The sequence below is a fragment of the Arenimonas sp. MALMAid1274 genome, assembly GCF_049195245.1.
Lineage (GTDB): Bacteria > Pseudomonadota > Gammaproteobacteria > Xanthomonadales > Xanthomonadaceae > Arenimonas.
In genome coordinates, this window is sequence record NZ_JBMIRR010000023.1 from 56,878 (window position 1) to 165,083 (window position 108,206).

Annotated in this window: 110 protein-coding genes and 2 tRNA genes (2 of these 112 only partly in view); 58 read left to right on the top strand and 54 right to left on the bottom strand. The window is 68.8% G+C overall.

Translation table 11 applies throughout. From position 1 onward, the window contains the following. From ACOQFR_RS03605 to ACOQFR_RS03615, 3 genes are all read left to right on the top strand, one after another. Positions 1-109, top strand: the final stretch of a protein-coding gene (locus ACOQFR_RS03605) for an NADP-dependent malic enzyme (protein ID WP_421378649.1). It extends 2,186 nt beyond the left edge of the window; only the last 109 of its 2,295 coding nucleotides appear in the window; the start codon falls outside the window, past its left edge; it ends in the stop codon at positions 107-109. A 116-nt stretch (positions 110-225) separates the two neighbouring features. Next, entirely contained in the window at positions 226-732 is a 507-nt protein-coding gene (locus tag ACOQFR_RS03610) for a hypothetical protein (RefSeq protein ID WP_421378651.1), read from the top strand. A 13-nt stretch (positions 733-745) separates the two neighbouring features. Beyond that, a complete protein-coding gene (locus ACOQFR_RS03615; RefSeq protein ID WP_421378653.1) occupies positions 746-1,264 on the top strand; it encodes a hypothetical protein in 519 nt (172 codons plus the stop codon). A gap of 134 nt (positions 1,265-1,398) precedes the next feature. Here the strand turns inward: ACOQFR_RS03615 and ACOQFR_RS03620 are convergent, their stop codons facing one another. Next, entirely contained in the window at positions 1,399-1,782 is a 384-nt protein-coding gene (locus ACOQFR_RS03620) for an STAS domain-containing protein (protein WP_421378655.1), read from the bottom strand. Then, positions 1,779-4,172, bottom strand: coding sequence for a SpoIIE family protein phosphatase (locus ACOQFR_RS03625; protein WP_421378657.1), 2,394 nt, complete (start codon positions 4,170-4,172; stop codon positions 1,779-1,781). The genes ACOQFR_RS03620 and ACOQFR_RS03625 overlap by 4 nt, the downstream gene beginning before the upstream one ends. A 236-nt stretch (positions 4,173-4,408) precedes the next feature. Here ACOQFR_RS03625 and aceE point away from each other — a divergent pair, with 236 nt between their 5' ends. The 3 genes from aceE to ACOQFR_RS03640 are packed head-to-tail and all read left to right on the top strand — an operon-like array spanning position 4,409 to position 8,153. Further along, positions 4,409-7,090, top strand: coding sequence for a pyruvate dehydrogenase (acetyl-transferring), homodimeric type (gene aceE / locus ACOQFR_RS03630; protein WP_421378659.1), 2,682 nt, complete (start codon positions 4,409-4,411; stop codon positions 7,088-7,090). 17 nt (positions 7,091-7,107) lie between these two features. After that, positions 7,108-7,896 carry a hypothetical protein gene (locus ACOQFR_RS03635; protein WP_421378661.1) on the top strand — a complete coding sequence of 263 codons (789 nt, stop codon included), beginning with the start codon at positions 7,108-7,110 and terminating at the stop codon, positions 7,894-7,896. Continuing rightward, on the top strand, positions 7,893-8,153 hold the full coding sequence (locus ACOQFR_RS03640) for a hypothetical protein (protein ID WP_421378663.1): 261 nt from the start codon (positions 7,893-7,895) through the stop codon (positions 8,151-8,153). The genes ACOQFR_RS03635 and ACOQFR_RS03640 overlap by 4 nt, the downstream gene beginning before the upstream one ends. Before the next feature lie 49 nt (positions 8,154-8,202). Here the strand turns inward: ACOQFR_RS03640 and ACOQFR_RS03645 are convergent, their stop codons facing one another. The 4 genes from ACOQFR_RS03645 to ACOQFR_RS03660 form a co-directional block, all read right to left on the bottom strand. Beyond that, complete coding sequence (locus tag ACOQFR_RS03645; RefSeq protein WP_421378665.1) at positions 8,203-9,906, bottom strand: GmrSD restriction endonuclease domain-containing protein; 1,704 nt, start codon at positions 9,904-9,906, stop codon at positions 8,203-8,205. Then, positions 9,897-10,871 (bottom strand): hypothetical protein, encoded by a 975-nt coding sequence (locus tag ACOQFR_RS03650; RefSeq protein WP_421378667.1) that lies wholly within the window; start codon positions 10,869-10,871, stop codon positions 9,897-9,899. Before ACOQFR_RS03650 ends, ACOQFR_RS03645 begins: the two co-directional genes overlap by 10 nt. Positions 10,872-10,927: 56 nt before the next feature. Further along, positions 10,928-12,208, bottom strand: coding sequence for an AAA family ATPase (locus tag ACOQFR_RS03655; RefSeq protein WP_421378669.1), 1,281 nt, complete (start codon positions 12,206-12,208; stop codon positions 10,928-10,930). 180 nt (positions 12,209-12,388) lie between these two features. Beyond that, entirely contained in the window at positions 12,389-14,284 is a 1,896-nt protein-coding gene (locus ACOQFR_RS03660) for a prolyl oligopeptidase family serine peptidase (RefSeq protein WP_421378671.1), read from the bottom strand. Between the two features lie 115 nt (positions 14,285-14,399). On the opposite strand from ACOQFR_RS03660, the gene ACOQFR_RS03665 reads away from it, so the two are divergent. The 5 genes from ACOQFR_RS03665 to ACOQFR_RS03685 all read left to right on the top strand — a co-directional run bounded on the left by ACOQFR_RS03665 (position 14,400) and on the right by ACOQFR_RS03685 (position 17,634). After that, the gene (locus ACOQFR_RS03665) at positions 14,400-14,714 is read left to right on the top strand and encodes a type II toxin-antitoxin system RelE/ParE family toxin (RefSeq protein ID WP_421378673.1); all 315 of its coding nucleotides are present in this window, start codon (positions 14,400-14,402) and stop codon (positions 14,712-14,714) included. A 13-nt stretch (positions 14,715-14,727) separates the two neighbouring features. Further along, positions 14,728-15,027, top strand: a complete 300-nt coding sequence (locus ACOQFR_RS03670; RefSeq protein ID WP_421378675.1) for a helix-turn-helix domain-containing protein — start codon at positions 14,728-14,730, stop codon at positions 15,025-15,027. A gap of 53 nt (positions 15,028-15,080) precedes the next feature. Beyond that, complete coding sequence (locus tag ACOQFR_RS03675; protein WP_421378677.1) at positions 15,081-16,058, top strand: HNH endonuclease; 978 nt, start codon at positions 15,081-15,083, stop codon at positions 16,056-16,058. Positions 16,059-16,189: 131 nt separating this feature from the next. Next, entirely contained in the window at positions 16,190-16,372 is a 183-nt protein-coding gene (locus ACOQFR_RS03680) for a hypothetical protein (RefSeq protein WP_421378679.1), read from the top strand. Continuing rightward, positions 16,369-17,634: a hypothetical protein gene (locus tag ACOQFR_RS03685; RefSeq protein ID WP_421378681.1), complete on the top strand. Its 1,266-nt coding sequence runs from the start codon at positions 16,369-16,371 to the stop codon at positions 17,632-17,634. The genes ACOQFR_RS03680 and ACOQFR_RS03685 overlap by 4 nt, the downstream gene beginning before the upstream one ends. Before the next feature lie 5 nt (positions 17,635-17,639). Here ACOQFR_RS03685 and ACOQFR_RS03690 read toward each other — a convergent pair whose 3' ends face one another. From ACOQFR_RS03690 to ACOQFR_RS03700, 3 genes are read right to left on the bottom strand one after another with little or no spacing between them, the layout of a single operon-like run. Continuing rightward, entirely contained in the window at positions 17,640-18,254 is a 615-nt protein-coding gene (locus ACOQFR_RS03690) for a hypothetical protein (protein WP_421378683.1), read from the bottom strand. Next, a complete protein-coding gene (locus ACOQFR_RS03695; RefSeq protein ID WP_421378685.1) occupies positions 18,251-18,871 on the bottom strand; it encodes a hypothetical protein in 621 nt (206 codons plus the stop codon). Before ACOQFR_RS03695 ends, ACOQFR_RS03690 begins: the two co-directional genes overlap by 4 nt. After that, a complete protein-coding gene (locus ACOQFR_RS03700; protein WP_421378687.1) occupies positions 18,868-19,464 on the bottom strand; it encodes a hypothetical protein in 597 nt (198 codons plus the stop codon). Before ACOQFR_RS03700 ends, ACOQFR_RS03695 begins: the two co-directional genes overlap by 4 nt. A gap of 175 nt (positions 19,465-19,639) precedes the next feature. Here ACOQFR_RS03700 and ACOQFR_RS03705 point away from each other — a divergent pair, with 175 nt between their 5' ends. The 4 genes from ACOQFR_RS03705 to ACOQFR_RS03720 all read left to right on the top strand — a co-directional run bounded on the left by ACOQFR_RS03705 (position 19,640) and on the right by ACOQFR_RS03720 (position 22,731). Continuing rightward, the gene (locus tag ACOQFR_RS03705; protein ID WP_421378690.1) at positions 19,640-20,314 is read left to right on the top strand and encodes a DsbA family oxidoreductase; all 675 of its coding nucleotides are present in this window, start codon (positions 19,640-19,642) and stop codon (positions 20,312-20,314) included. An 18-nt stretch (positions 20,315-20,332) separates the two neighbouring features. Continuing rightward, positions 20,333-20,980, top strand: a complete 648-nt coding sequence (locus ACOQFR_RS03710) for a hypothetical protein (RefSeq protein ID WP_421378691.1) — start codon at positions 20,333-20,335, stop codon at positions 20,978-20,980. 64 nt (positions 20,981-21,044) lie between these two features. Then, on the top strand, positions 21,045-22,109 hold the full coding sequence (locus ACOQFR_RS03715) for an RNA polymerase sigma factor (RefSeq protein ID WP_421378693.1): 1,065 nt from the start codon (positions 21,045-21,047) through the stop codon (positions 22,107-22,109). An 82-nt stretch (positions 22,110-22,191) separates the two neighbouring features. Continuing rightward, positions 22,192-22,731 (top strand): DUF3011 domain-containing protein, encoded by a 540-nt coding sequence (locus tag ACOQFR_RS03720; protein ID WP_421378695.1) that lies wholly within the window; start codon positions 22,192-22,194, stop codon positions 22,729-22,731. A gap of 32 nt (positions 22,732-22,763) precedes the next feature. Here ACOQFR_RS03720 and ACOQFR_RS03725 read toward each other — a convergent pair whose 3' ends face one another. Next, positions 22,764-23,576, bottom strand: a complete 813-nt coding sequence (locus ACOQFR_RS03725; protein ID WP_421378697.1) for an alpha/beta hydrolase family esterase — start codon at positions 23,574-23,576, stop codon at positions 22,764-22,766. 20 nt (positions 23,577-23,596) lie between these two features. Then, positions 23,597-24,223 carry a hypothetical protein gene (locus tag ACOQFR_RS03730; protein WP_421378699.1) on the bottom strand — a complete coding sequence of 209 codons (627 nt, stop codon included), beginning with the start codon at positions 24,221-24,223 and terminating at the stop codon, positions 23,597-23,599. Between the two features lie 115 nt (positions 24,224-24,338). Here ACOQFR_RS03730 and ACOQFR_RS03735 point away from each other — a divergent pair, with 115 nt between their 5' ends. The 10 genes from ACOQFR_RS03735 to ACOQFR_RS03780 all read left to right on the top strand — a co-directional run bounded on the left by ACOQFR_RS03735 (position 24,339) and on the right by ACOQFR_RS03780 (position 33,483). Next, positions 24,339-25,241 (top strand): UDP-2,3-diacylglucosamine diphosphatase, encoded by a 903-nt coding sequence (locus ACOQFR_RS03735; protein ID WP_421378701.1) that lies wholly within the window; start codon positions 24,339-24,341, stop codon positions 25,239-25,241. Next, complete coding sequence (locus tag ACOQFR_RS03740; RefSeq protein WP_421378703.1) at positions 25,238-26,311, top strand: glycosyltransferase family 4 protein; 1,074 nt, start codon at positions 25,238-25,240, stop codon at positions 26,309-26,311. The genes ACOQFR_RS03735 and ACOQFR_RS03740 overlap by 4 nt, the downstream gene beginning before the upstream one ends. Beyond that, positions 26,308-26,730 (top strand): diacylglycerol kinase, encoded by a 423-nt coding sequence (locus tag ACOQFR_RS03745; protein ID WP_421378705.1) that lies wholly within the window; start codon positions 26,308-26,310, stop codon positions 26,728-26,730. Before ACOQFR_RS03740 ends, ACOQFR_RS03745 begins: the two co-directional genes overlap by 4 nt. A gap of 195 nt (positions 26,731-26,925) precedes the next feature. Further along, complete coding sequence (locus tag ACOQFR_RS03750) at positions 26,926-28,929, top strand: ATP-binding protein (protein ID WP_421378707.1); 2,004 nt, start codon at positions 26,926-26,928, stop codon at positions 28,927-28,929. 120 nt (positions 28,930-29,049) lie between these two features. Beyond that, positions 29,050-30,486 (top strand): alpha/beta fold hydrolase, encoded by a 1,437-nt coding sequence (locus ACOQFR_RS03755; protein ID WP_421378709.1) that lies wholly within the window; start codon positions 29,050-29,052, stop codon positions 30,484-30,486. A 44-nt stretch (positions 30,487-30,530) separates the two neighbouring features. Further along, the gene (locus tag ACOQFR_RS03760) at positions 30,531-31,100 is read left to right on the top strand and encodes an RNA polymerase sigma factor (RefSeq protein ID WP_421378711.1); all 570 of its coding nucleotides are present in this window, start codon (positions 30,531-30,533) and stop codon (positions 31,098-31,100) included. Further along, positions 31,097-31,588, top strand: coding sequence for a hypothetical protein (locus ACOQFR_RS03765; protein ID WP_421378713.1), 492 nt, complete (start codon positions 31,097-31,099; stop codon positions 31,586-31,588). The genes ACOQFR_RS03760 and ACOQFR_RS03765 overlap by 4 nt, the downstream gene beginning before the upstream one ends. Positions 31,589-31,659: 71 nt before the next feature. Continuing rightward, complete coding sequence (locus tag ACOQFR_RS03770) at positions 31,660-32,031, top strand: VOC family protein (protein ID WP_421378716.1); 372 nt, start codon at positions 31,660-31,662, stop codon at positions 32,029-32,031. Positions 32,032-32,165: 134 nt separating this feature from the next. Continuing rightward, positions 32,166-32,438: a hypothetical protein gene (locus ACOQFR_RS03775; protein WP_421378718.1), complete on the top strand. Its 273-nt coding sequence runs from the start codon at positions 32,166-32,168 to the stop codon at positions 32,436-32,438. 82 nt (positions 32,439-32,520) lie between these two features. Further along, positions 32,521-33,483 carry a glutathione S-transferase family protein gene (locus ACOQFR_RS03780; RefSeq protein WP_421379152.1) on the top strand — a complete coding sequence of 321 codons (963 nt, stop codon included), beginning with the start codon at positions 32,521-32,523 and terminating at the stop codon, positions 33,481-33,483. Here the strand turns inward: ACOQFR_RS03780 and ACOQFR_RS03785 are convergent. Next, entirely contained in the window at positions 33,480-34,484 is a 1,005-nt protein-coding gene (locus tag ACOQFR_RS03785; protein ID WP_421378721.1) for a helix-turn-helix transcriptional regulator, read from the bottom strand. The two genes, ACOQFR_RS03780 and ACOQFR_RS03785, sit on opposite strands and share 4 nt — an antisense overlap. A 77-nt stretch (positions 34,485-34,561) precedes the next feature. Here ACOQFR_RS03785 and ACOQFR_RS03790 point away from each other — a divergent pair, with 77 nt between their 5' ends. Beyond that, positions 34,562-35,173 carry a glutathione S-transferase family protein gene (locus ACOQFR_RS03790; protein WP_421378723.1) on the top strand — a complete coding sequence of 204 codons (612 nt, stop codon included), beginning with the start codon at positions 34,562-34,564 and terminating at the stop codon, positions 35,171-35,173. A gap of 1 nt (position 35,174) precedes the next feature. Here the strand turns inward: ACOQFR_RS03790 and ACOQFR_RS03795 are convergent, their stop codons facing one another. Continuing rightward, positions 35,175-35,783 (bottom strand): ACP phosphodiesterase, encoded by a 609-nt coding sequence (locus ACOQFR_RS03795; protein ID WP_421378725.1) that lies wholly within the window; start codon positions 35,781-35,783, stop codon positions 35,175-35,177. Between the two features lie 128 nt (positions 35,784-35,911). Here ACOQFR_RS03795 and ACOQFR_RS03800 point away from each other — a divergent pair, with 128 nt between their 5' ends. The 7 genes from ACOQFR_RS03800 (at position 35,912) to ACOQFR_RS03830 (ending at position 45,256) form a co-directional block, all read left to right on the top strand. Then, positions 35,912-37,282 (top strand): tetratricopeptide repeat protein, encoded by a 1,371-nt coding sequence (locus ACOQFR_RS03800; protein ID WP_421378727.1) that lies wholly within the window; start codon positions 35,912-35,914, stop codon positions 37,280-37,282. An 855-nt stretch (positions 37,283-38,137) separates the two neighbouring features. After that, entirely contained in the window at positions 38,138-38,989 is an 852-nt protein-coding gene (locus ACOQFR_RS03805; RefSeq protein ID WP_421378729.1) for a DUF2306 domain-containing protein, read from the top strand. Between the two features lie 50 nt (positions 38,990-39,039). Continuing rightward, positions 39,040-40,125, top strand: coding sequence for a sensor histidine kinase (locus tag ACOQFR_RS03810; RefSeq protein ID WP_421378732.1), 1,086 nt, complete (start codon positions 39,040-39,042; stop codon positions 40,123-40,125). Beyond that, positions 40,122-40,907 carry a LytR/AlgR family response regulator transcription factor gene (locus ACOQFR_RS03815; protein WP_421378734.1) on the top strand — a complete coding sequence of 262 codons (786 nt, stop codon included), beginning with the start codon at positions 40,122-40,124 and terminating at the stop codon, positions 40,905-40,907. Before ACOQFR_RS03810 ends, ACOQFR_RS03815 begins: the two co-directional genes overlap by 4 nt. 70 nt (positions 40,908-40,977) lie before the next feature. Continuing rightward, positions 40,978-43,017 (top strand): amidohydrolase family protein, encoded by a 2,040-nt coding sequence (locus ACOQFR_RS03820; protein WP_421378736.1) that lies wholly within the window; start codon positions 40,978-40,980, stop codon positions 43,015-43,017. Next, positions 43,007-43,531, top strand: a complete 525-nt coding sequence (locus tag ACOQFR_RS03825; RefSeq protein WP_421378738.1) for a GNAT family N-acetyltransferase — start codon at positions 43,007-43,009, stop codon at positions 43,529-43,531. The genes ACOQFR_RS03820 and ACOQFR_RS03825 overlap by 11 nt, the downstream gene beginning before the upstream one ends. Before the next feature lie 102 nt (positions 43,532-43,633). Next, entirely contained in the window at positions 43,634-45,256 is a 1,623-nt protein-coding gene (locus ACOQFR_RS03830; protein ID WP_421378740.1) for a long-chain-fatty-acid--CoA ligase, read from the top strand. Here the strand turns inward: ACOQFR_RS03830 and ACOQFR_RS03835 are convergent. After that, entirely contained in the window at positions 45,249-46,040 is a 792-nt protein-coding gene (locus tag ACOQFR_RS03835) for a hypothetical protein (protein WP_421378742.1), read from the bottom strand. The two genes, ACOQFR_RS03830 and ACOQFR_RS03835, sit on opposite strands and share 8 nt — an antisense overlap. Then, entirely contained in the window at positions 46,037-46,555 is a 519-nt protein-coding gene (locus ACOQFR_RS03840) for an RNA polymerase sigma factor (RefSeq protein ID WP_421378744.1), read from the bottom strand. Before ACOQFR_RS03840 ends, ACOQFR_RS03835 begins: the two co-directional genes overlap by 4 nt. 161 nt (positions 46,556-46,716) lie before the next feature. Between ACOQFR_RS03840 and ACOQFR_RS03845 the strand changes: the two genes are divergently transcribed. Next, positions 46,717-47,958, top strand: a complete 1,242-nt coding sequence (locus tag ACOQFR_RS03845) for a serine hydrolase domain-containing protein (protein ID WP_421378746.1) — start codon at positions 46,717-46,719, stop codon at positions 47,956-47,958. 2 nt (positions 47,959-47,960) lie between these two features. Here the strand turns inward: ACOQFR_RS03845 and ACOQFR_RS03850 are convergent, their stop codons facing one another. Together ACOQFR_RS03850 and ACOQFR_RS03855 are read right to left on the bottom strand one after the other, a co-directional pair. After that, the gene (locus ACOQFR_RS03850) at positions 47,961-48,149 is read right to left on the bottom strand and encodes a CsbD family protein (RefSeq protein WP_421378748.1); all 189 of its coding nucleotides are present in this window, start codon (positions 48,147-48,149) and stop codon (positions 47,961-47,963) included. A gap of 81 nt (positions 48,150-48,230) precedes the next feature. After that, the gene (locus ACOQFR_RS03855) at positions 48,231-49,337 is read right to left on the bottom strand and encodes a c-type cytochrome (protein ID WP_421378750.1); all 1,107 of its coding nucleotides are present in this window, start codon (positions 49,335-49,337) and stop codon (positions 48,231-48,233) included. A gap of 139 nt (positions 49,338-49,476) precedes the next feature. Here ACOQFR_RS03855 and ACOQFR_RS03860 point away from each other — a divergent pair, with 139 nt between their 5' ends. Further along, positions 49,477-50,958 (top strand): protein adenylyltransferase SelO, encoded by a 1,482-nt coding sequence (locus ACOQFR_RS03860; protein WP_421378752.1) that lies wholly within the window; start codon positions 49,477-49,479, stop codon positions 50,956-50,958. Between the two features lie 4 nt (positions 50,959-50,962). Here the strand turns inward: ACOQFR_RS03860 and ACOQFR_RS03865 are convergent, their stop codons facing one another. Both ACOQFR_RS03865 and ACOQFR_RS03870 read right to left on the bottom strand, forming a co-directional pair. Continuing rightward, positions 50,963-51,724: an ABC transporter permease gene (locus ACOQFR_RS03865; protein WP_421378755.1), complete on the bottom strand. Its 762-nt coding sequence runs from the start codon at positions 51,722-51,724 to the stop codon at positions 50,963-50,965. After that, the gene (locus tag ACOQFR_RS03870) at positions 51,721-52,659 is read right to left on the bottom strand and encodes an ABC transporter ATP-binding protein (RefSeq protein WP_421378757.1); all 939 of its coding nucleotides are present in this window, start codon (positions 52,657-52,659) and stop codon (positions 51,721-51,723) included. Before ACOQFR_RS03870 ends, ACOQFR_RS03865 begins: the two co-directional genes overlap by 4 nt. Before the next feature lie 210 nt (positions 52,660-52,869). Here ACOQFR_RS03870 and ACOQFR_RS03875 point away from each other — a divergent pair, with 210 nt between their 5' ends. Further along, entirely contained in the window at positions 52,870-53,361 is a 492-nt protein-coding gene (locus ACOQFR_RS03875; RefSeq protein WP_421378759.1) for a hypothetical protein, read from the top strand. 13 nt (positions 53,362-53,374) lie between these two features. On the opposite strand, the gene ACOQFR_RS03880 is transcribed toward ACOQFR_RS03875, so the two are convergent. Further along, a complete protein-coding gene (locus ACOQFR_RS03880) occupies positions 53,375-55,420 on the bottom strand; it encodes a phytase (RefSeq protein WP_421378761.1) in 2,046 nt (681 codons plus the stop codon). 319 nt (positions 55,421-55,739) lie between these two features. Here ACOQFR_RS03880 and ACOQFR_RS03885 point away from each other — a divergent pair, with 319 nt between their 5' ends. From ACOQFR_RS03885 to ACOQFR_RS03895, 3 genes are all read left to right on the top strand, one after another. Continuing rightward, positions 55,740-56,081, top strand: a complete 342-nt coding sequence (locus ACOQFR_RS03885) for a hypothetical protein (protein WP_421378763.1) — start codon at positions 55,740-55,742, stop codon at positions 56,079-56,081. 58 nt (positions 56,082-56,139) lie between these two features. Next, complete coding sequence (locus ACOQFR_RS03890) at positions 56,140-56,652, top strand: hypothetical protein (RefSeq protein WP_421378765.1); 513 nt, start codon at positions 56,140-56,142, stop codon at positions 56,650-56,652. 216 nt (positions 56,653-56,868) lie between these two features. Continuing rightward, positions 56,869-57,027: a DUF3309 family protein gene (locus ACOQFR_RS03895; protein WP_421378767.1), complete on the top strand. Its 159-nt coding sequence runs from the start codon at positions 56,869-56,871 to the stop codon at positions 57,025-57,027. A 106-nt stretch (positions 57,028-57,133) separates the two neighbouring features. On the opposite strand, the gene ACOQFR_RS03900 is transcribed toward ACOQFR_RS03895, so the two are convergent. From ACOQFR_RS03900 to ACOQFR_RS03940, 9 genes are all read right to left on the bottom strand, one after another. Continuing rightward, complete coding sequence (locus ACOQFR_RS03900) at positions 57,134-57,526, bottom strand: DoxX family protein (protein WP_421378769.1); 393 nt, start codon at positions 57,524-57,526, stop codon at positions 57,134-57,136. Continuing rightward, a complete protein-coding gene (locus ACOQFR_RS03905; protein ID WP_421378771.1) occupies positions 57,523-57,774 on the bottom strand; it encodes a DUF3297 family protein in 252 nt (83 codons plus the stop codon). Before ACOQFR_RS03905 ends, ACOQFR_RS03900 begins: the two co-directional genes overlap by 4 nt. Before the next feature lie 39 nt (positions 57,775-57,813). Beyond that, on the bottom strand, positions 57,814-59,373 hold the full coding sequence (locus ACOQFR_RS03910; RefSeq protein ID WP_421378773.1) for a hypothetical protein: 1,560 nt from the start codon (positions 59,371-59,373) through the stop codon (positions 57,814-57,816). A 98-nt stretch (positions 59,374-59,471) separates the two neighbouring features. After that, a complete protein-coding gene (locus tag ACOQFR_RS03915) occupies positions 59,472-60,692 on the bottom strand; it encodes an RtcB family protein (protein WP_421378775.1) in 1,221 nt (406 codons plus the stop codon). Between the two features lie 57 nt (positions 60,693-60,749). Next, complete coding sequence (locus ACOQFR_RS03920) at positions 60,750-61,868, bottom strand: slipin family protein (RefSeq protein WP_421378777.1); 1,119 nt, start codon at positions 61,866-61,868, stop codon at positions 60,750-60,752. A gap of 369 nt (positions 61,869-62,237) precedes the next feature. Continuing rightward, a tRNA-OTHER gene (locus tag ACOQFR_RS03925) sits at positions 62,238-62,309 on the bottom strand. Further along, positions 62,305-62,378, bottom strand: a tRNA-OTHER gene (locus tag ACOQFR_RS03930). Before ACOQFR_RS03930 ends, ACOQFR_RS03925 begins: the two co-directional genes overlap by 5 nt. 453 nt (positions 62,379-62,831) lie before the next feature. Further along, positions 62,832-64,583, bottom strand: coding sequence for a M56 family metallopeptidase (locus ACOQFR_RS03935; protein WP_421378779.1), 1,752 nt, complete (start codon positions 64,581-64,583; stop codon positions 62,832-62,834). Beyond that, positions 64,580-64,963, bottom strand: coding sequence for a BlaI/MecI/CopY family transcriptional regulator (locus ACOQFR_RS03940; RefSeq protein ID WP_421378781.1), 384 nt, complete (start codon positions 64,961-64,963; stop codon positions 64,580-64,582). The genes ACOQFR_RS03935 and ACOQFR_RS03940 overlap by 4 nt, the downstream gene beginning before the upstream one ends. A 254-nt stretch (positions 64,964-65,217) precedes the next feature. Here ACOQFR_RS03940 and ACOQFR_RS03945 point away from each other — a divergent pair, with 254 nt between their 5' ends. Genes ACOQFR_RS03945 through ACOQFR_RS03960 form a run of 4 tightly spaced genes read left to right on the top strand, consistent with a single transcriptional unit; the run spans position 65,218 to position 70,483 of the window. Next, positions 65,218-66,600: a sigma-54-dependent transcriptional regulator gene (locus ACOQFR_RS03945; RefSeq protein ID WP_421378783.1), complete on the top strand. Its 1,383-nt coding sequence runs from the start codon at positions 65,218-65,220 to the stop codon at positions 66,598-66,600. 35 nt (positions 66,601-66,635) lie between these two features. Then, positions 66,636-67,193, top strand: a complete 558-nt coding sequence (locus tag ACOQFR_RS03950) for a TspO/MBR family protein (protein WP_421378785.1) — start codon at positions 66,636-66,638, stop codon at positions 67,191-67,193. Positions 67,194-67,238: 45 nt separating this feature from the next. Beyond that, a complete protein-coding gene (locus tag ACOQFR_RS03955; RefSeq protein ID WP_421378787.1) occupies positions 67,239-69,392 on the top strand; it encodes an ATP-binding protein in 2,154 nt (717 codons plus the stop codon). Beyond that, entirely contained in the window at positions 69,389-70,483 is a 1,095-nt protein-coding gene (locus ACOQFR_RS03960; RefSeq protein ID WP_421378789.1) for a hybrid sensor histidine kinase/response regulator, read from the top strand. The genes ACOQFR_RS03955 and ACOQFR_RS03960 overlap by 4 nt, the downstream gene beginning before the upstream one ends. Positions 70,484-70,561: 78 nt before the next feature. On the opposite strand, the gene ACOQFR_RS03965 is transcribed toward ACOQFR_RS03960, so the two are convergent. Next, positions 70,562-70,714, bottom strand: coding sequence for an entericidin A/B family lipoprotein (locus ACOQFR_RS03965; RefSeq protein WP_421378791.1), 153 nt, complete (start codon positions 70,712-70,714; stop codon positions 70,562-70,564). A gap of 71 nt (positions 70,715-70,785) precedes the next feature. Then, positions 70,786-70,947: a DUF1328 family protein gene (locus ACOQFR_RS03970; protein ID WP_421378793.1), complete on the bottom strand. Its 162-nt coding sequence runs from the start codon at positions 70,945-70,947 to the stop codon at positions 70,786-70,788. A 336-nt stretch (positions 70,948-71,283) separates the two neighbouring features. Here ACOQFR_RS03970 and ACOQFR_RS03975 point away from each other — a divergent pair, with 336 nt between their 5' ends. From ACOQFR_RS03975 to ACOQFR_RS03985, 3 genes are all read left to right on the top strand, one after another. Then, positions 71,284-71,733, top strand: a complete 450-nt coding sequence (locus tag ACOQFR_RS03975) for a hypothetical protein (protein ID WP_421378795.1) — start codon at positions 71,284-71,286, stop codon at positions 71,731-71,733. An 81-nt stretch (positions 71,734-71,814) separates the two neighbouring features. Continuing rightward, positions 71,815-72,258: a ferritin-like domain-containing protein gene (locus tag ACOQFR_RS03980; protein WP_421378796.1), complete on the top strand. Its 444-nt coding sequence runs from the start codon at positions 71,815-71,817 to the stop codon at positions 72,256-72,258. Between the two features lie 247 nt (positions 72,259-72,505). Then, a complete protein-coding gene (locus ACOQFR_RS03985) occupies positions 72,506-72,886 on the top strand; it encodes an HU family DNA-binding protein (RefSeq protein ID WP_421378798.1) in 381 nt (126 codons plus the stop codon). 84 nt (positions 72,887-72,970) lie between these two features. On the opposite strand, the gene ACOQFR_RS03990 is transcribed toward ACOQFR_RS03985, so the two are convergent. From ACOQFR_RS03990 to ACOQFR_RS04020, 7 genes are all read right to left on the bottom strand, one after another. Beyond that, positions 72,971-74,167, bottom strand: coding sequence for a hypothetical protein (locus tag ACOQFR_RS03990; protein WP_421378800.1), 1,197 nt, complete (start codon positions 74,165-74,167; stop codon positions 72,971-72,973). 118 nt (positions 74,168-74,285) lie between these two features. Next, on the bottom strand, positions 74,286-74,798 hold the full coding sequence (locus tag ACOQFR_RS03995) for a GNAT family N-acetyltransferase (protein ID WP_421378802.1): 513 nt from the start codon (positions 74,796-74,798) through the stop codon (positions 74,286-74,288). A 12-nt stretch (positions 74,799-74,810) separates the two neighbouring features. Next, positions 74,811-76,586 carry a diguanylate cyclase gene (locus tag ACOQFR_RS04000; protein WP_421378804.1) on the bottom strand — a complete coding sequence of 592 codons (1,776 nt, stop codon included), beginning with the start codon at positions 76,584-76,586 and terminating at the stop codon, positions 74,811-74,813. 22 nt (positions 76,587-76,608) lie between these two features. Beyond that, positions 76,609-76,908 (bottom strand): hypothetical protein, encoded by a 300-nt coding sequence (locus ACOQFR_RS04005; protein WP_421378806.1) that lies wholly within the window; start codon positions 76,906-76,908, stop codon positions 76,609-76,611. A gap of 35 nt (positions 76,909-76,943) precedes the next feature. Then, positions 76,944-77,741, bottom strand: a complete 798-nt coding sequence (locus ACOQFR_RS04010) for an SAM-dependent methyltransferase (RefSeq protein ID WP_421378808.1) — start codon at positions 77,739-77,741, stop codon at positions 76,944-76,946. 60 nt (positions 77,742-77,801) lie between these two features. Further along, positions 77,802-78,335, bottom strand: a complete 534-nt coding sequence (locus ACOQFR_RS04015) for a GNAT family N-acetyltransferase (RefSeq protein WP_421378810.1) — start codon at positions 78,333-78,335, stop codon at positions 77,802-77,804. Further along, positions 78,332-79,582: a pepsin-like aspartic protease gene (locus ACOQFR_RS04020; protein WP_421378812.1), complete on the bottom strand. Its 1,251-nt coding sequence runs from the start codon at positions 79,580-79,582 to the stop codon at positions 78,332-78,334. Before ACOQFR_RS04020 ends, ACOQFR_RS04015 begins: the two co-directional genes overlap by 4 nt. 123 nt (positions 79,583-79,705) lie before the next feature. Between ACOQFR_RS04020 and ACOQFR_RS04025 the strand changes: the two genes are divergently transcribed. Further along, positions 79,706-81,331 carry a GAF and HD-GYP domain-containing protein gene (locus ACOQFR_RS04025; RefSeq protein ID WP_421378814.1) on the top strand — a complete coding sequence of 542 codons (1,626 nt, stop codon included), beginning with the start codon at positions 79,706-79,708 and terminating at the stop codon, positions 81,329-81,331. Between the two features lie 12 nt (positions 81,332-81,343). Here ACOQFR_RS04025 and ACOQFR_RS04030 read toward each other — a convergent pair whose 3' ends face one another. From ACOQFR_RS04030 to ACOQFR_RS04070, 9 genes are all read right to left on the bottom strand, one after another. Continuing rightward, a complete protein-coding gene (locus ACOQFR_RS04030) occupies positions 81,344-83,101 on the bottom strand; it encodes a carboxypeptidase regulatory-like domain-containing protein (RefSeq protein WP_421378816.1) in 1,758 nt (585 codons plus the stop codon). Beyond that, entirely contained in the window at positions 83,098-85,245 is a 2,148-nt protein-coding gene (locus tag ACOQFR_RS04035; RefSeq protein ID WP_421378818.1) for a hypothetical protein, read from the bottom strand. Before ACOQFR_RS04035 ends, ACOQFR_RS04030 begins: the two co-directional genes overlap by 4 nt. Next, on the bottom strand, positions 85,242-86,378 hold the full coding sequence (locus ACOQFR_RS04040) for a BatA domain-containing protein (protein ID WP_421378820.1): 1,137 nt from the start codon (positions 86,376-86,378) through the stop codon (positions 85,242-85,244). Before ACOQFR_RS04040 ends, ACOQFR_RS04035 begins: the two co-directional genes overlap by 4 nt. After that, positions 86,375-87,271, bottom strand: a complete 897-nt coding sequence (locus ACOQFR_RS04045; protein ID WP_421378822.1) for a DUF58 domain-containing protein — start codon at positions 87,269-87,271, stop codon at positions 86,375-86,377. The genes ACOQFR_RS04040 and ACOQFR_RS04045 overlap by 4 nt, the downstream gene beginning before the upstream one ends. A 6-nt stretch (positions 87,272-87,277) precedes the next feature. Beyond that, entirely contained in the window at positions 87,278-88,273 is a 996-nt protein-coding gene (locus ACOQFR_RS04050) for an AAA family ATPase (protein ID WP_421378824.1), read from the bottom strand. A 16-nt stretch (positions 88,274-88,289) separates the two neighbouring features. Further along, positions 88,290-88,985, bottom strand: coding sequence for a DUF4159 domain-containing protein (locus ACOQFR_RS04055; RefSeq protein ID WP_421378827.1), 696 nt, complete (start codon positions 88,983-88,985; stop codon positions 88,290-88,292). Positions 88,986-89,067: 82 nt separating this feature from the next. Then, positions 89,068-90,402: a TldD/PmbA family protein gene (locus tag ACOQFR_RS04060; protein ID WP_421378829.1), complete on the bottom strand. Its 1,335-nt coding sequence runs from the start codon at positions 90,400-90,402 to the stop codon at positions 89,068-89,070. Between the two features lie 19 nt (positions 90,403-90,421). Continuing rightward, a complete protein-coding gene (locus ACOQFR_RS04065; protein WP_421378831.1) occupies positions 90,422-92,047 on the bottom strand; it encodes a TldD/PmbA family protein in 1,626 nt (541 codons plus the stop codon). A gap of 151 nt (positions 92,048-92,198) precedes the next feature. Next, complete coding sequence (locus ACOQFR_RS04070; protein ID WP_421378833.1) at positions 92,199-93,578, bottom strand: hypothetical protein; 1,380 nt, start codon at positions 93,576-93,578, stop codon at positions 92,199-92,201. Between the two features lie 141 nt (positions 93,579-93,719). Here ACOQFR_RS04070 and ACOQFR_RS04075 point away from each other — a divergent pair, with 141 nt between their 5' ends. Further along, positions 93,720-94,547, top strand: coding sequence for a DUF3014 domain-containing protein (locus ACOQFR_RS04075; RefSeq protein WP_421378835.1), 828 nt, complete (start codon positions 93,720-93,722; stop codon positions 94,545-94,547). Between the two features lie 55 nt (positions 94,548-94,602). Continuing rightward, positions 94,603-95,388, top strand: coding sequence for a YiiX/YebB-like N1pC/P60 family cysteine hydrolase (locus tag ACOQFR_RS04080; RefSeq protein WP_421378837.1), 786 nt, complete (start codon positions 94,603-94,605; stop codon positions 95,386-95,388). A gap of 54 nt (positions 95,389-95,442) precedes the next feature. Here the strand turns inward: ACOQFR_RS04080 and bla are convergent, their stop codons facing one another. Then, entirely contained in the window at positions 95,443-96,327 is an 885-nt protein-coding gene (bla, locus tag ACOQFR_RS04085; RefSeq protein ID WP_421378839.1) for a subclass B3 metallo-beta-lactamase, read from the bottom strand. 131 nt (positions 96,328-96,458) lie between these two features. Between bla and ACOQFR_RS04090 the strand changes: the two genes are divergently transcribed. From ACOQFR_RS04090 to ACOQFR_RS04100, 3 genes are read left to right on the top strand one after another with little or no spacing between them, the layout of a single operon-like run. Then, the gene (locus ACOQFR_RS04090) at positions 96,459-97,613 is read left to right on the top strand and encodes a GGDEF domain-containing protein (protein WP_421378841.1); all 1,155 of its coding nucleotides are present in this window, start codon (positions 96,459-96,461) and stop codon (positions 97,611-97,613) included. 50 nt (positions 97,614-97,663) lie between these two features. Further along, positions 97,664-98,695 carry a class I SAM-dependent methyltransferase gene (locus ACOQFR_RS04095; RefSeq protein ID WP_421378843.1) on the top strand — a complete coding sequence of 344 codons (1,032 nt, stop codon included), beginning with the start codon at positions 97,664-97,666 and terminating at the stop codon, positions 98,693-98,695. Next, on the top strand, positions 98,692-99,402 hold the full coding sequence (locus tag ACOQFR_RS04100) for a pseudouridine synthase (RefSeq protein ID WP_421378845.1): 711 nt from the start codon (positions 98,692-98,694) through the stop codon (positions 99,400-99,402). Before ACOQFR_RS04095 ends, ACOQFR_RS04100 begins: the two co-directional genes overlap by 4 nt. 6 nt (positions 99,403-99,408) lie before the next feature. On the opposite strand, the gene ACOQFR_RS04105 is transcribed toward ACOQFR_RS04100, so the two are convergent. Beyond that, positions 99,409-99,891 carry a YajQ family cyclic di-GMP-binding protein gene (locus tag ACOQFR_RS04105; protein ID WP_421378847.1) on the bottom strand — a complete coding sequence of 161 codons (483 nt, stop codon included), beginning with the start codon at positions 99,889-99,891 and terminating at the stop codon, positions 99,409-99,411. A gap of 196 nt (positions 99,892-100,087) precedes the next feature. Between ACOQFR_RS04105 and ACOQFR_RS04110 the strand changes: the two genes are divergently transcribed. Both ACOQFR_RS04110 and ACOQFR_RS04115 read left to right on the top strand, forming a co-directional pair. Then, positions 100,088-100,840 (top strand): RcnB family protein, encoded by a 753-nt coding sequence (locus ACOQFR_RS04110; protein ID WP_421378849.1) that lies wholly within the window; start codon positions 100,088-100,090, stop codon positions 100,838-100,840. Positions 100,841-101,067: 227 nt separating this feature from the next. Next, positions 101,068-101,379 carry a hypothetical protein gene (locus ACOQFR_RS04115; protein ID WP_421378850.1) on the top strand — a complete coding sequence of 104 codons (312 nt, stop codon included), beginning with the start codon at positions 101,068-101,070 and terminating at the stop codon, positions 101,377-101,379. Between the two features lie 69 nt (positions 101,380-101,448). On the opposite strand, the gene dinB is transcribed toward ACOQFR_RS04115, so the two are convergent. Further along, a complete protein-coding gene (gene dinB / locus ACOQFR_RS04120) occupies positions 101,449-102,531 on the bottom strand; it encodes a DNA polymerase IV (RefSeq protein WP_421378852.1) in 1,083 nt (360 codons plus the stop codon). A gap of 45 nt (positions 102,532-102,576) precedes the next feature. Further along, the gene (locus ACOQFR_RS04125; RefSeq protein WP_421378853.1) at positions 102,577-103,461 is read right to left on the bottom strand and encodes a LytTR family DNA-binding domain-containing protein; all 885 of its coding nucleotides are present in this window, start codon (positions 103,459-103,461) and stop codon (positions 102,577-102,579) included. A 150-nt stretch (positions 103,462-103,611) separates the two neighbouring features. Here ACOQFR_RS04125 and ACOQFR_RS04130 point away from each other — a divergent pair, with 150 nt between their 5' ends. After that, positions 103,612-104,835, top strand: a complete 1,224-nt coding sequence (locus ACOQFR_RS04130) for an acyltransferase family protein (RefSeq protein WP_421378854.1) — start codon at positions 103,612-103,614, stop codon at positions 104,833-104,835. On the opposite strand, the gene ACOQFR_RS04135 is transcribed toward ACOQFR_RS04130, so the two are convergent. From ACOQFR_RS04135 to ACOQFR_RS04145, 3 genes are all read right to left on the bottom strand, one after another. Then, complete coding sequence (locus ACOQFR_RS04135) at positions 104,802-105,809, bottom strand: GlxA family transcriptional regulator (protein ID WP_421378855.1); 1,008 nt, start codon at positions 105,807-105,809, stop codon at positions 104,802-104,804. The two genes, ACOQFR_RS04130 and ACOQFR_RS04135, sit on opposite strands and share 34 nt — an antisense overlap. After that, entirely contained in the window at positions 105,796-106,212 is a 417-nt protein-coding gene (locus tag ACOQFR_RS04140) for a hypothetical protein (protein ID WP_421378856.1), read from the bottom strand. The genes ACOQFR_RS04135 and ACOQFR_RS04140 overlap by 14 nt, the downstream gene beginning before the upstream one ends. A gap of 244 nt (positions 106,213-106,456) precedes the next feature. After that, on the bottom strand, positions 106,457-106,888 hold the full coding sequence (locus ACOQFR_RS04145; protein ID WP_421378858.1) for a PepSY domain-containing protein: 432 nt from the start codon (positions 106,886-106,888) through the stop codon (positions 106,457-106,459). A 127-nt stretch (positions 106,889-107,015) separates the two neighbouring features. Here ACOQFR_RS04145 and ACOQFR_RS04150 point away from each other — a divergent pair, with 127 nt between their 5' ends. The 3 genes in view from ACOQFR_RS04150 to ACOQFR_RS04160 are tightly spaced (each overlapping or abutting the next) and all read left to right on the top strand, a layout consistent with a single transcriptional unit that may run on beyond the window. After that, positions 107,016-107,336, top strand: a complete 321-nt coding sequence (locus ACOQFR_RS04150; RefSeq protein ID WP_421378860.1) for a PepSY domain-containing protein — start codon at positions 107,016-107,018, stop codon at positions 107,334-107,336. Then, positions 107,336-108,001, top strand: coding sequence for a response regulator transcription factor (locus tag ACOQFR_RS04155; RefSeq protein ID WP_421378862.1), 666 nt, complete (start codon positions 107,336-107,338; stop codon positions 107,999-108,001). Before ACOQFR_RS04150 ends, ACOQFR_RS04155 begins: the two co-directional genes overlap by 1 nt. Further along, positions 107,998-108,206, top strand: partial view of a sensor histidine kinase gene (locus ACOQFR_RS04160; protein ID WP_421378865.1) — the 5' portion only. It continues 1,108 nt past the right edge of the window; 209 of the gene's 1,317 nt are visible here — the first part of the coding sequence; its start codon is at positions 107,998-108,000; its stop codon lies beyond the right edge, outside the window. Before ACOQFR_RS04155 ends, ACOQFR_RS04160 begins: the two co-directional genes overlap by 4 nt.

Here is a 108,206-nt window from a genome sequence, read left to right on the forward strand (position 1 = left end):
CCTGGCCAGCGCGGCCCACGTGCTGACCCCCTCGGCCACCGTCCGCCGCGTCGTCAACATGACCGCCATCGCCGCCGTAGACGCCCAAATCCGCGCCGCCCGCACCTGACCCATGAAAACATACCAGGCATGAAAACATACCAGGTATGTTTTCTTTCTCCCTGAGACAGTCTCAGCGACGAAGAAAACATACCAGGTATGTTTTCCGTGGGGGGGGGGGCGGAGATGAAGCTCAAGTCTGGGGTGACGATCAACGGGAAGGCGTTCAAGCCCGGCGACCGGGCGCCGATGGTCTTCATCTATCCGTTTTTCCTGGTGCACATGGCCATGTTCGGGCTGTCGGGCTTCCTGATGGCCTACAGCGGCGAGGTGCCGCTGCTCTTCCTTTACCTGCATGGCGGGATCGCGATCTTCGTTTACCTGATCTTCTACCTGGCCATCTTCGGCCGGGACGAGGTGAAGTGGATGCTGATCAATGCAGGCCTGGGCTTGCTCGGCATCTGGATGGAGATCGACACCATCCTGGGCTGGTTCGGCAAGTCGCTGGACGAGTTCTCGCCGTGGGTGAATGTCACCCCGTTCCTGTACTACATCCTCTACACCTTCCTGCTGCGCCAGCTGCTGCTGGACCTGACCGGCTCACGTGACAAGCCGGCCCGCAAGCGCATGGTCGAGGCCATCTATGTAGTCGGCTCGCTGGTGGTGTACGGCGGACTCTACCTGCTTCGCTAACCGGCAGAAACTCGTGGCGCTTCGTCTCAGATACGACATCCGGTACGGAAAAGACTTTTATCGCGCTGGCACCGAGTTGTCGCCGCTGATTGTCTACCCGACGATTTTCCTGCAGATATGCCTGTTCGGCGCCTTCAGCTTCGGGTTCGCCTACGCGGGGAAGTGGCCGAACATGGGTGGGCTGGTGATCATAGGCGGCTTCGGGATCATCTTCTTCGCCCTGTTTTACGCCGCTCTGTTCAGCCTGGCCGAAATCGGCTGGATGTTCTTGAACGGCGCTATTGGCGTACTGGGCATCCTCTCGCAGATCGACGTGCTCCTGTCGTGGTTCGGGAAATCTGCGAGTGACTACGGTTTCGACGCACATCTATTCCCGGTGATCTACTGGATCATGGCCTCGTTCATGCTGTGGCAGCTGGTGCTGGACATCACCCGTTCCCGCGAGGATCCCGTGCGCCGGTGGTGGGAAAATCTCGCCTTCAGCCTGTCATCGCTCGCCACGTACGGCGCCCTCTGGCTGGCAAAACCATGACGATCTGACTGCGTGGTCGTCTCTCTGGTGGTCTACGCCACCCTCCACCTGCTCAGATGACGAAAACATACCAGGTATGTTTTCATCCTGGCTGAGACAGTCTCAGAGACAAAGAAAACATACCTGGTATGTTTTCAGTCGTCGTCGTCGCCGCGGAGGACTTTTTTCTGCATGGCGTCGAGGTAGGCGTCGGCTTCGGCTACCGACGAGAAGATCTCGTCCAGCGGGACGGCCTTCACCACGTCGAACACCTTCTGGATCTGCGGCTGCGGGTTCACCACCACCACCTTGCCGCCGCGCGCGTGCAGCGCCTTGCGCGCCTTGAAGATCGAGCGCACGCCCGCCGAGCTGATGTATTCCAGCCCCGCCAGGTCCAGCACCAGCGACCGGATCGGCGACTCCAGCACCGGCCCCAGCCGCGCATCCAGGTCGCCGTAGGTGTGCGTGTCCAGCCGCCCCGCCAGCGACACCCGCTGGTTGTCGTTGGCGACCGGGAATATCTCGATGCTCAGGCTCATGCAGTGGGCTCCGGATAGGGGATGTGCAGCACGACGCGCAGCACGTTGTAATCCTTGTCGCGACTGTACGCCACCTGCTCGGCCAGTTCCCGCACCAGGTGCACGCCCAGCCCGCCGATCGGCCGGTCCACGATGTCCGCGTCCAGATCGGGCGAGGGCTGGCTCAGCGGATCGAACGGCATGCCGGTATCGCGGAATTCCATCGCCAGCTCGCTGCCCTGCACCGTGGCCACGAACTCCAGCGCCGGCCCCGGCCCGTCCAGCGCACTGCCGTGGCTGAGGATGTTGCAGGCCACTTCCTCGATCACCAGGTGCATGTCGTGCATCACCGTGGCCGGCAGCCCGTGCCCCGCCAGCCCCGCGTCCACTTCGGCCAGCAGGGCGCGCACCGGGTCCGCCGGCAGCGGCTGGTCCAGCCGCGCCTTCACCGTATAGCTCCGGTCGGCGACCGAATCGCGCTTGTAGCGCAGCGCGAACACCGTGATGTCGTCCGACTGCGGCGCATCGCCGGCAAAGCTGTTCGTCGCATCCACCACCCGCTGGCACTGCGCCCGCGCGTCGAGCGAAGGATCCAGTGCATCGAGCAGCCGCTGCGTACCGAACGCCTCGTTGCCACGATCAAATGCCTCGGTAATGCCATCGGTATAGGTGAACAACGTGTCCCCCGGCAGCAGCCGGCCACGCCACACCGGATAGGTGTCGGCCACCGACACGCCCAGCGGCGCCTCCGACGGCACCGGCAGGAATTCGCGCGCGCCATTGGCCCGCAGCAGCACCGGCGGCTCGTGCCCCGCGCTGGCCAGCGACAGCGCCCCCGTGCGCAGCTCGATCACCCCGCACAGCACCGTGGCGAACATGCAGGTCTCGTTGTTCTCCACCAGGTGCTTGGCCGCCTCGTGCAGCGCCCGCCCCGGCGAACCGCCCAGCTGCGCCGCCACCTCCAGCACCGTCATCGTGCGCGTCATGAACAGCGCCGCCGGCACGCCCTTGTCCGACACATCGCCGATCACGAACCACACCGAATCCCCGTCCCGCTCGAACAGGTTGTAGAAGTCGCCGCCCACCGCCTTCGCCGCCACCAGCATGCCGTGGAATTCCACATGCACATCGCCCGCATCGAACTCGTGCGGCTGCGGCAGCATCGCCAGCTGGATTTCGCGGGCGATGTTGAGCTCGCTCTCCAGCCGCTGCCGCGCCGCGCCCATGTCGGCGATCTCGTCCATCTGCTGGCGGATGGACGAGCGCGCGCCGTCGAAGGCGCGCGCCATGACGCCCACCTCGTCCTCGCGCTGCTGGTGCCCGAAGGCCTGGTCGAACTCGCCCAGCCCGAACTGCCGCGCCGATTCGGTCAGGTCCTCGATCGGCTTGGCGATCAGCCCCGACGTGCGCCGCACCAGCGCCATGCTCAGCAGCACGCCGCACAGCCCTACCAGCACCACCCACAGCGTGATCCGGTTCAGCTCGGCCAGCACGTAGTCGTTCGACGCCGACAGCGCGAAGGCCCAGCCGGTATTGCCGATCGGAAAGCCCAGGCTGTAGCGGTCCTGTCCCTCGCGCACGCCGTCGCTGCCGGCCATGGCCACGTGCTCGATCGCGATCGGCTGGCCCTCGCGCAGCGCCTGCAGCATCGGCGCCAGGTCGGTGCGGCCGCCGGCCACCACCTGGTCCAGGGTCATCGAACGCATCGCCGGATCCGGGTGCAGCACCAGCCGCCGCTCGGGCGATATCAGCGTGGGCCGCAGCTCGCGGTGGTCCGGCACCTCGCCCAGCAGCGCATTCAGGCGCGCCAGCGGCACGTCCACGCTGACCATGCCGATGGCCGCGCCCGGCAGCCCGCCTTCGCCCGGCCGCCGCAGGGGCAGGTTGTAGGTGATGTAGGTGGTGCCGCCGGTCGCGGCGCTGGCGTAGGGCTCGGACCACCAGGGCCCGGCCGCGGTGGTGGTGCGGATGTACCAGTCCATCACCCGGTAGTCGTAGCCCAGGTCGGGCACTGTGGACTCGGTGTAGCCGCTGACCGAACGCCGCACGTACCAGCTGAAGCCGGGATCGTCCGGCGACAGCCGGCCCGGCTCGATGATCAGCATGGCGCCAAAGATGTCGGGGTCGGAGCCTACCGTGGCCATCAGCAGCGTGCGCAGGTCCAGCGGGTCGCGGCCGATGCCGGCGGCGCTGGCGGCCAGGTTCTGGCCGCTCACCTGTACCGAGCCCAGGGTGGCGGCCAGGCCGCGGGTGGTCTGCTCGGCCAGGCTGCGCACTTCGCCGCGGGCGTTGTCCACCAGCAGGCTGCGCATGGCGGCGTAGAAGATCACCGCCACCACCACCATCAGCAGCGCGCTGCTGATGGACGACAGCAGCACCAGCCGCGTGCGCAGGCTGCGCCGCCACCCCACGCGTCGGCGCGCCGTACCGCCAGAACCCGTACTGGTGCGAATTGAACCCATCTGTCCTCGGGACATCCTCGCCGTAAATCCGGGGTCAGAGTGCATTTATCTTCTGGTGGCCGCAGGCCTCTGCCCCGGTCCCGGAAGATAAATGCACTCTGACCCCGGATTAGCCACCCTGCGCTAAACTCGGGGTTCAAACAATACGCACAGGCCGTGCCAGGCGCCGGCCACAGGGAAGGGACATGAACTGGCTGACCGACGTACTGGAAAACGACCTCGACCCCACCGAAACCCGCGAGTGGATGGAATCGCTCAAGGCGGTGCTGGACACCGACGGCCCCGAGCGCGCCCATCACCTGCTCGAGCGCATGGTCGAACTCACGCGCCGCGCCGGTGGCCAGCTGCCGTTCAATCCCACCACCCAGTACATCAACACCATCCCCGCGCACCTGGAAGCCAAGAGCGACGGCGACGCCACCCTGGAATGGCGCATCCGCAGCATCATCCGCTGGAACGCGATGGCGATGGTGGTGAAGGCCAACCGCAAGCCCGGCGACCTCGGCGGCCACATCGCCTCCTTCGCCTCCAGCGCCACCCTGTACGACGTCGGCTTCAACCACTTCTGGCGCGCGCCCAGCGAAAACCACCCCGGCGACATCCTCTACATCCAGGGCCACAGCAGCCCCGGCATCTACGCCCGCAGCTTCCTGGAAGGCCGCATCAGCGAAGACCAGCTCAACCACTTCCGCATGGAAGTGGACGGCAAGGGCATCAGCAGCTACCCGCACCCCTGGCTGATGCCCGACTACTGGCAGACCCCCACGGTCAGCATGGGCCTGGGCCCGATCAGCGCCATCTACCAGGCGCGCTTCCTGAAGTATTTGGAACACCGCGGCCTGGTCGAACCCAGCGACCGCAAGGTCTGGTGCTTCCTGGGCGACGGCGAAACCGACGAGCCCGAGAGCCTGGGCGCGATCGGCGTGGCCGGCCGCGAAGGCCTGGACAACCTGGTCTTCGTCATCAACTGCAACCTGCAGCGCCTGGACGGCCCGGTGCGCGGCAACGGCAAGATCATCCAGGAGCTGGAAGGCAGCTTCCGCGGCGCCGGCTGGAACGTGCTGAAGCTGGTGTGGGGCAGCTACTGGGACCCGCTGCTGGCGCGCGATACCGACGGCAGCCTGAAGAAGCTGATGATGGAAACCGTGGACGGCGAGTACCAGAACTGCAAGGCCTTCGGCGGCGCCTACACGCGCGAGAACTTCTTCGGCAAGTACGCCCAGACCAAGCAGATGGTCAGCAACCTCAGCGACCAGGACATCAGCCGCCTCAACCGCGGCGGCCACGACCCGCACAAGGTGTACGCGGCCTACCACAGCGCCAGCAACCACACCGGCCAGCCCACCGTCATCCTGGCCAAGACCGTCAAGGGCTACGGCATGGGCAGCTGGGGCGAAAGCCTCAACCCCACCCACCAGACCAAGAAGCTGGACGACAGCGCGGTGAAGGCCTTCCGCGACCGCTTCCAGATTCCGCTCACCGACGACAAGCTGGCCGACGTGCCCTTCTTCCACCCCGGCGAGAAGAGCCCCGAAGTGGAATACCTCAAGTCGCGCCGCGAGAAGCTGGGCGGCTACCTGCCCCAGCGCCGCCGCAAGACCAGCAAGCAGCTCACCGCGCCCAAGCTGGAAGTGTTCGACCGGTTGCTGAAGAGCACCGGCGAACGCGAGAACAGCACCACCATGAGCTTCGTTCAGGCCCTGAACATCGTGCTGCGCGACAAGCAGGTGGGCCCGCTGTGCGTGCCCATCGTGGCCGACGAAGCGCGCACCTTCGGCATGGAAGGCCTGTTCCGCCAGATCGGCATCTACGCCCGCGACGGCCAGAAGTACAAGCCGGTGGACGCCGACCAGCTGATGTACTACCGCGAAGACAAGACCGGCCAGGTGCTGGAAGAGGGCATCACCGAAGCCGGCGCCTTCAGCAGCTGGATGGCCGCGGCCACCAGCTACTCGTCGTCCGACCAGCCGATGCTGCCGTTCTACATCTACTACAGCATGTTCGGATTCCAGCGCATCGGCGACAGCGCCTGGCAGGCGGCCGACATGCGCGCGCGGGGCTTCCTGCTGGGCGCCACCGCCGGCCGCACGACCTTGAACGGCGAAGGCCTGCAGCACGAGGACGGCCACAGCCACCTGCTGGCGGGCGCGATCCCGAACTGCAAGGCGTATGACCCGACCTTCGGCTTCGAAGTGGCGGTGATCCTGCAGCACGGCATGCAGCGGATGCTGGAGGACCAGGTGGATGAGTACTACTACCTGACGCTGATGAACGAGAACTACCCGCACCCGGATATGCCGGAAGGGGCGGCCGAGGGCATTCTCAAGGGCATGTATCTGCTGAAGGATGCCGGGAAGCCAAAGAAGGGCGAGCTGCGGGTGCAGCTGTTGGGCAGCGGCACGATCCTGCGCGAGGCGATTGCCGCGGCGGAGTTGCTGGACAAGGACTTCGGAGTTTCAGCGGATATCTGGAGCTGCCCGAGCTTTACCGAGCTGCGGCGCGACGGGTTCGAGGTGGAACGCTACAACCGATTCCATCCGGAGGGTGAGCAGAAGAAGGCCTACGTCACTTCCTGCCTGGAGGGCCGCCAAGGCCCTGCGATCGCCGCGACGGACTATGTGCGGGCGTTCGCGGATCAGATTCGGGCGTTTGTGCCGATGAAGTACACGGTGTTGGGTACGGATGGATTCGGGCGTTCAGACACACGCGCCAACCTGCGTCGTTTCTTCGAGGTCGACCGGTACTACATCGCGCATGCCGCGATTGCGGCGCTGGCAGCAGACGGCAAGATGAATGCCAAGGATGTGGCGAGGGCGATAAAGAGCTACAAGATTGACACGGATAAACTGAATCCCGTTGCGTTCTAGTGACTGTACCTTACGTAATGCTTTCGAGGGCCAGTACAGACAGGCTTGGCATAAGACTCCTTCGCGAAGTTGTGGAGGAGCAGGACATTATTGACCTAAACGAATACCGTCATACCTTCTTCTGTTCGTATGAAAAAATTGTATCGTCGCTCCGCCTTGCTGGATTTCAAGTAGCCGGCAGGCCTGCCAAGTCAACCAAATCAATCGTCGCAAAATTGAAGCGGGAAAGCATCCGGCTTTCACAAATGCAAGATATGGCGGGCTGTAGAATTGTGGTTGATGATGAGGTTTCTCAAGAATCAGCAATTAATTTCATTATCAGCTCGTTTGGCGAAGCCCGCGTTGTAGATCGAAGAGAGCGCGCAAGCAACGGATATAGAGCTGTCCATGCGGTTGTACAACTTGCCTCCAGGCACGTGGAAATCCAGGTGCGTACGGAGCTTCAGCATCTTTGGGCGGAATACTCCGAGAAGCTTGCGGACATGTTGGGCCCCGAGATCAAGTATGGACACGGAAATCCTGAAGCAATCGAGCTTCTCAGCCAGCTGTCACAGTTTGTTCGGAACTACGATCACATGCAGTCGCGCCTTTCCAAACTCGAGAATGACGCTAGGGAAAATACTTGTACTCGCATGAAGCTCGAGCCGTTCTTGACGAAGAAGCAGCGCCGAGAGCTGAATTTCGTTGACAAGAAAGCGCTTGCCGCAAACAAGATGGCAAAATCATCACTGGCAGATCTCCGGCATAAGATTGTTTCTTTCTTTCAGGGCGACCAGAACGCTAATCTTGCAGAGAAGAAGAAATGATTTTTCTTCTGGAATACAATCAGGCTCTAGGCAAGCTAGAGAAGATCGAAACGTTCGATGATGCCAATCGGGAGCAAGCGAATTGCCGGCGCACACTCCTAGAGCTGGAGTTGCTAAGGGCCGGTATTAACAACGAGATCGTTATCCTGGACGCGCAAGTCCTCGCGGATTTGCAACGATCCCACGGCCGCTACTTCAGGGCAATTGAGAATCTTCCTGACGGGTGGCTCGAATCAATTGGTTTCGCGAAAGCGTAGCGACCATCAATCCCCATGCAAGCTCGCCCATCCAAGTGATCAGTGTCACTCAATCTGTTGAATCTATCTCTTCAGCACTTCGCTCGCCAAGTACATTAAATGCCAACCCCAGCCGATGCAAGAATCTAGCTTCGGCATTCAGAAGTGAACGCTCTCTTTCGTCTATAAAATCGTCAACTTCATCATTTCTTAAATGCTGAATTGCCTTCTCAGAAATAAAGTGCGACCTGAGTATGCTCTGGCTTAGATTGGAGTCGTCGAGCTGAGTGAAGAAAGCACGACTGTTTCTCGGATACCCAGTAGGAAGAATCACTCTGTTTGCCGGGTTAGACACTCTTGGCTTTCTCTCGTTCGGGAAGAAGTAAGGTATGTCGCCCAACGACCCGTCCGAGTTGATTGCTTCGGGTGAGATTTCGGTGCCAGTCCGAGGATCCTTCGGCGACCCTTCGGTAAGTTGGACAAGAAGAGATGCGCGAATACGGGCTGACCTGCGATCGAAAGACTCCGGGAACGGGCGAATGTCTCTGCCGAAGAAGAAGTTGTCGAACGTGTCGGGTGAGTGTGCGTTGTCGGCGAAACTGCGCATAACCTTCCCTGCCTGTCGCAGGTCAGTAGTGTTGGCGCCAGCAAACCAACCGTTGAAAGATGTTGCCCAAAACCATTTGATCAGCAAAAGGCGCTGTGACGCGCTAAATTCACCACTAGAGCGAGAAATTTGGCCGAAGAAGATTGACAGCAATACTGCAATGGATGAATAAGGCAAAAGCCTACTGGACGGGAGCCCAATGTCGTCCCTTAGAAATTTTGCGGTGCAAAGAAGAGCTGCTTTGGAGTCAATGACTGACTGCCGCATTTTCTCGTAGGAGTTGCGGTTAACAATGCGTTCGTAACTTGGTCGAGTGAAATCAAGATCAGCCAAGGCAAGTATGCTCTGAAGAATTACGCGGCGATGCAGGTCGCCCAATCCAAATACCCTAAGCTCACCCAAAATCTCGTCAATAGACGCTGCAAGATCAAAATTGCCATCCTGCTCATCGCGGAAAGTCAACGCAGAGATCATCTGGTCCGGGGTCATGTCGCGCCCCCGTTGGTTGACGCGCGCAAAAATGGTCACTGCGTCATCTAGCGAGCCAGACTTCAAGACAGTCATTGGAACACGGTAGTCGCGAATGGCTCTTTGCAGCGTATCTGCGCGATCAAGATAAGTATTGGCCTCGTCAGGAGTGAACTCTTGAGAGTTGAGAATCTCCCGGGTACGTCGCGCAAAATCAACCGTCCGAAGTACGCTTCTCAACGGTAGATGAAGAAGGGATATTTTGTCTTTGGGCTCGCGAAGGTGTACGAACTGCTCGTTCCTGAGGTCATACGCAACCCACCACCGCCAGTCCTCAAGTTTTGACCTAGGGTGGCTTTCCGGCAGGCGCAGGACCCCAAGTAGCGTTGCGAGTCGTTGGTGTCCGTCGACGACATAAGACTTGACGATCGGTCCGCTTGACTCAATTTGAATTGGGCCGACATTGTCTAGGCTGGAAATGTCTCGACGTTCTGTCTGCCACACAAGAAGTGACCCAATCGGATAGCCCTTAAGAACACTGTCGAACAATTGCAGCATGTCATCTGGCGACCATACATACGGGCGCTGAAAACGAGGAATTCGATACTCGCCTGTCAGGACGCCGTCCATGAGATCGGTGACAACTACAATCTCCGGTTTCGCTGTCGCGGAAGGAAGGATTGACACGATCAAAAGCACCCGTAAATGTGATTCAGCAAGGTCCGAATTTCGGCCGCGTGTTCTGGGTTCGATACAACCTTTTTGGAAGGATCTGGCCTGCGCGCTTCATCAGTATAGACCGAGCTTAGTCCTTTTCCGAAACCATTAGCCAACTTGGTCCAGTCGGCATCTGGCAGGCTTGAGTACAGCGCGCGCTGTTGGGCTGGATGATGGGGGGATGCAAGGAAGTTAGCTTTACTTGCGGGTGACTCACTGCCGATCTTGAATCCGCTCTTCATATGGTAGTGACGCTTCTGTACTTCAGTAAGACGATCAAGCGCTTTCACCCGATCCAAGTCAGCTGCCGAACTGAGCGAGCTTCTAATTACATCAATCGGTATGTAGCTTTCTATTGATCGACTCCTTAACTGATGAACGGAGAGGCAGTATTCGGCCGCCTCTAGGACCAAGCTCGCATTGGGATTGTCTCCGGGGTAGCTTGAGTCGCTGTCCAGGACCGCCAATGTCCAACACTTGAGCGCGCGGGAGTACTTCTCATCTCGGCGCGCCCAAACTCCGTGAGACATTATTCTTGCGGCAGATGGTATTAATCCCTTTCCGCCAGCATGTCTGAAGGAAATCCAGCCAGCGCGATAAGCATCAATGAAACTGGCTAATCCCAATGCTCTTGCCATCCAGAGTAAAAAGGCGCCGTCATTGGCTTCATTTTCGACCACAATGTTCAGCGGCATTGACAGAAACGCGATCGCATCGCGTGGATGCAATCTAGTTGTGCGGGAAGTTGTTACGACGGTGCCGCCGCGTCGAGACTCAGCGTCCAGAATCACCGTCGACTTATCTATATGTGCATCGAACGATCGATTTTTTGACGAAAGGCGGACTAGCTCCGCGGTATTTGTTGGCCTGGAGCTAATCCAAGGGCTTGTCAAAAGGCCATCTGGCTCAAAGCAGTGTCTCTTCTCCTCAACAAATAGGGTGATCACGTCGAGCACCGGATACCATAGTGGATCGGAATGTACTGTTTGCTCGACTTGAATTCTCATGAGTTCTTATCGCGCGTTGCTTTCCGAAGTTCCGTTAAGTCGGAGAAAGCCTCCTCGAAGACACCCGTTGGCCAACTTGATGGGTTTCCCGAGGTGTCAAATGTGATGACCCGGATCGGGTCGATAACAGTCTCCCCATCAAGCACCTCGACATGACCAACCGATAAGACAATTACTTTGTCCGCAGGAATTACCCCCTCCGCGATTCGACGTCTGACCCGCATCACTAGTTGTTCAGAGTGGGTTTCAATGATGCAGATGGCGGGCGAGGGATTGGTCGATGTCGCCGATGCAACCGCAAGGTCAGCGAGTGCGCCATGAGCGGCTGGGTGAAGATGTAGCTCTGGCTGCTCTACGATCAGTACAGGAGCGGAAAGCCGGCCGTGCTGGAAGCCAATGTGTTGCACCACTATCGGAAGGCTTTGTGAGAAGCCCGCCCCCGTGTCGGAAAGTGCGACCGGCGTTCGCATGGATATATCCGAGATGCTTATGCGAGGTTGCTCTCCGGAAACATCGACATCGATAGCGTGGCCCATCGCCGTGGTGAACCATTCACTCACACTTGCGGAAAGTTTGCCCCCTCGGCGTAGCCGATCGTCGGCCAAGAACTCCAGAGTTTTCTCACCGCGAGCACCAAGTTCTCTCATGTTTTGGTTTGGCACGCGCATTGCCCTGGTACCTTCTGATCGGAATGGCCCCAGGTAGGATGGTGAGGAAAGTGCGTCCCGGAACTGCATAAATAGGCGTTCGAGTCGATGGCCAAGTTCCGCACCCACAGTGGTCGGTTCAGGGAGGAGTCCGCTGAATCGAACTGCTGATACGGTCGTGGTGCCATCGGAAGTCACGCGGTACATCGGTCTTTGGGATGTGAGCTGGGATGGGTCCTCAAGCTCAATCTGCAGTACCGTCTCGCCCTGCTCCTTAAGTTCGAATTTCTCAATTACTAGAATTTTCAGCTCGCTTATGTGCACAAGTGTTGTTTCGAACTCACTTCTTGTATGCCCATCATAAAACTCTGCACCTAGTGCAAATGGCAATGCGCTCCTGGCGTGTATTAGGTCCTCGAAGGTAACCGCGTGTTCGACGCCGCCCGCAAAAAGATCCAGCGGATTATCGGGGTCCGAAGCCAATGCGCGCGAAAGCAATAGGGGTAGTCGCGCCAGCACACTTTTCCCGCTACCGTTTTTTCCAATAATTATCGTGATTGGCGCTATCGGTGTTTTGTATCTCTCTTTGAACGCTCTGTAGCGATGACACGTCATAGACACCAACTTCATACCGATTTCCTTTATTTTTTACACTGGGAGCTCAGGTCTGGCTTTCTGATTGGATGACAAACACCTGTTCTAGATCAAACTCCAGCATCGAAAGTGCGTTTTTCTGCGGGGCGCCTCGGCCGCGGTAAGCGCCGACACCCGTTCGTTTCGACGATGGTCGCATTTCCCCACACCCAAGAGCTATTGCGAACCTTTGGTTTCGGAAAGTCTGAGGACGAAGAATCGCGTCACTGTCAATGTGGATCTAACGCGATTCGACTGCTTTCTCCAGCCGTGTCCTTCGTCGGGGAACAATATGTACTCAATGGGCAGACCGCGTTTATTCAAATCCCGCACCACCTGCTCCGCCTCCACCACCGGCACATTCGTATCATTAGCCCCATGCATCACCAGCAGCGGCGTCTTCACTCGGTCCAGCTTGTGGATCGGCGACAGATCCCGCAGCAGCTGCCGCTGCGTCTTCGGATCCCCGTACTCGCCCGTGCTGATCGCCCCCATCCACGGCGTGCTCTGCGCGAAAAAGGTCTCGAAGTTCACCATGCCGAACAGGTTGGCGCCGGCCGCGAACAGATCGGGGTGCTCGGTCACGGCCACCATCACCACGTAGCCGCCGTAGCTTCCGCCCATGATGCCCAGGCGGCCCTTGGCGCCGATGCCTGCTTCCAGCAGGAAATCCGCCGCTGCCTTGATGTCCTTGTTGGCGTCGAAGCGGCCGGCGTGGTTGTCCAGGCTCATGAACTTCTTGCCGAAGCCCGAGCTGCCGCGGATGTTGGGCGCGAACACGGCGATGCCGCTGGCCAGCAGGGCCTGGTAGTCGGCGCGGAACGCGGGGCGCTCCTGGCCTTCGGGGCCGCCGTGGAAGCTCAGCACCACGGGGCCGGGCTGCTTGAAGCCGGGCGGCAGGTACAGCCAGCCCGACAGTTCCAGGCCGTCGTGCGCCTTGAACGTACGCAGCTCCGGCTTCACCAGCTGGCTCAGGTCCACGCCGGCGGCGGGGCTGAAGGTGAGGCGCGTGTACTCCTGCGTGGCCAGGTCCAGCTGCCAGAGTTCGGCGGGGGCGGTGGAGCCGCTGATGGTCATCAGCACCGTGCGGCCGTTGGGCGCGAAGTCGGGGCTGGACACCAGTTCGGCCGGGGGCGCGGGCAGTTCCTGCTTGTCGCCGTGGGCCAGGTCCACCAGCTCCAGTTCGCTGCGGCCACCCACGTTCCACAGCAGCAGGGCCTGCTGCTTGTCGCGGCTCAGCACGAAGTCTTCCAGCTCGGCGTCGTCGCGTTCGGACAGGGTCTGCAGGGGCGAGGCGCCGGCTTCCGCATCCACCGTCACCTTGGCGAACACCATGCGGTCGCGCTGCACGTTGTGGGCCAGGTACACCGTGCTGGTGTCGGCGCCGAACTTGCCGAAGCTGCGGGCCGTGCCTTCGTGCGGGGTGAGCAGGGTTTTCCTGCCGGTGGGGTCGGCCAGTTCGTCCACCCACAGGTTGTTGTCGCCGCGGGTCACCAGGCGGTTCACCAAGCCGCGGTTCAACACCAGGTCGTCCAGGCTGCCCAGGCCCTGCATCGGGATCATCACCATCGCTTCGGCGTTGCCGATGTTGTAGACCCAGATATCCGTGGCGGCGGGGTCGCGGGCATTGCTGCGGAAGTGGTAGCGCAGGCCGTCGCCGAAGTCGCCCGGGAAGGTGTTGGCCTTGCCGTCGTTCATCGGCACCACGTCCTTGCCATCCGCGCTGCTGAGGAACAGCTGCGCGTTGTAACCGCCGCCCGGCGATACCGCATAGGCCAGCTTGCCCTCCGGCGACCAGCGCAGGCCCGAGACCGGGTCGCTGCCTTTCGTCAGCTGCGTGGGCGTGCCGCCAGCCGCGGGCATCAGCCAGGCCTGGGGCGAGCCGCTGACGTTGCTGATGTAGGCAATCTGCGTGCCGTCGGGCGAGTACTGCCCCGGGCCCGCGCTGCTCACCTGGCCCATGGCGGTGATGCGGGCTTCCAGCGTGGGGTCGGTGGGGGTGTCGGCCGCAAGTGCGGGCGCGGCGGCGAGCAGCAGGGCGAGGGGAAGGCTGACGCGCAGGCGGGTCTTCATCGGGCGGTTTCCTCGGGGTTCCTCCGGCCAACGTATCAGGTGCATGGTTCCGGCCCGAAGCGGCCATCCAGGTATTCAACTGCTTGCATAATATCTACGTAATCATATAATCCGAATGAAGGCTCTCCACTGGGTTGGCACTTCCAAATCCGATCTCCTCGGGCTTCCGGCCACAGTGCGATCGGAGGCGGGCATGGATCTTCGACTGGTCCAATCGGGACTTGAACCCCGGAGCTGGAAGCCGATGCCAGGCATTGGCGCAGGTGTGAGGGAAATCAGGAACCGCACGGCGGATGGAGCTTTCCGGACCTTCTATGTGGTCGCGAGTGCCGGCCACATCTACGTCCTGCACGTGTTCCAGAAAAAGTCCCAGCGCACATCGCCGAAGGACATCGAAATGGGCCGAGCCCGCTACCGCTTGATTCCCTGACCAGAGGACGCCCATGCCGCGCAGCAAGCAGGAAAACGCCGTTACTCCGTCCAGCGGGAATGTGTTTGTCGACCTTGGCTTCAGCCACGCCGAGGCGCTGGTTCTCACGCTCCGCGCCGACGTGATGATCCAGCTTCAACTCAGGATCAAGTCCCGGCAGATGACCCAGTGCGAAGCGGCTGGCTTGCTCGGCGTCAGCCAAAGCCGCGTTTCCGACCTGATGCGGGGCAAGAGCGACAAGTTCAGCCTGGACATGCTGATGCTTTTTGCAGCGAAGCTGGGCGTTCCGGTGAGGATCGAGCTGGCGGCTTGATCCAGGGTTTGCCCGGCCCTGGACAGGCACCTGCGCGCAGGTAAACTCCGGGGATGCGGCATTGGTGGGTAAACCAGAACCAGACCTACCGGCACGAGATCGCTGGCGGTTACCTTTGGTCCCCCAAGCGCAATGCCAACAATGCCCGAAACCAGTTCTACGATTTCATGCGGGACGTCGCGCCCGGCGATGTCGTTTTTTCTTTTGCGGGCACCTACCTCCGCGGCATTGGCATCGTGGCATCGAATGCCTACGAGGCCCCCAAACCGCTCGAGTTTGGCCAAGCCGGCGCCTACTGGAACCAGATTGGTTGGCGCGTTGACGTCAGCTTCTTCGAACTCAAGGGTCCGATTCGTCCGGCTGAGCACATGGGGCGACTTGCCCCCTTGCTGCCCAAGCGATATTCGCCGCTCCAGGCTAATGGCGGAGGCCTCCAAGGTGTGTACCTGACATACCTGCCTGACCCGCTAGCCGCCGCCCTGGTCGACCTGATCGGCCGCGAGGCGAGGAATATCATCGAGAGCTCCCGGGTTGCCGACCACGCGTCGGCGCAGGTGGCCATTGGCCTGCTGCAGTGGGAGGAACACGAGCTGGACAAGGTCGCAGCAGACCGGACGCTGGTCGAGACGGACCGGAAAGCCGTGGTCATGGCCCGGCGCGGGCAGGGGATTTTCAAGGACAACGTGCTGAAGCGCGAATCCAGCTGTCGCCTGACGAAGGTGGACAGGGTGGAGCACTTGCGGGCAAGCCACTGCAAGCCATGGCGCGACGCGAACAACAGCGAACGCCTGGATGGCGACAACGGCCTACTGCTCACGCCGGATGCAGATCACCTGTTCGACCGCGGCTTCGTCAGCTTTGAGGACCATGGCGGAGTGTTGTGGTCCCCGGTCGCCCACATCCCGTCACTGCTAATGATGGGATTGGATCCCAGCGCATTGAAAAACGTCGGCGGGTTCAGTGAGGGGCAGAAGTCCTACCTGGCTTTCCATCGGGAAAGCGTCTTCCTGCAAAGCCGCTACAGATACTAGAGCGTGCCGGCAGGGCCGCTGCCAAACGACAGGGCGGTCAAGGCTTTGCTGCACGTTATCAGGAAGGATCCGGCGCACGCGCTGGCCTGACCAGCTAAAGTTGAGGCCTCGCCCCGCCTGCCCACGCTTACATGCCCGACATCCCCACCCAGCCCTCGCCCAGCGCGATGGCTTTCCTCAACGAGCTGCTGGGTCGTCCGCGCCACGAAGTGCCCTACCTGCTGCTGGTGGTCGGCCACCCCGCGCCCGGCTGCCGCGTGCGGGCGATTACGCGCAAGCCGCTGTCCGGCGTCACCACGTTCATCACTTCGTGACTACGACTGCGGCCAACCCGGCCTTCCCGCCCCACGCGACCGAACGCGCCTGGCTCGAAATCCCCGCCCTCGCGGCCCGGCTGCTCCTGCGCCACTGGCCCGCCTTGCTCGCGTGTTTCTTCGCGCAGTGGGTGGCGTACGACGCGCTGATGCTGGTGGCCATCGTCGCCGGCGAGCAGGGCGTGCTGCTGTCCTACGCGGCCATCGCGGTGCTGATCGTGTCCCAGCTGGTGGGCATGATCGCGATGTTCCTGGTGCTGCGGCCGTCGCTGCCGACGATGCAGCCGGTGGCGGGCTTGCCGTCGGTGCCGGCGGGCCGCAGGTGGCTGCAGGTGCTGGCGGTGGCGCTGCTGCCGTTCTTTGCCTACTACGCGGCGTGGGGGCTGCTGGACGGCACCAAGCGCGACTTCCTGCTGACCTACCAGAGCTGGATCTCGTTCGAGCGGCGCGAACCGCTGCAGGACATCCTGGGGCTGCGCGGCTTGTGGGTGGCGCTGGCGGTGTCGTGGGCGCTGCGGGCGCTGGCCAAGCGCCGCTTCGCCGCCGCGCAGCACGGCGGCTGGTCGATCCTGGTCGCGGCCTGCGAGGCGTACTGGCTGTTCGTCGGTGCGGCCGTCATCGCGCGCGGCTACGCGGCGGCCAGCGACTGGTGGCAATCGCGCGTCGTCTACCAGGCGGTCGTGCAATGGTGGGAAAACCCGTTCATCGGCCTGGTCTCGCTGGCGCCGCTCAAACGCCTGCTCGAGCCGGCCTGGGACGTGCTGACCACGGCCGGCGGCGCCGTCGCGATGCCGCTGGTGTGGCTGGCGATCGCCGCCATCGTCTACGGCATGGACCTGCGCCGGCGCGGCCGCCTGGACCGCTACGACGCGCGCGCCCGCCTGATCGGCCGCCGCTACCGCCGGCTCAATCCGATCTGGCAGGCGGTGGTCGACAGGATCAGTGCCGGCTGGAATGCCAAGGCCATTCCGCTGGTCAACGCGGTCCGCCTGGTGCTGCGCGCCGGGCTGCCAGCCCTGCTGGTGCTGTGCGTGGGCTGGGCGCTGCTCGACTACGTGGATGCGCAGGCCTGGGGCTGGGCCACGGCCGCCATCGGCCCGCGCGACTGGGACGAGTGGCGCTTGCTGGGCCAGCCGCTGTCCATGCTGTTCAACGGGCCGCTATCGCTGCGGCCGGCGTTGTTCACGCAGCTGCTGCGGATCGTGCTGCTGGCGGCGGTGTTCGATCGCGCGGTGGCGGGGCTGCGCGCGGCACGTCGCTGAGTCGCTCAGCTCGCGGGGTTGGGCAGGGCGAAGCGCAGGTAGGTGCCGCGCTTGGGCGTCGTGGTGAAGGGCGGGAACACGATGTCGGCGTGCAGGTCGGCGGGGCGCACGTCGGCCGGCACCAGGTAGACGTGGGTGAAGGCGAAGGGCTGGCCGGCCACCGCCTGGGCCTCGCCGCCGACCACGCGTGAGCCGCAGGTGCTGCCCAGTCCGCGCTCGGCCATCCAGCCGGAGACGCGGGCCGGGGCGTTCGCTTCCCACGCGCGGTTGTCTCCGTCCACCAGCCGCCCTTTGCACAAGTCCAGTCGCGCGACATCAATGGCGGCACCGGGAATCACTTCGTAATCAACCAGGATCAGCGCTGCCTCGGGGTGCGCGTAGTCGGCGGCGGTGCCGGCCGCGGCGGTTTCGCGACGTACGCCGACCAGGCGCCAGCGCGCGCCCTCGTAGTCATTCCACTTCGCGGTCGCGGTGATCTGGGTGCGCGGGTACTTGGTGTCGAGGTCGCGCTGCACGACCACCCAGGACAGCAGGAAGGCCAACGGGCAAAGCACGGCGGCGGCCGCCAGCCAGCCGCGGTTGTGGCGCCACCAGGTGATGGTGTCCGGGCGCGGGCTCATTCGGTGGGCTCCGGCGTGCGCAGGTCCAGCAGCGGCGTCGCTTCGGCCCGCAGGGCCTTCACCTTCGCCGCATCCAGGCCCAGCGTGATGTCCACCAGGTGGTCCAACTGGGCCGGTGCCGAATTGCCCGCGTAGAGCTGCAGAGACGCGCCTTCCAGCGCGTTCGCGGGCACGTCGAAGAAATACGCGCCGTTCGCGGGCAGGCCGGCGACCAGGTAGGTGTCGGTGAGGTTGAAGCCCTTCAGGTCGGGGCGCTCGTTCGGGGCCGCGCGATAGGTTCGCCCGTCGCGGGTGCGCAGCTGCGCGGCCACGTAGCCGTTCGTGTGCGAGCGCTCCACTTCAACCAGCGCTGACAGCCAGACACCGTCCGCGCGGACCTCGCGTCCGGGATCGCCGCGCTGCTGTCCGTCGATCAGGTAGGCGTGCGCCAGCTTGACCTTGCCGACCCGCACCGAAAAACCGCGCGCCGCAACCCGTTCGCCGGCAGACGCGTGCAGCAGCATCGGCGCGGTCTTCTCGTCGAACGACGGCTGCTCGCGGCGCAGCGTCACGATCAGCGCCAGGGCCAGCACGGTCGCCAGCACCAGGCCCCAGCGCACCGCAAGGCGCCGGCTCATGGCAAGGCTCCATCGCAGGCCGTGCCCACGGGCAGCACGAACTTGCCGCCCGGTCCGTCCTGCACCCACATTTCCTCGCCGCTGGCGTAACTGCGCGCCACGTGCCGGCGTGCGAACAGGCCCCAGGTCGCCTGCGTCGGCGGCACCATGCCGGCAGGCAACTCCCAGATGAAATCCACGCGCACCGGCAGGCCCGGCCCCAGCGTGAGCCTTACGGTCGCGTCGTCGGCGCGCTGCGTGCGTTCGGAATTCACGGGCTCGCCCGACCCGGTCGGCAGCCAGATCACGTCGCGGTCCAGGTAGGCCTGCATGGCCAGCCAATCGGATGCTTTGTTGACCACGGTCGCGCGAAGGATCAGATAGCGCTGCGGACCCGAGGCCGCCTGGCCAGGCCGCACCTCACTCGTCCAGGCACAGGTCGGCGTGATCGAAAACGCATCGGACGCAATGGCCTGGTTCGCGCCGGAAACCGCCAGCGTTGCGCGGGCCACGTCGGCACGCCCGAACCCGCCAAGCACCGCGATCACCGCCGCCGCCACGGCCACCCCCAGCAGCGCAATCCGCCCACGCCGCTGCCGCCACAGGAATTTCAATACCTTCGACAGAGCGATCGTTCCCGCAAGAAGAAGCCGGAGGATAACCCACCGAACCTCCGGGGTCAGAGTACGTTTATCTCCGGACACGCCCTTGCAGCCTGCCCGGCACAGGTCGCACCCGGACACAAAAAGCGCCGATAATCCCAGCCAGCCAACGGACCAGGATGCCGCGATGACCGACCCGACCCCGCTGCGTATCGATTTCGTCTCGGACGTCGTCTGCCCCTGGTGCGCCATCGGCCTGGCGTCGCTCGAACAGGCCCTGCATCGCCTCCAGCGCGAAGTGGACGTCGAGCTGCACGTGCAGCCCTTCGAGCTGAACCCGAAGATGGCTCCGGAGGGCGAAGACATTGCCGCGCACCTCCAGGCCAAGTACGGCCTGGACGAAGCGCAGCTGGCCGCGAACCAGGAACGCATCCGCGCGCGCGGCGCCGAACTCGGCGTGGTCTTCGACACGTCGCGGCGCCGGCGCATCCACAACACCTTCGATGCGCACCGCCTGCTGCACTGGGCCGGCGAGGAAGGCCGCCAGCTGGAGCTGAAGCGCGCGCTGCTGCAGGCCTACTTCACCGAGGGCCGCGACGTGTCCGACCACGCCACGCTGGTGCAGATCGCGACCGGCGCCGGCCTGCCGGCGGAACGCGCCCGCGCCATCCTCGCCAGCGACGAATTCGCCGCCGAAGTGCGCACCGTCGAACAGTTCTTCCAGCAGGCCGGCATCACCGGCGTGCCGGCCATCATCATCGAGCGCAAGCACCTGATTTCCGGCGGGCAGCCGCCGGAGGTGTTCGAGCAGGCGCTGCGGCAGATCGCGGCCGAAAAATCGGCGCAGTCCGGAACCGGCTGATCGCTGGGGAGGTTCGGTATGGCCCGCAAACGATCCCGCAGTGCCGGCGTGCGTCATCCCGCCCGCAACGCGCTGCTGTTCGCCGCCGCGTCGCTGATCGCGTGGGGCCTGGTGGCGTTTGGCATCGCCGACGCGCGCGAGGCAGGCGGCTCGGGATCGCCGTGGCTGATGATCGGCGGCTTGCCGGCGCTGTTTTGCCCGATGCTGGCCGTGTACTACGCCAGCCGCATCCGCGTGTTCCGCGACTTGCGCAGCGGCCGCACCGCCATCGCCCGCTGGACCGTGCCGCCTGACGAGTTCGCCGACTTCCGCGCGCACGAAGCGGGCATCGGCAAAGGCAGCGTCGACGTCAACTTCTACCGCCTGCCGGCGAAGATTCCGGACCCGGGCCTCGAGGTCATCTTCTCCGACCGCGGCGTGCTGATCGACGGCGGCTGGTTCCCGCTGTCGTTCACCGGCGGCCGCCGCGTGCTGGCGATTGACTACCAGGCCGACCCGCCGGCCATCGCCTTCACCACGCGCCTGACGACCGCGGTGCAGACCTCGAGCACGACCTACGCCACCCGCCACCACGTCTCGATGCTGCGGGTGCCGGTGGCCCGCGCCGCGCGCGGCCAGGTCGACGCGCTGCTTGAGCGTTTCCGGGCCCAGTTGGCCGCCGGCTGAGCCCTGCGATGTCACATCCCTGGCCGCCACTCGTTCTATCGGTAGCTTCCCACCGAGAACGGCCATGACCCCCGACCTCCTGAACACCCTGATCGCCCGCGACCTGCCCGCCGCCCAGCGCGGCGACACGGTGGCCTACGGCCGCCTGGTCTCGGCCACGCAGCGCATGGTCGCCAGCGTGGCCCTGGCCGTCACCCGCGACGTGCAGACCAGCGAGGACATCGCCCAGGAAACCTACCTCACCGCCTGGCAGCGGCTGTCCCAGCTGGGCAACCCGGGCGGCTTCCTGCCGTGGCTGCGGCAGGTGGCGCGCAACCGGGCCATCGACCACGTGCGGGCGCAGCGCTACCGCGAGACGCCGGTGGACCCGCTGGATCCGCTGGCCACCGTTGCCGCGGACACGGGCGCCGGACCGGCCGAGACCTTCGAGCGCAACGACCAGGCGCGGCTGCTGGCCGAGGCGCTGGACGAGATCCCGGAAACCAGCCGCGACGTGCTGTTGCTCTTCTACCGCGAAGGCGAACGCACGCAGGTGGTGGCGGCGCTGCTGGGCATCAGCGACGCGGCGGTGCGCAAGCGCCTGCAGCGCGGGCGCGAGAGCCTGCGCGAGGAGCTGCTGAAACGCGTGGCCGATGCCGCGCGTGCCAGTGCGCCCGCGCTGGCGTTCACGGTGTCGGTGGGCACGGCGGTGGCGCTGTCCGCGCCGGCCACGGCCGCCGCGACGGGCGCGGGCATGGCCAAGACCGGAGCCCTGGGCGCGATGGCCAAGCTGTCCACCGGCGCGGTGGCCGCCATGCTCGCCTCGGTCGGCATCGTGGTCGCCGCCGTCGTGTTCGAAACCCGCATCCACCTGGCCAAGGCCCGCAGCCCGGGCGAGCACCGTTCGCTGCTGCACAACGGCATCGTCTACGGGGCGCTGATGGGCAGCTACATGGTGGTGCTGAGCTGGTCGGTATATGCCGGCTGGCCCACCTGGCAAATCATGGGCACGGCGGTGGGGTTCAGCGCGGCGCTGATGCTGCTGACCTACGAGCGGCGGCGCATGCAGCGCAGGCATCGGCGCGACGCGCCCGATGGAAGTCCTGGCGCGATCTCCGCCGCTTGCCAGCCCCCTCCGGGGCGGGAGTAGAGTGGGCACGCAGCCCCCCCCCCTGCGGGCCGTGCACGTGTCAGGCGCGGCTCCCCTGTCCCGTTTTTTTCGGAGAATCATCATGCGTGCACCCCTCATGCTGTTGATGCTGTCGTTGGCGATGTGTTCCAGCAGTGCGTTGGCATCGGAAGAAGTGGTCTGTGAGTCCAAGGGCAAGGAACGCAGCGAGTGCGACATGGATACCCGCGGCACCGTCGTGGTGGTGCGGCAGCTCAGCCACGCGGCCTGCGTGGAGGGCAGCACCTGGGGCCTGAACAAGCACTCGATCTGGGTCGAGGGCGGTTGCCGTGCGGTGTTCTCCAACACCAGCCACGATGCGGCCGATTCGGCGCACCATTCCTCCGCCGGCCGCGCCGCGGCGGCACCCTCCGGCAAGCTGCCCAGCTTCAACGCGGTCTGTGCCGGCATGGAAGTGCATGCCGACGAAGGCGGGCCGGTTTATTTCGACGGCGAGGAAGTCAAGCTCAAGAAGGTCAACGACAACTACTACGAGGCCAGCGCCGGGGCGTCCACGGTCAGCATCAGCCGCAACCCCGATGGGTCGGTGGACGCGTCGTTCACCATCCGCGGCGGCGCCAACGGCATGTGCCAGATGAACTGATCGCACGAACCCGTGCGGCACGGAAAGCGGCGCTACGGCGCCGCTTTCTGCTGGTGGCGATCGGCTGACGATCCGGCAAAGGCCTTCAGCCATTCATTGCCCTGCGACGGCCAGATGTGGCCAGCCCCGTACAGCCCGAACACGAAGGGCGCGCCGCCCGGCGCCGGCGACTGCCGATGGCAGCAGCCCATCACCTTCGTCAGCGGACCCTGCGTGAGGTTGTGGCGGGCAAGGGCCTCGACGGTGGACGCCCAGTCTTCCTTGTGCCGCCGGTCCTCGCCGCGGCCAAACAGGTAGAGCACGGGCCTTGGCGGTGAATCACTTCGGAACCCCGGCATCACCGAGCCGATGACGGTAAACGTCGCAAACGCCTCGGATCGTTCGGCCAGCAGCAGCAGCGTGAAGTGGCCCCCGTTAGAGAAACCGGCCACATGCGTTGACTCCGGGCGCGTGCCGTAGCGGCGGGCCATTTCCTCCAGCAGCCGGTCGGTCAGCGCCAGGTCGCGATCGCCCTGGTCGCCGACGCGGTACTGCCAGCCGCGCTGGGAGGAGCCCTCGCGCAGCTCGCCGCGCGGATAGGCCACGATGGCCTCGGGCCAATCCTTGTGCAGGCGCACGGCGTTGGCAAAGGCGCGGTCGTCATCGCCGCGCCCGTGGAAGACCACGACCAGCGTGCGCGGTCCGGCGCTGGGGCCATCCGGCACGAAAACAAGCACGCGGCGCGGCTGGCCCGCGATGTCGAACTCGAGCATCTGCTCGGCGGCATGTACGACCGACCACGGGCACAGCAACAGGACCGCCAGCATCGCCCGGATCATCGGTATCCACGCCGCGTTCGCTGCCATGGCCCGTCCTTGAATCCCGCTCAGTCCCGCACGCCCCACAGCACCGCCGGCGCCGTCGGACAGCGATCCATGGGCTCCGGCTCGTCGGTGTCGCTGTCGAGCAGCCAGCAGTCGTCCAGCACCGAGCAGTAGCACGCCCGGAAACGAATCTTCGACAGGCTGGCCTCGAGTTCGCGCCAGAGCGGTTCAGGCACGCCCTCGCGCGTCACGCGCACCAGCTGGATCCACTCATCGGCGCCGAGCACGCGGCGCTGGACGCCGCTGGAATAACTCTCGATCGACACGGGATCGGTGCAGCAGCGCGCCCGAAGATCGTCGAGATTGCGCAAGGGCGCGCCGTCGTACGCCACCTCGGCCCAGCGGGTCCGCGCCGGCCCGACGCCACGGTTGAGCAGGTCCAGCGCGATCTGGGGCTTGCCATCGTCCGAAACATTGCTGGTGCCGAACATCAACGAAGGCCAGACGCTGGCCGCGAGCATGCGGTCCTGCGTGCGGTTGGCATTCACCGCGATCACCAGCGAGGCCACCGAGATCAGCAGCACGCCCAGGCCCATCAGCAGGTCGAAGGCGCGGCTGCCCAGGAATCCAGGCTCGCGGGGTGGCGAGGCCGGGTTCGTTTCGATGGGGCGGGGCGGGGCAGGGTCCATGGCGAAAGCCTAACCCGGGGCGGGCGACCCGTCATCTGCGGAGCCGGGACGGGCAACGGAGATCCTGCCAACTTCATCGTGCTGTCATGTCCCGCACCAATGCTGTCTTCCCAGCATGAACGCCCCGCTGCTGCCGCCGCGTACTTCGCTGGTCGTTCCCCTGCCTGACGGCGAGGGCGCCGACGAACCTTCGTCGCATCGCCACCGCACCATCTGGATTTCCGACGTGCACCTGGGCACGCCGGGCTGCAAGGCGGCCTTCCTGCTCGATTTCCTGAAGTGGAACGACGCCGACACCCTCTACCTGGTCGGCGACATCGTGGATGGCTGGCGCCTGCGCAAGGGCTGGCACTGGCCGCAGGCGCACAACGACGTGGTGCAGAAGCTGCTGCGCAAGGCGCGCAAGGGCACGCGGGTGGTGTACGTGCCCGGCAACCACGACGAGTTCGCGCGCGACTTCTTCGGGCACGCCTTCGGCGGCATCGAGCTGGTGTCCGAGGCCGTGCACCGCACGGCGGACGGCCGCCGCCTGCTGGTGACGCACGGCGACCTGTACGACGCGGTGGTGCAGCGCGCGCGCTGGCTGGCCGTGCTGGGCGACACCATGTACACGCTGATCCTGGCGCTGAACCACAGCTTCAACCGCGTGCGGGCGCGCCTGGGCTTCGGCTATTGGTCTTTGTCGCAGTACCTCAAGCACCGCGCCAAGGCCGCGGTGTCCTTCATCACCGACTTCGAAGTGGCGCTGGCGCGCGCCGCGCGCGAGCGTGGCCTCGACGGGGTCGTCTGCGGGCACATCCACAAGGCGGAGATACGCATGATCGACGGCATCCTGTACTGCAACGACGGCGACTGGGTGGAAAGCCTGACCGCCCTGGTGGAAGACGAGCACGGCCAGCTGCGGCTGATGCAATGGAGCCAGATCCGCGCCGACGAAACGCCGCTGATCGCGCTGCCGGCCTCGCCCGGCAAGCCGGCCGCGCCGGCCCTGGCCGCGCCCGTCGAGGTCGCGCGATGAAGATCCTGATCGTCACCGACGCCTGGGAGCCGCAGGTCAACGGCGTCGTCCGCACGCTCAAGTCCACGCGCCGAGAACTCGAGCGCCTGGGCCACACGGTCGAGTTCCTGACGCCGCTCGAGTTCCGCACCGTGCCGTGCCCGACCTATCCCGACATCCGGCTGTCGCTGCTGCCCGGCCGCAAGGTGCGCGCACGCATTGATGCCTTCGCGCCGCAGGCCATCCACATCGCCACCGAGGGCCCGCTGGGCCTGGCTGCGCGTTCGTACGCGCTGCGCCACAAGCTGCCTTACACCACCGCCTACCACACGCGTTTCCCGGAATACGTGCGCGCCCGCACTGCGCTGCCGCTGTCGGTGACCTACCGCTTCCTGCGCTGGTTCCATGGCCGCGCCGAGGCGGTGATGGTGCCCACCGAAGTGGTGCGCCGCGACCTGGTGGACGCCGGCTTCGCGCCTGACAAGGTGGTGCTGTGGTCGCGCGGCGTGGACCTGGACGTGTTCAAGCCGGGCCCGCCGATGCCGCATGACCTGAGCAAGCCCATCTTCCTGTGCGTGGGCCGGGTGGCGGTGGAGAAGAACATCGAAGCTTTCCTGCGACTGGACCTGCCCGGCACCAAATGGGTGGCCGGCGACGGGCCGGCGCTGCCGAGGCTGAAGGCGCAGTTCCCCGAAGTGCATTTCACCGGCGTGCTGGGCCAGGCCGAGCTGGCCACGCTGTACAACGCCGCCGATGTCTTCGTGTTCCCCAGCCGCACCGACACCTTCGGCCTGGTGCTGCTGGAGGCCATGGCCTGCGGCTGCCCGGTGGCGGCCTATCCTGTCACCGGACCCGTGGACGTGATCGGTGATTCGCCCGCGGGGGCACTGGATGAAGACCTGCGCGCGGCTGCGCTGCGAGCGCTGACCATCCCGCGCGAGTTGGCCCGTGCCCACGCCGAGCGCTATTCCTGGGAAGCCTGCACGCGCCAGTTCCTGTCCTACCTGCACCCGATCGGCGTGGGCAGTGCCGACGACGACGTGGCCCTGCGTTCGGCCAACCCGATGGCGCCGCGCCGGGGCACGCCGTGACCGAAGGCGCGTCGCGGCCCTCGCCGCCGGCGGAAAGCCCGTACAAGAGCGTCGGTGGCCTGGGCCGCATCGCCAACGCACTGCGCTATTCGCTGCGCGGGCTGGTGCAGGCCGTGCGGGTGGAAAGCGCGTTCCGCCAGGAACTGATCCTGGCCGCGGTGCTGGTGCCGGCCGCGGTGCTGTTGCCGCTGCCCGCGCTGGAAACCGTCGCGCTGATCGCGGCCGTGATGCTGGTGCTGATCGTCGAGCTCATCAACTCCAGCATCGAGGCCGCCATTGACCGCATCTCCTTCGACCACCACCGGCTCTCGGGCCGCGCCAAGGACCTGGGCAGCGCCGCGGTATTCCTGGCGCTGGTGCTGTGCGCCGTGACCTGGGTGCTGGTGGCCGGGCCGGCGCTGCAGGCGCTGTTGGCCTGAGTTCGCGACGGTGTAGCCGGCGGCCTTTGCCAGCGATTCCCGTCGTGCCCGGGCTGTGCGACCCTTGGCAGCCAGATCGCGGTCCGCGGCCTGGGACCTTTCCAGAGCCGGGGATCACATGGCGCTTTTCCTCTTGCGGTCCGCGAGCACATGACCCAGCCCGGTTCCGCCGGCTGGCCGCGCGGCACCGGCCCCATGGCCGCCCACATCCGCGCCTTCGACTGGTCGACCACCTCGCTGGGCCCGATCGCGCAGTGGTCGCCCGCGCTGCGCAACACCGTCGAGATCCTGCTGGCCTCGGGTTTCCCGATGGCCCTGCGGCACGGTCCCGACCACGCCCTGGTCTGCAACGATGCGTACGCGCGCCTGGTCGGCGTCGGCCCGGGCACGTCGCTGGCGCTCAGCGCCGAGGCAGGCTTCGGGCAGGTGGGCGGCGGCTGCGGCAGTGCCTACCAGCGCGCGCTGGCCGGCGAGACCGTGGCGCTGCAGGCCGTGCAGTTCCGGCTGGTCCGCGATGGCGAGCCGCGGGATGCGTGGTTCGACGCCAGCGTGATGCCCTGGCGCGACGAGCACGGCCGCGTGGCCGGCTGCCTCACCCTGGCCCACGAAAGCACCGACCGCGTGCTGGCCCAGCAGGGCGCCGACCGCTCGGCGCTGCAGCTGCGCGAAGGCGAATCGCGCTTCCGCATGCTGTTCGACGCGATCGACGAAGGCTTCTGCCTGATCGACATGATTTATGACGAGGAGGGCCGGCACTGCGACTACCGCTTCGCGCTGACCAACGTGGCCTTCGAACGCCAGACCGGATTTTCTGATCCGGTGGGCCGCACCGTTCGCGAGTTCCTGCCCGACCACGAACCCGTCTGGTATGAACGCTACGGCCAGATCGCCGAGGACGGCGTGCCGCAGCGCTTCGAGCTGCGCGCCGAATCCCTGGGTCGCTGGTACGACGTGTATGCCTTCCGCATCGGCGATCCCGCCGACCGCCAGCTGGGTGTGTTGTTCAACGACGTCAGCGAGCGCCGCGCCGCCGATGCCGCGCTGCGCGCCAGCGAGGCCCAGCTTTCGTCGCTGGTGGCGCAGCTGGCCGAGGGCGACCGCCGCAAGAACGAATTCATCGCCACGCTGGCGCACGAGCTGCGTAATCCACTCGCCCCGCTCACCACCGCCACCTACCTGCTGGGCATGGAGGGCGGCGACCCCGACGGCTCGGTGCGCGCGATGATCACGCGACAGGTGCAGCAGATGGCGCGCCTGGTGGACGACCTGCTGGACGTGAGCCGCATCACCCGCGGCCAGGTGAACCTGCAGCGCGCGCGCCTTGACTTGGTCGGCGTGGTGCGCAGCGCCGTGGAAACCAGCGCGCCCACGGTGAAGGCGCACTCGCACCAGCTTGAGCTGCAGCTCCCGGCCACCCCGGTCTACGTGGACGGCGACGAGACCCGCCTGGCCCAGGTGGTGCAGAACCTGATCAACAACGCCGCCAAGTACACGCCGCGCGGCGGCCGCATCGACCTGTCGCTGGACCTCGACGCCGGTGGCGTGCGCGTGATCGTGCAGGACAATGGCGCGGGCCTGCCCGCCGATGCGCTGGAATCGATCTTCGGCATGTTCACCCAGCTGCCCGATGCGCGCGGGCGCGCGCAGGGCGGCCTGGGCATCGGCCTGGCGCTGGCCCGGCGCATGGCCGAGCTGCATGGCGGCACGCTGCACGCGGAGAGCGAGGGGCCGGGGCAGGGCAGCCGCTTCGTACTGCGGCTGCCGCTGATGTCGAATCCCGACGCCAGCCCAATCGCCGAGGACGGTTCCGCGGCGGTGCCCGCAGCGCGGCGACACCGCGTGCTGGTGGTGGACGACAACCGCGACGCCGCCAACAGCCTGGCGCGCCTGCTGCAGGTGCTGGGGCACGAGGTGCGCGTGGGCTACGACGGGCCCACCGGCCTGGCGCTGGCCGAGGAATTCCATCCGCAGCTGGGCCTGTTCGACATCGGCATGCCCGACATGGACGGCCACGCCCTGGCCCGTGCAGTGCGCGCACAGCCTTGGGGCCGGACGATCCGTCTGGCCGCGGTGAGCGGCTGGGGCCAGGCTGCCGACCGCGAGCTGTCGCAGGCCGCGGGCTTCTACGCGCACCTGGCCAAGCCGGTGACGCTGGCGGCGCTGCAGCGCCTGCTCGACGACCTGCCCGACGGGGCCTGAGCAAACGCCCGCAGGAGATTTGCGGGGGACGTGAACCTCGCTGCCCCCTGGCCCGACTACCTCGATAACGGACCCCGCCTGCCCGGCGGCCGGTCCGGTCTTCCCATCGAGGAGTCGCCCATGAATCCGCTTCGCCTGCGCCTGATCGCGCCGCTGTTCGTCCTTGCCCTCACGCTGGCATCGCCCACCCGCGCGTCGTCGCCCGCGCTGGCAGCCACCGACACCGAACTGACCGCGCAGGATGGCTCGGCGCTGATCATCACCCGCGGCACCCTGGACGTGCCCGCGCGCCGGGGCGTGGCCGGTGGCCCGACGCTGCGCATCGCCTTCGTTCGCGTGCGCTCCGGCGACGCGCGCGGCGACACCGCCCACCTCGTGCTGGCCGGTGGCCCCGGCGCATCCGGCATCGACGGCGTGATGTCGCTGGCGCGCCACGGCCGCGCCGCGCTCGCCCTGTTCGGTGGCGACGTGATCGGCATGGACCAGCGCGGCACCGGCCAGTCCCTGCCCAAGCTCGACCTGCCCGACACCGTTGCGCTGCCCCTGGACGCGCCAGGTTCGGCGGAAAGCTGGCTGCCGCTGATCCGCGCCGGCAGCGCCCGGGCGGCCGCCAGGCTGCGCGCAGGCGGCGTCGATCCGCTGGCGTTCAATACGGTGGAAAGCGCCGAAGATGCGGATGCCCTGCGCGAGGCGCTCGGTTACCGGTCGCTGGTGCTGTGGGGCCGCAGCTACGGCAGCCATCTGGCGATCGCCATCGCGCGGCGACATGGCGCCCACGTGCAGCGGCTGGTGCTGGTGTCACCCGAAGGTCCGGACCACACCTGGAAACTGCCGGCGCAGGTGGATGCGGTGATCGCACGCGTGGCCGAGCGCGCGCAGCGCCCCGGCCTGCCGGGCGACATCGCCAGCGTGATGCAGCGTCTGCGCGGCAACCCCGTGACGGTGCGGCTGCGCGATGGCAGCGGGCACCTGCGCCGCATTCCGATCGGCGTGCTCGACCTGCAGCTGCTGACGCTGCGCGCGCTGGGCGATCCGCGCACGCTGGCCACGCTGCCGGCGGCCTATGCGCGCATGGCCCGCGGCGATTTCGACGCGGTCGCGCCGCTGGTGCTGGAGCAGCGCCGCCACTGGCGACTGGGCTCGGCGATGAAGCACTTCACCGACCTCAGCGCGGCGCCAGGCGCGGCGCGGGCGGCCCGGATCGCGCGCGAAGAGGGCGATTCGCTGCTCGGCGCCGCGGTGAATTTCCCGGGCCCGGCGATGTCGGACGCCTGGGGGGTGCAGGACCTGGGCGATGCGTTCCGCGCGCCCTGGGCCAGCGACCTGCCCACGCTGATCCTGGTCGGTGACCTGGACCCGCGCACGCCGCTGGAAAATGCGCACGAGATCGCACAATGCCTGCCGAACGCGAAGGTGGTGGTGCTGCGCAACGGCACGCACCAGTTCGACCTGTTCGGCTCGGCGCCGCTGCGGGCGGTGATTTCGGCCTTCCTCGCCGACGCGCCGGTGCCGGACACGGTGGCCCTGCCGCCGATCCGGTTCCAGCCCGTGCGCTGACCGCGATGGACCTGACATCCTTGGCCCAGCCCCGCGGACCCGCCATGCGCCCCGATCCCGCCACCGCCACTGCCACTGCCCGTGCCGACGAACTGCTGGTGCTGCGCTGCCAGCTTGGCGAACGCGCGGCGTTCGAGCCGCTGGTGATGCGCTGGGCCGGCCCGCTGCGCCGGCACGTGCTGCGCGTCACCGGCGATCCGGAGGCGGCCGATGAGCTCACGCAGGACATCTGGCTGCGCGTGGTACAGGGCATCGGCCGGCTGCGGCAGCCGGAGCAGTTCCGTTCGTGGCTGTTCGGCATCGCGCACCGCGTGCTGATGGACCGCTTCCGCCAGCACTACGCCTCGCGCCACGACGCGGCCGACGTGTTCGACCAGATGGCCGAGCCCGGCGATGGCGCCGGGCGGCTCGAGGCCACGCTGGACGTCGAGCGGCACCTGCACCGGCTGCCCATGGTCGAGCGCGAAGTGATCACCCTGTTCCACCTCGATGAACTGCCGCTGGCCGACGTGGCGCAGGCGCTGGGCGTGCCGGTGGGCACGGTCAAGTCGCGGCTGTTCCGTGCCCGCCAGCTGCTGAGGCAATCCCTTACCCAGGAGGAAACCCTGCCATGACCCCGCACGACCCGCTTACCCAGGCCCTGGCCCGGATCACCGACCAACACCTTTCCACCCCGGCCCGCGTGGCCCATGTGGCCCTGCTGCTGGTATCGCTGGGCATGGCCATCGTGCTCGGCTCGCTGCTGGCCACCGAACCGGGCTTGCCCCTGCGCACGCAGGGTGCCTTCGGCGTGATGCTGTGCATGGCCCTGGCCTGGGCCGGCTACGCCACCTGGACGCTGCGTCATCGCCAGGGGCTGCTCGCCAACCATCGCGTGATGGCGGGCACGATGGCGGTGGCGTTTTCGCTGGCATTCACCGCGGGTGCCGCCGGGCTGGGCTTTGCCGGGGGCCAGCCGGCGCTTCGCTGGGCGGCGCTGCTGGGGGCGGCGATGAGCCTCGTGTCCGTCGTCGTGCTGGTGCGCGCGCGTCGCCACCGGATGCAGCTGCGCGATCGTCGCGACCAGCTCGAGCGCGAGCTTCGGGCGGCGTCCGGCACCTAGCCGCGCGGCCACTGGCGCCGTGCCCCCGCTGCGCTAGCATGGTCGGCGCCCGCCACAGCCCGGAGCCCGCCATGAACCTCGGTGCGTTTTCCATCAGCCTCGCCGTCAAGGACATCCACGCGTCGCGCGCCTTCTACGAAGCCCTCGGCTTCACTCCGCTGGGCGGCGACATCGACCAGCACTGGCTGATCCTGAAGAACGGCGAGCACGTGATCGGCCTGTTCCAGGGCATGTTCGACCGCAACCTGCTGACCTTCAATCCCGGCTGGGACAGCAACGCGCAGAACGTGGATCCGTTCACCGACGTGCGCGAGCTGCAGCGGCAGCTGAGGGCCCGGGGCATCACGCCGACCACCCCGGCCGACGAGAGCGGAAGCGGCCCGGCGCACTTCGTGCTCACCGATCCGGATGGCAATCCGGTGCTGGTGGACCAGCACCGCTAGCGGTCCGGCGCCCGCATGCTGCCAAGGATCGGCCGCAATCCCGGACGCTGATCGGCGTTATATTCAAAGCGGTCCCGGGCCCCCGACCGGGGCCGCACCCTGTACCCCAGAGACGTGGCACCGGAAACACGATCATGAAATGTGTCTTCATTCTTTCGAAGCACAGTTTCACCATCCAGTACCTGTCGCCGGCCGTGGTGGCCCTGGGCCGCGATGGCATGGCCATCGCCGGCGCCGACTCGCGCGAACTCTATTCGGTCTGCAAACAGCATCCTGTCGAATTCAAGGCGGGACAGACGGCGGTGCTGCTGCCCAAGGCCATGAGTCCGGCGGAGCGCGCCGAGCTCTACCAGGAATTCTGCGCCGCCAATCCGCGGATTTGTGGTCCCTCCCGTAACGAGGCCTGACTCAAGCGTCGTGCGCTCACGCTGGCTTTCGGTGCCAGGCGTTAGCGTGGTCTCCAACAAAAACGACGACGTGGAGCATGCCATGGGCCTTCTGGTGGACGGACGCTGGACCGACAAGGGTTACGACACGGAGAGCACGGGCGGTCGGTTCAAGCGCTCCGAATCGCAGTTCCGCCACTGGGTGACGCGCGATGGTGCCCCCGGTCCCACCGGCGAAGGCGGCTTCAAGGCCGAATCCGGCCGCTACCACCTGTACGTGGCGCTGGCCTGTCCCTGGGCGCACCGCACGCTGATCTTCCGCAAGCTCAAGGGACTCGAGCCGCACATCGGCCTGTCGGTGGTGCACTGGTACATGGGCGAGGAAGGCTGGACCTTCGCGCCGGGTCCCGGCGTGGTGCCGGATCCGATCCATGGCGCCGAGCGCTTCTACGAGATTTACCTGGCGGCGGATCCGCAGTACAGCGGCCGCGTGACCGTGCCGGTGCTGTGGGACCGGCAGCGCGCCACCATCGTCAGCAACGAGTCGGCCGACATCATCCGCATGTTCAACAGCGCCTTCGATGAGGTCGGCGTCACGGCGGGCGACTACTACCCCGAAGCACCGCGCGCCACCATCGACGAGGTGAACAAGCGCGTCTACCGAGACGTCAACAACGGCGTGTACAAGGCCGGCTTCGCCACCACCCAGGACGCCTACGAAGAGGCCGTGGTGCCGCTGTTCGACACCCTGGACTGGCTGGAACAGCGCCTCGGCGCGCAGCGCTACCTCTGCGGTGACCAGGTGACCGAAGCCGACTGGCGCCTGTTCACCACCCTGCTGCGCTTCGACCCGGTGTACGTGGGCCACTTCAAGTGCAATCTTCGCCGCATCGCCGACTACCCCAATCTATCGCGCCTGCTCCATGAGCTTTATCGCGTGCCGGGCGTGTCCGATACCGTGGACCTGCACCACATCAAGCACCACTATTTCGAAAGCCACGCCCAGCTCAACCCCGCCGGCGTGGTGCCGCTGGGTCCGGTGCAGGACTGGCTGCGGAAGTCCTAACCGGCAGGCCGGCGTTTCCGGCCTCCGGCAAGGGCGCTGCCGGCGGGATCGGCCGCGCCGAACATCGCCTGCATCCGTGAAAGCGCGGCCTGGATGGGTGCGCCGAACTCGCCGCCGTCCACCAGCGTCACCGGTTCGCCGATCATCAGCACCTGCGCCAACAGGTTTTCGACGCTGTCGGCGCCGACACGCAGCAGGCAGTGTGTGTCGGTTTCGGCTTCCAGGATGCCGCACCACAGCGGGATCTTGGTTGACAGCGATTCGAGGCTGCCTTCCACGCGCAGCGTGACGCGGCAGGCGAACGGCGTGTACGCGATGCCGCGCTCCAGGCGCTGCGCCACGTCGTGCGGCACCTCGCGCGGCGCGCAGGCCTCGCCGGGCACGGGCCGGCCTTCGATGCGGTCCACGCGGAAGCTGCGCCAGTCGGCGCGGTCGCTGTCCCAAGCCACCAGGTACCAGCGGCGCCCGTAATTGGCCAGGCGCAGCGGTTCGACCTGGCGTGTGCCCGTGTCGCCGGCATGCTTGCGGTAGCGGAAGCGCAGGTGGCGGCCATCGCGGCAGGCGGTGGCCAGCGCGTTGAGCAGGTCTGCATGCACCAGCGGCGGGCCCGTGCGCAGCGACAGCGTAACCGCGTGCAGCGCGCTGGCGCGCCGGCGCAGGCGCGTGGGCAGCAGCTGGTCCAGCTTGGCCAGCAGGTGCAGGGTGGTGGCCTCGATGCCGCCGACGTGGTCGCCGGCGGTGCGCAGCGCGATCGCCAGCGCCACCGCTTCCTCGTCGTCCAGCACCAGCGGCGGCAGCGCGGCGCCGCGGCCCAGGGCATAGCCACCGCCCAGGCCCGACGAGGCTTCGACCGGATAGCCCAGTTCGCGCAGCCGGTCCACGTCGCGGCGCACCGTGCGCGCATCCACGCCCAGCGCTTCGGCCAGGGCGCCGCCGGGCCAGTGCCGCCGCGATTGCAGCAGGCTGGCCAGGCGTAGCAGGCGGGCCGACGTGGACAACATGGCCGCAGCCTGTCGAGGACAGTAATTGTCCGCAATGCGCGCTAGCCTGTCTGCACGTCCTGCCACCGAGGCCTGCCATGACCGCATCCACCCTGACCCTGTACCACAACCCCAAGTCGCGCTCCGCCGGCACCCGCGTGCTGCTCGAAGCCCTCGGCGCGCCCTACCAAGTGCAACTGCGCGACTTCAGTGCGGGCGAGACCCGCCGACCCGACTTCCTGGCCATCAACCCGCTGGGCAAGCTGCCGACCGTGGTGCACGACGGCGCCGTTATCACCGAACAGGTGGCCATCACGATCTACCTTGCCGACCGCTTTCCCGAGGCCGGGCTGGCGCCGGCCTTCGACGATCCGCAGCGCGGCCCCTACCTGCGCTGGCTGGCCTTCTACGGCTCGAGCTTCGAGCCGGCCGTCGTGGACCATGCGTTCAAGCGCGCACCGCTGGACCCGTCCACCTCGCCCTACGGCGACTACGACACGGTCATCGCCACGCTGGTCGCGCAGCTCGAACGTGGCCCCTACCTGCTGGGCGACCGCCTGAGCGCTGCGGATTTCCTCTGGGCCACAGCGCTGCGCTGGACGACGACGTTCGGCATCGTGCCCAAGCTGCCGGTGATCCAGGCGTACATCGACCGGATGGCGGCGCATCCGGCCATGCAGCGCGCCGGGGAGCTCGACGCGGCGATGTAGCTCACGCCGGCGCCGCGTTGGCCTCGAGAACGGTCCGGGCCTGCGCGCTGTAGGCCACGAGGTCGCGGAAGAACGGCTGGAAGCCCGAGGCCACTTCCGCTTCGTGCGCGCGCAGGATCGGCAGGCAGGCCACCAGCTTGTCGCCGTTGCGCGACAGCCGCGTGGCGATCCGGGTCACCGCGGCGTCCACGTTTTCGCGCCGACGGTACATGCCAAACCAGTCGTGCTCGACGATGCGCGGCGCGATCGCCTGCAGCCGCGCCGGCAGCACCGGCAGGTGCGCCATCAGCACGTCGTAGAAATGGCGGCTGAAGACGTCCAGCGGCACGTCGCTGTACTGCGCCCAGTCGCGCGCCAGCAGGTGGTCGAAATACACGTCCAGCAGGATGCCGGCGTAGCGCCGGCGGCCGTCGGGAAACAGCGCGCGCATTGCCTGCACGGCCGGATGCTGGTCGGTGTAGCTGTCGATCTTCCGGTGCAGCAGGATTTCGCGCTGAACCTCGGGCTTGAAGAGGTCGATGCCGGCCGTGCCCACGAAGTCGCCCAGCAACGCGCCCAGCATGGCGTCGTCGCTGTGCCGGGCCAGGTAGACGTGGGCGAGGAAGTTCATCGGGCGCGCCAGGCGGGGTGGGCACAGCATACCTTCGGCGATCCCGGCGTCGGCCTGCTGCAAATTGCACGGACCTGCGGCAGCATGGTCGAAGGTCCGGCCCTCCCGGCCGGCACGCCGGGACCCGCATGAAGTACGACGACGCCGAGTTCGCCTTCCTCAACTTCGAGACCGATCTGGACAACGAGGCCGCGGGCACGCACGCCGGCATGTACCTGGCCTGGGCGGCGTCGCGCGGCCTGCTCGGGCACGACGCGGCGACGCTGGCGCCGCTGCTGGCGCGCCAGGTCACCGGCAGCCAGTTCTACTTCGACCAGTGCGACGGCAAGCTGATGGACGAGGACTTCAACGACGAGGGCAACGCCTTCACCGCGTCCTACTACGAACGCCAGTTCATCGCCGACTACGAGCAGGTCTTCGGCGCCGACCTGCCCGACACCGGTCATCCCAACGACGACCTGTGCAGCCTTCCCGACACCTGGGAAAACTTCGACCGGCTGGCGCCCTTGCTGGACCAGCGCCTGGCCGAGTGGAAGCAGGGCGGCGCCAGGCCGGGCTCGTCACCAACGGCTACCGCGACGCCGGCCGTCGCGCCGGTGGCGCTGGCGCTGGAACCCACGCCCGGCGAAACCCTGGACGCCCTGCGCAAGCGTGCGCAGGACGGCGACCACGAGGCCTGGTTCGACCTGGGTGTGGAATACATCACCGGCCAGAAGGTGCCGCAGGACATGGCCGAGGCCGCGCGCTGCTTCGAGCGCGGCGCCGAGCGCGGATCGCAGGGCTGCCAGTTCAATCTCGGCGTCTGCTACCAGCACGGCGACGGCCGGCCCAAGGACCTGGCGCAGGCCGCGCGCTGGTTCGCGCAGGCGGCGGATGCCGGACATGCCGAGGCCACCTTCCATCTCGGGCTGGCCGTACGCCATGGTCATGGCGTTCCGCAGGACACCACGCTGTCCAATGCGCTGATGCTGGTGGCGCGCGCACGCGGCTCGGCCAACGCCGCGCGCGAAGGCGTCATGGCGGGCACGATGCTCGAGTCCGGCCTGATGGCCGAACGGATACAGAAACGCGGCCAGCTGCTGGAGGCGATGGCGATGAGCCGGGCCGCCGCTGCACGCCGGCCCGCTGCGCCCGCGGCGCCGCGGACGGGCACTCCGTCGCGGGCGCCCGTTCCCGCCACGCGCGCGCCGACCGTGGCGGCGGGCACGCCTGCCGGTGCGCCCTCGGGCTGGCACGCGGGCCGTTACGCGCTGGGCCTCGGCGCGGGGGCCTTCATCCTGCTGCTGTTGCTGGCCCCGGTGATGCCCGGCCGGCCGTTGCAGGTTGCCGCCCTTGTCCTCGCCGTGGTCGGCGCCTGGGGCGTTCACCGCTGCTGCGCGGAGCTCGGCGCGTCGCCGCTGCGCACCTGGGTGTTCACGCTGCTGGCGCTGGTACCGGTGGCCGGTTCGTTCGCCTGCATCGCGGTGCTGCTCAACCTGGTGCGCCGCGCGCGCGAGTGAGCCTGCCACACGGTGCGCACCAGCCCGTAGGCCACCAGCAGCACCACCGCCAGCACCGGCAGCGCCAGCAGCCAGGGCTTGCGGATCGGGTCGGGAAAAACCTGCGCCTGCCCCAGGAACAACGAGGCCGTCGCCAGGAACATCGCCGTCCCCATGCGCCACAGGTGCCGCACCAGGCGCGAGGTTCCGGCAAGGGACCCCTTGCATAGCAGCCGCAGATCCAGCGCCGCGGCACCCAGGCCCAGCAGGGCGAACACCAGCAGCGGCGCCGCGGGCAGGCCCTCCACGCGGCCATCTGCGCTGCGCAGGCCTTCGATGCCCAGCTGCAGCGCGCGCAGCCCGGTACCCAGGGCCAGCATCAGCAGGGCCACCAGCCAGCCGCGTTGGCAGGCGACCGTCCCTTTCAGTGCCAGCCAGCCGGTGGCCACCAGGTAGAAGGTGAGCAGCGCCGCCATCAGGTTCACGCGGTCGGGGCGCACCAGTCCGGCGAGCAGTGCCGCGCTGCCGCACAACAGCGTCATCGCGGCCACGAAGGCCAGGCCGGCGCGACGGTGCAGCGGCGAGCCCTTGCGTGCCAGCAGCGCGGCCGCGCCCGCGACCAGGGCGACCAGGCCGGCGAGGATGTGGATCCCTGTCATGGCGCACTCCGTACGTGGCTCGCCTGCACCGTGGCCACCGGCGCTGTTGCCGGCAACGGGGATGCGACGAACGACCGGCACCGCAGGACGAATGACGGCGCACCGGCAGCGCCGCGCTGACGTGGCTGGAGCCCGGGAATCCGTCGTCCGTCGCATGCCGGATGTTTCCCGGCCGGGACCCGCCCACAGTGCGGCCCAGACGACGGGAGGCCGCACGATGAAAGCAAGCTTCGAGGAGGAGGTGATCGCACTGCGGGACGCGGGCGCCGGCAGGCCTGCCGCGACGGACACGGGCTCGCGTCCGCTCGCGGCCGCCGCGGCACTGTGGTTCGGCGTGGCGGCGCTGGGGCAGTGGCTGTTCGTGGCCTACATCGTCGGCTTCTACGGCCGCGCCACCTGGGCAGGACGGCTGCAGGACTTCAACCAGGTGCTGCCCGAGGGCCACGTGCCGGGCGATACCGTAGGCAATGCCGCGGTGCTGGTGCACGTGCTGCTGGCGGCGGTGGTGATGGGTGGCGGCGCGCTGCAGCTGGTGGCCGCGATCCGGCGCCGCTGGCCCGCCTTCCATCGCTGGAATGGTCGGATCTATCTGCCGGTGGTGGTGCTGGTGGCGCTGGCGGGCGCCTACATGATCCTGGTGCGGGGCGAGGGTCCCGACCTGCGCGATGCCGGCATCCTGCTCAACGCCGCCTGGGTGCTGGCCTGCGCGGCAATGACCTTGCGGCAGGCGCTGGCGCGGCGGCTCGACGCGCACCGGCGCTGGGCGCTGCGGCTGTTCCTGGCGGCCTCGGCGGTGTGGTTCTTCCGGGTCGGCCTGATGTTCTGGATCCTGGTCAACCAGGGGCCGGTGGGTTTCGACCCGGAAACCTTCACCGGACCCTTCCTGGTGTTCCTGAGTTTCGCGCAGACGCTGCTGCCGCTGGCGGTGCTCGAGCTGTACCTGCGTGCCCGCGACCGCGGCAGCCGCGCGGCGCGGATCACGATGGCCGGCGTGCTGGGGCTGTGCGCCCTCGCCACCGCCACCGGCATCTTCGCGGCGACGATGATGCTGTGGTTGCCGCACCTCTGACGCCGGTCGCGGGCGCTTGCCGCGGCCCGCATCGCTGCTATCTTCCCGGCATGGCCACCGACCTCCCGCCCGCCGAACCGCAGGGCCTCCGGCGCATCTTCGCCTGGCGCCGCATGCGCATCGTGCTGGCGATCGGGTTCGGGCTGAGCCTGCTGCTGGTGCTGGGCTGGCGCGCCTCGTACGCGGTGCTGCTGGCACGGCTGCTGCTGACGGGCTTCGGCCTGCTGCTGGTGTTTGGCCTGTTCGAACGCTGGCCGCGCCGGCTGCCGCGCTGGCTGGCGCGCTGGACGCTGCAGGTGGTCGCGGTGGCGGTGTTCTCGCCGCCCCTGGTGATGGGGGTGTACACGCTGACCACGCTGGACTACCCCGAACCCTGGTACCTGGATACCGAAGGCCGCGTGCAGGGCTTCATCATGATCACGTTCCTGTCGCTGCTGATCGCGCCCTGGGTGGCAATCACCGCGCTGATGGGGCAGATCCGCGGCCAGGCCGAACGCCAGGCCCTGGCCTTCGAACTCGAACGCAGCCAGTTCGCGCGGCGCGAGGCCGATGCGCGGCTGCAGCGGCTGCAGGCGCAGGTCGAGCCGCACTTCCTGTTCAACACGCTGGCCAACGTGCGCGAACTGGTGGATTCGGGCTCGCCACAGGCCTCGCAGGTGCTGGGCAGCCTGATCGCCTACCTGCGCGCCGCGGTGCCGCGCCTGCACCAGCACACCTCCACCCTGGGCCAGGAGCTGGACCTGGTGCGCGCGTACCTGGAGGTGATGCACATGCGCATGCCCGATCGCCTGCAGTACGCGCTGCACGTGGACGCGGCGCTGCTGGCGCGGCCCTGCCCGCCGATGGCGCTGCTGACCCTGGTGGAAAATGCGGTGCGGCACGGCATCGACCCGGGCGAGGAGGGCGGCCGCATCGATGTACATGTGCGCGAGCGCGCCGGTGTCGTGCAGGTCCAGGTCAGCGACACCGGCGTGGGGCTGCAGGCCTCGCACGGCGGTCTCGGCACCGGCCTGGCCAATCTTCGCGAACGCCTGCAGCTGGCCTACGGCGACCGGGCCCGGCTGGCCGTGTCGCCGGCACGCCCGCGCGGCGTCGATGCCACGCTGGAATACCCCGTCGAGGACCCGCCGGCATGAGCCACACGCACCCCACCGCCCTGGTCGCCGACGACGAACCGCTGCTGCGCAAGGCCCTGCTGCGCCAGCTGGCCGAGGCCTGGCCGCAGCTGCAGGTGGTGGCGCAGGCCCGCAACGGCCGCGAGGCACTGGCGATGTTCGAAGCCCACCGCCCCGACGTCTGCTTCCTGGACGTGCAGATGCCCGGCATCAGCGGCGTGGATGCCGCGCGCGTGATCGGCGCGCGCGCGCAGCTGGTGTTCGTCACGGCCTTCGACCAGTACGCGCTGCAGGCCTTCGAACACGGCGCCCTGGATTATCTGGTCAAGCCGGTGGAGCCCGCACGCCTGGCCGCCACCGTGGCGCGCCTGCAGGCGCGACTGCGCGAGGCCACGCCGCGGCCCGATACCGAGGCCCTGCTGGACCAGCTCGAGGCCCGGCTGCGTGGCGATGCCGCGCCCGCCCCGCTGCGCTGGATCCGTGCCTCGGTCGGCAGCACGCTGCACCTGGTGCCGGTCGAGGACATCGACTACCTGCGCTCGGACGAGAAGTACACGCGCATTGCCTGGCGCGGCGACGAAGGCCGTGCCAGCGAAACCCTGGTGCGAACGCCGCTGCGCGAGCTGGCCGCCCAGCTCGATCCGACGCAGTTCGTGCAGGTGCACCGCTCGGTGGTGGTGAACCTGCGCTCGATCAGCCGCGTGCAGCGGGGCGACAACGAGACCGCCAGCATCCACCTCAAGGGCCGGCCGGAAGTGCTGCCGGTCAGCCGCAGCTACCTGCATCATTTCCGGCAGATGTAGGCCGAAGGCAACTTGTCAGGCCCGGCCCCATCGCGCACAGTGCCGCTTGGTCCGGACCAGGGGTGGGAAGATGCACAAGACGGCATTCCTCGCGGTACTGATGCTGGCGGCGGCACCCGCGCTGGCCCAGACCGAAAGCTATTCGGTAGTCACCGGCGGCAACACCGTCGGCCGCGTGATCGCCGACAACCAGGGCGGCCAGGTCACGCTCGAGTACGACGTCAAGAACAATGGCCGCGGCCCGACCATGGCCGAGCGCCTCACGCTCGATGCCCAGGGCCTGCCCAGCGCCTGGACGCTGACCGGCACCACCACCTTCGGCAGCAAGGTGGACGAGAGCTTCGCGCTTGCCGGGGGCCAGGCGCGCTGGAAGGATTCGGCGGGCGAAGGCCAGGCGGCCGCGCCGCAGCCGGTGCTGTACGTGGGCCAGAACGCCAGCCCCTGGGCGCTGGGCATCTATGCCCGCGCCCTGCTGGCCGACAGCGACCAGCGCGTGCCGGTGCTGCCGGCCGGAGAGCTGACGCTCGACACCGGCGACACGATCGACGTCGGCGAGGGCGCGAAGAAGCTGACGGTGCGCCAGTACGCCATCAACGGCCTGGACATCGACCCGGCCTACGTGCTGATGGATGCGCAGCAGCGCTTGTTCGCGGTCATCTCGCCCAGTGCCGTGACGGTGCGCCAGGGTTACGAGTCCGAGGAAGTGCGCCTGCGCGGCATCGCCGCCGACCTGGGCAAGCAGCGCCTGAAGGACATCCAGGCCCGCACCGCGCACCGCTACGACGCGCCGGTGCGCATCCGCAACGTGCGCGTGTTCGATCCGCGCACGCTGGCCCTGGGCGAGCCCGCCAGCGTGCTGGTGCACGGCCGCCACATCGCCAGCGTGCAGCCGCTGGACGCGCCGGCCTCGCCCGGCGAGGTGCTGATCGACGGCGAAGGCGGCACCCTGGTCGCCGGCCTGCACGAGATGCACGCCCACACCGGCGACGACGATGCGCTGTTGAACCTGGCCGCCGGCGTCACCTCGATGCGCGACATGGGCAATGACAACGCGGTGCTGGCCGAAGTGATCGCCTCCATCGACAACGGCACCCTGGCTGGTCCGCGCATCACCCGCAGCGGCTTCATCGAAGGCAAGAGCCCCTACAACTCCAACAACGGCATCCTGGTGGACAGCGAGGCCGAGGCCCTGGCCGCCGTGCGCTGGTACGCGGCGCGCGGCTACGAGCAGGTGAAGCTGTACAACAGCATGAACCCGGCCTGGTCGGCGGCCGCGGCGAAAGAGGCGCACCGGCTGGGCCTGCGGGTAGCCGGCCACGTGCCCGCGTTTTCCAACGCCGATGCGATGATCGACGCCGGCTACGACGAGCTGACCCACATCAACCAGATCATGCTGGGCTGGGTGCTGACGCCGGAGGAAGACACGCGCACCCTGCTGCGGCTCACCGCGCTCAAGCGGCTGGCCACGCTGGACCTGGCCTCGCCGAGGGTGCAGCGCACCCTGGACCACATCGTCGCGCGCAAGGTGGCGGTCGAGCCCACCATCGCCATCCACGAATCGCTGCTGCTGACCCGCAACGGCGAAACCCCGCGTGGCCAGGTGGACTACCTCGACCACCTGCCGGTGGGCGCGCAGCGCGACGCCAAGCAGGCCTGGGCCGACATGTCCGCGCCCGGCGATGCCGAAGCCTATGCCGGCGCCTACGCGAAGATCCTGGAAGCGCTGCGCGAGCTGCGTCGTCGCGGCGTGCTGCTCATCCCGGGCACCGACCTGGGCGGCTCCTTCACCTTCCATCGCGAGCTGCAGCTGTTCGAGCAGATCGGCTACACGCCGGCGCAGGTACTGAAGCTGGCCACGCTGGACATGGCGGCCTACCTGCGCCAGGACCAGCAGTTGGGCTCGATCGAGCGCGGCAAGCTGGCCGACTTCTTCCTGGTGGCCGGCGATCCCACCGCCGACCTGCGTGCGATCAAGGCCATCCGCATGGTGGTCAAGGACGGCGTGGTGTATTTCCCCGCGGAAATCTACCCGCACTTCGGCATCCGTCCCTTCGCCGACGCACCGACGGTGCGCCTGCCGGCGGCCGACGCGGCTTCCGATGGCCGGTGAACGCGGCACGCAGCTGAGGGATGCCGCGCCTGCGGATTTTCCGGCCATCCTTGCATTGAACGACGCCGAGGTGGCCCACACCAGCGCCATGGACATGGCGCGATTGCGGCAGCTGCACGGCTACGCGGGGTGGCACCGGGTAGCGGTGGTGGACGGTGCGGTCGCCGCGTTCCTGCTGGCGATGCGCGACGGCTGCGGCTACGTCAATCCCAACTTCGACTGGTTCGCGGCGCGGTATCCGCGTTTCCTGTACGTGGACCGCGTGGTGGTTGGCGCCGGCTTCCAGGGCCTGGGCCTGGGCTCGCAGCTCTACCGTGAGCTGTTCGAACAGGCCCGCAGGCAGCAGGTGCCGGTGATCGCGTGCGAGTACAACCTGCAGCCGCCCAATGCGGCCTCGCAGGCCTTCCATGACCGGTTCGGCTTTCGCGAAGTCGGCAGCCAGTGGCTCGACGGCGGCGCCAAGCGCGTGTCGCTGCAGGTGGCCGAACTCACCTCGTCCGCGCCGGACGCGTGAAGCCCGCGTGCAGGACGAAGCCGCGCGCTGGCGGCGCGGGACGGCCGGTGTAGGATTGAAGCCATCGGGGTCCGCGCACCCCGTCCCCAGGAGATGCCCACGATGCTGCAGCCCGGCCTGATGATGGACCGCCCGCTCCTGATCTCCGCGATCATCGAACATGCCGCCGCGCAGTACGCGCACGTGGACGTGGTCTCGCGCGAAACCCACGGCCCGCTGTTCCGCTACACCTGGTCCGAATGTGCGGTGCGCTCGCGCCGCTTCGCCAACGCGCTGGCCGGCCTGGGCCTGGGCCCGGGCAGCGCCGTCGGTTCGATCGCCTGGAACAACCACCGCCACCTGGAAGCCTACTTCGCCGTGTCCGGCAGCGGCATGGTGATGCACACCTGCAACCCGCGCCTGCAGCCGCAGCAGCTGATCTACATCATCAACCACGCCGAGGACCAGGTGGTGCTGTTCGACGCCACCTTCGCGCCGCTGGTGAAGGGCATCGCCGCACACTGCCCGCAGGTGAAGCACTGGGTTTGCCTGGCGGATGCGGAGAACACGCCCGCGATTGAAGGCGTGGCCAACGTGGTGGCCTACGAGGACCTGATCGCGCCGCACGGCGACGCGTTCGAATGGCCGGAGTTCGACGAGCGCACCGGCGCCGCGCTGTGCTACACGTCCGGCACCACGGGCAATCCCAAGGGCGTGCTGTATTCGCACCGATCGATGGTGCTCAACGCGCTCTCGGGCGCGGTGCCCGGCGTGATGGGCCTGTCGCCGTCGGAGACCGTGCTGCCGGTGGTGCCGATGTTCCATATCAACGCCTGGTGCATTCCCTACGGCGCGCCGATGGTGGGCGCGCGGCTGGTCCTGCCCGGGCCGAAGCTGGACGGCGCCAGCCTGCATGCCCTGTTCGAGTCCGAGAAGGTGACGGTGGGTGCCGGCGTGCCGACGATCTGGCTGGGCCTGGCCCAGTACGTCGAGCAGAACGGCCTGCGCTTCTCCACCCTCAAGCGCCTGCTCACCGGCGGCACCGCGATGCCGCTGGCGCTGATCGCCAAGTTCGCCGACGACTTCGGCGTCGAGGTCGGGCACGGCTGGGGCATGACCGAGACCACGGCGGTGGCCACCTTCGGCGCCCTTACCCCCGCCGACCGCGAAAAGCCCGCAGCGGAGCAGCACGCGGTGATCGCGCGCCAGGGCAAGTCGCTGCACGGCGTGGACATCAAGATCGTGGACGAGGCCGGCGCCACCCTGCCGCGCGACGGCGTCGCGCAGGGCGAGCTGATGGTGCGCGGCCACTGGATCGTGGACCGCTACTACAAGGCCACCGAATCGGCGCTGCGCGACGGCTGGTTCCCCACCGGCGACATCGCCACCATCGACCCCGACGGCCGCATGCAGATCCGCGACCGCACCAAGGACGTGATCAAGTCCGGCGGCGAGTGGATCAGCTCCATCGACCTGGAGAACACCGCGATTGCGCACCCGGCCGTGGCGATGGCCGCGGTGATCGGCGTGCGCCACCCCAAGTGGGACGAGCGCCCGCTGCTGTTCATCGTGCGCAAGCCCGGCCAGGCGCTGGAGAAGGACGAGATCCTGGCCTACCTGCGCGAACGCGTGGCCAGCTGGTGGGTGCCCGACGACGTCGTGTTCCTCGAGTCCCTGCCGGTGGGCGGCACCGGCAAGGTGCAGAAGACGCACCTGCGCGAGACCTACGGCGGCCTGTTCACCTGAGGCCGGCACCGCCTGCGCTTGAGTCGTCGTCTCCTTCAACCAGGGCGTAGCCCGGCGGCACTTCGCTGTCGAGCACGCCGGGCGCGATCGGGTCGTCGAACGTCAGCCGGTAATCGATCCGGATGCCACCGGGCGCGCCCAGCTGCATCTGCAGTGGCCAGCCATCCGCGTCGGCCCAGATTTCCATGCGCTGGCCCTTGATCTCCAGGGCCCAGCCGCGCGCGGGCCGGCCGTCGATCATGCGCGAGCCGGGCAGGGGCGTGGCCTGGCCCTGGAACTCGCGCAGTTCCTGCAGCCAGTCCGTGGACTCGCGCGCCGAGCCAGAGGCTTGCACCGGCGACACGATCGCCTGGCGGCTGTCGTGCAGCAGGGTCAGCACGCGACCGCGTACCGGGTCCACCACCACGCTCAGCTGCGCACCCACGTCGGTACGCAGGCGGCCGCGCGCGTCCATGCGGGTACGCGAGGTCGAGATCAGGTCGTCCTGATGCCACTGGCGGATGTCCAGGCTCAGCGTCTGGAAGTTGCGCAGACGCGCCTGCACGGCCGCGAACGCGTCACTTCCGCCCGACATCAGCGGCAGGCCCAGCACCAGCACCAGGGCCACGGCGGCGCTGGCCGTGGCGGCCCACCAGCCGCGTGCGCGCGCCGGCCGCCGCACGGGTTGCCGCAGCGCCTGCTGCAGCCGCAGCTGCGCGCGGTCGGTGGCGTCCTGGGGCACGTCGGCGGCGGCCTGCACGTGGCGGGCGAGGGCAGGCGAGAGTTCGGCGTCGTGGCGGCTCATGGCGTGGTCTCCGTGGTTTCGCCCAGCTGCGCTTCCATCCGGCGACGGGCGCGGTGCAGGCTGACGTTGACGTTGTTGGTGCTCAGGCCCAGGGCGAGGGCGATCTCGCCGATCTCCTGGTCCTGCAGGTAGCGCAGGGTGAAGCACTGCGCCTCGCGGGCCGACAGCGTGGCCAGGGCCGCGCGCAGCCGCCGGGCGCGCTGGTGTTCGATGCCGGCCTGTTCGGCCGAGGGCGCCGCGGACGGGGCCTGCGCGCGCCATTGCGGCAGCAGCTGCCACCAGCGGCGCACCTGCCGCAGCTGGTCGATGGCGCGACGGTTGGCGGCCGCGGTGAGGTAGGCGGGCCAGGACTGCACGTCCTGCGGCGGCGCTTCGATCAGGCGCAGGAAGACGTCCTGCTGCACGTCCTCGGCCTGGGCGCGGTCGCCCAGCACGCGATAGGCCACGCGGAAAACCAGTGCGCCGTGCAGGCGCACCAGGGCGTCGGGCGAATCGTCCGGGAAGGCGTCGGTCACGGAGTTGCTCCTTACGGGCCAGGACAAGGATGACATCGCGGGTCCCTGGGTGGGTGTCTGTCCGGATGACGCGCGGGAGCGCCGGAACTTACATCCCGTTTTCCGGCTGTAAGTTGCCGCCCTTCCGTGCGTCATCCGGGCAGACATCCGAGGAGACCGCCATGCAACGTACGACCGAACGTTTTTGCCGCGTGCTGATCGCGTCCACCGTCACCCTGGTCCTGGCGATGCAGGCGGGGGCCGCGACCGGGCTTCCCGTGCCGGCGGCGGCCCGCATCGAGCCCGCGCCACTGCCTGCGCCCGCGGACGTGGACGCCGCGATGCTCCGGGCGATGTCGGCCACCGGCGCCCGCGGCCTGGCCCTGGCCGTGGTGGACGGTGGCCGCGTGGTGAGCGTGCACGCGCACGGCGAACGCAATGCCGCCGGCGAGCCGCTGCAGGCAAGTACCGTGATGTACGGCGCGTCGCTCACCAAGACCGTGTTCGCCTACACCGTGATGCAGCTGGTGGACGAGGGCAGGCTGGACCTGGACCGGCCCATCGCCGAGTACCTGGACCGGCCGCTGCCCGACTATCCGGCCGAAGACCGCTACGGGCCGTGGCCCGACCTGGCGTCGGATCCGCGCTGGCGCCGGCTGACGGCGCGCATGCTGCTGACGCACTCGGCGGGCTTCGCCAACTTCGCCTTCGTCGAGCCCGACGGCAAGCTGCGTTTCCACTTCGAGCCAGGTCAGCGCTACGCCTACTCGGGCGAAGGCCTGATCCTGCTGCAGTTCGTGCTCGAGCGGGGACTGGGCCTGGACCTGGGCGAAGAAATGCAGCGCCGCGTCTTCGCGCCGCTGGGCATGAAGGACACCGGCATGATGTGGCGGCCGGCCTTCGCCGCCAACCTGGCGGACGGGTGGCGCGCCGATGGCAGCGTCGAGCCGCATGACGAGCGCAGCGTGCCGCGGGCGGCGGGCTCGATGGACACCAGCATCGCCGACATCGCTCGGTTCGCGGCGGCCCTGGTTCGCGGCGACTCACTGTCGCAGGAAGCGCACACCGAGCTTTGGCGCGCGCAGCGGCCCATCACCACGGCCACCCAGTTCCCCTCGCTGCAGCCCGAGCTGCCGCAGGATCAGCGCATCCAGGACCTGCACGCCAGCCTTGGGGCCATCCGTTTCACCGGGCCGCAGGGGCCGGGCCTGTACAAGGGCGGGCACAACGATTCCACCGGCAACACCATGGTGTGCCTGCAGCGCGGCCAGCGCTGTGTGGTGATCCTGTCCAACGATGTGCGCGCCGAGCCCGCGTTTCCCTGCCTGGTGCGCGCCATCCTTGGCGACACCGCTGTGCCGTGGCGCTGGGAGTACGGCGCGATGGTGTTCACGCCGGCCCCGCAGACCTGCGGCCGGCCCTGAACTCAGTCGTCCTTGCGCACCGCGTTGCGGACGGCGTCGCTGGCCTTGCCGATATTGTTCTGCACCTTGCCGACGTTCTTCTCGACCTTGCCTTCGAGCTCGGTGGACTTGTCGCCGGTGATCTTGCCGACCACTTCCTTGACGGTGCCCTTGACCTGGTGCGCGGTACCTTCCTTGCGGTTCTTGTCCATGACGGGTCTCCTCGCTGCGGAATGCAGCAAGGCCAGTATCGATGCGGACGATGTACCGGCCCGAAACGCCCCGCGCGGCCTTTACGGCACCTTCACCACCTGGGTCGTGCCGGCCACCACCGGATAGCCCAGGCTGATCCAGCCCTGGATGCCTTCGTACAGCACGGCGGTGTTGGCATAGCCGATCTCGCGCAGCTGCTTCACCACGCTGTCGGCGGCGGCGCGCGGGCACTCGCAGTAGGCCACGATCCAGGTGCCGTCGGTAGGCAGGTTGGCGATCACCTCGTCCGGGCCGCTGTAGTAGGGCAGCGGCACCGCACCGGCGATATGCGCGCGCTGCCACATCGAGGTCACGCGGGTGTCGAGCAGCACCATGCGCTTGCCGGCCTTGAGCTCGCGGTCGAGCACCTTGGCGCTGACGTAGCGGCCGTCGCTGAGCTCCAGCTCGGGCGCCGCGCCGTCGGGATGGAGCACGTACTCGCTGCCCTGCGGCGGCGCGCGCAGCACCGGCGTCTCCACCGTCCAGCCGCCGCTGCGGCTGCGCAGGAAGGCGGTCAGCGCGTCGATCTCGGTGTCCGACAGCGTGTCCTTGAAACCGACCATGGCCGTCCCCTCGCGGCCGTTGACGATGGCGTGGCGCAGGAAGCCGTCGGGTGTGAGCGCCAGCATGGTGGCATTGCCCAGCGCGGTGCCGGTGACGCCTTCGCCCTTGGCCCCGTGGCAGCTGGCGCAGTTCTCGGCATAGAGCTTGCCGCCCAGCGCGGCGTCGCCGGTGATCGCCGTTTCATGCACGTGCAGCGGCGCCACGTTCTCGACCACCGACAGCCAGGTGGTGAGCTGCCGGATGTCGTCGCGGCTCAGCGGGCCGCCGACTTCCTGGTAGTAGGCGCCCATCGGAGTGCCGGGGCGGCCATAGGCGATGGCCTCGGCGATGATCATGGGGAATCCGGATTCGAGCAGCGACTTCGAGCGCAGCGACGGCGCGTGGTCGTTGGCGTGGCCCGAACGGTCGGGCGCGTGGCACAGCGCGCAGTAGCGCTGGTACATCGCGTCGGCGGCGGCCATCTCCTGCGGCGTCATCGCCGGCAGGGCGGGGGCGGCGTGGCCGTCGTGCGGCGCCTGCGCGAACGCGGCGGGGCTGGCGGCCGCCAGCAACAGGCTGGTCCAGAAGGCGCGTGCAATCGTCATCGGGGCTCTCGGGCGGGGAGGACCGGGGCACTATCCCACGGGTCCGCGCGGCTTGCATGCCACGCGCTGCCGGCACCCGGCCGGCCACGCGGCGCGGGCGCGACTTGCCCCGGGCGCGGATCGGCACCATCTTGGGCCCATGAGCCAGCCCACGACCGCAGCCCCCGCACTGCCTTTCGAGCACACCTACGCGGGGCTTCCCGCGCGCTTCCACCAGCGCGTGGCGCCGACGCCGGTGTCGGCGCCGCGGTGGCTGGCCTTCAACGATGCGCTGGCCGGCGAGCTGGGCCTGGGCTCGCTGCGGGAATCGCCGGGTGCGCTTGCGATGCTGGCGGGCAATGCGCTGCCCGACAATGCCCAGCCGATCGCGATGGCCTATGCCGGCCACCAGTTCGGCCATTTCGTGCCCCAGCTCGGCGATGGCCGCGCGATCCTGCTGGGGGAACTCATCGACACGCACGGCCAGCGCCGCGACCTGCAGCTCAAGGGCGCCGGCCCTACGCGCTTCTCGCGCGGCGGCGACGGGCGCGCCGCGATCGGGCCCGTGCTGCGCGAGTTCCTCGTCAGCGAGGCGATGCATGCCATGGGTGTACCCACCACCCGCGCCCTGGCCGCCGTGGCCACCGGCGACCCCGTGATGCGCGAACGCCCCGTGCCCGGCGCCGTGCTGGCGCGCGTGGCGGCCAGTCACTTGCGCGTGGGCAGCTTCCAGTACTTCGCGGCGCAGGAGGACGCCGACGGCGTGCGCGTGTTGACCGACTACGCGATCGCGCGCCACTTCCCGGCGCTGGCCGGCGAAGCCAAGCCCGCACTGGCCCTGCTGCAGGCGGTGGCGGAACGGCAGGCGGCGCTGGTGGCGCAGTGGATGCACGTGGGCTTCGTGCATGGCGTGATGAACACCGACAACTGCGCCATCTCGGGCGAGACCATCGACTACGGCCCCTGCGCCTTCCTGGACGAGTACGACCCGGGCAAGGTGTTCAGCTCCATCGACCGCGGCGGCCGCTACGCCTTCGGCAACCAGGCCGCGGCCGCGCGCTGGAATCTGGCGCGCCTGGCCGAATGCCTGCTGCCGCTGATCGACAGCGAGCCTGAAGCGGCGCTTGCGCAGGCCAGCGCCGTGATCAACGCCTTCCCCGATCGTTTCCGCGCGCACTGGCTGGCGGGCATGCGCCGCAAGTTGGGACTGTCGGGCGAGGAGGACGGCGACGAGGCCCTTGCGCAGGCGCTGCTGGAGGCCATGCACGCGGTGGCCGCGGACTACACGCTGGTGTTCCGCGGCCTGTGCCTGGCCGCGGAGGACCGCGAGGCCGCGACGGGCGACCTGCTGGCGCTGCCGAAGTCGCCTGGCTTCGACGCCTGGCGGCAGCGCTGGCGCGATCGGCTGGCGCGCGAGGCGCAATCACCGCGTGCGCGCGCGGACGCCATGCGCCAGGCGAATCCAGCGGTGATCCCGCGCAACCACCAGGTGGAGGCGGCGCTGGTCGCCGCGGAATCGGGGGACCTCGCGCCCTTCGAGTCGCTGCTGGCGGCCGTGCGCCAGCCCTGGCACGAGCACCCGGACTACATGCAGGCCCCGCGCCCCGATCAGCGCGTGGCCCGGACCTTCTGCGGAACCTGAGCCATCAGGCCCGCAGGCGCCACCCGGTGCGGAAGATCCACCACACCGCCACCAGGCAGGCGACCAGGAAGCCCAGGATGGCCGCGAAGCTGATGAGCACGTTCACGTCGGCCATGCCGTAGAAGCTCCAGCGGAAGCCGCTGATCAGGTACACGACCGGATTGAACAGCGCGATCTTCTGCCACACCGGCGGCAGCATCGTGATCGAGTAGAAGGCGCCGCCCAGGAAGGTCAGTGGCGTCACGATCATCAGCGGGATGACCTGAAGTTTCTGGAAGTCGTCCGCCCACAGGCCGATGATGAAGCCGAACAGGCTGAAGGTGACCGCGGTGAGCAGCAGGAAGCACAGCATCCACAGCGGATGCGCGATCTCGTAGGGCACGAAGATCCGCGCCGTCAGCAGGATCAGCAGCCCCAGCATCACCGACTTGCTGGCCGCCGCGCCCACGTAACCCAGCACCACCTCGAACCAGCCCACCGGCGCCGACTTGAGCTCGTAGATGGTGCCCGACCACTTGGGCATGTAGATGCCGAACGAGGCGTTGGACAGGCTCTCGTTGAGGATGGACAGCATGATCAGGCCGGGGATGATGAAGGCCCCGTAGCTGACGCCGTCCACCTCGCCCATTCGCGAGCCGATGGCCGCGCCGAACACCACGAAGTACAGCGACGTGGACAGCACCGGCGAGGCGATGGACTGGGTGATGGTGCGGAAGGTGCGCGCCATCTCGAAGCGGTAGATCGCGCGGATCGCGTGCCAGTTCATGCGGCCACCCCGGTCTTGCCGTGCACCAGGCTGACGAAGATGTCCTCGAGCGAACTTTCGCTCGAATGCAGGTCCTTGATGTCGATGCCCAGCTCGTTGAGCTGCCGCAGCAGCGCCGCGATGCCGCCCTGTTCGCGCTGCGCGTCGAAGGTGTAAACCAGCGCATGGCCGCCGTCAGCCAGCTCCAGCGGCAGGCCGGCCAGCGCCGGCGGCAGCGCGTCCAGCGGCGCCTGCAGCTGCAGGGTCAGCTGTTTCTTGCCCAGCTTGCGCATCAGCACATGCTTGTCCTCCACCAGCACCAGTTCACCGCGGTTGATCACGCCGATGCGGTCGGCCATCTCCTCGGCCTCCTCGATGTAGTGGGTGGTGAGGATGATGGTGACGCCGCTGTCGCGAAGCTTGCGCACCATCTGCCACATGTCGCGGCGCAGCTCGACGTCCACACCGGCCGAAGGCTCGTCCAGGAACAGGATGCTGGGCTCGTGCGACAGCGCCTTGGCGATCATCACCCGGCGCTTCATGCCGCCCGAGAGCGTCATGATCTTGCTGTTGCGCTTGTCCCACAGCGACAGGTCGCGCAGCAGCTTCTCGACCAGGGCCGGATTGGCGGCGCGGCCGAACAGCCCGCGGCTGAACTTGACCGTGGCCAGCACGGTCTCGAAGGCATCGGTGGAGATTTCCTGCGGCACCAGCCCGATCTTGGTTCGAGCGGGGCGAAAGTCGGCGCGGATGTCGTGGCCGTCGGCGGTGATGGTGCCGGTGCTGGCGTTGACGATGCCGCAGATGATGCTGATCAGGGTGGTCTTGCCGGCGCCGTTGGGGCCGAGCAGGGCGAAGATCTCGCCGCGGCGGATGTCCAGGTCCACGGCCTTGAGGGCCTGGAACCCGCCGGCGTAGGTCTTGCTGACGTTGCGTACCGAAAGGATGGGGTCCATGCGTGCTGGGGCTCGGGGTCGGGGAGGCCATGGTAGCGGCCCGGTGCCGGTCCTGCCGGGCTGCGCCGGAACGCAGCGTTGGCGGGGCAGCCCGGGCCGGCGGCAGACCCCCGGTGACGGTCGGGTGTCGGCAAGGTTACGGAACTGTCATCTGTCGGCACTAGGCTGGTCGGGTGGGCGGCACCGGGTCGCCCGATTCCGGAGGCAGGCATGGTGCGTATTCTCGTGGTGGCGATGATGTGGCTGGCCGTGCAGGGCCCGGTGGCCGCAGCCGAGGGCGACTACGTCCCGCTGGAACAGCGCCTGAGCCCGGAGCAGCAGCGCGCGACCGGCCTGGACACCCTGAGCCCGGCGCAGCTGGCCCTGCTCAACCGCCTGCTGCGCGAGGACGCGGCCCAGGTCGTCGAGGCCGTTCGCGCCCAGGCACAGGCCGAAGCGGCCCCTAAGTCCGATCCCTCGCGCTACATCGGCCTCGGCGATGAACCGATCCGCAGCCAGGTGCAGGGCCGCGTCACCGGCTGGAAGCCCGGCGACGAGTTCCGCCTGGCCAATGGCCAGGTCTGGAAAGTGCTCAAGGGCAAGCTGACGCTGGACGCGCCGCGCGAGTCGCCGGAGATCGTGGTGGTGCCCGGCATCGCCGGGCGCTGGTTCCTGCAGGTGGACGAAGACCTGCCGAAGGCGCGCGTGTACCGGATCGACTGAGCGCCACGCGCGCTCAGTCGTCGCGCCGTTCCTCCAAGCCCAGCGCGCGTGCGATCGCCGACCAGGGCACGATCTTGTAGTTCTGGTTCTCCACCGGCAGCACGTTGCGGCCGTCCTGCGCGACCATTGCGCCGGTCTCGAAGCCCGGGCCCAGGTTGGCGCTGCTCACGTCCAGGCCATCGGTCTCGCTGATGCCGTCGATACCGGCCACGCCGTCGGCCACCACCACGAACGAGCCCAGGTACTCCTGCCGCCCTTCGCGCCGGTACACGGCGTAGCTGTCGTTGCCTTGGCTGGATACCACCAGGTAGCCGCGGCCGCCGCCCAGGTCGTACAGGCCCACGCCTTCCAGGTCGTCCTTGATCGCCGGGTTGGCGTCCACGCGGTCCACCGCGGTGCGCGCGTCGCCGCCGTCGGGCTCGGCGTCGAGCCGCCAGAGCGCCAAGTCCTCCTCGCCGATGAACAGCGTGCCGGCGGCATCGTCGGCCACGCAGCCTTCGGTCTGCGATTCGAAGCGCATCTCGCGCACCAGCCGGGCGCGCACCTTGCCGTTGCCCGCGTCCACCAGCTCCCACTGGTTGAGCGGGCCGTCGCCGCTGTTGATGAAGACGTAGGTCTTGCCGCTCTTCGGGCTGCGATACAGGCACAGGCCGTAGGGATCCTCCAGGCCGGTGGGCTGCACGCCGTCGGCGATGTCCACCAGTTCGCTCCGTTCCGCATCCAGCGCGTACAGCGCGATCGCCTTGCGCGTGCGGTCGCTGGCGGCCACCAGGGTGATCTCGCGGCCGCCCAGCGGGAAGCCGTCGCGCAGGTCCACGTTGTTCATCTTGCCGTCGGCGACGAAGTGCACTTCACGGCCCTGCAGGTCGTACAGGTACAGGCCGGCCTTCTTGTCGGTGGCCACCACGAGACTTTGCGCGGGATCGGTGGGATGCGGCCAGATCGCCGGATCATCGGCGGTATCGCCGTAGCTGCGCACCGGCGCGGTTTCGTGGCGCGGCCGGACCACCGGCATCGCGGCCGAAGCGTCCGTCGCCGTGGCCGTGGTCGCGGGCAGCGACAGCGCCGCGGTGATGTCGGCGATGGACAGCGCCAGGTAGCGGCTGTTGTCCTCGTCACCCACCAGCAGCATGCCGCGCGGGAAATCCTTGCCCAGCGGCATGGCGCTGGCATGCAGCGGACCCGGCTCTTCCAGCGGATCCGCGCCTTGCTGCGGCCGCACGGTAAACGAGCCGAGGTAAGCCTCGTCCTTCGCCCGGTCGTACACGTTGATGCGCCCGGCGGAGGCGTCGGAGGCGAACAGGTAGCGCTCGCCCGCCGTACCGTCGTACACGGCCAGGCCGCCCACCTCTTCGCGGATGCCGCCCAGACGCGGCGAATCCACCACGGTGGCGGCCACGTCCGCTTCCGGGTCGGCAGTAAAGCGCCAGATGCCCACCGCTTCCTCGGAGGCATAGGCCTGGCCATCGCTGGCGACCACGCATTGCTTGAGCGTGGACGGCACGGCGATCCGTCGCACCTGGCGCGCGTCGAGTTTGCCGGCCGCGTTGGCGTAGATCAGCTGCTGGTCCACTTCGCCACCGTCGCCGACGATGAAGGCCTGCAGGCTGTTGTCCAGCCGGTGACGGAAAAGGCACACACCCTCGCCACGGAAACCCAGCGGCAGCGGGCGCGCGCCCGCTTCGGCCAGGGTGTCGCCGCGCAGCGTGTACAGCCGCAGCAGGTTGGTGGTGGTGTCCACGGCCGCCAGGACAGTGGTGGCCGTACCGGCGATGTCCAGGTCGTAGGCCACGTCGACGGCGACCGCTTCGCCCGCGGGCACCGTGCTGCGACGGCGGCCATCCAGGCCATAAAGTTCCAGGCCGCCCAGGCCCGCCGTGCCGACGATGCGGCTGTCGCCCGCCTGGCCCTTCGCGCGCACCAGCACGCTGGCATTGGCCTCGCCCGCGGTCGCTTCGGTCTGCAGCCGCGCCGTCACCGAGGGCAGGGCGGCGGGCGGCGTTGCGCCGGCGACGCCGGTGGCAAGTACGGAAAGCAGCAGCGCGGTGGTGGTCTTCATGCGATGGTTTTTCCTGCGCCCGGGCAAGGCCAAAACCCCAAGCATAGCCCTGCGATCTTTACAGTCCCGCGAAACCGGGCTGATCGGGGCCATTGTCTTGCCAGCCAGCGGCGCCGCAGCGTTCGCGGGCCACGGCTGCACTCTGCAGGAAGCGGGCGTAATGCAGCGGGACGGCTGCACGTTCCGGACCCGCCACCCGTGACGCCCTGCAGGAAGAAAACGCGACGTGGCGCGGAATTCGCCGTTTGGCACAGGCCTTGCTATGCCTTTGGAAGCCGCGCTTGTTGGCGCGGTCCCCCCAACGCTTAGGAGTTCCCTCATGGCCAACACCGCCAAGCATGACAACCCCAACGCCGCCCGCACCGGCCTGGACTTTGCCGCCGAGGACAAGTACTGGCGCGAGAACCACGGCAAGTCCAGCTATGCGTCCAACGACGACGTGTACGACGACTACGCCCCGGCCTACCGCACCGGCTATGAAGGCCGCGGCCGCTACACCGGCAAGCGCTTCGAAGACGTGGAAAGCGATCTGAAGACCAACTTCGAGTCCATCAAAGGCAAGTCGCGCCTCGGCTGGGAGAAGGCCAAGTCCGCGGCGCGTGCCGCCTGGGACCGCGTCGAGCGCGCGCTGCCCGGCGATGCCGACAACGACGGCAAGTAATGGATCCGCGTCACCCCGCGGCCTTTCCGGCCGCGGTATCCCCCCACTGGAGATTGCAATGAAGAGCGAATTCGAAAAGAAGCAGGACGACGACCTCAACCGTGACCCGATCACGGGCACGCCGGGTGCGCATCCGGTTGGCACGGGCTTGGGCGCGGCTTCCGGCGGCGCGGCGGGTGCGGCGCTGGGCGCGATGGCCGGTCCGGTCGGCGCGCTGGCCGGCGCGGCGATCGGTGCCGTCGTCGGTGGCCTGGCCGGCAAGGGCGTGGGCGAGGCGGTCAACCCGACCGTGGAAGACGGCTACTGGCGCGACCAGTACGCGCGCGAAGAGTATTACGTCGCCGGTCACAGCTACGACGACTACGCGCCGGCCTACCGCACCGGCTACGAGGGTCGTGTACGCTATGACGGCAAGACGTTCGACGAAGTCGAGGCCGACCTGCAGCGCGACTACGGCACCGCCCGCGGCAACTCGAAGCTGGAATGGCAGCATGCCCGTCCGGCGACGCGTGCCGCCTGGGACCGCCTGGAGCGCGCCATCCCGGGCGACTCCGACCGCGACGGCAAGTAAGCCAACTGCCGGCAGTCACCAAGGGGCGGCGCAAGCCGCCCCTTTTTGCTGCGCGGCCGTCGGCACGCATCCTGCAGCTTGCAGGATGGTCCCCCACCCATCGGTGACTTTGCATCACGCGGTGGGCCCCATCTTCACGCAGAAGCCGCAACGGCGCGGCTCAGGGGCTTGGCACGCTTGGTGCAACGCCTAGTGCGCCCAACCAAGGAGTGGCCCATGTCCCTGTCCATGATTCTTCTGATCGTCCTCATCCTGCTGCTCGTCGGCGCGCTGCCCACCTGGGGCCACAGCCGGAACTGGGGTTATGGCCCCAGCGGCGGCCTGGGCCTGGTGGTGGTGATCATCATCATCCTGCTGTTGATGGGCAGGATCTGATCCCGCAACACGGACGCGAGCGCGTCTAGCGGGTCGCCAAGGCGGCCCGTTTCCCCGGCGTCGATGGGTCATCGGCGCCGGGGCTTTTTTTGTGCGGGGCGCCAGCCTATTTTTTGTTGGCGCTGAAGCGACCCGGGCCGATGAAGGCCAGGCCGATCGCGGTGAACAGGAACATGCCCTGCAGTTCCAGCGCCCAGCCGCCCTGGCCGTTGAAGGCCGCGAGGTCGCCGCGGTGGGCGAGGAAGATCGCGAACAGCATGTTCAGCGCGATCAGCGCGGCGCCGATGCGGGCGTGGAAGCCGGCGATCAGCATCAGCGGCGCCAGCACTTCACCCACGTACACGCCGTAGGCGAGCACCGGCGGCAGGCCGGCGCCCTGCAGCATCTGGCCGATCCCGCCGATGCCGCCGGTGATCTTGGCCACGCCATGCAGCAGCACCAGCAGGCCCAGCGCAACGCGCATCACCAGCTTGCCGACATCCTGCGAGTCCTGGCTCACGGCGCCTTGCCGTCGTCGAGGAACCAGACTTCCACTTCGCCCTTGGTCTGCATGGTCATGGCATTGCCGTGGCGGTCGAGCGACTTGCCCACCGGCAGCCGCACCCAGCCTTCGCTGATGCAGTATTCCTCGACGTTGTTGCGCTCGATGCCCTTGAAGCGCACGCCGATGCCGCGCTCGAGCACGGCCTCGTCGTAGTAGGGGCTGCGCGGATTGACGGAGAGGCGATCGGGAGGCGTGGTGCTCATGGCGGGGTCCTGTTGAAAGTCAGGGCAATGATACCGGCCTCAGGGCGCGTGGATATCGTGGCTGAGGATGCGGCCGACCCGGCGCACCGCCGCCTGGACATCCTCGCGGGCTTCCAGGGTGCGCCAGTTCTCGTTGCTCAGGCGATCACCCGGAAGTTCCGTGCCTCCGCGGAAATCCTGCAGGCTCGCCAGGGTGTTGGCGCGCGTACGCGGTGATTCCAGCTGTGCGATCAGCGTGGCGGCGGCGCCCTCCAGCTGGCCGGCCATGACCAGCGCTTCCAGGTAGATCGCCTCCGAATCGGACCGGTGGCTGCGGATGTAGTCCAGCGCCTGGGCGGCCGCGCGCGCGTCCCCCGATTGCGTCGCCGCGCACAGTCGCGCCGATGCCTGGACCATCTTTCCATAGGGGCTGGCGCCCGCGGACAGCGCCGCCAGCGTGGCCAGGGTATCGTCGGGCCGGTCCAGGCTACAGTAGAAGTGCGCCAGGTTGAGGATCTGGCTGACGTTGCCGTTGCCCTGTTCATCGAGCTGGCTGGCGGCCTTCATCTCGGCGAGCGCTTCGTCGGTCCGCTCGAGCCGGCGCAGGGCGTTGGACCGGAGGTCGAGCATCCAGACCAGTTGGTCCATGTCCCGGTAGGGCGGGTTGTCGCTGTCGGCCGCTGCGATTTCGCTGCGGACCTGGTCCGACAGCGCCACCACGTCCTCGAACTCGCCGATCACCATCATGGCGTTGCCCATCGCCGTCAGGATGCCCAGGCGCTGGGGGTCGAGGATCGCCTGCAGCCTCAGGTCGGTCACCGCGTCCGCGGCCGCGCGTTCCACGTCGAACTGCGGCGCGGCCGGATCCACGATCGCATCAAAACGCTTGTCGGCCAGCAGCTTCACCAGTTCAGCGGGCTGGGTGATGCGCGCGATCGCTGCCCGTGCACCGGCCTCGTCACCCGAATTGATGCGCACCAGGGCCAGTTCGAACCAGAAATAGCTGGCTCCGCCCAGGGCCGTGCGCTTCCAGTCGGCGTCGAACAGCGCCTGCAGCAGCCCGGTGCGGGAGCGGGCGTGGCGGTCCAGATCAAGCGAATTCATGACGTACCAGAAGTGGTTGTCGTCGAGGTTGTCCAGCAGCTGCGGCCACTTGCGCGCGAAGCTGGCCAGATCGTCCGCGGCGGCGTCGGGCTGCCCCCGCACCAGGGCCACGCGCGATCGCCAGTAGCGGACATCCGGATCAGTGTCGCCGATTGCCAGCGATAGCGAGAATTGCTCGCTGGCCTGGGCGTAGTCGCCCAGCTGCATCGCCAGCCAGCCGGCATCGCGATGAGCGATGTGGCGTTGCCCGGCATCCAGGCCGGCGAAACCGGGGTGGTCCAGTACGCGATGCACGGCGCGCAGGCTCTGGCGATGGTTGTCCTGGCCTGCAGTGGCGCGCCATTGCGCGACGAGGCCGTCGAGCGAGTCGGACGGCTGACCTTTCACGGTGGGCGAAAAGTGGGACCGCGCCTTGGTTCCGAGGGCTGGCGTCGATGCCGTGGACGCCTGCAGCGCCATAAAAATAACCAGTGCGGCGGCGACCAGCACGGGCCGCGCGCGCAACGGATTAGACATGGAACGCTCCTGCCGGAAGGGGTCGCGGATAGTAGTACGTGGTCCTGCCGATTTTGGCCACTGCAAAAGGCCGCCCCTTGCGGGGCGGCCGTCACGTTTCAGCCCTTGATGCACACCACCTGCCGCAGCGTGTGCACCACCTCCACCAGGTCCGCCTGCGCGGCCATCACCGCATCGATGGACTTGTAGGCGGCCGGCGACTCGTCCACCACGCCGGCATCCTTCCGGCACTCGACATGGGCGGTGGCGTCCCGGTGCTGCTTGAGCGTGATCTGCTGCCGGGCCTGGGTCCGGCTCATCACCCGGCCCGCGCCGTGGCTGCAGCTGTGGAAGCTGTCGGCATTGCCCTTGCCCCGCACGATGTAGCTGCACGTGCCCATGCTGCCCGGGATGATGCCCAGCTCGCCCTGCCGCGCGCTGACCGCGCCCTTCCGGGTCACCAGCAGCTCCTGCCCGAAGTGCGATTCCTTCTGCACGTAGTTGTGGTGGCAGTTCACGGCCATCGCGTCGAGCTGGAACTTCGGCAGCGTCTGCCGCAGGTCGTGCAGCACCCGCGCCATCATCGCCTCCCGGTTGTGCCGGGCGTAGTCCTGCGCCCAGGACACGGCCTGCACGTAGTCGTCGAACAGCGGCTCGCCTTCCAGGAAGAAGGCCAGGTCCAGGTCGGGCACGTGGAAGCCCAGTACCCGCCGCTCCAGCGCCCGCCGCGCCTGCTCGATGAAGTAGGTGCCGATCAGGTTGCCGGTGCCCCGCGAGCCCGAGTGCAGCATCACCCACACCTGCCCGGCCTCGTCGAGGCAGAGTTCGATGAAGTGGTTGCCGCCGCCCAGCGTGCCCAGCTGCCGGTCCAGCTTGTCGGGCCGGATCTTCGGGTGCTTCTGCCGGATGTCGGCCAGCCGCGCCTCCAGGCCCGAGCCCACCAGCCGCGTGCCGACGCTGTCGGGAATCTTGTGGTGTTCGCCGCCCCGGCCGTTGCCGACCGGGATGCACCGCTCGATCGAGGACCGGATCCGGGCCAGGTCGTCGGGCAGTTGATCGGCCCGCAGCGTGGTCCGCACCGCGGCCATGCCGCAGCCGATGTCCACGCCCACCGCGGCCGGGATGATGGCGCCCCGGGTCGGGATCACCGAGCCCACGGTGGCGCCCTTGCCCAGGTGCACGTCGGGCATCACGGCCACCCACGGGCCCACGTAGGGGATCGCGGTGATGTTCTGCAGCTGCCGGTGGGCCTGTTCCTCCAGCGGCACGCCCCGCACCCAGCCCTTGATCGGCGTGGTGCTGCCCTCGGCGTGCAGGAGTTCAAATCCTTGCGTACTCATGGGTCCATTCCTTGGGTAGAAAATCCGGATGCCGGCGTCCCTGCCGGCACCCGGAGCTTACTGCTTGATCTTCACCAGCTGGTTCAGCAGGCCATCCAGGCCGCCGAACACGGTGAGCTTGTCGATCTTCTCGGTCACCTTCTCCAGCGCTTCGAGTTCCTTCAGGCGCATGAGCGTGGGGCTCTCCTCCACCAGGCGCGCGGTGTTGAGCAGGGAACGCGTGGCGTTCGCCTCCTCGCGACGACGGATCACGTTGGCCTGGGCCGACTTCTCCGCCTGCACCACCCCGTTGAGGATGTCCTTCATCTCACCGGGCAGGATCACGTCCTTGACGCCGACGCCGAGCAGCTCGATGCCGATGCCGCCCAGCTGGCCACGCACGTACGCGAAGATGTCCGCGTCCAGCGAGGCCTTGTCGCCCAGCAGTTCGTCCAGCGTCTTGGCGGAAACCGCCTTGCGCAGGCCGTACTGCAGTTCGCGGTAGACGAAGTCGGCGTACTTGGCCACCCGGGTACGCGCCGCGACCGGATCGGTGACGCGCAGGCTGGCGGCCAGGTTGACGCGCAGCGAGACCTTGTCGCGGGTCAGCAGTTCCTGGCCCGAGACCTCCATCGACTGCACGCGCAGGTCGATCACTTCCGCGGTGACGTTCTTGCGGAAGTTCCAGTACGCGACCGCGCCGGGACCGAGCACCTGCACCAGCTTGCCGTCCACGAACACCAGGCCCGCCGATTCCGCCGGCACCGTCACCGCGACCGCCAGCTTGTCGATCAGGTTGAGCTGGCGCAGGCGGTGCACGATCTCGGGCGCAAGCTCGAGCGGGCCCGACAGCGCGACGCGCTGCACGACCACCTCGGCCAGGCCCTTCCAGTACAGCTTGCGCGCACCGGGCTGCAGCACGTCCACCAGCTTGCCGTGCTTGTAGACCAGGCCCGCTTCCTGCATGTCCAGGTTCACCAGCTGGAAGTGTTCGTCCAGCGATGCGCCCAGCGACTGCACCAGCGAATCGGTGTCGGAACCGGTGTACTCGGCGGTGGTGATGTCGTGCATCACCACCTTGCGGCTCCAGCCGCGCAGGCGGTGCACGCCCGGCGACAGCACGCGCTCGAGACGACGGTCCTTGTAGACCAGGGCGCGCTCGGCGTCACCGACCACGACCTTGTGGAACATCAACATGGCTTTCTCCTTTGTCTGTTGACGGGTGACCCGGAGGCGTGGCGCCTCACGCCGGCGGGTCGTCCGGGCGTGCTGCGTGGGGCCGGCTGGCCCGCGAAAAGGTGGGAACGCCCCTGGCGTTGGCACGCGCGGGGCGGCGGCGGGCGCGTGGGTGCGAAGGCGTACCGGCGACGTCCGCGCAATCCATGCAGGCAAGGCGCGGTCGGCACGGCGACGACTCCGGTCCCTGGCGGCGACCGCCACCCGGCGCGGGTGGCGCTGCCTGTCCGCAGCCACGGCGTCGATGCACTGACGGTCGCGGCGCGGGAAGGCGCGGGGCGTTCCCGGGTGGGGACTTTCGTCCCGGGTGGTGCACTGCGTTACAGGCAGTTATTGGAGCGGGATTCGAACCCGCTACTCCCAGTATCTGGACTGGTGCTCTACCCGATGAGCTATCCAATGGCGTGCCGGAGTTGAACCGGCGACCGGGCGACGTGAATCGCCTGCTCTCCCTGGCTGAGCTAACGCCTCGTGAAGCATCCCGTCGCCATCCCCGGCATACGCCACGGCAGCGCCGCGCGCACCGGACGGGCCTGTGAACCCGTACCGCTGTGGATGGTTCCGGAAGACGCTTCGTATTGCCGCCGGTCTCCCGGCGGCAATGGGGGTGGCCTTGCGGCCGGATCCTTTGGCGAACGCACGAAAGAAAACGCCCCCGGGGTTTGGACCCGAGGGCGTTCGCGTGGCCTCGGGAGATCGGGGTGACCGATCTCCCTGGAGTGGGGATCAGCCTGGAAGGAACAGGTCCTGTGCCGCCGGCAGTCGTTCCGCGCGGACGCACGCATCCACACCGCGATAGCGCGGCGGAATGAAGGTGGCGATGTGCGAGTTGCGCGGGTTCATGGGGTCGGTTCCTGTTCGCCGGTCGTGGCGAAGGTTGCGCACGATACGCTTCCTGGTTTTCCTGTCAAGCACTTTCAGCAATTATTTTTTCGCGGCGCCATCCACCGCGATCGCCTTGCCTTCGCGCAGGGCCTGGTCAATCAGTGCGTAGGTGCGACGCGAAGCCTGTTCGCTGAGCTTCTCCATCTGCGCGCCCAGCACGTCCATGCGTGCACCCAGCGGCTTCATCGGTTCACCCGCGCGCTCCATCTCGGCGCCCAGGGCATTGAGCGGTGCATGTAGCCGCTCCAGTTCTGCGGACTGCGCCTGCATCCGGTCCGACAGCCGCGACATCTGCGACGAGAGTTCGTCCATCTGCGACTGCAGTTGTTCGCGCTGCGTGTCGTTGTCGGCCGTGGCCATCTGCTCGGCCAGGGGTTCGATGCGTTCGCCCAGCTGCTCCATCTGCTTGCCCAGCCGATCCATCTCCGCCTCGATCGGCGCACTGCCGGCCGTCGCGTCTTCCATGCGCTTGCCGATGCCTTCCATGCGCTCGCCATGCACTTCCATCTGCGCACCCAGGGCTTCCATTTCCTTGCCTACCGGCTCGGTCGGCGCCCAGGCCTCGCGCGCCTGGGCCACGAGCGCGGCGTCGCGCACGACATAGGCGCGTCCGTCCCGGCGGAACCACAGGAACTGATCGCCATAACGGGCCCGCAGCGCAGGCACGTTCTTCACTTGGTCGTAGTCGGCGGAAAGGAAGCTGGGCCCGCTGTTGTCGGGACCCACGAGCATGAACTCGCTGCCGTCGCGGCGCGTGTCTTCGACGCTGGCCGTTGCGACGGCCTGCGTGCGCGCCTCGGCCGGCGGCGTGCCCTGCGCAAACACCGACACGCAGGCGACGCTGAGGCCCAGGATGGGAAGCGCCAGGCGCCAGTCGAGGGCGTGGCGACGGGGACGGACGAGGCGCTGGATGCGTGACATGAGGTTTCCTCCGTGGGCCGCGGGGGCCAGGTGTGGGGCGGGGGCGTTGAATTCCGACAGGTGGTCCAGAGCCCGCGCCAGGCGACGCGGATCACCCAGGGCGCGCGCGGCCAGGTCGTCGGCCACCAGCTCGCGCTCGATCCGGATCCGGCGCGACAGCCACCAGACCACGGGGTGGTAGAACAGCAGCGCTTCGATCGCACTCTGCGCCAGGTTCACCAGGTAGTCGTGCCGCTTGATGTGCGCCAGCTCGTGCGCGAGCAGTGCTTCCAGCAGGTCCGGCGGCATGCGCGCCAGCAGCGCGGCCGGCACCAGCACCACGGGGCGGAACACGCGCGCGGCCATCGGGCCGTCGATGCCGTCCACCACCCGCAGTGCCACCTGCCGCGGCAGCGCGAAACGGGCGGCCAGCGCATCCAGCCGCGCCTGCCACGCGGGATCGCGCCGCCCGTTGCCGGGCCGGTCGGCGCGGGCGATCCAGGCCAGGCCCAGCGCCATGCGCAGCGCCAGCAGGGCGGCACCCAGCGACCACAGCGCCACGATCAGGGGCAGCTGCGCCTGCACGGGCTGGCGCCACTGCGACGGCAGGGCGGGCAGGGCGACGGCACCCGCCTTCGGGGAGCTCACGGTATCGGCACGCGACATCGCATCCGCGACGTCCGTGGGCGCAGCGCGGTCGCCGACAGCCACCATCGTCGCCACCGGCAGCACCAGGCACAGGCCAAGCGCGGTGCAGGCAATCGCATAGCGAAGCTGAGGCGCGGCATTGCGCAGCAACATCAGCGCCAGCGCGGCCAGCGCGCCGACCAGCAGTCCCTGCCAGAGAAAATGCAGCAGCGCCCAACCGAGGGCGGATACGAGAGCGCTCATGGCGCGTCTCCATCAAGCAGGCGGCGGATCTCGTCGCGTTCCTCCCGGCTGACATGGCCACGCAGCGCCGCCATCACCAGGTCCTTGCCCGAACCCGAGTAGGCCTTGTGGATCAGGTCGCGCAGCAGCCCGGTGCGCAGCGAGTCCTGCGGCTGCGCGGGTGCATACACGTGCGAGCGCTGACTCTCGTCGCGGACCAGCAGGCCCTTGGCGTGCATGATCTGCATCAGCCTCAGCACGGTGGCCTGGGCCAGGTCCGGGCGGTCCTTCTGCGCGGCTTCGTGCACCTGCTTCACGGTCGCGGAGCCCAGGGGCCAGATCAGGCGAAGCAGATCGAGTTCGGCGGCGGTGGGTTTGGGCAGGGGCGGCGACTTGGCCATCGGCAGTTCCACGGGAGAGGGCTGGGGCTAGCCTGCACCTTCCAGAACATTCTGTCTAGAACATTTTTTCTGGACATTGCCGCAGGGGGAGGAAGGGCTGCCCGCTAATTGCAATTTGCATGACCGGGCAGGATGCGCATAATGCATTTTGCAATTAACCCGCCGCTAGATTCGGGCAATGGCCGCGGCCCGAAAGCCTGCCCGGCCTTGGCACACCCCTTGCAAACCTTCTCCCAACTTTTACGGAGAAACCCGTGCCCGACACCTCCCATGCCCCCGTCGGCCGCATCCTGGCCATCGACGACGACAAGCGACTGCTGGAGAACTTCGGCCTGTGCCTGGAAGGCGCGGGCTATCGGGTGTCGGCCGTGCCGACGCTGCAGGAGGGCTTCAAGCTCGCTGCCGCCCAGCCTTTCCACGTCTGTCTGCTGGACCGGAACATCGGCTACGACTCGGGCATGGACGCCCTGCCCAAGCTGCGTGAACTCGCGCCGCAGATGCGCATCATCATGGTCACCGCGCACTCGCGCGTGGACGATGCGGTGAAGGCGCTGTCCGAAGGCGCCAGCGACTACCTGGTGAAGCCGTGTTCGCCCGAGCAGCTGCGCATCGCCGTGGCCCGCCAGATGGACACCATGCGCCTGCTGGACAAGCTCGAGCGCCTGGAGCGCGAGACCAGCACCGGCGCGCAACTGTCGCTGACCAGCAAGAACCCGGCGATGAGCCAGGTGCTGGCCATGGCGCGCCAGGTCGCGCGCACCGATGCCAACCTGCTGCTGCTGGGCGAGAGCGGCACCGGCAAGGGCATGCTGGCCAACGCGATCCACGGCTGGAGCGCCCGCGCCGAGGCGCCGTTCGCCACCATCAACTGCCCGTCGCTGTCGGCCGAGCTGATGGAGAGCGAACTCTTCGGCCACGCCAAGGGCTCGTTCACCGGCGCCACCCAGAGCACCCAAGGCCGCGTCAGCAATGCCGACGGCGGCACCCTGTTCCTGGACGAAGTGGGCGATTTCCCGCTGGCGCTGCAGCCCAAGCTGCTGCGCTTCATCCAGGACAAGGAATACGAGCGCATCGGCGACCCAGGCACCCGCCGCGCCGACGTGCGCATCGTCTCGGCGACCAACCGAGACCTGGAAGCGATGGTGGCCGACAACAGCTTCCGCCTCGACCTGCTGTACCGGCTCAACGTGATCAGCCTGACCTTGCCGGCGCTGCGCGACCGCCTGGAGGACCTGGAAGACCTGGCCCTGGGCTTCATCCGCAAGTACGCCACCAGCTACCACCTGCCCGCCAACCGCATCGCGCCCGAGGCGCTGGCGCGCATGCGTGCCTACCGCTGGCCGGGCAACGTGCGCGAGCTCCAGAACGTGATCGAGCGCGCCGTGATCCTGTGCACCGACGAAGTGATCACCTCGGCGCACCTGGCGCTGGGCGCACCCGGTGCCACCGGCGCCGTGGGCACCGCCGACGCCGGCCCGCCGGCCGTGGCGGGTGCACCGATCACGCTGGACGTGCTCGAGCGCCGCCACATCGAGGCGATCCTGGCCAGCAGCGACACGCTGGACGCCGCCGCGCGCACGCTCGGCATCGACGGCTCCACACTTTATCGCAAGCGAAAGTCCTACGGACTGCAATGAACGGCCCGGTCAACCACCGCGGCGGAATGAAAGGAGTGCGTCCCGTGCCCGGCTTCAATGCATCGCTGGACCCGCAGCAGACCGCGCGTGCGGGGACGGACCGGTCCCCGCGGCGATCGAGGCTGCATTCGGGCGTGATGCTGGCGGTCTTCGTGATCGCGGTGTGCGCCGCGGGCATGGCGGCGGGGCTGCTGTTCCCCCCGGGCGAGTGGCACGAGCAGTTGGCCAAGCCGACCTGGAATCCGCCGGACTGGGTGTTCTCGCCGGTGTGGGCCACGCTGTACGTGCTGCTGGCCACCAGCGCCTGGCTGGTGTGGCGCGAGCCCGGCGTGAGCTGGGCCGAGCGCCGCGGTGCGTGGACCGCGTTCGCCGCGCATGCGCTGCTCAACCTGGCGTGGACGCCGCTTTACTTCGGCGCGCGCCAGCCGGGCTGGGCCTTCCTCGACATTTCCTTGCTGTGGCTGGCGGTAATCTGGCTCACGCTTCGCTTTGGCCGGATCAAGCCGCTGGCGGGCTACCTGCTCATCCCGCTGGTGCTGTGGGAAAGTTTCGCACTCGTCCTCAATGGCACGATCTGGCTGATGAACACCTGACCCGTCGGTCACCCGCCCCGTTTCCGCACGCGGTTCCAGGAACCCATGCCCCACCGTCCGTCCACCTTCCGCTACCGGGTCTACAATGGCCTGATGCTGTTCTCCGTGCTGGTGATCATGGGCACGTCGGTGCTGTCCCTGCGCGCCACCTCCGAGCTGGAGCAGTCGGTGGCCAAGGCCAGCCACAGCCAGGACGTGCTGGAACAGGCCAACCGCATCTGGGGCCTGCTGGGCAACGGTGAATCCAACGGCCTGCGCTACATCATCACCGGTGAGGAACACTTCCTGCTGGCCTACCGGGTCAACCTGGACGAGATGAACAAGGCGATGACCGAGCTTTCGCTGCTCGTCGCCGACAACCCGGGCCAGCAGGCCAACGTCGCGAGGCTATCGGCCACGCAGCTGGAGCGGGTGAAGTACGGCAGCACCAGCATGGCGCTCAAGGCCGATGCCAACCGCGGCCAGGCCGGCGCGCAGCGGGCCGCGATCGACCGGGTCCGCAGCGGCCGCGGACTGGACCTGCTGACCGACATGCGGCAGACGATCCGAAAGATCGTGGTGGAGGAAAAGACGCTGCTGGAACGCCGCAACGAACAGCGCAACCAGATGATCCAGCAGAACTGGGCGACCGTGCTGATGGCCAACGGCCTGGCCATGGTCGCGGGCCTGGTGGGTTATTCGGCCACCCGACGCATGCAGCGCAAGGCGCAGCAGGCCTTCCGCTCCGAGCTGCAGGCCGAGCAGGCGCGGCGCTCGAGCCAGGACAAGTCGGTCTTCCTGGCCAGCATGAGCCACGAGATCCGCACGCCGATGAACGCCATCTTCGGCTTCACCAACCTGCTGGCCGAAACCGTCACCGACCCGACCCAGGTCGAGTACGTCAGTTCGATCAAGAAGAGCGGCCAGGCCCTGCTGTCGCTGATCAACGACGTGCTGGACCTGTCGAAGATGGAGGCCGGCAAGCTCGACCTGCGCGAAGAGCCGACCAACCTCCACGAGATCGTGGACCAGACCCTGACCATGTTCCGTCAGGCGGCCGAGGCCAAGGGCATCTACCTGCGCGCCGAGTACGAGGGCCGCGCCGAGCTGCCGCTGCTGGTGGACCCGGTGCGCCTGCGCCAGGTGCTGATCAACCTGGTGGGCAACGCCATCAAGTACACCGAGCGCGGCGGCGTGGTGGTGCGCATCTGCTGCGTGCCCAGCGAGATCGACGGCCACTGCGACCTGAAGGTGGAAGTGATCGACAGCGGCACCGGCATCGCGCCGCACCAGCTGTCGCTGATCTTCGATCCCTTCGAGCAGGGCGACAATCCCGACGGCAAGAGCCGCGAGGGCACCGGCCTGGGGCTGAGCATCGCGCGCCGCCTGGCCACGCTGATGGGCGGCAGCCTGCAGGCCGAAAGCACGCCGGGCGAAGGATCGCGGTTCTACATGCACGTGCCGCAGCGGGCGATCCACCTGGCCTCGATCAGCCAGCAGCCCACGGTGGACCAGCGCGTGGACTTCAACCGCCTGCCGGCGCTGGACGTGCTGGTGGTGGACGACGTGGCCTGGAACCGTGACCTGGCCCAGGCCTACCTGCGCGGCAGCCACCACAAGCTGCGCGAGGCCCAGGACGGCGTCGAGGCGCTCGAGGAAATCAGCCGTGGCCTGCCGGACGTTGTGCTGATGGACCTGCGCATGCCGCGCATGTCGGGCGAGCAGGCCATGCTGCGCATCAAGACCGATGCCGACAGCGCGCGCGTTCCCGTGATCGCCGTCACCGCCTCCAGCATGAGCCATGACGAAGGCACGGTGCGCAGCCGCTTCGATGGGTTCGTGCGCAAGCCCTATTCCAAGGCGGATCTGTTCGAGGCCCTGGCGGCCCATTTCCCGGTCGCCCCTGCCACGCCCGGCGACGCGCCGGCCCCGGCCGCCCCCGCCGCAGGGTCCGCCGACAGTGGCCCGGGCCGCCGTGATCCGGCCGCCACGGCCCAGCTGCGCAGCCTGCACGGCGAACGCCTGCCCAAGCTGCGCGCCAACCTGCGCATGCGCGAGGCCGGCGCCCTGGCCACCGAGCTCTCGGCGATCGCCGAGGCGCTGGCCTGGCCGGCGCTGACCGCGCATGCGGCGGCGCTGGACCAGGCGGTGGCGGCCTTCGATGTTCCTGCCGTCAAGCGACTGATCGATACTTGCCCTGTTCCCGAGGAATCCGCATGAGCCAGCCCACTCCCACCGCCTGTCCTGCCCTGGTCATGGTGGTGGACGACCAGGAAGCCAACGTCCGCACCGTGGGCGGGCTGCTCACCCGGGCCGGCTTCGACGTGGTGCCCTGCTTCAGCGGCATCGAAGCCATCGACCACATCGCCACCGGCAAGCCGGACCTGGTGCTGCTGGACATGCGCATGCCGATCATGGACGGCTTCCAGGTGCTGGAAAAACTGCGCTCGGACGCCGCAACGCGCGACCTGCCGGTGATCTTCCTCACCGCCGACCACGAACGCGAGTCGCTGGTGCGCGCCTTTTCCAGCGGCGCCGTGGACTACGTCACCAAGCCCTTCGTGCCCGAGGAACTGCTGGCGCGCGTGCGCACCCACGCCGAACTCAAGCGGGTGCGCGACCGCCTGCAGCGGCTGGCACAGGAGCGCCAGGACAGCCTGGAGCTGATCGCCCACGACCTGCGCAACCATTTCACCAACGTGCTGTTTGCCTGCGACCTGCTGGCCGCGGGCGGCCTGGCGCAGGAGAAGCGTGACCGGCTGGGCGCGTCCATCCGCAGTTCGGCCGATGCCGGTCTGCTGTTCCTGCAGGCGGTGCTGGACCAGGCCGCAGGCGAGGTGCAGGGCGAGCGCATGGAGCCGCTGCCTGCGGCGCAGGTGCTGCAGGACGCGGTGGATGCCTTCGTCGAACAGGCCGAAGCCAAGGCCATGCGCTTCGACCTGCGCCTGGACCGGCAGCTGCTGGTGCGCGGCCAGCGTGCGGCGGTCGGCCACGTGCTGCAGAACCTGGTGTCGAACGCGATCAAGTATTCGCCGCATGGCAGCGTCGTCACCATCGCCGCGGTTCGCCATGAGCACAACGGGCGGCTGCAGGTGATGGACCAGGGCCCGGGCATCTCCGACGAGGACCAGGCCTCGCTGTTCCAGCGCTTCGTCACCCTGTCCAGCCAGCCCACGGGCGGCGAGACCGCCACGGGCCTGGGGCTGGCATTGGCCAAGCAGAAGGCGCGCGCCCTGGGCGGCGACCTCTGGTACGAGGATCGCGTGGGCGGGGGCGCCTGCTTCACGCTGGAGCTGCCCCGCATCGAGTAGCGGATCCGGATCGACGGCAAAGAAAAAGGCGCGCCTCGCGGCGCGCCTTTCCACATCACGACTCCGCAGGGAGGTCGATCAGTTCTTGGCGTCGTCGGCCGCTTCTTCGATTTCTTCGCCGGCGCCCTTGATGTCCTGGCCAGCGCCTTCGATCGTGTTGCAGGCGGTCAGGGAACCGAGGGCGAAGCCGAGCAGGGCGATGCCGGACAGGGTGCGCAGGATGCTCTTCATGGTGTAGGCCTTTTTGGGTTGGGTCGATGGGAACAGCAAACCGGGTGGCGCGGGGGAGGGAGCGCGGGTGGTCAGACCCGCTTGCGGCCGGTGAACAGCGAGATCACGAACAGCACGAGGAACACGAAGAACAGGATCTTGGCGAAACCTGCAGCGGCGCCGGCGATGCCGCCGAAGCCAAGGACGGCGGCGATGATGGCCACCACCAGGAAGACGATCGTGTAATGCAGCATGGTCAGCTCCAATAATCTGTGGGGGATGGAGACGGCTCTGACGCCGCCCCTGGAGTGACACCATCAAGAAGCATGCCAACTGCAGGCATGGCGCGATGACCGCGCAAAAGGCGGTTTCCGGCCTCCGCATGCGGGCGCGATGCACGGTGACGTTCCGGGGCGCCATGCATCCTGCAGGACCGACAGGGCCGCGTTGCCATGCAAATGCCCGCGCAGCAGCGAAACGAGGGCTGGCACGGTCCTTGCGTCATCCCTTTCCGACGTCGCACAGCGACTCCGGAGCGACCGCACCTCGCGGCGCTGCGAAAACCCACCCTTAGAAGCGGAGTTGCCACCATGAACAAATTCACCCTGTCCGCGCTTTCGTTCGCCATCGTCCTGGGCCTGGCCGCGTGCCAGCCGGAGACCCCGTCGGAAGTGCAGGAAGACGTCGCCGAAGCCCGCGCCGATGCCAACGAAGACATCCGTGACGAGCAGCGCGACGCCAACGAAGTCGCGGCCGACGCCAACGCCGACGTGGCCGATGCGATGGCCGACGGCGACATGGGCGACGTGAACGACGCCCAGGCCAACGCCGTGGAAGACACCGCGGAAGCGCGTTACGACGTCGCCATGGCCAAGGCCGAGGGCGACATGAAGATCGCCAAGGAGCGTTGCGACGGCCTGGCCGGCGCCGACAAGGATGCCTGCAACGCCCAGGCCGATGCCGACTACGAGGCCGCCAAGGCTGCCGCCAAGTCGGACCTGGACGCTGCCGAAGCCAACGCCGACGCGATCGACGGCTAAGCCGCCCTCCCCGCAGCCCGACGGGCTGCCTCCGATCCCGGACCACTGGTCCGGGATCCCCCCCATCGGAGAATTCAAACCATGAGCAACAAGACCGCCAACACCCTCAACGACCTGGTCGAAGCCCTCAACGACGGCATCGCTTTCTACGACCACGCCGCCAAGGAGACGCAGGACGCGTCCCACCAGGACCTGTTCCGCAACATGAGCCGCCTCAAGAGCATCATCGCGGCCGACCTCAAGACCGAAGTCGCGCGCCAGGGCGAAACCCCGGCCAACGACAGCAGCTGGCTGGGCGAATTCCGCCAGGGCTATGCCGACCTCAAGGCCAAGCTGGCCAAGGATCCGGACGCGACCTACGTGGCCGCGCTGGAAGCCCAGGAAGACCGCGTGCTGCACGCCTTCCGCGACGCCGTGGACGGTGACCAGCCGGCGCGCGTGCGCGAGCTGGCCTCCACCTACCTGCCGCAGGTGCGTGACATGCATGACCGCATGCGCGCCCTGAAGCAGGCCAAGCAGGCCTGAGCCTGCCGCGGCGACCCGGCGTGCTGGCCGGGTCGCCGCTTTCCAGGTCCGTGCCGGTGCAGCCCACCGGTACGAACCCGGGCAAAAACACCGGCCATCGCGCCGGTTTTTTTGTGCGCGGGTAAAAAAGCCCGGTTTTTTCCGCTTCCGGGCTTGGCGCGGGCGCCGACTTGCCCTACATTCGCACTGCCGGAGGGTTTTCCAGGCACCCCAACAACCCATCAAGCAACAACGGGATCAAAAAAACATGGCTACCAAGAAAGTTGCAAAGAAGAAGGCTGCCCCGAAGGCCGCCGCCAAGCCGGCCGCTCCGAAGCCGATCAAGGAAGCGCTGAGCAAGTCGGGCCTGGTTGCGCACATCGCCGAGTCCACCGGCGTTGCCGCCAAGGACGTCCGCGCCGTGATGGGCGCGCTGGAAGGCGCCGTGCACGGTTCGGTCAGCAAGAAGGGCGCGGGTTCCTTCACCCTGCCGGGCCTGCTGAAGATCACCGTCGTCAACGTGCCGGCCAAGGCCAAGCGCAAGGGCATCAACCCGTTCACGAAGGAAGAGCAGTGGTTCGCCGCCAAGCCGGCCAGCGTCAAGGTCAAGGTGCGTCCGCTCAAGAAGCTCAAGGACGCCGCGGCCTGATTGCCGCCGTTTCCGCGGCGCCCTTCCGGGCTGCCGCAGCATGAAGACGGGGAGGCCTTGGCCTCCCCGTTTTTTTGCCTGTTTTCAGGCCTCCGGCGCGGCCGCGCAGGCCCGCAGCCGGTGCGCGAACCAGCGCTGCATCAGCGTCGTGTGCAGGTTGCTCAGCGACAGCTGCACCTCGAAGGGCGTGCGCGGATTGATGTCGAGCATGCGCACCAGGTGGTAGCGCACCGGCCGCGCATCGCGGTCGTGCACGTAGATGCGGAAGCCGTGGTAGTAGGGGTCGTCGAGCAGGTGCCTGATCTCGCGCACGATCGCCACGTCGTCGTCATTGAGCTGGCGCCACGCCCGGGCGTCGTCGTCCAGCAGCAGGCGCTGGAAGGGTTTGTTGATGTGGTCGCGGCTGACCTGGCGCGACAGCTCCCACACGCGTTCGTTGCGACGGTTGAAATAGTCGAAGCCGCCGCGCCGGCGCAGCGATTCCGCCGCCGCCGCGTCCACGTCGTACACCACGAAGTTCTGGGCCTGGTTGTTGATGTCGTCCAGCCGGTCGCGCGGGTGGCTGTGGGTGACGAAGCCGGGCTGGCCCATGAAGGCCTGTCGTCCCGCCGCCGAGGCCTTGCGCGCCAGGCCATCGGGCGCGAACCGACCGGCGTTGCGGCCCAGCAGGATGCTGCCCGACTGCTGCAGCTGCACGAAGGTGCCGATCACGATTTCTTCGGGCGCGAACTCGGCGTCGAAGCCGGCCATGCCGTAAAGCTCGGCCTGGGTGGCGTACTGCGCGATCTGCCGGCCCACGCCGCATTCGCTGCGCACGCTGCCGGTGTAGAAGGCCTGCACCGCGCGCGAGGGGGCGTCCACCGGCTCCAGGCGGCGGCCGAACGAGACACGGGGCTGCCAGCCGTCGCGCGCCGGGCCACCGGCACCGAAGCCGATCCAGCCCGACTGCAGGCCGGTGAACCGGTAACCGGGGTTGTCCACCAGCCGGTCCACCGCGCGCCGCGTCGCGTCGCCCAGGTCGAAGGCATACGCGCAGGTGGTGGCCGGGTGGTCCAGCAGGGCCTGCAGCTGGGCCCTGCGCTGGTCCGCATCGACGCCGGCGCTCAGCACCGCGCGCAGGTCGCCGGCGGCCTGCGCCTCGGCGCGCGTGGCGCGGTCGCAGGGGCGACCCGCCTCGACCTGCAGCTGCGGCACCGCGGCCTCCGAGAGCTGCCAGCCCAGCGAGCGCAGCAGCGATTCCAGGCAGGCCGGCGCGGCGGCCTGACCTGCGGCAGGCAGCATCGACAGCGCCAGAATCCAGGGCAAGAGGCGGGGAGGGCGGGCGGGACCGGTCATGGCCACAGTGCAACCGATAACGGGCGGCAGGTAAACCCCGGGCGCGCCACGGCGGACACGCGGCTCAGCGGGCGCTGGCCGACATCACCAGCAGCGTCTTGTCGCCGACCGGCTGCACGCCCTGCGAGGCGAAGCCCAGTTTTTCCAGCACCCGGATCGAGCCGGCGTTGTCGGGATTGACGATGGCCAGCACCGTGTCCAGGCCCCGCGTGCCGAAGGCGAAGTCCAGCACGTGCGCGCCCGCCTCGGTGGCGTAGCCCCGGCCTTCGAACGCGGGAAGGAAGGCATAGCCCAGGTCGGCATGCGGCAGGGTGTCGCGCCTGAGCAGGCCGCACAGGCCCACCGCCACGCCGTCCTCCCGTCGCGACACCTTCCACAGCCCGAACCCGTGCGCCGCGTAGCTGGCACGGGGCCCCTCGGCCAGGTAACGACGCGCATCCGCCTCCGTGCGCACGCCGCGGTCGCCGATGTTCTGCAGGAAGCCGTCGGTGTTGAGCAGGGCCACCACGAACGGCGCATCGCCGTCCTCGAGTTCTTCCAGGCGCAGCCGCGCGGTTTCGAGCAGCACCTTCGCCACCTTGCGCCCCGGTCAGACCAGCGGCAGCGGCACGCCGCTGCCCAGCGGGCCGGCATGGATGCTGACGCGGTCCCGGCCCTCGCGCTTGCTGCGGTACAGCGCGTCGTCGGCGCGCGCCAGCAGCGCGTCCAGGTCGTGGCCACAGTCGCGGGTGCCGGCCACGCCGAAGCTGGCCGTGATGCGGAACACGTGCCCGGTGGACGCGGTGTCGATCGCGGCGATCTGCTTGCGTGCCTCCTGCGCCAGCGCTGCGGCGCGGGCCAGCTCGCAGTCCACCAGCAGGAACGCGAATTCTTCGCCGCCCAGCCGCCCGGCCAGGTCCGGCTTGCCCTTGCGGCACAGCGTGCCGCAGACCAGCGCCACCTGCTTGAGGGCCCAGTCGCCCACCGCGTGGCCATACTGGTCGTTGATGGCCTTGAAGTTGTCCAGGTCCAGCATCACCAGGCCGATGTCCTGGCCCGACTTGCGTCCGGCCGCCAGCGCCTCGGCGGCGCGGTCGGTGAAATGGCGCCGGTTGCTGATGCCGGTGAGCGCATCGGTCTGGGCCAGGTGCCGCAGCGACACCTGCATGCGCTTGATCTTGTAGGCCCAGTAGGCGATGGAGGCCAGCAGCACCGCCAGCAGTGCGATCAGCAGCCGGGTGGCCTGGCGCGACTTCTGGTTGACCTGCTGCTCGAGCTGCAGCACGCGGTTCTGGTTGTTGAGCAGCTCGATGGTCTGGGTCTTCTGCTGGGTTTCGTTGCGCACCATCTGGTAGGCCAGCTCGCGCGCCTTGACGCTGTCCAGGTAGGCCTTGTCGGCGGCGGCATAGTTGATGTGGTGCTCAAGGGCGGCGGCGGTGTCGCCATCGGCCACCGCACTCTCGTACAGCACCCGGTAGGCGTCCACCAGCGGTGCGGAATAGGACATCCCGGCACTGCGTTCGACCGCCAGGCGCGCATGCCGCTTGGCCATCGCCGAATCGCCCGCTTGCAGGTAGAGCACGCCCAGCAGGGAATGGATCTCGCCGATCAGGCGCGGATAGCGGGTGGCCTCGACTTCGGGCAGGTGCTCGAGCAGCATCATGATGGCGCGCGGACGCTGGCCGTTCTCCGCCCAACGCCGGGCCAGGTGGCCCCGCACGAAGCTGGCCGCGACGACTTCACCGGCACGCTGGCACTCGTCCGTCATCGCTTCGATGGCGGCGTCCTCGTCCGGCAGGGGCCCCAGGTGGTACAGCGATTCCAGCCGCAGGCTGACGGCGAAGCAGCGGGTCCGCGGGCTGGGCTGGTCGGCAAGCAGCCGCTCGGCGAACGCCAGGCCCTGCTCGTACTGGCCGACCTGGTTGTACAGGATGGCGGCGGCGGACCAGCCATGGTGCCGGGTCTCGGCGTCGCTGATCTGGTCGGTCAGCGCCAGCGTCTGGTCGAGGTAACGCAGGCCTTCGCCGAATTCACGGGTGATCGCATAGCTGTTCACGATCAGCGAGCCGGCGCGGAACTTCACTTCGGCGTCCTGGCTCTCGTCGAAGAGGGCCTTGGCGGCCTTGATGGCGAGGTCGGTGCGGCCGGTGTAGGCCAGGTGGTAGGCCTTGAGGTAACGCAGCTGTTCGCGCTGGCGCGGGCTGGCGGCGGCGACGCTGGAATTGAGCTGGCCAAGCAGGGCCTGGAACTGCTGGGGGTCGGCGCTGCGTACCTGCTCGGCCTGCCGGAGCATGGCCTCGAAGGCCGGCGAGGGCGCCGCAGCGCCCGCCGACGCCGCCAGGCACAGCCATGCCGCAACCGCGAGGGTGGCGAACCAGGTGCGCATGGCGGGTCGACCGGGGCTTGGCTCAGTGGCGGCCGTGGTGGCGGATGGCTTCCTTCTTTTCGTCATCCTGCACCGGCTGCTCTCCGTCTTCCTGGCCATCCTTCTTCTGGTCGTCACCGTCGGCCGGGAAAAGCAGGCACATCATCTTCAGGCGTCCGCCCATCAGGCCGTTGAGCGCATCGGCATCGCGGTCCAGCAGCGCCTGGCGGGGCGCATCGTCCAGGCCCAGGGCGTCCACGGCGGCGACGTACTCCTCGCCCGACAGCCTCGACTGGGCGGCGTTGTTGCCAAGCGATTCCAGAAAAGCGATCACGTTCGACATCTTGTACTCCTGGGTTGGGGTGGATGGTGCAGGGCTCAGACGGTCGCCAGCCGGGCTTCCAGCGCGGCGATCCGTTCGATCATGCCACCGTTGCGCTGCAAGGGCACGGCGGGGGGAAGCACGAGCGTGGACTGCAGCCGCAGGGGCGTGTCAGGCAGGTCACGCAGGGCGATGACGTCGCGGCGAGGTGCATTGATCGGCAGCGTCGCCGCCTCGTAAACCGTGCAGGGGTGGTCGAGCGGGTAGTCCTCGGCCAGCAGCTCCACCAGCAGCTGCCGGTACGCGGGCTCGGTGGCGAAGCGGCGGAAACTCCGGTCCCCGGCGATGCCGACCTGCCAGAGCACCAGGAAGGCCGACGGGTCCAGCCGCCGCCGGTAGAACATCAGCTGGCTCGCCTCGAAGTGCTGGCAGCCCACCAGGCCCGGGTCGATGCCGAGGTCGGCGTAGAGGCAATCCTCGGCGGAAATGCCGGGCTCCATGTGCGCGGCATGCCCCTCGGCGCGCGCCTGTTCGATCGCCTTGTGCGGTGCCTGCGCAAACACGCCGGGATGGCCGTAGAAGGCGCCGCACACGGTCTTGCCGGCGCGTACCTCCGCCAGCATGGTCTCGACCATTTCCCGGTAGGTGTCGTGGCGGGACTTGCCTTCTGCGTACAGCGGCTGGAGGCTGCGCACGGCCGGGTTCATCTGCTGCAGCCACAGCTCCACCAGCGGGTCGGACACGGCGGCGAACACCACGTCCGCCTGTTCGATGTGGCTGCGCGAACGCGGGCTGATGTGCGCCCCCAGCATCATGCCGAGGCCGACGCAGGCCAAGCTTCCCGGTTTGTCCATGTCCCCAGAGGCCGTCGTGAAGAGGCGTTGCCACGATAGCCGATAACCGGCTGATTGCAATCAGCCCGGGCGCCAGGCGCCGCGGTGCCGGCGCCAGTGTTCGGGCGTCAGCCGCCAGCGCAGGTCGCCGGTCACCGGCTCGGCGGCATCCGGAAGGAAACCCAGCTTGTGCATCAGGCCCTCCGTCCGCCGGTTGGCGGTGGTGTGCCGGGTGCGGATCAGCGCCAGGCCCAGGTCCTGGAACGCATGGTCCGCCACCGCCGCGATGGCATGCGCCGCATAGCTGCGGCCCTGGCAGGCGCTGAGCATGACGATGCCCAGGTCGCAGCCACCGGCCGTGTCGCGCACGATGCCGATCAGGCCGACGCCGGCTTCTTCGCCCGGCTCCACAAGGATCCAGAAATGCCGGCGCGTTCCGGGCAGGGCTACCGCGCGCAGGGTGGATTGGAAATCCCGCCTCGCCGCGTCGGGGTCCTGCGCCGGCGCGATGTTCCGCATCACGTCCGGGTCGGTGTAAAGCGCCAGGTAAAGGGCCTGGTCGCACGCCGCCAGAGGTCGAAGCAGGAAGGCGGGCGTGTGCAAGGTCGGCGTCATGCCGCGGCCTGCGCGAAACGCACCACGCCGGCGCCGTAGGCGCGCCGGTCGAACACGGCATAGCGGCCCGCGAAGAGCGGCAGCCCGAGGATGGACTGCGCCGGCCAGTGCGGCAGCTGCGGCATCAGCAGGCATAGCGTCTGGCCGGCGTGCAGGGCGTTCCGGGGCCAGTAATGCGAGGCGGCGATGCGCAGCGTGGTCTCGCCGCCCTGCGGCGATTCCAGGTGCAGGTGCAAGTCCGGCCAGCGGCGCGTGTCGACCGCATGCACGGGCAGGCCCTGCCCACGCGCCAGCGCCTCCCGGGATTGCGCCACCAGGGCGGGCAGGGCAGGGTCGTGGCGCGCGAGGCCGTCGAGCAGGGCGTCGAACAGCGACTGCTCCAGCACCAGGAAGCTGCTGCCGGTGTCGAGCAGGGCGTTGCTGCCGTGCGCGGAGGTATCGCTCGGTGCCAGGGGCGGCGCCTCGATCCTGGCGCCGTCGCCCACGCGGATCGCCCGCAGGTTGGCGTTGTAGTAGAGGTCGTGCACGACCCGGACGTCCTGGAAAGCGCCCTGGTACAACGACTGCGCCTCCGGTCCGCCTCCCAGCACCAGCTTGCCGCGGTTGAGCGGATCGGCGGCCAGCGCATGTCCGCTGGCGCCGTCGGAAAGCACATGCACCACCGCGCGCGGCACCTGCAGCGCGAACAGGTTTCGCACCACGCCCTCTTCCTCCAGGGCGGTGAACGTCGGCGTCAGCGCGACGCGCGGCTGCTGGAGCAGCATCGTGCGGAAGGTCTCGGCACCGGAGGCATCGCCGGTGTCGAAGGGCCAGGGCCAGCTGAGCGCGGGCGACACGCCGCGGGCGCGCAGCAGCGCCTCGACATCATGGGCCGGATCCAGTTCGCGGTAAGCCAGGCCGAAGATGCCATCGGCCTCCCGGAACAGGCTGCCCGGCGTTTCCACCAGCGCGAACAAGGCGTCGTCGATGCGCCGGGCGTGGTGGCCTTCGCCCAGCGCCAGCGAGCTGCGCAGCACCGGACCCGCCAGCGCACCGCCGCCATAGCGGATGTCCTGCGCCCAGACGGTGGCTGCGAGATGGCGATCACGATCGGGCCGGTAGGCGCTGGCGTTGACCGCCAGCGTACTGCTGCCGCTGTCGAGCAGCAGGTTCACGCGTTGGGGATCGCTGCCCAGCTCAACCGGGACGGTGTAGCCACCCTTGGCCCAGGCCAGGGTCGTGTCGAGCTGTATCGGTCCGTGGGCCATGGACGTTCATTCCGGAGGCAGCCGCCACCCTAGCGGCTTGCCCCTTGGCCCGCCAGCAGCCGGTGATTGCACCGGCCGCGGTTTGGCCTCATTTTGTGCGGGAATCCGCCGCCCGATGCCGCCGTGACCACCGACGCCACCATCCTGAGCCGCCTGGAAGTGCTCAACGCCATCGGCGTCGCACTCTCGCACGAACGCGACCTGCCCACCCTGCTCGAACGCATCCTGGAAGCCGCGCGCGAATTCGCCAACGCCGACGGCGGCACGCTGTACCGGGTGCAGGGCGACACGCTGGTGTTCGAAGTGCTGCGCAACCATTCGCTCGGTTATTTCATGGGCGGCAAGCACGGCCAGCCGATCAACTTCCCGCCGCTGCCGATGTACCTGCCCGACGGCCAGCCCAACCACGGCATGGTGGTGGCGCATGCGGCGCTGACCGGCACGACCGTGAACATTCCCGACGCCTACGCCGCCGAGGGTTACGACTTCTCCGGCACCCGCGCCTTCGACGCCAAGACCGGCTACCGCTCGCAGTCCTTCCTCACCGTGCCGATGAAGGACCACGACGGCCGCGTGATCGGCGTGCTGCAGCTGATCAATTCGCACAATGCGCAGGGCGCGGTGGATGCCTTCAGCCAGGCCGAGCAGCAGCTGGTGGAATCGCTGGCCTCGCAGGCCGCCATCGCGCTCAACAACCGCCAGCTGATCGTGCAGCTCGAGACCCTGTTCGAGGCGCTGATCAAGCTGATCAATACGGCCATCGACGAGAAGTCGCCCTACACCGGCGGCCACTGCGAGCGGGTACCAGCGCTGACGAACCTGCTGGCCGAGGCCGCCTCGCGCACCACCATAGGCCCGCTGGCCGATTTCCGCATGAGCGAGGCCGACCGCTACGAGCTCAAGATCGCCGGCCTGCTGCACGACTGCGGCAAGATCACCACGCCGGTGCACGTGGTGGACAAGGCCACCAAGCTGCAGACGCTGTACGACCGCATCGGCCTGGTGGACACCCGCTTCGAGGTGCTGCTGCGCGACGCCGAGATCGCCCTGCTCAAGGGCGAGATCGATGCCGACGCCCACGCCGCGCGCGTGGCCGAACTGCAGGCCGACCGCGAGTTCGTGCGCCTGTGCAACACCGGCGGCGAATTCATGGCCGATGACAAGGTCGTCGCGATCCAGCGCATCGCCGCCCGGCGCTGGCGCGGCCCCGACGGCAGTGAGCAGGCCTTCCTCACCGACGAGGAAGTGGACAACCTGTGCATCCGCCGCGGCACCCTCACCGCCGCCGAGCGCGACATCATCAACCACCACATCGTGATGACCATCCGGCTGCTGGAAGCGCTGCCCTGGCCCGCGCACCTGACCCAGGTGCCCGAATACGCCGGCGGCCACCACGAGCGCATGGACGGCAAGGGCTATCCGCGCGGCCTCACGCGCGAGCAGATGAGCGTGCCCGCCCGGGTGATGGGCATTGCCGACATCTTCGAGGCGCTCACCGCCAGCGACCGGCCCTACAAGCCGGGCAAGACGCTGTCGGAATCCCTGACCATCCTGGGCCGCATGAAGCTGGACCATCACGTGGACCCGGACCTGTTCGAGGTGTTCCTGCGCGAGCAGGTTTACCTGGACTATGCGCGGCAGTTCCTGCCGCCTGCGCAGATCGACGCCATCGACTGGACGCGTATTCCCGGCGTGTCACCGGAGCTGGCGGCCGAACTGACGGCGCGTGACGCCGCCGGCACGAACTGACCCCCGCGGCGGTCATCGTCCGGCGCGCGAACGCTCCAGCCACCACAGCGCCGCGCTGAGCAACAGCCACGCCAGCGCCCAGGGCCAGCGGCGGCCTTCGACCGGCGGTGCGTCCGAGGCGGTGGCCGCGGCGGTGCTTGCGAGGGCCTCGGTGGCGCGCGTGCGTTCCGCCGCGCGCAGGGCCGGCACGGCCTCCCCGTCGCGCACCGGGAAGGCCCATGCATTGTCCGCGCTGCGCAGTACGTGCCAGCCCGGCTGCGTCGGCCAGACCGCGGCGCAGCCAGCCGCGTCGCGCACCATCGGCACTATCTGGCCATCGGGGGCGGTGAGTGTCGCGTCTGCGGGCAGCGTGCACAAACGCATGCGCTCGCCCTCGCGGCTGTCGACGGGTAGCTGGGGCGCGGTCGCGCCCTGCGCGCGCGCCAGGGTCTGGAACGCCTGGCCCCAGGTTTCGCCGTAGGCCGCGCTGCGTCCGGACAGCGCCAGCCGGAAACTGTCCGACAGCAGCCACACCGCGGTCCGGCCGCGGCCGCGCGCCCGCCACATCGCAAGCACCTCGCCGTCGGCGCTGCGCAGCAGCGGTGCGCCCTCCGGGGCCGACAGCCGCAGCGGGCGACGGGTGAGCAGGGGCGCGGTGTCGGTGGCACGGGCCTCGGCGCTGTCGGCGCCGCCGGATACCGGCGCGATGTCGGCGTTGGCCGTGCCGGCCAGCCGTACGCTGCGCGGCCCCTCGCTGGCCTCGAGCACGAAGCCGGCTTCGCGCAGGCGCGCGCGCTCCTCTGCCGTGAGCTCGCCGCTGATCCGCAGCAGCACGCCCAGTCCCGCCTGCGTCGCTTCGTCGAGCGCAGCCCGGCCACCGGAGCCCAGGCTGCGCCACGCGCGTTCGTCCAGCACTACCAGGTCGAACTCGCGCAGCGTCCCGGCATTCATCGCCAGCGGAGGATCGCCGATCTCCACGCCGCCACCGAGGCTGATCTGCGAATGCAGGCGCAAGCCCGCATCCAGCGCCCAGCGACGCAGGTATTTCAGCTCGGGGCTGGCGCCGCCCGACAGCAGGGCCACCCGAAGCGCCGCGCCGTCGTGCACCTGCATCGGCAGCGTGATGTCCTCGACCACCGCGCCCTGGGCATCGCGACGCTGCAGCCGATAGTCCACGCGACCGGCCGGGCCCGCGAATGCCGCCAGCGAAAAGCCGCCGCTGGCGTCCGATGTCGTGCGATCGATGCGGCGGCCGGCCGGATCCAGCAGGTCCAGCGTGGATCCGTTTTCGCCGTGCACGCGTCCCTGCACGACGAAGCGGCGGCCGCGCGGGACCTGCGTGCTCGCATCCAGCGCCACGATGCCCGTCGGCAGCGGAGCCGGTTCGAATTCGAGTGCGACGCCCGCCGCGGCGTCCCGATCGCGCGGCACCAGGCCACTTCCCAGGATGCGCACGCCGCGCGCGCCCGGATACCGGCGCAGGGCCGTGCCCAGGTCGGGCACGCGCTCGATGTTGGCCGGCTCGCCGGCTTCGGGCAGGGCGACCACGGTTTCGCCGGCGGCCGGCGTGGGCGCGACGGCGCCTTCGGTCAGCACCACCAGCATGCCCTGCTGGCCCGGTACCGCGGGCGGCAGCAGCGCGAAATAAAGCAGCAGTGCGGCGCCGGCCTGGCCCAGCAACAGCGCGGCCAGGCGCCACGCGCGCCAAGGGCCGCGCCGGGACTGCTGCCACAGCCGCAGGCTCGCCACCAGAACCACCCCGGCCAACACGCCGGCGATCACGAGGTTCATCGCGCGGCCTCCTGGTCCAGGGCGTCCAGATAGGCCTGGCCGCGCTCATCGGGGCGCACGCGCGTGGCCGCGGCGCCGGTGGGGCGGGGCAGCAGCGGCCAGAGGCGGGCACGCAGCGCCGCGCGGCACGCATGGCAGTCGCCGTCGTCGCGCACAGCCTGGACGGCAGCCACCAGGCCGAGGGCATCGTCCACGTCCTGTTCGTTCGCTTGCAGCCAGTCGGCGAATGCATGCAGCTCGGCCTCGCCGCCCTCGGTGGAGGCCAGCGCGCGCCACAGCGGCAGCGCTGGGCCGCCTTCGACACTGGCGGCGGCCAGGCCGCTGCGGCGATCGGCGATGCCGGTGCGATCGCCGGTCATGCGCCGAGCCTCATCGATCGGCGGCAGCTCCAGCCCCACGCGCGCCAGGTAGATGCGCGTGGCCTGCTGCACCTGCTTGATGAAGCCCAGCGCCCGGTAGGCGTGCGGCAGCGCGCGCGCGGGCTGGCCCTGGCGCAGTTCGCCTTCGCTCAGCCACATCGCGTCCAGCGCCTGCTTCAGCAGCGCGCGCGTTTCCGGATCCAGCAGGGTGGCGGCCTCGGCATCGTCGTGCGTGTGGCCGTAGTCCTCCAGCACATTGACGCTGCGGCCGAGCGTGGTCGCGGCGGGGCCTGGGGCAGGGCCGTGGTCATGGCCATCGCCGGCGTCGTGGCCTTGCCCGGCGTCCGCCTCGTCGTGCCCGTCCGCGTCGCGGGCCACCGGCGGCGGCTCGGGCTCGCCCTCGGTCTCTTCGCCCAGGAACTGGCCGTAGCGCATGCGCAGGATGCGCTGGTCCACGCCGATGGCGTCCGACCGCGAGACGAACGCGTCGGCGGCCAGCGCGCGGCGCTCGGACACTAGCTGCTCGGCATCGATGATGATCTGGCGCTGGCTGCGGAAGTACGCCGGCAGCGCCTTCTTCACCAGCCCTTCCATGCCGGTGGATTCGGTGCTGGGCGGCAGCGGCCAGCGCAGGATGAAGCTGGCGCTGCGCGCCGACTGCGGCGACGGCGCGCGGTTGTCGGTCACCACCAGGCGCACGATCAGGTCGTCGCCCTCGGCCAGGCCCAGCGAGGGCAGGTCCAGGGTTCGCGCGTAGCGCTTGAGCTTGCCGTCGCCGTTGCCGGTGAGTGCGAGGCTGCGCTCGCTGACGGTCACCTGTTCGCCGCTGCCCTGCGCCAGCGTGATCATCAGCCGGGCGTTGCCCAGGCCATGGTCGTCGCTTGCCTCGAACGACAGCGGCCAGCCGCGCTGGTCCGGAGCGCGCAGGGTCAGGCTGCGTTCGGGCGCCAGCACGCGGATCTGCGGCGGCTGGTCGGGCAGCGCGTCGAGCCGGTGCAGTTTGTCGTCGTGCAGCGGCAGGGCATCGCGCGGCACGATGCGGTACAGGGTCGAGCGGTCCAGCACGTGGCTGGCGGTCCAGTGATCGCCTTCGCGGGTGAGTGCAACGCGGCGGCCGTCGTGCAGCACCAGGTCCACCGCGGCGGGCTGCGGGCTGAACTGCAGGCGCCAGGACAGGCGCGCGCCTTCCGGGGCTTTGCCGCTCAGTTCGCTGGACGTGCGTTCGGGCAATGCCGTGTAGGCGGGCGGCTGCAGGCGCAGTTCGGCCGAGGACAACGTGGTGTGCGTGGCGGGCGCGATGGCCGCTTCCCGCGTCGCGTTGCGAGCGGCCTCCGGCGTCACGCTGATCGACGGCAAGAGCAGCGCGAGCGCGATCAAGGCCAAACCGAGCGTCCAGGCCAGCGCGAGTGCGCGCACCGGCCAGGCGGGCCGCAGGTCGGGCGGCGCGACGGCCAGGCGCTGCAGCAGACGCTCGCGCTGCAGCTGCTGCAGGGCGCCCAGGTCTGTCGTGGGCTTGAACAGCAAGTCAGCGCTGTCCTGCAGGTCGGCGCGTTCGTCCAGGCGTCGGGTGGCCCATCGGGCATGCATCGCACGCGCGGCGCGCCAGGCCATGGCCGCGGCCAGGCCGGCGAACGCCACCACGCCCGCGAGCGCCAGCGGCGATTGTTCACGCCAGGCCAGGGCGCCGGCCGCCAACAGCAGCGGCATCGCCACCAGCGCCACCCGCGCCACCGCGCGGCGGCGCGCGGCCGACAGCGCGCGCGTGAGCACGACCGGCGCGCTCATGGCGGCCCCTCGCGGCGGCCGGTGGCGAACCAGCGTTCCAGCGCGACCAGGGCCAGCAGCAGCCAGAGCAGCGGCGTGATGAAGGGACGCGGCGTTTCCGGGAATCCCGCGCCGCCCTCCAGCGGCGCATGGCTGGCAGCATCGGCGCGTGCGGGGGCGCCGCGTTCGGGCTGCAGCAGGTCGCGCAGCTGCCGGGGGAAACCGGGTTCGAGCAGGACAGGCATGGACGCGGGTGTCAGCGGCGCGACCAGCTGCAGCACCTGGCCATCACCGAACTTCGCGGCATGCGCCAGGGCTCCGGGCTCGCCCCCGCCCGCCGTCCGATCGCCAGGCAGGGGCCAGGTCGCCTCGACGGCGATCAGTGCGCGGCCGCCTTCGCGGATGAAGGCCTGTACCGACGCGGGCAGGTCGCCCGGTGCAAGCCAGACCAGCACGCGGGCTTGTTCCGGCAGCGGCGCATCCACGGGCGCGATGTCGAGCGTGGCCCGGTCACCCCAGGCGGCTTTGGCGGCGCGCAGGTAGCGAAGCGCAGCTTCCTGCGAGGCGGCGTAGCGGACGACCACCGACAGCGGCGCCTCGGAGCGCCGTTCGGGGGCCGCGGCCGCATCGCCAACGACGCGCCAGTCCACGCGACGCGACAGCCGCGGCCGTTCGCCGTCGGCCTGCTCGATCACCGCGGGCACCAGCACGGTGACCGGCGTGCCCGCCGGCAGCTCGGCATCGAGCTGGCGCAGCAGGCTCGTGACCGGCGCCGCGCTCGCGGGCGCGGGCTGGTCCAGGCTCGGGAAACCCGGCGCCAGCCAGCGTCGCTGTGCAGACTCCGGCATCGCCGGCGCGGCACTGACCGGCACGCCGGGCGCAAGCAGCAGCCACGGGGCGTCACCGGCGCCGCCCCACAGCACGGGCCGCGCGATAAGAAGTGCGAGCAGTACGACCATCAGCAGCCGCAGGGCCAGCAGCAGCCATTCCTCGACGCGCAGGCGCTGCCGGGGCCGAAGCCGCGCCGCCAGCCAACGCAGCGCGGCGAAATCGGTGGGCTGCTGTTCCTCGCGCCGCGCCAGGTGCACCAGCAGCGGCAGCAGCAGGCCGGCCAGCGCGAGCAGGCCGAGCGGAAACAGCAGGCCCAGGCTCACGCGCGCTCCCCGGCGGCAGGCGCGAACAGCCGCCGCAGCGGTGCGTCCAGCGCCTCGTCCAGCACGTGGCTGGCATGCCGCACGCCGCCCGCCGCCAACTGCGCGGCCAGCGCCGCGCGCGCCTGCGCGAATGCGGCGAGGAAATCGGTGCGTGCGGAGGCGGCGTCGGTCAGTAGCTCCTGACCGTCTTCGACGTCGCGGAAGCGGTGGCCGCCGCGGAAGGGGAAGTCGCGCTCCTCGGCGGTGAGGATCTGCAGGCTCAGCACCTCGCGGCGGGCGGCCGACAGTTTCAGCGCCAGCGCCACCGCCGCGTCGTCGAAGTGGTCGCTGAGCAGCAGCGCGAGGTGGCCGGCGCCGATGCGCTCCCACAGCGGACGCAGGCGATCCTCCGCGGGCCAGCGTCCGCCGGCCTGCAGGCCCTGCAGTTCGAGCAGGCAGCGGTCACGATGGCGCGGGCCACTGCCGGCCGGTACCAGGCGCAGGCCATCGCCGCCGATCACCGCCAGGCCGAACCGGTCGCCCTGCCGCAGCGCCAGTTCGAACACGCAGGCGGCCAGTGCGCGCGCCGCGTCCAGCCGCGACCAGCCCGGCCGCGCGGCATCGCCCTGGCCCATGGACGCGGTGGCGTCGATCATCACCCACGCGGTGAGCGGGCTGTCGCGCTCGGATTCGCGCACGAAGAAGCGATCCGAGCGCGCATAGAGTTTCCAGTCGATCTGGCGCAATTCGTCGCCGGGCTCGTAGGCGCGGTACTGCGCGAACTCCAGCCCGGCGCCGCGGCTGCGGCTGGCATGCAGCCCGAAACCATGCCCGCCCGCCGCCCGGCGACCGGCCAGGCGCAGGTCCTTGAGCCGGGCGCGCACCGGCGCAGGAATGAAATCGGGCCCGCCCACCGCGGATCAGGCGCCCAGCGGCACGCTGCGCAGCAGCGCGGCCACCACGTCGTCGGCGGTCTTCTGCTCGGCCTCGGCGGCGAAGGACAGCAGCAGGCGATGGCGCAGCACGGGCGCCGCCAGCGCGATGACGTCCTCGCGGGTCGCCGCGTAGCGTCCATGCAGCAGGGCGCGCGCCTTCGACGCCAGCACCAGCGATTGCCCGGCACGCGGGCCGGCGCCCCACTTCACGTACTGCAGGATCTCGGCCGGTGCGCCCGGCGACGGCCGGCTGGCGCGCACGATGCGCGTGATCCAGTCCAGCAGGTCGGCGCCCAGGTGCACTTCGCGCACGCGGGCCTGCAGCGCCAGCACCTCCTCGCCGCCCATCACCTGCGGCACCCTGGCCTGCGTGGTGCCGGTGGTCTGCTCGATGATCGCGCGCTCTTCGGCTTCGCTCGGGTAGTCCACCCGCACGTGCAGCAGGAAGCGGTCCAGCTGCGCCTCGGGCAGCGGGTAGGTGCCGGCCTGCTCGATCGGGTTCTGAGTGGCCAGCACGAAGAACGGCGCCGGCAGCACGTGCGTCACGCCCGCGTAGCTGACCGTCTTCTCCTGCATGGCCTCCAGCAGCGCGGCCTGGGTCTTGGGCGGCGTGCGGTTGAGCTCGTCGGCCAGCAGCAGGTTGGTGAACACCGGGCCGGGCTGGAACTTGAAGCTGCGATGGCCGGTGCCGTGGTCCTCCTCGAGGATCTCGGTGCCCAGGATGTCGCTGGGCATCAGGTCGGGCGTGAACTGCACGCGGCGGAACTGCAGCGCCAGCGCCTGGCCCAGCGTGCGCACCAGCAGCGTCTTGCCCAGGCCCGGCACGCCCTCGAGCAGGCAGTGCCCGCCGGCCAGCAGGCCGATGAGCAGCTGCTCCACCACGTCGTCCTGGCCGACGATGGACTGGGCGATGGCGGCGCGCAGGGGCGGGAGCAGGGAGAGCTGCGCTTCGAGCGATGGCGGGTTGGGTGTGTTGGTCATGGGTTTCCCGGTAAGGCTAGCTTGTAAGCGCGTACATCACGATATTCACCGCAAACTTGGTGTTGTCTTCCGCCAGCCAGCGCTTGTTCCGCCAGTCGTAGTCCCACTCGCAGCCGTAGTCCTTGTTGCTGTACAGCACGCCCAGCCGGCCGTCCACGGTGATGCCCTTGAGGTAGTCGTGCACCAGGTCGTCGCCCCAGCCATTGAGCTCGAAGCCGGTGGCGGGCGGGCCGTCGAAGCGGAAGAAGCTCGTGTACAGCGGGTGGCGGTTGGACAGCTTCTGCAGCGCGCGCGGGCCGAAGATCGAAGCCATCTCGTCCTCGAAGGACTTGGCGAACAGGCCGTCAATGTCGTGGTTGCAGTCATCCACGAACACGAAGCCGCCGCTGCGCACGTAGCGCTCGAAGTTGCGGCGCTCGTCGGGATTGAACTCCACCAGCTTGTGCCCGGCCAGGTAGCAGAAGGGCGCGGTGAGCATGCGCGGGTCCGACAGGGCCAGCACGTGCTCCTTCGGATCCACCCGCAGCGTGGTGTATTCGAGCAGCGAGGTGATCACGTTGGCCGGCATGCGCTGGTCCACGTCCCAGTCGCCGGAGTCGTACATCAGCCGGGTGAACCAGAAGTCGTAGTCGGCGCCGGCGGCACGCACGCCCGGCACGGCGCCGGCGGCGAGGGCGGTGGCGAGCGCGGAGAGGAAGTGGCGGCGGTTCATCGCGGGGCAGGGGGCATCATGTCAGTGCAGGCCCCCTCTCCCGGCCCTCTCCCGTCGCCGGGAGAGGGGGAACAGCGGGCGGTCAAACGGCGTCGGACAGCGAGCTGAAGGTGAAGTCGCGCAGCTTCATCGGCGGGATCATCATCACGAACGGCGACTCGTCGCCGCTCAGGCGCACCGGCTTGCCGAGCTCCTCGATGTTGTTGAGCATGATCACCGGCGACTCGTTGAAGCGGAAGTTCTTCACCGGGTGCTTGATCTCGCCGTTCTCAATGTAGAAGGTGCCGTCGCGGGTCAGGCCGGTCAGCAGCACCGTCTGCGGATCCACCATGCGGATGTACCAGGTGCGGGTGACCAGGATGCCCTTCTGCGTGCCCTTCACCAGTTCGGCGGTGGACTTGCTGCCGCCGGCCATCAGGATGTTGCCGGGCTGGCCCATCGCGCGCTTGCCCTTTTCCTTGGCCCAGTAGCGCGAGTACTGCAGGTACTGCACCTTGCCGTCGCGGATGATGTCGTGCTTCTCGCGCGGCAGGCCCTCGCCGTCCCAGGGCATCACCGGCGCGTCCGCATTCCAGGGGTCGGCGGTGATGTTCACGCGCGGGTCGTAGACCTGCTCGCCCATCTTGGTGCCGCCGCCCTTCTTGGACAGGAAGCTGCGGCCTTCATCGGCCTGGCGGGCGTCGAAGAAGAACATCATGAAGCTGATCAGGCCCGCCGCGGCGGCCGGCTCCAGGATCACGGTGTACTTGCCCGGCTCCAGCGCCTTGGCCTCGGCCGAGTCGCGCGCCTTCTGGATCGCGACCTGGATGGACTCGTCGGCCTTGAACTGGCTGATGTCGGCCACGTTGCGCGCCACCCAGCCCGACCCGCGGCCGTCCTCGGTGCGCACCGTGCAGGTGAAGTCGACATTGGTCGCCTTCTGGTAGCCGAAGTTGCCCTTGGAGTTGGCAAACGCAAAGAAGCTCTGGTCGTCCTGCAGGAAGCCCGCCGCGATCAGCTTGCTGTCCTTGCACGGGCCGATCGAGGCCGCGGCCACCTGGGCGCGCTGCTCGGGCGTGATGTCGGCGGTGGACTGGATGAAGGTGGGGCTGGGGCGGTAGGTCTGCTTGTCGATGATCGGCATGTACTCCGGGTTCTCCGGGGCCAGCCGCGCCAGGTCCTCGGCCCGGCGCACCACGCGCTCCAGCGCGGCGTCGTCGAACTCGTTGATGGTGGCGATGCCTTCCTTCTTGCCGAACGCGGTCTGTACGATCAGCTGGGCATCGGACACGATGCCGCTGGTGGAGACGTTGTTGAGTGCGAAACGGATGTTGCCCTCGATCGATCCGGTCAGGGTTGCGGTGCACTCGTCGGCGACCGAAAGCTTGATGACCTTGTCGAGGATGGCCTTGGCCTGTTCTTCGGTGAAGATGCTCATGTCTGGGGCTCCTGGCCGGTCAGCCGATGTTGCGGGCGGTGTTGATGACGTTCATGCCGTCGAAGCGGGTCGTGCTGGCGCCGTGCGACACCGCCGACACCTGCCCGGGCTGGCCCTTGCCGTCGAAGAAGCTGCCGCCGAGGCGGTAGTCGGACTCGTCGCAGATCGCGCTGCACGCGTTCCAGAATTCCGGCGTGCGGATCTGGTAGGCCACGTCCTCGAGCATGCGGGTGATCTTGCCGTTCTCGATCTCGTAGAACAGCTGGCCGCCGAACTGGGCGTTGTAGCGCTGCTGGTCGATCGAGAACGAACCGTCGCCGACGATGTAGATGCCCTTCTCGACGTCCTTGATCATGGCGTCCACGCTGAGCGGGGTCTTGCCCGGCGCCAGCGACACGTTGGCCATGCGCTGGAACTGCACGCTGGACCAGGAGTCGGCGTAGCAGCAGCCGTGCGATTCGGTCTCGCCCAGGATGTGCGCCTGGTCGCGGATGGCCTGGTAGTTGACCAGGATGCCGTCCTTGACCAGGTCCCACTTCTTGCACTTCACGCCTTCGTCGTCGTAGCCGACCGCGCCCAGGCTGCCTTCCTGCACCTTGTCGGCGAACAGGTTGACGATGCTGCTGCCGTACTGGAACTTGTCGCGGCGCTTGTCGAGCGTGGCGAAGCTGGTGCCGGCGTAGTTGGCCTCGTAGCCCAGCACGCGGTCGAGCTCGAGCGGGTGGCCGACGTTTTCGTGGATGGTCAGGTACAGGTTGGTCGGGTCGAGCACCAGGTCGTACTTGCCGGGCTTCACCGACGGCGCGGTCAGCTTCTCGCGCGCCTGCTTGGCCGCGGCCACGGCATCCTCGAGCATGTCGTAGGTGCTGCCGTAGTTGATGACGCCATTGGGCGACACGAACTTCTTGCCGCCGCCGTCGAGGTATTCATAGCCCATGCCCACCGGCGCCGACAGGCCGTCGCGGGTGCGGAACTTGCCGCTGGCCTTGTCCACCGCGGTGACGGTGAACGGCGCCCAGATGCGGTGCACGTCCTGGTCGATGTAGCTGCCGTCGGTGGAGGCGAAGTACTTCTGCTCGTTGACCATGAACAGCGTGGAGTTGACGAAGTCGGCGCCGGCCTGGGTGGCCGCCGCGTTGACGCTCAGCAGTAGGTCCACCTTGTCCTTGATCGGCACTTCCATCGCATTCTTCTTGATGGGCGCCTTCCAGCTGACCTCGCCGACGCCGGTGACCTTGGCCAGCTGCACCGGGCTGGTCTGCAGCTTCGAATTGGCCTTGGCGATGGCCGTGGCCTGGCGCGCCGCGGCGGCCACGCCGTCGGTGCTCAGGTCGCGGGTGGCCGCGAAGCCCCAGGCGCCGCCGGCGATCACGCGCACGCCCACGCCGGTGGATTCGGTGTTGACCACGTTCTGCACCTTGTCCTCGCGGGTGACGACGAACTGCTGCAGGTAGCGGCCGATGCGCACGTCGCAGTAGCTGGCGCCGGCGCCGGTGGCGGCCTGCAGTGCGGCGTCGGCGATGGCCTTCTTCATCGCGACGTCCAGGCCCGAGACCAGCTCGGCGGCGGCGATGGAGCGGCTGTAGGGGAGCATCAGGCCGGCAAGGCCAATGCCCGACATCGTCAGGAAGTTGCGTCTGTCCATCGTGTCACTCCAGCGGGATGGGCGAAGCCGGACCGGGCGCGCAGGTGCGCGCCGGCGGCGGTGATGTGGCCGCCCGACTCTGGCGACTGCGGTCCGGGGGCGTCAAGTGACGAAAGGCCTAGGCCTGCGCGCGACCGCGGCGGCCCGTGGCTCAGCGCTCTGCGGGGCGTGGCTTGCGGGCGTCCTGCAAGGTCGCGGGCTTGCGGGCGCGTGACGAGGCCGGCTGCGTGTAGCGGTCCGCCAGCGGCACCACGGCGTTGCTGCAGGCCTGCGAATCCCTTGCGCAGACCCGGTAGGGCGGCTGCGGCCCGGTGCCGGGCTTGCCGGTCCACCGTCCGGTGTTGGCCAGGGTGGCGAGCAGGCTGGTGCCGCGGTAGAGGTCCACCTGGCTGCCGCCGCCGCTCCACTGCAGGTACACCAGGGTCTGCCCGCCCGGCGCGCTGCGGCCGATGCGGCCGGTCAGCGCGGCCGGATCGGGATCGATCGCATTGCGCACGCAGTCGTAGGTTTCCACGATGCGCGGGCCGGTCTGCAGTACCACGAAGTCCTGCGCGCGCACCGGCTGCGCCGGCACCGCCTGGTCGAACACGCGCGAGCCGATGCCCAGTTCGGCCCAGGTGTGCTGGGTGTAGCGGTCGCTCTCGGCGGTCAGGGCGATGTTGCCGCCGTCCGACAGCACGATGCCGTAGCGCTGCATCGTGCGCAGGATCACCTGCGCCGCCGGCGGGTACAGGTTCACCGGGAAGTCCGCCCGCAGCCGCAGCCGCGAGCCGTAGGGCACCGCCGTCTCCGGGCCAGACGGACCGCCGGCATGGCTGCCCGGGCGTACGTACACCGGGCGCCGGTTGCCATTCACCAGGGTGGTGGCCATGCGCGAGTTGGGCAGGATGAAGCGGATCGCGTGGCCCAGGTCGCCATCGGCCACCTGCATGGCCGCGTGCACCTCGTCGGCATTGAACAGCAGCGGCGCGATCGGAAAGCCCGCCGCATCGGCACTGGTGCAGTGTTCGCCGCGGTTGCTGGCCGGGTACACACGTTCGAGCTGCCAGACCGCCAGGCATTGCGCCTGCAGCCCGCCGCTGCCGGTGGCGTTGGCGCGATAGGCCTCGTACAGGCGGTCGCCCTGCACCACCAGCAGGTGGCAGTCGCCGCCGGCGTTGTCGCAGCTCAGGCCGGTTTGTCCCTCGATGGCCGCGTTGGCGGGCACCGGCATCGGCGTGCCGATCGGCTCGCAGTCGGGCGCGTAGTACTCGCCGGCCGAGGGATAGCCGACGATCGTGCGCGTCGGCGCATCGGCCGGTGCGCGCACCACGTGGAAGCTGAAGTCGATCTGCATCCGGCCCAGGCCGAAGCCGCCCAGGCCGACCCAGGTGCTGATCATGGTGGGCGAGTCCGGATGTACCGGCGCCGAGCGGATGTCCTGGTGCCAGACGGCCGCGGGCGGAAAACGCGGCGGCGGTTCGGCCGCGACGGGCAGGGTCAGGCCGAGGACGAGGAGGCTGGCCAGCGGCCAGCGGGCAGGAGCGGTCATCGCGGCGCGCCGGGGGGAAGGGCCGGAGCTCAGGATACGCCGCACCCACCGGGTCGGAAACGTGACGCAGGGCACATTCCGGGGAACTTCAGGCCGGGGCGGCCAGTCTGGGTGACAAGCCCCCCGCACAGGACGCCAAGGATGAAGCAGCGATTCCACTACGGGCCTTGGCTCGTTGCCGGCCTGCTGGTCATGGGCGCGGCCCTGGTCTGGCACTACTACCCGCGGACCGTGCCACCGAAGGTCGCCGCAGCGCCACTGGCACCGGCCCCGTTGCCGCCGCCCGTCAGCGCCCCCGCGCCGGTGGATCAGGCGCCGAAGTATCCGATCGAACAAGTCCCCGTGCTGGCCGTGGACGCCGCGCCGCTGCCGGCCCTGAACGCCAGCGATGCCGAGGCCTTTGCCGCGCTGCAGTCGGCCCTGGGCGCCAGCGATGCCGGCCAGTTCGTGGTGCGCGAGTTCCTGGTGCCGCGGCTGGTGGCCACCATCGACAACCTGCCGCGCAAGTCGCTGACGCGCGCGATCTACGCAGGCCGGCCCGCCGCCGGCGAACTGGGTGTCACCGAGGCCGACGGCCGCCTGTGGCTGGACGAGGCCAACGCGGCGCGCTACGACCTGGCCGTGTCGGCGTTCGAGTCCCTCGATGCGCGCCAGCTGGTCACGTCCTACGTGCGCTTCTATCCGCTGCTGCAGCAGGCCTACCGCGACCTGGGCGAGTCCGACCGCCAGTTCAACGACCGCCTGGTGGAAGTGATCGACCACCTGCTGGCCGCGCCCGAGCGCCCGGCCGCGGTGGAGCTGCGGCGCATTCCCGGCCGTCCGCGGCTGGCCTTCGCCGACCCGGCGATGGAGTCGGCGTCGGTGGGCCACAAGGCGATGTGGCGGCTCTCGCCCGAACAGGCGCAGCGGGTGAAGGCACGCCTGCGCGAGCTGCGCACCCTGGTGGCGGGGCAGCGGCCCGCGGGCTGAACCCCGCATCGCGCTTGCGCTAGGCTGTGCGCCGACCCCACGTGCCGGAGGCGGCATGTCGCCGCTGCAGTCCCTCGGTCGCCGGCTGGCCCGCTTCCTGGCCAAGCCGCGCGAACGCAACAGCCACATCCCGACCAGCCCCTACGGCCTGCTGGCGGCGACGCTGCGCAAGGGCGACGTGGTGCTGGTGGAGGGCAGCAGCCGCTTCTCCAGCGCGATCAAGTACCTGACCCAGTCCACCTGGTCCCACGCCGCGCTCTACATCGGCGACACCCTGGGTCCGCCGGAGCCGGGCGAAGAGCCGCGCCTGCTGGTGGACGTGGACGTGGTGGACGGCGTGCGCACCATCCCGCTGAGCACCTTTGCCGGCCTGCACACGCGCATCTGCCGGCCGGTGGGCCTGACCGACGAGGAAATCGCCGCGCTGATCGACTTCATGATCTCGCGCAAGGGCATCACCTACGACCTGAAGAACATCTTCGACCTGGCGCGGTATTTCATCCGCACGCCGCCGCTGCCGGGCTCCATGCGCCGGCGGGCGCTGGCCCTGGGCAGCGGTGAACCCACCAAGGCCATCTGCTCGACCCTGCTGGCCCAGGCCTTCGCCTCGGTGCGCTATCCGATCCTGCCCGAGGTGGAGCTGGTGGATGCCTCCGGCCCCGGGGCCCGGCGCGCGCGGCGCGAGATCCTGCACATCCGCCACCACAGCCTGTACGCGCCGCGCGATTTCGATGTGTCGCCGTTCTTCCGCATCGTCAAGCCGCGTATCGAGCAGGGCTTCGATTTCCGCGAGATGGAGTGGCGAACCACGGCCGATGCGCCGCCTCCTCCGGCCGGCTGAGGCTGTCCGCATGCCACGCCCCGCGACGGAAACCGCGGCGCGTGCGCCGGGACGTCATTGCGTCGACCCGGCTTCCTTCGCCAGTCGCTTCTTCAGCCACTCCCTTCCTGCCGCCGCGTAGTTCCGGCACGACGCCGAATCCAGCAGGGCTGGCCCGGTGCCTTGGCCCTCGCGAACGGCCAGCTTGTTGAACAGGCCGGTGGCGTCCGGATGCGCCGACACCACCAGGTCGCAGGGAAGGGCTTCGACGCGCGTGAACGTGGCCTCGAACTGCGCCAGCAGCGCCGGCGCGTCGCTGAAGCGGAAGCCCGGCGCCGACACTGCCGTGAGGCTGTCGGCATAGACCAGGTTGCGGCAGTCCTCGCCCTCGCAGCTGCGCCAGGACCAGGTGCTGCCGCCGGGCGTGTGGCCCGGGGTGGCGTGCATCGTCAGCGTGGTGCCTCCCACGCGGATCAGGGCGCCGTCCTCGAGTTCCACCACGTCCGTCACCGGCGGGAAGGCGTTGGCCGCACGGCCGAAGCCCACCTGCGGATCGTCCGCCGGCACGTCGCCGGCGCGCAGCGCCGCCGCCGCGTGCGCCGTGGCCGCCACCTTGGCGCCGCTTAGCCGCTGCAGCGCGGCGATGCCACCGGCGTGGTCGTAGTGCGCATGCGAGATCAGGATCCAGCGCAGGTCGGACAGCCTGTAGCCCAGGGAAGCGATGTTGGCCGCGATCACCGGCGCCGATTGCGGCAGGCCGCCATCGATCAGCACCAGGCCCTGGTCGGTGGCGACCAGCACGGCGCTCAGTCCGCGGGTGCCGACGTAGTAGCTGTTGCCGTGCAGGCGGAACGGCGCCTGCGGCGCGTTCCAGCCGGCGCAGGCCTCGCAGTCGATCGGGCGCAGGTCGCTGGGCGCAGTGGCCAGCAGCAGCATCAGCAGGACGGCATTCGAAGGCATCGGGCGTTCCGTGGGCGGGCAGGGAGGCATTGTCGCGCAGCCGGCGTGACTTGACGCCGCTGCCGCCCTGGCCGACTGTGGCGCCGGGGGGCGGCCTGTGGGGACCGCCCCGCGACCGGGCTCCGATGCGCGTGACGCCATTCGACCGCCAAGCCGATGCCGATCCAGCCCGGGGCCCGATGGCCGACTGGCGGCTGGGCCAGATGGTGGCCGACACCTACCAGCTGTCCAAGCTCGGGGGCCTGCTTTATCTGTTCGGATGGGTGGTCATCGCCTGGCTGGGCGGGGTGATGGCATTCGCACCGGTCACGGCGCTGGCCGCGGGCGCCGGCTTCCTGCTGCTGGGCGGCCTGCGATTGCTGATGCGGCCGCCGCGCGCGGCCAACGCGGACCAGAACCGGCGCTGGCTGCTGCGCTATGCCCTGGTGCTGCCGCTGGCTTCGGTGCTGTGGTCGGTGGTGCAGGCCTGGCTCCTGGTCGATGCACGCTTCGACCAGGACACCCGCATGGTCTCGCTGATCGCGACCATCGGCTACGCCACCGTGTTCGCCAACATTTACTCCACCGTGCGGCACCTGGCGGCGGTGGGCGTGTGCGTGCTGTTCGTGCCACTGCTGGCAGTGCTGTGGTCGGACCCTGGCAACCGCGCGCTGGCCGTGGCGATGTCCTTCTATGCGCTGTACCTGGCCGGCGCGGTGGTGCGCAGCCACGCCGAGTACCGCCGCCGCCTGCGCCTGGACCAGGCCCTGCGCGAGCAACGGGACCTGTACGAACACCTCAGCCGCACCGATCCGCTCACCGGAGTGTGCAACCGCCGTCACTTCACCGCGCGCCTGGACCTGGCGGCGCAGCGCGCGCGCGCCGGCGGGCCGGGCTTCACCCTGCTGATCCTGGACATCGACCACTTCAAGCACGTCAACGACCGCCATGGCCACGCGGTGGGCGATGCCTGCCTCAAGGCCCTGGCCGACCGCATGCAGCGCGCGTTCCCGGCGCCCGGTGCGCTGCTGGCCCGGCTGGGCGGGGAAGAGTTCGGGGTGTTGCTGGACGGCGACGCCGCGTCGGCGGCCCAGGCGGCCGAAGCGCTGCGCCACGACCTGGCCGTCAATCCCCTCGATGCCGATGGCGAGCGGCTGCGGGTGACGGTGAGCATCGGCGTCGGTGCCTTCGATGCCCGCAGCCACGGCGATGGCGATGGACTCTACCGGGCGGTGGACATGGCGCTGTACGCCGCGAAGGCCCAGGGTCGCAACCGCGTGCTGCCGGTGCAGGCCGCGCCCGCGTGAGCCGCCGCCCGGGCTAAAATCGCGGCTTCTTTCATGGCGGAGTCCGCCCCGTGGCCGTGGCCGCCGATCTTCCCGCCCTCGACGTGCTGCTGCTGCCCCTGCAGTCCGGTGCGCTGGCCTGGCCCGCACCAGGGGGCACGCTGTTCCTGCGCGCGCGTGCCGGCGCGGCCCTGCACGAAGCGCGCGCGCAGCGCATCGTCTGCGAGCAGGGCTTCCGGCCCTGGGCGGCGGCGCTGGAGCGCGAAGGCGTGGCGGTGTCGGACAGCAACAGCGGCCGCTTCGATCGGGTGCTGCTGCTGGCGCCGCGCCAGCGCGAGGAGTCGCGCGCGCTGCTGGCCCGCGCCATCGCCCAGGCCGCGCCGGGCGGCGTGGTGGTGGCCTGCGCCGCCAACCAGGAAGGTGCGCGCTCGATGCAGGACGACCTGACCCGCCTGGCCGGGCCGGTGCATGCGCTGACCAAAAAACACTGCCGCGTCTGTTGGACGGCGCCGCTGCCGGACGGCGTGGACTGGGACCTGCACACCGAGTGGCTGGCGCTGGACGCACCGCGGCCGATCCTGGACGGCCGCTTCCAGAGCCGGCCCGGCCTGTTCGCGTGGGACCGCATCGATGCCGCCTCGGCCATGCTGGCGCAGAGCCTGCCGTCGGACCTGGCCGGGTCCGGCGCCGACCTGGGCGCGGGCTTCGGCTATCTCAGCGCCGAGGTGCTGGCGCGCTGCCCGGCGGTGACCGCGATGGACCTGTACGAGGCCGAGTCGCGCGCACTGGCGCTGGCGCGCATGAACCTGGCCGGCGCGCGCGTCCCGGTCGGCTTCCACTGGCACGACGTCGCCACCGGGCTGGGCCGTCGCCACGATTTCATCGTCAGCAACCCGCCCTTCCACCAGGGCCGGGCGGATGATCCCGCGCTGGGACGCGCCTTCATCGCCGCCGCAGCGGCGGCGCTTGGGCCAGGTGGTCGCTTCTGGCTGGTCGCCAACCGGCACCTGCCCTACGAGGCCGCGCTGGCGCAGGGCTTCGCGCGGGTGCGCACCGTGCGCGAGGACGCGGGCTTCAAGGTGATCGAGGCGGTGAAGGCATGAAGCTGGTGAAGCTGATCGCGAACCTGGGCTACGGCAGCCGCAAGCAGGTGGCGCTGATGTTCCGCGAAGGCCGCATCACCGATGCCGCCGGCGAGGTGCTGTACGCCGACGACGCGGTGCCGCATGACGCGGTGCGCGTGGACGGCGAGCCGCTGGACCCGCCGCAGGGCCTGCTGATCCTCCTGCACAAGCCGGTCGGCTACACCTGTTCGACCAAGGACCCGGGCCGCGTGGTGTACGACCTGCTGCCGCCGCGCTATCGCCTGCGCGACCCGGTGCTGTCCACCGTCGGCCGTCTGGACCGCGACACCTCGGGGCTGCTGCTGATGACCGACGACGGCGCGTTGCTGCACCGGATCACCTCGCCAAGGGCCCAACTGCCCAAGGTGTACGAAGCCACGCTGGCGGACGACCTGCGCGGCGACGAGGCCGACGTGTTCGGCAGCGGCACGCTGATGCTGGAGTCGGAGAAGACACCGCTGGCGCCCGCCGGGCTGGAGGTGCTGGGGGCACGACGCGCGCGCATCACCCTGGTCGAAGGCCGCTACCACCAGATCCGGCGCATGTTCGCGGCGGTGGGCAACCACGTGCAGACACTGGAGCGGCTCAGCCTGGGCGGGCTGGATCTGGGCGGGCTGGAAGCCGGCCGGTGGCGGCCGCTGGACGAGGCCGACCGCGCGCGCATCTTCGGCGCCGCAGCGGGCTGAGCCGACTCAATCCCTGAAGTTGTCGAACTGCAGCGGCAGTTCGATATCGGCCTTCTTCAGCACCGCCATCGCTTCCTGCAGGTCGTCGCGCTTCTTGCCGCTCACGCGCAGCTTCTCGCCATTGATCTGGGCCTCGACCTTGAGCTTGGCCTCCTTGAGCGAGGCCACCAGCTTCTTGGCGATCTTCTGTTCGATGCCCTGCTTGATGGTGATCTTCTGCCGGGCGCCGGCCAGGTTGACCTCGGGCTCGCCGGCCTCCAGGCAGCGCATGTCGATGCCGCGCGCACTGAGCCGGCCGCGCAGGATGTCGAGCATCTGCTTGAGCTGGAAATCGCTGGGTGCCTTCTGGGTGACCACGAAGCCGTCGAGCTCGAAGCTGGCGTCCTGGCCCTTGAAGTCGAAGCGGGTGCCGAGCTCACGGTTGGCGGTGTCCACCGCATTGGTCAGTTCGTGCTTGTCGACTTCCGAAACGACGTCAAAGGAGGGCATGGCGGCAGGTGGGGGTGGTGGATGTGAAGGCGATTCTAGCCCAGGCGGCCCGGGGCCGCGGCGCGCGCCAGCTGACTGGACGGCAACGGCGAGAGGCAGGGTCTGGAGTGTTCAACACGAATTCAGACGCCCGGGAGCGATGATTCGCGCCGTGGAAGCAAGCCCGGTCCACGAGCCCCGAAACCTGGAGTGCAAAATGAACAAGTTGAAGCTGGCCTCGATCTCTCTGCTGCTGGCGGGCGCGACGGCCATGCCGGCGATGGCGCAGCGCGTGGGCGGCGAAGCGGCCCGTGAAGGCAACCGCGAATCCACCGAAGGCAAGGGTGCCTGGCGCGAGGGTGGGCGCGGTGAGCGTGGCGACGATCGCGCGGACCGTGGCGACCGCGGTGGCCGCGGCCAGCCTGGCGACGTCGGCGGTGGCCGCCAGGAATGGCGTGCCGAGGCGCGCGACGAGCGCCGCGACGACCGCAATGACTTCCGCAACGAGCGTCGCGACGATCGCAACGACTTCCGCAATGAGCGTCGCGACGACCGCCAGGACCGCCGCGAGTGGGTCGCCGAGCGCCGTGACGACCGCCGTGACGACCGTCGCGAGTGGCGCGACGATCGCCGTGACTACCGCAACGACTGGCGCGACGACCGCCGTGACCACGCGCGCTACGTGCGCCACAACGACCGTCGCTGGAACGGTTACAACTGGTACCCGCAGTACCGCTACCGGGCACCGGTGCGCTACGTCTACCCGTCGGGCTACCGTCCGTACCGGTGGAGCGTGGGCCACCGCCTGCCGTCGTCCTACTACCACCGCAACTACTACGTGGACTACCGCGCGTATCGCCTGCCGCCGCCGCCCTATGGCTACCACTGGGTGCGCGTGGACCGTGACGTGGTCCTGGTCTCGATCGCTTCGGGCCTGATCCGCGACATCCTGTACGGGCTGTACTACTGATCCGCGCAAGCGGGTGATGGCATCGGGAGGGGCCGGCACTGCCGGCCCCTTTTTTTTGCCTGGTCTGCGCCAGTTCGTAGGGGCCGTTGCACCTGATGGCGTCGGCCAAGGCATTAACATCGCCATGACGCGACGCTAATGTTTCACTCAGCACCCGTTCGGACCCGTTTTGGCATGGTGGAGTCGAAGCCACTGGCTTCATCCCCCCAAAGCGATAGGAGAACGACATGAACAAGACCAACTCGACTGCCGCGCTGGCTGCCGCGTTCGCCCTTGCCCTGTCCGGCGCGGCGTTTGCCGGCGACAACAAGGACGAGACGGCGGTGGATCCCAACATGGCCCCGCCGACGTCCGCCGAGGTCACCTTCGAGCAGCTCGACACCGATGCCGATGGCTACGTCGCCAAGACCGACATCCCGGCCGAGCACGAGCTTTCCATCCAGTTCGCCGTGGCGGACAGCAACCAGGACGCGCGCCTGAGCCGCGATGAGTTCGACGCCTACCAGGTGGCTCCGGAAGAGGAAGAGGCCGAGGAGTAATCGGCTTCGGCATCACGCTTTCTCTCCCCCCAGCGGGCGGCCTTCGGGCCGCCCGTTTCGTTTGGGCCCTCAGAAGAGTCCGGGCTGCGGCGGCAGTTCGTCGTGGCGGCGGAAGTTGGCCAGGCCCACGCCCACCAGCCGGTAGCGCACGCGCGCGGGCAGTTCCACCCGCGACCTCAGGTCCAGCGCGATCGCCACGACTTCCTGCAGCGACGTCGGTGGCGTGGGCGGCGTGTGGCTGCGGGTGAGGATGCGGAAGTCGGCGGTCTTGAGCTTGAGCACCACGGTGCGGCCGCTGCGGTCGCCCTCGCGCTGTGCGGCGGCCCAGGCTTTTGCGGCCAGTCGTTCGATGGCTTCGGTCGTGTGCTCCAGCGTCACGTCCTGGGCGAAGGTGTCCTCGGCCGAGACCTGGGTGGTGGGGCGTTCGCTTTCCACCGCGTGTTCGTCGATGCCCTGCGAGAGTTCATGCAGGCGGCGGCCCCAGCGCCCGAAACGGCGCTCGAGTCCTTGCAGGCCGTGGGCGCGAAGCTGGCCGACGGTCTGGATGCCCAGGTCCGCCAGCTTGCCCTCCATCACTTTGCCCACGCCTGGCAGCTTGGCTACCGGCAGCGGCGCGAGGAAATCCAGCACCCGGGCCGGCTTGATCACGTACTGGCCGTCGGGCTTGCGCCAGTCGCTGGCGATCTTGGCCAGGAACTTGTTGGGCGCGATGCCGGCCGAGGCGGTGAGCCGGGTTTCCTCGCGGATGGCGTCGCGGATCGCGGTGGCGACGGCGGTGGCGCTGGCCAGGTCCTGCTTGTTGCGGGTGACGTCGAGGTAGGCCTCGTCCAGCGACAGCGGCTCGATCAGGTCGGTGTGGCGGGCGAAAATCTCGCGCACCTGGCGCGATACCGCCTTGTAGCGCACGAAGTCGGGCGGCACGAACACGGCCTGCGGGCAAAGCTTCTCCGCGCGCAGCGCGGGCATGGCCGAGCGGATGCCGAAGGTGCGCGCCTCGTAGCTGGCCGCACACACGACCGAACGCGCCCCACGCCAGGCCACCACCACCGGCCGCCCGCGCAGCGAAGCATCGTCCCGCTGCTCCACGGACGCATAAAAAGCATCCATGTCCACATGCACGATCTTCCGCACCCCCGCCTCCCAGGAAAACATACCAGGTATATTTTCATCGACGATGAAAACATACCTGGTATGTTTTCACGGGGTTGGCGGGGCGGCGCGGTCGCGTAGGGCGGAGCGGTAGCGGCGGCTGCAGGGCAGGGTGCTGCCGTCGCGCAGGTGCAGGCGGGCGTCGCCGGTGTCCAGCGGCTCGATGCTGGCCACGTGGTCGAGGTTGACGATGTGGCTGCGGTGCACGCGCTGGAATCGCGCCGGGTCCAGCCGGGCCTCGATCGCGGCGATGGTGCTGCGCAGGGGATAGTCGCGCCCCCGCACGCGAAGGTTCACGTAGTTGCCCGCGGCCTGCAGCGACTCGATGTCGTGGGCGGCGACCAGGAACTCACGCCCCAGCTTGCGCACCAGGAAGCGCTCGGGCCGGTCGATCGGTTCCACCGGCGGGGCGTCGTCATCGGGCGCGGCCAGCAGGCTGGCCTCGCCCTGCATGCGTCGCACCAGCAGCCGGTAACCCTCGATCAGGACCACCATGCCCAGGAAGGTCCGCACGTCCTTCACGTATTCATAGAAGAACTGGCGGACCCAGGGCCCGAAGTCGTAATACTCGCCCGCCAGCTGGTAGGCGGCCTTGCGCACCAGCACCATGCCCACCACGTGCACCAGGCAATAGGCCAGGCTGGCCAGGACGTACAGCGGCAGCCAGCGGCGCCAAGTGTCCAGGTGCAGCGGGTAGCGCCGGGTGAACCAGACCACGGCCGGGATCAGCACCAGCATCAGCAGCGCACTGCTCCACTCCCAGAGCGCCGGCTCCAGCGGATGGTGGACGAGGCCCGCCCGGCGCATCTCCATGCCCACGGTGATGGTGTTGCCAGCGGCCGCCAGGCAGGTGCTGATCACCCAGAAGCCGATCTCGATCCAGCGGCGGTGGGGCAGGTAGCGTTCCGCGAACGGCGTGGGGGCTTCGGACATGGCGCTAGTCTAGGTGCCGCGCGGGGCCGTCGCACGACGGTTCGTCCCCCGGGTCCGCGATTCGTCCCCGCGGGCCGGCCGTGCGTCCCCTGCGCATGGCTTGGCAAGGTCGCGGTCCCGACCATGGCGTCTTCCCGACCGGAATCCGCCATGACCCGCCGCCACGACCTCGACGCCCTGCGCGTGCTCGCCATCCTGTCCCTGATCGCCTACCACTGCGGCATGCTCTACGTGGCCGAGTGGGACTGGCACATCAAGAGCAGCTACCTGCAGGAGTGGCTGCAGTGGCCAATGCTGACCATGAACCGGTGGCGGATGGCGCTGCTGTTCCTGATCTCCGGGCTGGCGATCGGTCTCTACCAGCCCGCGCGTGCGCCGGGGCGGTTCGCACTGTCGCGGACCTGGCGGCTGTTCCTGCCGCTGGTGTTCGGCATGCTGGTGATCGTGCCGGTGCAGGCCTACGCGCAGGGGGTGGTCAACGGCGGGGTGGAGCCGGGTTACGGCCGCTTCCTGCTGCGCTACTGGCAGCTGCAGCCCTGGCCGGATGGCCGCTTCGACGGTGCCGAGTACGGCATCACCTGGAACCACCTGTGGTACCTGGCTTACCTGTGGGTCTACAGCCTGCTGCTGGTGGCGCTGCTTCCGCTGCTGGAATCGGGCGCGGGGCGGCGGCTGCAGGCGGCGATGGGCGGACTGCGGGGTGTCTGGCTGGTGGCGGTGCCGGTGTTGCCGCTGGTGCTTTACGTGAACCTGCTGATGCCCCGGTTCGAGGCCAGCAACGATCTGCTCAATGACTGGTTCCAGCACGCGCAGTTTTTCACGGTGTTCCTCTACGGCTACCTGCTGGCGCGGCAGGGGCCGTTCTGGGAGGAGCTGGCGCGCCTGCGGCGGCCGCTGGGTTGGGCCGCCGCGGTCATGATCGCCGTGTACGTGCCGCTGCTGAAATTCGACGTGGCGTTTTCCGACCCCATGCTGGTGGCGGTGCGCAGCCTTCGTGCCCTGCTGGTGTGGACCACGCTGCTGGCCATCCTGGCCTGGGCGCGCCACGCGCTGGATCGCCCCTTCCGCTGGTTGCCCTATGCCAGCGAGGCGGTGTTCCCGTGGTACGTGATCCACCAGTCGGCCACGGTGCTGATCGCCTACTGGCTGGTGCCGATGCGCCTGGGCGGCGCGCTCGAGTCCACGCTGGTAGTGGGCGGCACCCTGGCCGCCTGCGCCCTGGGCCACGAATGCGTGCGCCGCATCCCCCTCCTGCGCCCCCTCTTCGGCCTCAAACCCGCCCGCCAGGAAAACATACCAGGTATGTTTTCATCGTCGTTGAAAACATACCTGGTATGTTTTCATTGGGGGCGGAGGCGGAAGCGGTCGCGGTAGTCGGCGGGGGTGAGGGAGGTGGCGCGCTTGAAGAGCTTGCGGAAGCTGGAGGCGTCGCTGTAGCCGCAGCGCTCGACGATTTCATCGAAGCTCAGGCGCGTGGTCTCCAGCAGTGCCTTGGCGCGCTCCACCCGCAGGTGCTGGATGTGGGCCAGCGGTGAACTGTCGTAGTGCTGGCGGAAGTGGCGCAGCAGGCTGCGCTCGCTGGTGCCGCAGTGCTGGGCCAGTTCGGCGATGCTCAGCTCGCGGTGCAGTTCCTTCTGCAGAAAGCTTTCGGCCTTCTCCGACATCGAATGCCGCGGCCGCTCGGTCAGCGCCAGGCTGATGTACGGCGCCTGGCTCTGCCGGTCGGGATCGATCAGCATCATGCGCGCGGTGTGCTGGGCCAGGGCCGGATCCACCCGCCTGGCCAGCAGCTGCAGCACATAGCCCAGCACCGCCGTGCTGGCGCCGGTGGTGGTGAGGTTGCCGTCCTCGACGATCATGCGTTCCACGTCCAGCCGCACGCGCGGATAACGCTGCCGGAACGCCGCGTCCAGCCACCAGCTCGTGGTGGCTTCGTGCCCGTCCAGCAGCCCGGCCTCGGCGACCAGGAAACTGCCGCAGCAGCTGGCGGTGATCGCCACGCCGCGCAGGTGCAGCGCACGCAGCAGTTCGATCTCCGGCCCGTAACCCGCCAGCCGCTGCACCAGGTCGGCCACGCTGGCATGCATGTAGCCCGGCACCAGCAGCAGGTCCAGCGCGCGATCCGGCGACTGCACCGGCCCGATCTCGAGTCCGCCCGATCCACGGATCGATGCCTGCCCGCGCGCACCAACAAGCACGGTCTCCAGGCGCAGCGCGGTGCCCGGGTCGCGCAGCTCCGCCAGCTTCTGCGCGATGCGCACCACGTCCATCGGCCCGGTCAGGCTGGACAGCAGGCTGCCCTCCATCGCCAGGATGCCGATACGCAGGCTGCCTTCAACGCGCGACATAGATCGACCCCGAGTTCTGCTGCAGCCACTGCACAAGCCCGGCGGGCAGGGCCAGCGTGCCCTGCGGTGCGGGCTGGCCGCAGGCCACGACCCGAATCCGGCCGGAGTGTCCGGCAGGCAGCGCGGTGGCCGAAGGCGCCACCAATTCCGGCCGGCCCTGGGCATCCTGGGTGAGCAGCCATAGTCCGCGCGGCGGCACGCTGCCGGCGTGGCATTCGCCGGAAACCCGCAGGCTCAGGTCGCGACCCCCGGCCGGCAGCAGCCGCCAGGCACGCCCCTGGCTATCGAGTACCGCGCTGTAGCGCGCGCCCTCGACGAACACAGCTTCGTCGGCAGCCGGCCGCGAGGCCTGCGCGGCGAGGGAAAACAGGACCAGCACACTGGCAAGGATCAGGCGCTTCATGGGTGACTCCGTGCAGGACGGGCAGGGCCCGGGATGGACACAGAATCCGCCTTGGCCGCCTCCCGCAGCAGCGGCGAAAACGACACTATTGGGGCCAGATCGGCCAGTCAAGCGGCGAGCCTGGCCCGACGGGGGCCAATTCAGACGCCCGTGCGGCGGATTCCGCCAGCCGCACCCACGCGCACCCAGAAAAGAAACGGGCCGCATTCCTGCGGCCCGTCGTCGTGGTCAGCGGCAACCCGGATCAGTCGTCCAGGTTCTCCGAGATCACCTTGCCGCTGTGCGCGTTGATGCGCAGCTCCACGCGCTGGCCGGCCTTGCTGGTCGCGTCCACTTCCCACACCGCGTCGTCGAGGTCGGTGTCGCGGATGTCGGTGTAGCCGGCCGCCTGCAGGCGGGTCATCAGCTCGGCGGCGGTGATCAGCGGCGTGTTGCCACGGTCATCGAGCACGTCGCCGGTGCTGCCGTCCACGGCCACGTCGTGCCAGCGGCCGTCGGCATGGCGCACTTCGGCTTCCCACAGGCCGTCGTCGAATTCGATGTCGCGCACTTCGGTGTAGCCGGCCGAGGCCAGGCGCTGGGTCACGTCGGCCGCGCTGGACACGGCCTGCGCCGCGGCGGTGCCGGCGGCGGCCAGCGACAGGGACAGGGCGAGAATCAGGGTGGACTTGTTCATGGCGGTGCTCCGTTGCTTGAGGGGGATGACGGGAAGTCCCGACGGGGCCCACTATCCCGGTCGCGCCTAACGCGGCCATGATCGGGGTGTTCATGGAAAAGTTAATCGCCCGGCCCAAGCTGTGCGCATGATTCCGCGCGCGCTTCCCCTGCTGATCGCCGGCCTGCTGATGGCCGCGGGCGCTGCCACCGCCGACGCGGCGGCCGGCGACGAGGCCTCGCGCCGCGCCACCGAAGGCGTGCGCACGGGCCGGCTGGTGAAGCTGGAAGTGCTGCTGGCCGACGCCGAACGCCGCCACCCCGGCGACGTGCTGGAGGTCGAGCTGGAAGACGGCGAATATGAAATCGAAATCCTGCGACCGGATGGCCGCGTGGTCGAGCTGACCTACGACGCCCGCGACGGCCGCCTGCTGGAAACCGAAATCGAAGACCCGGACGAGGACGACTGATGCGCCTGCTGCTGGCCGAAGACGACGCCGCCCTGCGCGCACGCATCGCCGATGCCCTCACCGAAGCCGGCTTCGCCGTGGACGCCGTCGCCGACGGCACCCAGGCCGAATTCCTGGGCCAGACCGAAGACTTCGATGCCGCGGTGCTCGACCTGGGCCTGCCCGGCATGGACGGGCTGTCGGCACTGTCGCGCTGGCGCGATGCGGGCCGCCGCTTTCCGGTGCTGGTGCTGACGGCGCGTGCGCGCTGGCACGACAAACTGGCGGGCTTCAACGCCGGCGCCGACGACTACCTGACCAAACCCTTCCAGCTCGAGGAGCTGATCGTGCGCGTTCGCGCGCTGATCCGCCGCAGCGCCGGCCACGCCCACCCGCGGCTGAGCTGTGGTCCACTGGAGCTGGACGTCAACGCCGGCCGCTTCAGCCTGGGCGGCGACCCGCTGGCGCTGACGGCGCAGGAGTTCCGCATCCTGAGCTATTTCATCCACCACCCCGACAAGGTGATCGGCCGCGGCGTGCTGGGCGAGCACGTCTACGAGGGCGGTTTCGATCCCGATTCCAATGCGCTGGACGTGCTGATCAGCCGCATCCGCCGCAAGCTGGGCCAGCCAGGCCTGCTGCACACGGTGCGCGGCCAGGGCTTCCGGCTCGGCGAATCTCCGTGAAGTCGCTGCGCGGCCGGCTGCTGCTGGCCAGCGTGGCCGGCATCGCGCTGGCCTCGCTGCTGGCGGCATGGCTGCTGGGCGCGGCCTTCCAGCGGGCGGCGCTGGGTTCGTTCGATCGCCGCCTGGCCGATGACCTGGTCACCGTGGCCGGCGTGATCGCCCGCGACGGAGACGGCAGCGTGCGCCTGCGGCGCGAACCCGCAGA

What these genes read in the sequence shown, in the direction of transcription:
- ACOQFR_RS03690 (WP_421378683.1), bottom strand. Translation starts at nt 18,254, where the DNA reads ATGAGCCCGCGCCCGGACACCATCACCTGGTGGCGCCACAACCGCGGC.
- ACOQFR_RS03865 (WP_421378755.1), bottom strand. Translation starts at nt 51,724, where the DNA reads ATGAACTGGCACGCGATCCGCGCGATCTACCGCTTCGAGATGGCGCGC.
- ACOQFR_RS03770 (WP_421378716.1), top strand. Translation starts at nt 31,660, where the DNA reads ATGAACCTCGGTGCGTTTTCCATCAGCCTCGCCGTCAAGGACATCCAC.
- ACOQFR_RS03820 (WP_421378736.1), top strand. Translation starts at nt 40,978, where the DNA reads ATGCACAAGACGGCATTCCTCGCGGTACTGATGCTGGCGGCGGCACCC.
- ACOQFR_RS04050 (WP_421378824.1), bottom strand. Translation starts at nt 88,273, where the DNA reads ATGACCAACACACCCAACCCGCCATCGCTCGAAGCGCAGCTCTCCCTG.
- ACOQFR_RS04140 (WP_421378856.1), bottom strand. Translation starts at nt 106,212, where the DNA reads ATGAAGCGCCTGATCCTTGCCAGTGTGCTGGTCCTGTTTTCCCTCGCC.
- ACOQFR_RS04125 (WP_421378853.1), bottom strand. Translation starts at nt 103,461, where the DNA reads ATGTCCGAAGCCCCCACGCCGTTCGCGGAACGCTACCTGCCCCACCGC.
- ACOQFR_RS03680 (WP_421378679.1), top strand. Translation starts at nt 16,190, where the DNA reads ATGCCCGACATCCCCACCCAGCCCTCGCCCAGCGCGATGGCTTTCCTC.
- ACOQFR_RS03830 (WP_421378740.1), top strand. Translation starts at nt 43,634, where the DNA reads ATGCTGCAGCCCGGCCTGATGATGGACCGCCCGCTCCTGATCTCCGCG.
- ACOQFR_RS03825 (WP_421378738.1), top strand. Translation starts at nt 43,007, where the DNA reads ATGGCCGGTGAACGCGGCACGCAGCTGAGGGATGCCGCGCCTGCGGAT.
- ACOQFR_RS03880 (WP_421378761.1), bottom strand. Translation starts at nt 55,420, where the DNA reads ATGAAGACCACCACCGCGCTGCTGCTTTCCGTACTTGCCACCGGCGTC.
- ACOQFR_RS03720 (WP_421378695.1), top strand. Translation starts at nt 22,192, where the DNA reads ATGCGTGCACCCCTCATGCTGTTGATGCTGTCGTTGGCGATGTGTTCC.
- ACOQFR_RS03800 (WP_421378727.1), top strand. Translation starts at nt 35,912, where the DNA reads ATGAAGTACGACGACGCCGAGTTCGCCTTCCTCAACTTCGAGACCGAT.
- ACOQFR_RS03980 (WP_421378796.1), top strand. Translation starts at nt 71,815, where the DNA reads ATGAGCAACAAGACCGCCAACACCCTCAACGACCTGGTCGAAGCCCTC.
- ACOQFR_RS04030 (WP_421378816.1), bottom strand. Translation starts at nt 83,101, where the DNA reads ATGAACCTCGTGATCGCCGGCGTGTTGGCCGGGGTGGTTCTGGTGGCG.
- ACOQFR_RS03725 (WP_421378697.1), bottom strand. Translation starts at nt 23,576, where the DNA reads ATGGCAGCGAACGCGGCGTGGATACCGATGATCCGGGCGATGCTGGCG.
- ACOQFR_RS03760 (WP_421378711.1), top strand. Translation starts at nt 30,531, where the DNA reads ATGCGCCCCGATCCCGCCACCGCCACTGCCACTGCCCGTGCCGACGAA.
- ACOQFR_RS04110 (WP_421378849.1), top strand. Translation starts at nt 100,088, where the DNA reads ATGAACAAGTTGAAGCTGGCCTCGATCTCTCTGCTGCTGGCGGGCGCG.
- ACOQFR_RS03940 (WP_421378781.1), bottom strand. Translation starts at nt 64,963, where the DNA reads ATGGCCAAGTCGCCGCCCCTGCCCAAACCCACCGCCGCCGAACTCGAT.
- ACOQFR_RS03955 (WP_421378787.1), top strand. Translation starts at nt 67,239, where the DNA reads ATGCCCCACCGTCCGTCCACCTTCCGCTACCGGGTCTACAATGGCCTG.
- ACOQFR_RS03985 (WP_421378798.1), top strand. Translation starts at nt 72,506, where the DNA reads ATGGCTACCAAGAAAGTTGCAAAGAAGAAGGCTGCCCCGAAGGCCGCC.
- ACOQFR_RS03765 (WP_421378713.1), top strand. Translation starts at nt 31,097, where the DNA reads ATGACCCCGCACGACCCGCTTACCCAGGCCCTGGCCCGGATCACCGAC.
- ACOQFR_RS03870 (WP_421378757.1), bottom strand. Translation starts at nt 52,659, where the DNA reads ATGGACCCCATCCTTTCGGTACGCAACGTCAGCAAGACCTACGCCGGC.
- ACOQFR_RS03780 (WP_421379152.1), top strand. Translation starts at nt 32,521, where the DNA reads ATGGGCCTTCTGGTGGACGGACGCTGGACCGACAAGGGTTACGACACG.
- ACOQFR_RS03635 (WP_421378661.1), top strand. Translation starts at nt 7,108, where the DNA reads ATGCTTTCGAGGGCCAGTACAGACAGGCTTGGCATAAGACTCCTTCGC.
- ACOQFR_RS04055 (WP_421378827.1), bottom strand. Translation starts at nt 88,985, where the DNA reads ATGAACCGCCGCCACTTCCTCTCCGCGCTCGCCACCGCCCTCGCCGCC.
- ACOQFR_RS04010 (WP_421378808.1), bottom strand. Translation starts at nt 77,741, where the DNA reads ATGGACAAACCGGGAAGCTTGGCCTGCGTCGGCCTCGGCATGATGCTG.
- ACOQFR_RS03910 (WP_421378773.1), bottom strand. Translation starts at nt 59,373, where the DNA reads ATGTCTAATCCGTTGCGCGCGCGGCCCGTGCTGGTCGCCGCCGCACTG.
- dinB (WP_421378852.1), bottom strand. Translation starts at nt 102,531, where the DNA reads ATGTTTTCCTGGGAGGCGGGGGTGCGGAAGATCGTGCATGTGGACATG.
- ACOQFR_RS04145 (WP_421378858.1), bottom strand. Translation starts at nt 106,888, where the DNA reads ATGAACAAGTCCACCCTGATTCTCGCCCTGTCCCTGTCGCTGGCCGCC.
- ACOQFR_RS03710 (WP_421378691.1), top strand. Translation starts at nt 20,333, where the DNA reads ATGGCCCGCAAACGATCCCGCAGTGCCGGCGTGCGTCATCCCGCCCGC.
- ACOQFR_RS03835 (WP_421378742.1), bottom strand. Translation starts at nt 46,040, where the DNA reads ATGAGCCGCCACGACGCCGAACTCTCGCCTGCCCTCGCCCGCCACGTG.
- ACOQFR_RS03860 (WP_421378752.1), top strand. Translation starts at nt 49,477, where the DNA reads ATGAGCCAGCCCACGACCGCAGCCCCCGCACTGCCTTTCGAGCACACC.
- ACOQFR_RS04130 (WP_421378854.1), top strand. Translation starts at nt 103,612, where the DNA reads ATGACCCGCCGCCACGACCTCGACGCCCTGCGCGTGCTCGCCATCCTG.
- ACOQFR_RS03885 (WP_421378763.1), top strand. Translation starts at nt 55,740, where the DNA reads ATGGCCAACACCGCCAAGCATGACAACCCCAACGCCGCCCGCACCGGC.
- ACOQFR_RS03675 (WP_421378677.1), top strand. Translation starts at nt 15,081, where the DNA reads ATGCGGCATTGGTGGGTAAACCAGAACCAGACCTACCGGCACGAGATC.
- ACOQFR_RS03660 (WP_421378671.1), bottom strand. Translation starts at nt 14,284, where the DNA reads ATGAAGACCCGCCTGCGCGTCAGCCTTCCCCTCGCCCTGCTGCTCGCC.
- ACOQFR_RS03875 (WP_421378759.1), top strand. Translation starts at nt 52,870, where the DNA reads ATGGTGCGTATTCTCGTGGTGGCGATGATGTGGCTGGCCGTGCAGGGC.
- ACOQFR_RS03905 (WP_421378771.1), bottom strand. Translation starts at nt 57,774, where the DNA reads ATGAGCACCACGCCTCCCGATCGCCTCTCCGTCAATCCGCGCAGCCCC.
- ACOQFR_RS04150 (WP_421378860.1), top strand. Translation starts at nt 107,016, where the DNA reads ATGATTCCGCGCGCGCTTCCCCTGCTGATCGCCGGCCTGCTGATGGCC.
- ACOQFR_RS04080 (WP_421378837.1), top strand. Translation starts at nt 94,603, where the DNA reads ATGTCGCCGCTGCAGTCCCTCGGTCGCCGGCTGGCCCGCTTCCTGGCC.
- ACOQFR_RS03805 (WP_421378729.1), top strand. Translation starts at nt 38,138, where the DNA reads ATGAAAGCAAGCTTCGAGGAGGAGGTGATCGCACTGCGGGACGCGGGC.
- ACOQFR_RS03640 (WP_421378663.1), top strand. Translation starts at nt 7,893, where the DNA reads ATGATTTTTCTTCTGGAATACAATCAGGCTCTAGGCAAGCTAGAGAAG.
- ACOQFR_RS03775 (WP_421378718.1), top strand. Translation starts at nt 32,166, where the DNA reads ATGAAATGTGTCTTCATTCTTTCGAAGCACAGTTTCACCATCCAGTAC.
- ACOQFR_RS03975 (WP_421378795.1), top strand. Translation starts at nt 71,284, where the DNA reads ATGAACAAATTCACCCTGTCCGCGCTTTCGTTCGCCATCGTCCTGGGC.
- ACOQFR_RS03740 (WP_421378703.1), top strand. Translation starts at nt 25,238, where the DNA reads ATGAAGATCCTGATCGTCACCGACGCCTGGGAGCCGCAGGTCAACGGC.
- ACOQFR_RS03665 (WP_421378673.1), top strand. Translation starts at nt 14,400, where the DNA reads ATGAAGGCTCTCCACTGGGTTGGCACTTCCAAATCCGATCTCCTCGGG.
- ACOQFR_RS04135 (WP_421378855.1), bottom strand. Translation starts at nt 105,809, where the DNA reads ATGTCGCGCGTTGAAGGCAGCCTGCGTATCGGCATCCTGGCGATGGAG.
- ACOQFR_RS03970 (WP_421378793.1), bottom strand. Translation starts at nt 70,947, where the DNA reads ATGCTGCATTACACGATCGTCTTCCTGGTGGTGGCCATCATCGCCGCC.
- ACOQFR_RS04000 (WP_421378804.1), bottom strand. Translation starts at nt 76,586, where the DNA reads ATGCGCACCTGGTTCGCCACCCTCGCGGTTGCGGCATGGCTGTGCCTG.
- ACOQFR_RS03715 (WP_421378693.1), top strand. Translation starts at nt 21,045, where the DNA reads ATGACCCCCGACCTCCTGAACACCCTGATCGCCCGCGACCTGCCCGCC.
- ACOQFR_RS03850 (WP_421378748.1), bottom strand. Translation starts at nt 48,149, where the DNA reads ATGGACAAGAACCGCAAGGAAGGTACCGCGCACCAGGTCAAGGGCACC.
- ACOQFR_RS03855 (WP_421378750.1), bottom strand. Translation starts at nt 49,337, where the DNA reads ATGACGATTGCACGCGCCTTCTGGACCAGCCTGTTGCTGGCGGCCGCC.
- ACOQFR_RS03815 (WP_421378734.1), top strand. Translation starts at nt 40,122, where the DNA reads ATGAGCCACACGCACCCCACCGCCCTGGTCGCCGACGACGAACCGCTG.
- ACOQFR_RS03990 (WP_421378800.1), bottom strand. Translation starts at nt 74,167, where the DNA reads ATGCTGCCTGCCGCAGGTCAGGCCGCCGCGCCGGCCTGCCTGGAATCG.
- ACOQFR_RS03960 (WP_421378789.1), top strand. Translation starts at nt 69,389, where the DNA reads ATGAGCCAGCCCACTCCCACCGCCTGTCCTGCCCTGGTCATGGTGGTG.
- ACOQFR_RS03610 (WP_421378651.1), top strand. Translation starts at nt 226, where the DNA reads ATGAAGCTCAAGTCTGGGGTGACGATCAACGGGAAGGCGTTCAAGCCC.
- ACOQFR_RS03735 (WP_421378701.1), top strand. Translation starts at nt 24,339, where the DNA reads ATGAACGCCCCGCTGCTGCCGCCGCGTACTTCGCTGGTCGTTCCCCTG.
- ACOQFR_RS03810 (WP_421378732.1), top strand. Translation starts at nt 39,040, where the DNA reads ATGGCCACCGACCTCCCGCCCGCCGAACCGCAGGGCCTCCGGCGCATC.
- ACOQFR_RS03620 (WP_421378655.1), bottom strand. Translation starts at nt 1,782, where the DNA reads ATGAGCCTGAGCATCGAGATATTCCCGGTCGCCAACGACAACCAGCGG.
- ACOQFR_RS04105 (WP_421378847.1), bottom strand. Translation starts at nt 99,891, where the DNA reads ATGCCCTCCTTTGACGTCGTTTCGGAAGTCGACAAGCACGAACTGACC.
- ACOQFR_RS03750 (WP_421378707.1), top strand. Translation starts at nt 26,926, where the DNA reads ATGGCCGCCCACATCCGCGCCTTCGACTGGTCGACCACCTCGCTGGGC.
- ACOQFR_RS03755 (WP_421378709.1), top strand. Translation starts at nt 29,050, where the DNA reads ATGAATCCGCTTCGCCTGCGCCTGATCGCGCCGCTGTTCGTCCTTGCC.
- ACOQFR_RS03705 (WP_421378690.1), top strand. Translation starts at nt 19,640, where the DNA reads ATGACCGACCCGACCCCGCTGCGTATCGATTTCGTCTCGGACGTCGTC.
- ACOQFR_RS03890 (WP_421378765.1), top strand. Translation starts at nt 56,140, where the DNA reads ATGAAGAGCGAATTCGAAAAGAAGCAGGACGACGACCTCAACCGTGAC.
- ACOQFR_RS04065 (WP_421378831.1), bottom strand. Translation starts at nt 92,047, where the DNA reads ATGGACAGACGCAACTTCCTGACGATGTCGGGCATTGGCCTTGCCGGC.
- ACOQFR_RS04015 (WP_421378810.1), bottom strand. Translation starts at nt 78,335, where the DNA reads ATGACGCCGACCTTGCACACGCCCGCCTTCCTGCTTCGACCTCTGGCG.
- ACOQFR_RS03730 (WP_421378699.1), bottom strand. Translation starts at nt 24,223, where the DNA reads ATGGACCCTGCCCCGCCCCGCCCCATCGAAACGAACCCGGCCTCGCCA.
- ACOQFR_RS03920 (WP_421378777.1), bottom strand. Translation starts at nt 61,868, where the DNA reads ATGTTGATGTTCCACAAGGTCGTGGTCGGTGACGCCGAGCGCGCCCTG.
- ACOQFR_RS04100 (WP_421378845.1), top strand. Translation starts at nt 98,692, where the DNA reads ATGAAGCTGGTGAAGCTGATCGCGAACCTGGGCTACGGCAGCCGCAAG.
- ACOQFR_RS03695 (WP_421378685.1), bottom strand. Translation starts at nt 18,871, where the DNA reads ATGAGCCGGCGCCTTGCGGTGCGCTGGGGCCTGGTGCTGGCGACCGTG.
- ACOQFR_RS04075 (WP_421378835.1), top strand. Translation starts at nt 93,720, where the DNA reads ATGAAGCAGCGATTCCACTACGGGCCTTGGCTCGTTGCCGGCCTGCTG.
- bla (WP_421378839.1), bottom strand. Translation starts at nt 96,327, where the DNA reads ATGCCTTCGAATGCCGTCCTGCTGATGCTGCTGCTGGCCACTGCGCCC.
- ACOQFR_RS04020 (WP_421378812.1), bottom strand. Translation starts at nt 79,582, where the DNA reads ATGGCCCACGGACCGATACAGCTCGACACGACCCTGGCCTGGGCCAAG.
- ACOQFR_RS03915 (WP_421378775.1), bottom strand. Translation starts at nt 60,692, where the DNA reads ATGAGTACGCAAGGATTTGAACTCCTGCACGCCGAGGGCAGCACCACG.
- ACOQFR_RS04115 (WP_421378850.1), top strand. Translation starts at nt 101,068, where the DNA reads ATGAACAAGACCAACTCGACTGCCGCGCTGGCTGCCGCGTTCGCCCTT.
- ACOQFR_RS03795 (WP_421378725.1), bottom strand. Translation starts at nt 35,783, where the DNA reads ATGAACTTCCTCGCCCACGTCTACCTGGCCCGGCACAGCGACGACGCC.
- ACOQFR_RS04060 (WP_421378829.1), bottom strand. Translation starts at nt 90,402, where the DNA reads ATGAGCATCTTCACCGAAGAACAGGCCAAGGCCATCCTCGACAAGGTC.
- ACOQFR_RS03785 (WP_421378721.1), bottom strand. Translation starts at nt 34,484, where the DNA reads ATGTTGTCCACGTCGGCCCGCCTGCTACGCCTGGCCAGCCTGCTGCAA.
- ACOQFR_RS04070 (WP_421378833.1), bottom strand. Translation starts at nt 93,578, where the DNA reads ATGACCGCTCCTGCCCGCTGGCCGCTGGCCAGCCTCCTCGTCCTCGGC.
- aceE (WP_421378659.1), top strand. Translation starts at nt 4,409, where the DNA reads ATGAACTGGCTGACCGACGTACTGGAAAACGACCTCGACCCCACCGAA.
- ACOQFR_RS03655 (WP_421378669.1), bottom strand. Translation starts at nt 12,208, where the DNA reads ATGAAGTTGGTGTCTATGACGTGTCATCGCTACAGAGCGTTCAAAGAG.
- ACOQFR_RS03935 (WP_421378779.1), bottom strand. Translation starts at nt 64,583, where the DNA reads ATGAGCGCTCTCGTATCCGCCCTCGGTTGGGCGCTGCTGCATTTTCTC.
- ACOQFR_RS04005 (WP_421378806.1), bottom strand. Translation starts at nt 76,908, where the DNA reads ATGTCGAACGTGATCGCTTTTCTGGAATCGCTTGGCAACAACGCCGCC.
- ACOQFR_RS03965 (WP_421378791.1), bottom strand. Translation starts at nt 70,714, where the DNA reads ATGAAGAGCATCCTGCGCACCCTGTCCGGCATCGCCCTGCTCGGCTTC.
- ACOQFR_RS03670 (WP_421378675.1), top strand. Translation starts at nt 14,728, where the DNA reads ATGCCGCGCAGCAAGCAGGAAAACGCCGTTACTCCGTCCAGCGGGAAT.
- ACOQFR_RS04035 (WP_421378818.1), bottom strand. Translation starts at nt 85,245, where the DNA reads ATGAGCGCGCCGGTCGTGCTCACGCGCGCGCTGTCGGCCGCGCGCCGC.
- ACOQFR_RS03845 (WP_421378746.1), top strand. Translation starts at nt 46,717, where the DNA reads ATGCAACGTACGACCGAACGTTTTTGCCGCGTGCTGATCGCGTCCACC.
- ACOQFR_RS03790 (WP_421378723.1), top strand. Translation starts at nt 34,562, where the DNA reads ATGACCGCATCCACCCTGACCCTGTACCACAACCCCAAGTCGCGCTCC.
- ACOQFR_RS03895 (WP_421378767.1), top strand. Translation starts at nt 56,869, where the DNA reads ATGTCCCTGTCCATGATTCTTCTGATCGTCCTCATCCTGCTGCTCGTC.
- ACOQFR_RS04155 (WP_421378862.1), top strand. Translation starts at nt 107,336, where the DNA reads ATGCGCCTGCTGCTGGCCGAAGACGACGCCGCCCTGCGCGCACGCATC.